Raw genomic sequence first — 112772 nt, forward strand, 5'->3', positions numbered from 1 at the left:
TTGTGTGCGGAGCGGCTGGGTGCGTCCATGCTGGTGGTGGGGTCGGGCAGGCGCGCGGTCTGGACTTTCTGACGCTGTTGTGTGCGGAGCGGCTGGGTGCGTTCACTCTGGTGGTGGGGCCGGGCAAGCGCGCCGTCTGGACTTTCTGACACTCTTGGTCCATACGGTTCAACGGGGGTGTCGGGCGGGTGTCGCTGGTCGGGCGGGAACGGGAACGGGAACGGCTGGCCGCGGTGGCGGCATCCGGCGGGGCGCTGGTGATCGTGGGCGAGCCCGGCCTCGGGAAGTCGGCGCTGTTGTCCTGTCTCGACGGCCACCTGGTGGTCGGCGTCGAGGCCGAGCAGAACCTGGCCTACGCCGGACTGCACCAGGCGTTGCACCCGTTCCTCGACCTGTCCGCCCTGCCGGACGTGCGACGGGCCGCGTTGGAGGTCGTTCTCGGACTCTCCGACGGGCCCGCGCCGCCGGTGCACCTCGTCGGGCTCGCCGCCCTGGACCTGTTGAACAAGGCTTCGGCCGTTGTGCTGGTGGACGACGCGCACTGGCTGGACCGGGCGAGCCAGGACGTCCTGGGCTTCGTGGCACGACGGCTGACCGGTGCCGCGCTCGTGGTGACAGCGCGGGAGCCGGTGTTCGCGGGCGTGCCCACGATCGAGCTGGAACCGTTGGCCGCCAACGAGTCTGACGCGTTGCTCACGGCGGTCGCGCCCGAGTTGGACACCGAACACCGGTCGCGCGTGCTCGCCCAGGCGGCCGGGAACCCGTTGGCGCTCACCGAACTGCCCTTCGGCGGCAACTCGCTGGAGGACACGTTCGCGGCACGTTTCGCGACACTGCCCGCCGAGGTCCGGACGGCGTTGCTGATGCTGGCTCTGGGCGGGGTCACCGACGTCGATCTGGGTCCGGCGGTCGACGCCAGGCTGGTGCGAGAAGGACGGTTCCGGCACCCGTTGATCAGGTCCGCCGTCGTGCGGGCGGCGAGCGCGGCTCAGGTTCAGGCGGCACACCGGGAGCTGGCGGCCGCGACGGATCAGCCGGACCGGCGGGCGTGGCATCTCGCCGGTGCCACGCAGGGCAGTGACGAGAAGGTCGCCGGTCTGCTGGAACAGACGGCGGACCGGGCGCTGCGGCGGGGCGGCGCGGCGGCCGCGGTGAATGCGCTGGAACGGGCGGCGCGGCTCGGCGACGGTCGCGAGCGGGCCCGGCGACTTCTTCGCGCGGCCGAACTGGCGGCGGAAGCGGGCCGGCGCGACGACGTCGAGCGGATCTTGCTGGACGTGCGCGGGCTGGACCTGACGGCGCGTGAACGGGCGTTGGTGACGTGGTTGCCCACGACGTTCGACGACGGTGTGGGGGAGGGCGAGGCCGGGCCGGGAGAGCTGGTCGGCCTGGCCGAGGCCGTGGTCGGCGACGGCGACATCGAGCTGGGGATGAGGATCTTCTGGAGCGTCGCGATGCGGTGCTTCTGGGTGGAGCCGGGGGCGGCGGTCCGGGAACGGATCGCGTCGGTGGCGCGGAGACTCCCGATCGACCCGCAGGACCCGCGGATGCTGGCGATGACGGCGTATGTGTGCCCGGTGGGGCAGGGCGACGCGGTGGTGGCGGGCCTGCGGGTGATCCGGGCCCCGGCGCCGCTGCCAGACGGCCGGGGTGCGGCGTTGTCGGGTGACGGTGGGGCCGGGGCGTCGCCGCGTGACGGTGGGGCTGGGGCGTCGCCATCAGACGGTCTGGCTGTGGCGCCGGAAGGCGATGGTCTGGCTGCGGCGTTGCCACGCGACGGCCGGGTCTCGGGCGATGCCGTGCCGCTCGACGACCCCGCCACCTTCCGGCTGCTCGGCAGTGCCGCACTCCAAGTCGGCGCGTTCGCGGACTCCGTCCGGTTCTCCGTTGCCGCACAAAGAGGTCTGCGTGCTCAAGGCCAGTTCGGACTCCTCACCCGCGCCCTCGCCGTCGAAGCCTGGAGCCGGACCCGCCTAGGCGACATCACCGCAGCCGAACCCGCCGCAGCCGAAGCCGCCGCGCTCGCCGAGGAGACCGGGCAGCCGTACATGCGCGGTCTGGCCGCGGCCGTGCAGGCCGAGATCGCCGCGCTGAAAGGCGACTACGAGCAGGCCGCCGGCAAAGCTGCCGAAGCCGAACGGATCGGGCTCGCGGCCGGCGCCCGGCCCGTGCTGGCCACCGTCCAGCTGGCCAGAAGCCTTGCCGCGTTGGGAGAAGGCCGGTACGCCGACGCGTTCGCCGTCGTTCGCCGCATCCACGATCCGGCTGATCCCGCTTACCAGCTGGCGTTGCGGCGGTATGTGCTGCCCGAACTCGTCGAGGCGGCCACTCGCAGCGGCAACGCGGACGAGGCCGGCAAGATCGTCGAGGAGCTCGACACCGCCACCAGTTCGCCCGCCCTCGCCGCGGGGCTGCGGTACGCGCGGGCCTTGCTGGCCGGGGACGACGAGGCCGAGGCACTGTTCACCGCCGCGCTCGACCACCAGGGCTCTCCGTGGGACCGGGCGCGGACGCAGCTGGCGTTCGGGGCGTGGTTGCGCCGGCAGCGCAAGGCGGCCCAGGCGCGGCCGCACCTCAGAGCGGCCAAAGAGGCGTTCGAGGCGTTCGGCACGAAGGACTGGGCGGAACGGGCCCACGAGGAGTTGCGGGCGTCCGGCGAGTCGCGCAACGGCACCGGTGAGCTGACCGAGCACGAGCTGACCATCGCGCGCATGGCGGCGGACGGGCTGACCAACAAGGAGATCGGCGAGCGGCTGCACCTCTCGCACCGGACGGTCAGCACGCACCTGCACCGGATCTTCCCCAAGCTCGGGGTCACGGCGCGAGCGGAGCTCAAAGAAGCCCTCGTGACGTACGAAGCCACCGTCACCTGACGGGCGCGAACGAGGAAAGCTCGGTCCTACCGTCGAAGCCATGATCAGCAGGCGACAGTTCTCCCAGGCACTGGCCGTGGCGGGCATGGCGGCACCCCTCGTCGCACGACCAGCCACCGCGAGCACTCCCGCGTGGGGGCCGATCAAGCAGGTCAGGGCCGGGTTGCTGGACGTCGGCTACGCGGAGCTGGGCCCGGCGGACGGCCCCGTCACGATCCTGCTGCACGGCTGGCCGTACGACATCCACAGCTTCGTCGACGTGGCACCGGCACTCGCCGCACAGGGTCACCGGGTGCTCATCCCGTACCTCCGCGGCTACGGCCCGACGCGGTTCCTGCACGCCAGGACCATGCGCAACGGCCAGCCCGCCGCCGTCGCGAGTGATCTGATCGCGTTCATGGACGCGCTCGGGATCCGCAAGGCCACCCTCGCCGGATTCGACTGGGGCGCGCGGACGGCGTGCGTCACCGCGGCGCTCTGGCCGGACCGGGTCAAGGCGCTGGTCTCGGTCAGCGGCTACCTGATCATCAGCCTCGCCGCGAACCGGGAACCGCTGAGCCCGCAGGCCGAACTGGGCTGGTGGTACCAGTACTACTTCGCGACCGAGCGCGGCGAGAAGGGCTACACGCAGAACACCTACGAGTTCAACAAGCTGATTTGGAAGCTCGCCTCACCGCAGTGGAGCTTCGACGAGGCCACCTACGCCCGGAGCGCCACCGCGTGGAAGAACCCGGACCACGTCGCGATCGTCATCCACAACTACCGCTGGCGCCTCGAACTCGCGGAGGGCGAGCACCGTTACGACGGTCTCGAACGCAAGCTGCAGACCAGGCCCACGATCAGCGTTCCGACGATCACGATCGCCAGCGACTTCGACGGGCCCAACAAGTCCGGCGCGGGCTACCGCGACCGCTTCACCGGACGTTACGAGCACCGGATCCTCGACGGCATCGGGCACAACGTGCCGCAGGAGGCGCCGGAGGCGTTCACCCGCGCGGTGACCGACGCGAGCCGCTGAACGCCCCCGGTTGCCCTCAGCCGACCGGAGGCGTCAGGATCCCGCCGGCCGCCGTGCGGATGCGAAGTGAGGAAGTCTTGGCATCCCGCACGATCCGGTCCACGTCGTAGGCGATCAACCGACCCCCGCGCTTCACGATCCGGCCGTCCGAGAACACGGTGTCCACGTTGGCCGGGGTCGCCGCCTGCACCAGCGTCGTCTCGAACAACCCGCCGGGCGCGAGGTTGATGTCGTTGGTGCGCACCAGGATCACGTCCGCCCGCTTGCCCGCCGTGATCGACCCGGTGACGTCGCCGAGGCCCAGCGCGCGGGCGCCGTTCAGCGTCGCCATCTCCAGCACGTCGTGGAACCCGATCTCCGGCAGACCCGTGGAAGGCGTGCCCTGCCACGGAATTCCGGTGTTCCAGACGAGCCGCATGGCCTCGAACATGTCCGACGGCGCGATGGACGTGGCGTCGGAGGACAGTGACGACGGCACGCCGGCTTTTCGGAACCGCAGCAACGCGTCGCGCGGATCACCCGCGGTGCCCAGCCGGAACTCGGAGTGCGGCGACCAGCTGTGCGGCGTACCGGTGCGCGCCATGATCTCCATGTCGCTGTCCAGCGCCGTGACGTAGTGGCACAGCAACGTCTTGGGCCCCAGCCACCCGCGTCGTTCGTAGTCGGCGGCGTCCACCGTGCGCGGCGGTGCCTGACCGGCGTGGATCGCGATCGGCAGGCCGCGTCCCAGCGCCGCCTCCATGTCCGCGAAGAACGCCGACTCGTTGCTCTGCGACAACCCGCGGACGTTGATGCCCAGGTGCACCAGGCCGTCGAACGCCGTCCCGCCACCGAAGTACTGCTGCCGCACGCGATCCACGTCCGTCAGATCCATCGGCATGTCCCGCGACATCTGGTCCACGTGGCCGTAGGAGAACCGGGCGCGCAGCAACCCGTCGCGATGCGCGCGGAGTTCGGCGTCGGCGTGCGCGGGGGAGCGGGTGTTGTTCGACCAGTTGTGCACGGTGGTCACACCCGCGTTCGCCAGCTCGGCCAGCCCGAGCAGCACGCTGCGGTAGACGTCCTGGGCGGTGTACAAGGTGGACGTCGCCCGCTTCGCCGCGAAGTACGGGAAACCGTCGGCCACGAAGTTGCGGCCCAGCGCGCTCCACATGTGGTGGTGGGTGTTGACGAAACCGGGCAGGACGATCATGTCGGTCGCGTCGACGATCTTCGCGCCGCGGGCGCCGAGATCACGTCCGACGGCCTTGATCCTGCCGTCGTCGATCAGGACGTCCGCGCGCGGTAACACCCCGAGCGCCTGGTCGACGGTGACGACAGCGCCACCGCGGATCAGGTATCGGCGGCGCGCCGAGTCGGTGCCAGCTGAGTCGGTGCCAGCTGAGTCGGTGTCAGCCGTGGCGGGCATGGTGGCAGTGGCCGAGACTGCTATCGCGGCGCCGAGGGATTTGGTGAGTGTCCTTCGGTTGATCATGCGGCCTCCAAGGTGGGAATGGGTTCACCTTGCCTGCTCCAGCGGACGCAGGTACTTCGTCGGATCCGCGGTGAGGGCGTCGATCTGCGGCCGCGCGGCCTCGAGCCGGTTCGCCTCGCTCGACTGGCGGCGGATGATCTCGTCCACGTTGGACGACTGCACCAGCAGTCCCGGCGCGACGAACCAGCCCTCGGGGAACTTCCGGCCGGACTTGGCGTGCTGGGCGAGCATGTACCCGGCCACCGCGCCCTTGAGGAAGTGCTCGGCCGACACCGTCGCGAACAGGTGCCCGTCCTTGACGCCCTGCAGCGCCTTGGGATCCACGCTGAACGCCCCGGCGAGCCACTTCGCGTTCTTCTCGGCGTGCACGGCGGCGAGGTTGATGGCGTCGACGTCGCCGGCGCCCAGCAGCGCGACGGCGTCCGGGTTCGCGTCGGCCAGCCGTTGCCACGTCGCGAGGTTCGCCGGCTGGTCGCGCCCGGTGTCCAGCGGCCCGATCACCTGCAGCTTCGGCATCCGTTCGAGCAGCCGGGCCCGCATGCCCAGCGACCGCTGGTCCAGCGCGGGCATCGCGGGGGAGTTGCTGCCGATGATGACCTCGCCGCCGCTGTCCGGCGCCAGCCTGTCCGCCGCCGCGTCCGCGAGCAGCCTGCCCATCGCGAAGCTGTCGTTCTCGATCATGAACTTGACCCCGCTGCCCGGCGCGACCTGGCCGCCCGCGATCGCGATCACGGGGATGCCCTGCCCGATCACCTGGGCCATCGGCTCGGCGACCAGTTCCGGCGCGACGGCCGACAGCCCGATCCCGCCCTTCGCCCGCGTGGCCAGGTCCTTGAGCAGTTCGATCTGCTTCAGGCCGTCGTGCGTGTCCGGCCCGGTGACCTCCGCCGTGACCCCGCCCGCGATGGTCGCGCCCGCCCGGAACCCGTCGCTCATCTCCCTGGAGAAGTCGCGGCTGTTGTTCTGCGCGACGAACCCGATGGTGGGCGGTTCATCGGACGTCTTCCCCGCGCCGCATCCGCTCACCCCCGCCACCGCTAGCAAAAGCGCAGGTAGGGCGAGATGGGCGACGCGAATCATGGGGCAGCCCTATCAGTTGTTCGTTTGGAAGCGTCAGAGGCTAGTGCATGGCGACCGAGGTGTCGGCTTGCGTGCGATCCTTTGGCTGCGTACCAATAGCACCTTCGCCGGAAAGCGATATCCCACGTGAGGCGTCCTGGATGCTGTCCAACTGGGTCGAGGCCCGCACCACCGCGCAGACGACCGTCGTCAGCCTGACGATCGGCCTCGCCGCGCTGGCGGGTCTTGCGCTGTGGACCAGCCTGAGCATGCAGCGGGCGGCCACGCACCTGCACGAGCTCAACCAGATCAGCGACCGCTGGGGTCTGGTGGTGCAGAACATCGACGTCGCCGACCACGCCCTCCACGACTACCTGCGCTCCGGCGCACCGGTGATGCGCCGGCCCGTCACGAACGCCACCGGTGCCGCCGACGAGAGCCTGCACTGGCTGCGCGACAACGGCGGACCCGCCGACGTCCGCGCCGCCACGATCGTCGGCGATCTCTACGGCGACTACTCGACCCTGCTCCGCGAAACCGTCGTGGCGAGCGACCGCGGCGACGCCACCGTGGCGTTCCAGAAGGCCGACCAGGCCGAGCTCACGCTGGTCTCGTTGCGCAAACAGCTCTCCACGGTCGTGCAGCTGAAACGCCTGGAAACCACCGAGTACCTGCGGGAAGCGGAAACGCAGAACGGCCGCCTCCGCTTCGCCGCCCTCGTCGCGTTCGTCATCGACCTCGGCCTGGTCGGGCTCTGCGGTGTGGTCCTGCTCGGGCACCGCCGCAAGATTCTGCGCCAGGCCGCCAAGAGCGAGCACGAGGCGTCGCACGACGCGTTGACCGGTCTGGCGAACCGGACCCTGCTCACCCAGCGCACGCAGCAGGCCATCCGGCTCTCCGACCAGATGGGCGACCCGCTCGGCCTGTTCCTGATCGACCTCAACCGCTTCAAGCCGATCAACGACACCCTCGGCCACGCGTTCGGCGACCGCCTGCTGCAACACGTCGCGAACCGCCTGACCGGCGCCGTCCGCGACGTCGACACGGTGGCCCGGCTCGGCGGCGACGAGTTCGCAGTCCTGCTGCCGTCGGTGAACACGGCCGCGAACGCGCTGATCGTCGCCGAGCGCGTGCACCGGGCGCTGGAGGAAGCCGTCGACCTGGACGGATTATCGGTCGACGTCGGCTGCAGCATCGGCGTGGCGTTGTACCCCAACGACTCCTCGGACGCGCACGAGCTGCTCAAGCACGCCGACATCGCCATGTACGCGGCCAAGCGCGCCCGCCTCGGCACGTCCGTCTACGACCCCTGCCGCGACGACCAGAGTGCCGCCCAGCTCACCGTCATCAGCGACCTGCGGCACGCCATCGACCACGGCGAACTGGTGCTGCACTACCAGCCCAAGGCCGACGTGCGCACCGGCGCCGTCTGCGGTGCCGAGGTCCTGTGCCGCTGGCAGCACCCGCGCCTCGGCCTGCTGGGACCCCACCGGTTCATCCCGGCCGCCGAGGAGACCGGCCTGATCGAGCCGCTGACCCAGTACGTGCTCGACCACGCCCTGGCCCAGTGCCACGCCTGGCACCTGACCGGCTGGGACGTCCCGATCTCGGTCAACGTCGGCGCCCAGTGCCTGCACGACCTGACGTTCCCCGACCAGGTCGCGACCGCGCTGAAGCAGCACGGCCGCCCACCAGAGGTGCTGACCCTGGAGATCACCGAAAGCGCGATCATCGCCGACCCGCACCGCGCCAGCGAGGTCCTGCTGCGCCTGCGCGAACTCGGCGTGCGCCTGTCCATCGACGACTTCGGCACCGGCTACTCGTCCATCGCCTACCTGCGCACGATGCCGGTGCACGAGATGAAGATCGACCGCTCCTTCACCACGAACATGCGCACCGACGCGTCCAGCGGCGCGATCACCCGCTCGTTGCTGGGCCTCGCGCACAACCTGGAGCTGGAGGTCGTCGCCGAGGGCGTCGAGGACGAGGAGACCTGGGCCGCGCTCGCCGCGCTCGGGTGCGACATCGTGCAGGGGTACTGCCTGAGCAAGCCGTTGCCGGCGGACGAGTTCGCCGAGTGGTTGCGGCACCGCATGCTCGGCGAACTCACCGCTCCTGGTGTCTAACGCTCGGTGGCCAGCCGGTAGGCGGCCGCGCCGATCAGTTCCAGCGACACCTGCAGCCGTTCCAGACTGATGTTGTCCCGGATCGTGTCCTCCGGCGTGTGGTAGATCGGCTCCAGCTGGGCCGGCCCGCCCTCGCCGCGCCAGCTGAAGTTCGCCGACGCCATGCCCTTCTCGTGGAACGGCACGTGGTCGCTCGACCCGCGCGCCACCGGGCCGTGCACCCGCGGGTCGTAGCCGAGCCGCCCGGCCGCCGCCCGCACGCCGGCGGTCGTCGCGTTGTCGGCGCCGTCGACGGACAGCAGCCAGTACGCGGTGGCGGGGTCGTGGCTCGTGGCGACCATGTCGTTCTGGAACACGCCCTTGATCCGCGCGATCTCCTCTGGCGGGAGTTGCGAGACGTAGTGCCGCGAGCCGAGCAGGCCCTGTTCCTCCGAGCCCCACAACGCGAACCGCACTGCTTTGTGCGTCGGCAGGTAACGCAACACGCGGGCCAGTTCCAGGCACAGCACGGTTCCGCTGCCGTCGTCGTTGGCGCCCGGCGAACCCGGCACGCTGTCGTAGTGCGCGGTCACCATCACGACCCCGTTGTCGCGCCACGGGAAGGTCGACGGGCGGTCCGCGATCACGTTGTAGGACGTGAGGTTCGGGTGGTGTGTGGTGCTGATCGTCAGCTCACCGGAACCCTGTGCGCGGAGTTTCTCCGTGTGCACCTGGGCGAGGCCGATGACGGGCACGGCGACGTTGCGGTCCAGGGTCGGCGAGAACGCGCTGGACTTGCTCGCGGTGGCCGAGATCCGGCCGAGAACCACCGCCACCGCACCGCGTTCGATCGCCGCGTGCACGTGCGCCGAGCCGGTGGGGGCGTTGACGTAGAACGCGATCTTGCCGGTGAGGTCCGGCAGTTGCCCGTCGACCACCTCCACGAACGGCGCCGTGACCGTCACGCCGAGCGAACCGAACCGGGACGCGCCGGCCTGCCCGAGTCCCTTCAGGTCGGCGAGGTACTTGTCCGGCACGGTGAACGGCTGCGTCGTCACCTGGTACCGCAACGCCTTGAGCTCACGGACGAGGTAGTCGCGGGCCCGGTGCTCGGACGCGGTGCCACCGATCCGCGGGCCGATCTGCTCGCTCAGCACTTTCAGGTGCCTCAGCGCGTTGCGGGCCCGAACCCTTGCCACGACGGGGAAATCGCCGAGGTTGAGGTCTGGCGGTCCGGTGGCGCCTGGTCTTTGTTCCGTCGCCGCGAGCGCACTCGCGGGATTGGCCACCACGGCGGCGACCCCGGCCGCCGCTGCGAGGAAGTCACGTCTGCGCACGTCGTCCCCCATCTCCCGATGTTCCAGCCCGAACCTAGGCAGCCCGGGAGGTGGGGGACAACCGACTAGTGGCTGACTTCGAGGCCGGACGCGTGATCCAGCACGAGGTCCTGGACCTGCCTGCGTGCGTCCGTCCGGGCCTTGTCCACGCACGCCATCAGGTGTGCGGCGAGCTCGTCCGGGCCGAGCTCACGGACGGCCGGGGTGAGCGAGACACCCGTCGTGACGCCGTTCGAGTCGACGGTCACGGTGACGCCGCCGCGGGTGGCCTCGCCGCTCACGGCCGCGAGCAGCCTGACCAGTTCGAGGTAGCGGCGGCGTTCGCGCTCCTCGGCGGCCGTGTTCAGCTCCTCCCACCACGCCAGCCGCCGGCGCAACAACGCGTGGGCGGTCGTCGGATCGGAGACCGGGACCCGCCACGAACCGGACGTGGTGTGCAGCACGAGCGCGTTCGACTCGGTGGTGACGCGCTGGATGCGGGCGAACGCCACGCCGACGTCGAGCCGGCCGCCGGACCGCGTGGTCCAGTCGACGCGGTCGGTGCCGATCACGACACGTGCACCGAGGCCGTCCAGCACGAGCGGGAACGCGGTCGACCCGAGTTCGAGCACCGGAGCCGCCAGCAACGAGCGCCGGGCCAGCCGGGCGAGCCACGACGCCGAGCCCGCGCCGAGCACTCCCGCCGCGCACAACGCCTTCACCGCGACGGCCGCGCCGGGACTGAGCCGCAACGCGATGCCCGAGCCCGGCAGCACGCCGAGCACGAGCTGCGCGCCGGTCATCAGGGTGGTGGCGGGCAGCCACGAGTGCGGGTCGCTCAACCCGTTGCGGCGCAACCAGCTCAGCAACGCCCACGCGCAGGCGGCCGCGGCGACGGCCGGAATCGCGGACCACCACGGCATGATCCGCTGCCCGGCCGAGGTCATCCCGGCGAGCACGATGCACACGATGCCGATCGCGACGGGCAGCACGCCGGCGGAGAGGATCAGCAACGTCCTGGTGCGCCGCCAGCGAGCAGCCAGCGCGTGCACGACTTGGGGATCATGGATCAGCGGAATGGCGTGGGGAAGTAACGTCATCTGCGCGTCCCTCGTCAGCTCACCGCCGTCACCAGTTGTGACGTGCGGGCCGACCAGGCTTCCCGGCACACCTAGGCGTAAATATGCCGTAAATGTCCAGGTCAAGCAAGCCCTGTCCACTGTGGACGGTGTGGCGCGAGCCCGCGCGCCACACCGATCCGATGGGTCAGGCGGCCTTCGCGCGCCTGCCGAGCACGGCGTCGACCACCAGGAAGACCACGAGACTGATCCCGAGCAGCGGCACGAACCACCCGACGAGCAGCGTGCCGGCGCCCAGTCCGACCAGCGCGGCGGGCGGGGCCTTGCGCCACTGGCCACGCGGCGTGGGACGGCCGAAGCCGCGGGTCGGCCTGCGCTTCCACCACATCCGGTAGCCGAGCACCACCAGCCAGACGAGCGCGCCGCCGAGAAGCAGCAGGACCAGCTGGTTGACCCAGCCGAACAACACGCCCATGTGCGCGTCGATGCCCCACCTGGTCAGCTTCGCGGCGAGCGGGTAGTCGGCGAAGTTCACCGAGCTGACCACGGCGCCGTCCTGGATCGCCACCGAGTCGACCTGCGTGGGCCAGCCGCGGCCGACCTCGGCGACCTTCCACGCGCCACCGGGTTCGGCCGGCAGGCCGATCTCGACGGGCTTGGCGTCGATGCCCGAGGTGCGGGCCGCCCAGAGCACCGTGTCCACATCGCTGAAGCTGGTGTCGCTGGAGGTGTGCGAGCTGTGTTCGGAGTGGTCGCCACCGCCGGTGGGGATCTTCAGCGACGGCGTGGTCCAGTTGAGGGCCTGGCGCAGCGTGGCGACGTTCTCACCGGCGTACGCGGACCACGTGAGGCCTGTGGCGGACAGGAACAGCGCGCCGGCCAGCGCCCACACGCCGATCAGGCCGTGCGTGCGGATGCGCTTGCTCTTGCGAGCCCGGCTGATCCACAGCACGAGCCCGCCCAAAGTGACCACCCACAGCCAGGAAGCCGCGAGCTCGCTGTAGAGGCGGCCGGGTTCGCCGAGCATCAGGTTGCGGTGCAACTGGCTCAGCGTCATCCGCAACGGCAGCGAGCCACTCGTGCCGTAGACGACGAGATCGCCGGTGACGCGGCCGGTGCCGGGATCGACGAAGACGGCGCGGCGTTCGGACTCGCCGAGGCCCTTCTCGGCGAACAGCACACGGGTGGTGTCGCCGGGTTCGGGAGCCGGGCGCACCGCGACCAGCGAGCCCTGGGGAGAGGTCGCGACCGCGGCGTCGATCTGCTGCGAGAGCGGGAGTTGTCGCGCGGAAACAGGAACACGGAGCTGGTCGGAGTAGACCCAGGACTCCAGCTGAGGGGTGAGGGCGTAGAGCACGCCGGTCAGCGCGGCGACGAGGACGAACGGGCCGACGAGGACGCCGGCGTAGAAGTGCAGGCGCAGGAAGAGCCCCCGCCACGCGAACGACGTGCGTGGCGGAGCTGCTGTGGTGGGTGTATCGGCTGTGGTGGTCATCGGGGCACTCCAGATGGGCGTGAACAGGTGCAGGACCGCTCAAGAAGCGGCCCTGTGAAGGGGATTCAGACCTGTTCAGCCGGAGGACCGCGCCACGACAGCACGTCCAGCAAGACGATCGTGGTCGGCACACGGCGAGACGTCGCGACGACCAGGGGTGCCGTGGCGGGCAGGGGAGTGAGCCTGCGGGGGAGCACTGACGCGATCGCGCGGGCCACCGTGAGGACGGTGCGTTCGGCGACGGCGAGCACCGCCACGGTCAGAAGGGTTGCCACGACGTGTGCGGCGAGCATGCGTGACGGGTCCGGCGCGTGCGCGTGCCGGGACATGGCGAGCGACACCATCAAGTGCATCGCCAGTTGGCCACCGCCGACCAGCACCAGCAGCCGTCCGGGGGTGAGCTCGTGCCGGGCGAACCCGGCGCACGCCCACGTCAGCAACGCGACGAGCGAGAAGAGCAGTCCGGCGTCCGGCAGATGACCGTCCGCGCTCGAGTGCGCGAGGACCGCGAGTGCTCCTGTGACCACGCCCACAGCCGCACAGCGCGCACGGCGCAGCGGCAGAGGTGGCAGGGTCACGAACAGAGCTTAACTGGCAGAACGAAAGAAACCAGCGCTACGAATCTTCCGGTCCCACGGTTCAAATCCCTTCGAGGTCCAGCGTCTGCTGGTGCGGGCCGCCGGTGAACGAGCTGGTGAGCAGTCCGGCCGACCGGCACCGCCCGCACGTCACCGGTGAGGTCGTCGCCTTGAAGCGGGTGAAGTCCCAGCTGCCCGTGCCGACGTGACAGCCGGGGCCGGGCACCTCCAGGCCGAGCCAGCCCTGCAGCCGTACGGCGTGCACGACGTCGGACCCGTCGAGGTAGCCGTTGAGCCGCCCCGCGAACCGGTTGCGCGCCTCTTCCGCGGGTGCGCTGAGAGCCTCCTGCAACACCGAAATGCCGTTCATGGACCCGATTCAACCTCACCCCGGCGTGTCGAGCCGCGCACCACGCCGCTCCAGCACCGTGAGGCTGCGCGCACACCACCGCACGTTGTCCCGCTCGAACGACAAGCCGCGCAACAAGGTCAGGTACGGCCCGACGCGTTCGGCCGTCTCCAGGAACACCTCTTCGGTGCGCCCGTCGAGCAGCTTGGCCCGGAGGCGTTCGTACCGCGTGATCTTCGCCTCGGCCCACTGCCTGCGTTCCCGCAGTGACGCTTTCACCGCCTCGACGTCACCGGCTTCCGCGGCCATCACCGCGACCAGCAGCTCGTCGCGGATCGCGGTGGGCTTGTGCGGCTCGGCGGTGAACTCGCTCAACGCCTCCAGACCCTGGCGGGTGAGGGAGAACAGCCGCTTGGTCGGCCGGCGTTCCTGCTCGACCGTCCTGGCCTCGATCAGCCCGTCGGCCTCCATCCGGTCCAGCTCGCGGTAGAGCTGCTGCGGCGTGCACATCCAGAAGTTCGCCACGGACGCGTCGAACGCCTTGGCCAGGTCGTAGCCGGACGCCGCTCCGTCGAGCAAGGCGGCCATCACGGCGTTGCGCAGCGACATCATCCCAGGTTACGGTGCATCGACCTAGTCAACAAGTTGAGTATGCGAGGGCCGGTAGTGGACGCATTCCGCAAGGCAGTCGAAGCGCGCGACACCGACGCCATGGCGGCCTGCCTGGCCGACGACGTGGTGTTCACCAGCCCCGTCGCCTTCGCGCCGTACCCCGGGAAGCCGATCACCGCCGCGATCCTGCGCGGCGTGATGAGGGTGTTCGAGAACTTCCGCTACGAGCGCGTGATCGTCGACGGCCCGAACCACGCGCTGGTGTTCCGGACCGAGGTGGGCGGCAAGGAGATCCAGGGCTGCGACTTCCTGCACCTGAACGCCGACGGGCTGATCGACGAGTTCACCGTGATGGTGCGGCCGCTGTCCGGTGCCCAGGCCCTTTCCGCGGCGATGGCCGCGCAGTTCGAGCAGATCAAGGCCGAAGCCCTAGAAGCGTTCAACTCCTAGCGCCGTCAGCGCGAGGTCGAGGTTGCCCAACCCCTGCAGGTTGCGGTTGGTCTGGGCGGCCAGCTCCACGATCGCCACGTTGCGCTGGTCGTCCGCGGACATCTTCCGCAACGACGTGTCGTCGCGGATCCCGGTCTCCCGCAGGAACACCATGACCGCGCCCACCCCGGCGAGGTCGGCGTCGCTGTAGGACTGGTAGTTGGTCTGGTTGCTCAGCGAGGTCATCACCACGATCAACGTGTTGCGCATGTCGTCGCGGGACATGGTGTTGAGCTGGTGCTGGCTGCGGAACCGCCCGGCCAGCAGCACGCCCCGGACGTAGAACGGCGTCGAACCCGGCCGTCGGCCGCGGGTGGCGAGGTCGCTGCCCAGCGCGATCTGGGCCAGCTGCAGGTTCGTGAAGCCCTGCAACGCCTGTCCGGCACCGGTTTGCGCGTCGAGTTCGACGATCGCCACGTTGCGCTGGTCGTCGGCCGTCATGCTCTTGAGCGCCGCGTCGTCGCGGAGTCCGTTGCGGCGCAGGAAAACCATGACCGCGCCCATGCCCGCGAGTGTGTCGTTGTCGAAGCGCTGGTAGTCGTTCTGCTTGCTGAGCGAGGCCATGCACACGATCAGCGTGTTGCGCATGTCGTCGTGGGACATGGTGTTGAGCTCGTGCTGCGTGCGGAACCCGCCGGTCAGCAGCACACCGCGGATCGGGAACGAGATCACCGAGCCCGCCCGCACCTCCACGTCGACGTAGTCGTCGGTCACCCCGTGGAGCCGCAACGAGAAATCACCCGCCGCGCAGGGCCAGTCGGTGAGCTCCAGGCCTGCCGCGCCGTCGTAACGGACAAGGCCGTCGGGGTTGAGCGAGTGCACGACCAGACCTTCGTTCGTGATCCCCTGGTCGTAGGCGTCCTGCTTCGCGCGGCGCACCTCCACGCAGAACACCCGTCCGTCGCGGCGCTGGGACGGCACGGCGATCATCACCGGTCTGCCGGAGCCCGGCGAGATGTAGTCGGGCTTGTACAGCCGGACTTTCGCGGGCAGGTCGCGGACGTTCACCACCGACGAGCTGTCGCGGAACCGCGGATCGCGGTACAGGTGCGCGCCCGGCACCAGCGGTCCGACGATGAGGTTCGCCGGTATGTTCGCGAACGGCGGTTCCTTGTTCAGGCCGCCATCGGGCAGCTCCGCCACCGACTTGCGGATCCAGCTCGCCTTCTTCGAACCGTATCTGCGGGAGCTCATCGCCGAGTACGGCGACCTGTACTTCGCGCCGGCGGCGTCGAGCTCGTGGTCGAGGCCGAAGCCGTGGCCGAGCTCCTGGCACGCCGCGTCGAACGGCGTGATCGAGTCGACCACGGTCGCCCTGATCAGCTTCTGCCCGCCGTCCGGCCCAGGCACCCACACCTCGCCGCCGCCCCACCAGCCGGTCGGCCGCGCGCACCAGATCAGCAGGACGTCCGTGTGCGCCCAGTCGACCTGCGTGGCCGCCTTCACCACCGCGTCCTGGAAGGGACCCCGGCCGTCGTTGGTCACCGTGCCGGGGTCGGGGATCACGACCGGGTCGTACACCTGGCTGCTCACGTCGAACAGGCCGCGCGAGCTGCGCCACCAGAAGTCGCCCAGGCTGTGGTTGATGCCAGGGCGCATCCAGTTCTCGAACTGTTCGCGCGACCAGACGCTGTCCGTGTCCGCGTACTTCACCGGAACGACCGCGATCATCGTCGCCTCCTCCGTGCCGCCAGAGTGGACACAGAGGAACTCGGGTCGTCGTGGAATAACGTTACGCGGCGATTTCGTACACGCTCACGTGCCGCCTGCTGTCCGCCGTGAACGGCTCGTCGTTCCAGCCGCCCCACCGGTCGCGCAGCCGCAGCCCCGCGATGCGTGCCATGAGGTCGAACTCCGCCGGGTACGTCAGCCGCTGCCGGATCGGGCCGAACCGGATGCCGTCCGCGCTGATCTCCACGTGGTTCTCGTCGAGCATCTGGGTGACCGGGTCGTACCGGTTGACGTCGAACCCGACGCGGTCGATCTCCAGCGTCTCCACGTCGATGAACTGGTGGCGTGGCCGCGCCGCCCAGGCCGGCAGCCCGCTCTCGATCACGAACACGCCGCCGGGTTCGAGGTGGCGTGCCGCGTTCTCGAAGCAACGGACCTGGTCGTCCTGGGTGAGCAGGTTGCAGATCGTGTTGTAGACCAGGTACACCAACGAGTACGTGCGTCCGGTGCCGACCTTCGACATGTCGCCCATCGTCACGTCGATGTCCGCGCCGCCGGGCTTCTCGCGCATTCTCGCGACCATGTCCGGGGAGAGCTCGACGCCGTCCACCGCGACACCGGACTCGGCCAGCGGCAACGCGATGCGGCCGGTGCCGATCGCGAACTCCAGTGCCGTCGTGCCGAATCTCCCGAGGAACCGCACGGTGTCGGCTTCGTCGCCGCGGAGCGAGTTGTCGTAGGTCTTCGCCGTTTCGGAACCGAAACTCGGGTTGAATCCCTTCACCCGAACCACGCTAACCCCGGCCGCCACCGAGTTTTTCGGACTCGGGTCGAGGGATGGACGCGGCAGACGTCGTAGCAGCTCCAGGTCGTGCAGGTCGCGTTCGCGCGGTTCGTAGCCCTGGTGGAAGTGGAGCTGCTGTTCGGCGGACAGGCACGGCACGGTCGTGCCGAGGATCGTGCCCCTGACGAAGCACCTCGCCGACCAGCGCGGCGACGCCCCAGCCGCCGCCGATCCACACGTCGGCGCCGTCGAGTGCCGCCAGGATGCCGAGTACGTCCTCCGCCTTCACCCGGCCAGGAAATCAGCGCGACGGAAAGCGGTCCACCGCATTTGACCGGCTGCCTAGTACCGCGTCCCGGCTTAGTTCTGGCGCTTGCCCCGTGGATGAAGGGACCCTTCATCGACCTGAGGTGGATGAAGGGTCCCTTCATCCACAACCGGGAGCACAACTAGGCCGCGACAACCTACTAGTGCCACGGTGCTAGGTTGAAGTGCGTGCCGGACTTCAAGCTGCCGCTCTACGGCGCTGACACCGAACGCGGCGACCTCGCTCCCTGAGTCGCCACCGTTCCCGTCCCGTCACCCATCACGCTTTCGCAGGGAGCTTTGCCATGCGTTCGTTCATCCACGCGCTGCCGAAGGTCGAGCTGCACGTCCACCTCGTCGGCTCGGCCGGCATCGACACCGTCCTGGAACTCGCCCGCCGCCACCCGTCGGCCGGTGTGCCGACCGACCGGGACGAGCTGGCGCGGTTCTACACGTTCCGGGACTTCGACCACTTCCTGAAGGTGTACTGGGCGGTCCAGTCGATGCTGAAGGGTCGCCGCGACATCCACACCCTCGTCGTCGGCCTGGCCCGTGAGCTCGCCGCGCAGAACGTCCGGTACGCCGAGGTCACCGTGACGCCGTACAACCACCTGCTGGACGGCATGTCCGGCGACGAGCTCCTCGCCGGGCTCGCCTCCGGACGGTCCCGCGCCGCCGCGATGGGGGTGGACCTGGCCTGGTGCTTCGACATCCCGGGCGAGAAGGGCCTTGCCGGGGCGAGGGAAACGCTGGCGTTCGCGTTGACCGAACGTCCCGAGGGGCTGGTCTCGTTCGGGCTCGGCGGGCCCGAGGCCGGCGTCGGCCGCACCCAGTTCGCGCCGTTCTTCGCCACCGCAAGGGAAGCGGGCCTGCACTCCGTGCCGCACGCGGGGGAGACCACCGGCCCGGAGACTGTCTGGGCGGCGGTGCGGGACCTGCGCGCCGAGCGGATCGGGCACGGCACGAGCTGCTTCGAGGACCCGGCGCTGCTGGAGCACCTGGCGCTGAAAGGGATTCCGCTGGAAGTGTGCCCGACCTCGAACGTGCGCACTCAGCAGGTGGCGTCGATCTCGGCGCATCCCGTGCGGCAGATGCTCGCCGCGGGCGTGGTCGTCACGCTGAACACCGACGACCCGCCGTTCTTCGGTGCCACGCTGGAAGGCGAGTACCTGGCGGTGGCGTCGGCGCTCGATCTCGGACCGGCGGACGTGGCTCGGCTGGCGGAGAACGCCGTGCTGGCGTCGTTCCTGCCGAACTCGCGTAAAACCGTGCTGCTGGAGGAGATCGCTTCGGTGCTGGCCTCGGCCTGACGGGTGGTGGCCCGCCGGCGAACACCGGCGGGCCACCGTCGTCACGAGGTCGGCACCGAGTAGGTGCGCTTGACGTCGCCGGACACCGTGCCGTCCGGCGTCCTGCTCGACACCGTCAGTTCGAACGACCCGGCGGGCGTGTAGGTGAAGCGCGCCTTGCCGTCCTCACCGACCGGGACGACCGTCGGAGTGCCGAAGGAGATCGCCCACAGCACCTCGGTCGACCCCGGCAGCGCCGGCGTCACCACGAACTCGACCGGCTGACCCGGCCGGGCCGTCACCGGTCCGCCGTCCGGGAACTGCGGGCTGGTCACGGTGGGAGGCAACGGCTTCACCTGGAACATGTACGACTGCTCGTCGGTCTCGACGCCGCTCGAGGTCACGCCGCGCACGTTCAGGTAGTGGTAGCCGGGCTTCTTCGGCACCCACTGGATCTGCGTGGCCGTGGTGTCCTGCCACGGTTCGTTGTCGAACCTGTACTTGTACGACACGACCGGGATCCGCGGCGACGAGAACGTGAACGTGCCGGGCGTGCCAGGAGCACCGGCCGGCTCGTACTTGTAGTCGTTGCTGGTGACGACGGGCGGAGGTGTCTCGGCGACGATCGCGCTGTCGCCCCAGCCGGACCGGACGCCGGCCGCGTTGATGCTCGCCACCAGCACCTCGAAGTCGCCCTTCGCCGTCGGCGTGTGCTCGAACGTCAACGATCCGTCCGCGGCCGCGGGCAGCTGCCGCTCGAGGTCGTCGCCGATCTTGTACACGTAGGACACGACACCGTCCCTGTTGGGCTCCACGGTGATCGTGCGCTTCTGCCCGACGATGCCGTCCCACGGGTCAACGTCCACGTACGGCCGCAGCTGGTCGACGTAGAAGCTCGTGTTGAGCACGCCGGACTTCGTCCCGGCGTCGTTGACCGTCCAGGCCTTGAGGGCGTGGTACTCCCGGCCCGGCTCGGCGAACAGGAACGTGTGACGTCCCTTGCGGTCCTCGCCGACGGGCACCGTCTGCTCCTGGCCGCCGTCGAGCTGGAAGACGAACCGGGTGGCGCCGTCCTGGCTGGCGTTGAACACGACCTCGCCGGGCGTGCCGACCTCGAACAGCGGGAGCTGCGCCCACGGCCTGGACGTGCGCACCCAGTACCGGTAGGTCGAGGTCTGCGACCGGAGGCCGGCGCGGTCGAGGCTGCGGACCTGGATCGAGACGGGACCGTCGGTGGTCGGCGCGACGGTGATCGTGGCCCTGCCACCCGGAGCGTCGGCGTTGACGCGGCCGGACGGGATGCCGAGGCCCTCGTACTCGAACGCGACGACGTCCTGCACGCCGTTCGCGCTGAAGGTGAAGTCACCCGGCATGCCCTCGCCGCCGTCGCCGGGCGGGCCGCCGTTCTCCCGGTAGGTGGTCGAGGAGATCGCCGGCGGGGTGGCCGGGGCGGTGACGTCAGCGGTGAACTGGCACGGCGCGGACCACTCGGAGTTCGTGAAGCCGTCCTCGGTGCGCACGGCGAAGGCATAGGTGCCGCCGTCCTGGACCAGGCCGGTGGGGAACAACGTGTCGATCGAGGTGGGGGCGTACGGCGCCTCGACCTCGACCCGCTGCTCCGGTGCGTTCACCGGCCAGAACGCCATCCGCCCGCGGACACCGCCGGTCGGGTCCGGGTCGGCGTCGTGCAGCGTCGCCTTGACGCGGGGCGTGAGGCTGGGGATGACGGGCGTGCCGCCGGTGCAGTTGTGGATGTCGATCTTCAGGTCGGTCGGCGTGCCGGGCGGCGTGTTGAACGTCGCGTTGAGCCTGCCGGTCGGGTCGTAGGTGCGGCCGTACTCGACGTCGCCCTGGAACTGCTCGGCGATCCGGAGGGCGAACGTGATCGTCGTCCGGCCCTGCTCCAGGGCCTGCCTGACGGGCTCGACGACGTTCCAGGTGACCGCCTGCGAGACGCAGTTCTGGTCAGGGACCGCGTTCGGCGCGACGTTCGTGATCTCGTCCGGCTGATCAGCCCAGGTGATCCTGTCCTGCGGCGCCACCACCCACAGTTGCGTGGAGCGAGGCTTGGAGCAGTCGTTCGCGAACTTCTCCGGCGTGCGCAGGTTCGCGGTGAACAGCTGCGTGCCCTTGAACCGCGAGATGTCGAAGATGAGGTAGGACTTGCCGAGGTGGAGCTTGTCGTCCCGCCAGGCCCCGACCCGCGTCCCGCCGGTCGTGATCTCCTCGTGCGGCTGCCTGGAGTCGGTGGTGACCCACCTGACCGGGAGGGGCATGACCCCGTTGGGTTGCTGAGCGGCGTGCGCGGTGCCGGGTACGACCACCACGAGTCCTGCGACGAGCGCAGCGACCAGTGCCCCGGCGCCACGCCGGGATCTGCCAGACGATCTCACTGTTCCCCCTGATGACGAACTTCGAGCGGATCGTGCCATCCGCACCGGGGTTTGTCACATGGGCTGTCCCGTTCGGCGGCGGACCGCGGCGTGTCTGGGGCAGGATGGGAACATCGACCTTGGGGGTTTTGTGAAACGAACAATCGTTGTCCTCACTGCTGTTCTGGCCGCACTTGGGATCGCTCCCACGGCCAACGCGGCGCACTCCACGTCACTCGTGCTGCTCGGCGACTCCTACGCGTCCGGCACGGGCGCCGGCGCCTATCAGGACGGAACCGCCGGCAACTGCTGGCGCAGCAACAACTCCTACGGCGAACTGGTGGCCGCCCGCCTGCGCGCCGCGGGCAGGCTCGGCTCGGTCACGAACGTGAGCTGCAGCGGCGCCGCCACCGCCGACCTCTCCCGTCCGTTCAAGGACCGCCCTGCCCAGCTCGACGCTCTGAAGCGCGACACCGATCTCGTGCTGCTCACCGTGGGCACCAACGACATCGACTACGCGGCCTACGGTGGTACCTGCATCCAGGCGGACTGCACCGGCGCGCCCACCGACGCGATCCTGGCCAGGCTGCCGCAGATGGGCAGCAACGTCACCGGGTTGCTCACCGAGATCCACAAGCGCAGCCCGTACGCCCGCATCGTCGTGGTGGGCTACGGCCGTCAGGTGTCCACTTCGGACAACCCTCCCGGCGCCACGCTGGACCCGATCTGCGGCGACGGCGTCCTCACCACCGCGGAACGCCTTGAGGGCAACAAGGTGGCTGACGGCCTCGACGCCACGCTGCGCTCCGCGGTGACCGCGGCCGCGCGCAAGTACGTGCCCGTCACGTTCGCCAGCCCGTTCTCGCGTCCCGGCACCTTCGACGGGCACGCGCTGTGCGAGGCGGGCACGCCGTTCCTGCGCGGGTTCGACGCGCTGGCGCCGGGGCAGGAGGGGCCGGAAGCCGTGTTCCACCCGAACCAGCAGGGACAGGCGGCACTGGCCACGCTGGTGCGCGCCTGGGTTGTTCGGATCTGATTCGCTGACCGGCGGAACGCTCTGCGATGTCAGGGCGTTCCGCCGTTCTGGTGATGGACGCCGCACGAACGGGCGAGGATCGTGCAGCAGGTGGAGCAGGTCGTCGAAGTGACAGGCTTGGACGCGGCGTACGAGGTGATCAGCTCGGTGTACGCGCGGCTGCGATTCACCAGCGGTGACTGGAGTTCGGTGCTGCGGTTGGCCTCCCGGATGCTTGGTCCGGTCCGGTTCGACCGGTTCGGCGGTCACATGGGGTTCGAGGCGTCTGGTGAGCCGATCAGTGACTACGTCTTCGGGCATCTGACGTCCGGGCGGGTCTGGTACACCTCCGACCGTGAGGACCGGTTCATGGCTCCCGGTGAAGTGTTCCTCACCGTCCCTCCCGGCCGTCCTTTCACGGCGGGAGCCCAGGACCCGCAGGCGTCGATGGTCGTGTTCGGCCAGGCCGTGTTGGACGAGGTCGCCGACGGCGTCCGTTTCGAAGGCTGCCGCCCTCTCTCGCCTCGCGCAGCTGCTGCATGGCGGTCGACGTGCGTACACCTGCAAGATGAAATACTGCCGGTGTTCGAAGACAACCCGCTTGTGATGGCGAACGCGACACGGCTGTTGGTGGCCACCACACTCGCGACTTTCCCCAACAGCACGCTCGTTGGCTGGACAGCGGCGGAACGTCGCGACGCGCACCCCCGGACCGTGCGGCGAGCTGTCGCGTTCATCGAGGACAACGCCGCCAAAGACATCACCGCCGCCGACATCGCGCGCGCCGCACGCGTGTCCATCCGCGCGATGCAGCTCGCGTTCCGCCGTCACCTCGACACGACGCCGATGGCCTACCTCCGGCGTGTGCGCCTCTCGTCTGCGGACGCCGATCTGCGCGCCGCGAACGGGTCCGTCACGGCGATCGCCGCCCGGTGGGGTTACGCCCGTCCGAGTGTCTTCGCCGCTCACTACCGCGCCGTTTACGGAGTCACGCCGTCGCAGACCCTGCGGTCACGTTGACGCACTTCGTTTTCCGGGCCGTGCCTTCGTTTCCGCTGCTATCGTTCGGGCCTCGCGGTGCGGTGAAGTGAACTCCCTTTCGACGAGGTGAGATCCGATGACCGGCTGTGAGACCAGCCCGTTCGCCGTGCGGACGCAACGCGCCGGCACCCGTTTCGTGGCCACCTGCAACGGCGAGATGGACATCACGACCTGCGACCTGCTGTTCGCCGCGGTGCTCCCGGGCATCACCGACAGCACGACCGACGGCGTGTCCATCGACCTGGCCGAGGTGACCTTCCTGTCCGCGAGTGGCCTGCGCAGCCTCCTGCTCCTGCTGTGCGCCGCGCACTACAACGGCAAGTCGTTCAACCTCCACCACACCCAGCCCCAGGTGCGCCGAGTGCTCGACCTGTTCGGCTTCACCACCTTCAAAGCTGGCCTTGTGTGGGACGCGACCATGTCGCCGAGAGGCCGCCATCGCTAGCTTGACCAGCTATGTTGCTCCCGCTGGTACTAGTACTCGCGCTGACCCCGCCCGCCGCCGCGGTCACCGTGCCGGGCGCCGAACATCAGCAACTCGCCCGCCTGGCCGACCTCACCACCACCGGCACCGCGCTGTCCGGCCACACCGACCCGGCAGACTGGGCGGGCCTCACCAGCGCCGCGCTGCCCGTGCCCGCCGCCGTCCCCGGCATCCAGATCGACGGCTACTTCCCGGACACCTCGCGCACCAACACCAACCACGGCTGGCAACACGACTCCCAGTTCGTGCTGCGCCTACCGGACCGCTGGAACGGCGGCCTGGTCGTGACCGGCGCCCCCGGCGTGCGCGAGCAGTACGCCAACGACCGCGCCATCTCCGACTGGGTCCTCTCCCGCGGCTACGCCTTCGCCGCCACCGACAAGGGCAACACCGGTGCCCAGTTCTACCGCGACGGCCGCGCGATGGAGGAGTGGAACCACCGCTTCACCCAGCTCACCACCGCCGCCCGCACAGCGGTCACCCGCCGCTACGGCCACGCCCCGCGCCGCACCATCGCCACCGGCATCTCCAACGGCGGCTACCTGGTCCGCTGGCAGCTGGAGAACCGCCCTTTCCTGTACGACGGCGGCGTCGACTGGGAGGGGACACTGTGGACGGTCGACGGCCCGAACCCGCTGACCTTCCTGCCACCCGTGCTGCGCGCCTACCCCGCCTACCTCGCGGGCAGCCAGGAGGCACACGCCCAGCTGGTCGCGGCCGGCTTCCCGGCGGGCACGGAATTCCTCTGGGACTACCACTACCGCTACTACTGGGACCTCACCCAGCGGATCTACCGCGAGGAGTTCGACCCGTCGTTCGACGGCCCCTTGGAGGCCGGCGTTCCCTTCTGCGCCTCGGGAACACCATCCTGCGACGCGGATTACTCGTATGCCGCACGGCGTCGAATCGCCGGGCCTTCGGTGTCGCGCATCGACTTGACGGGCAAGGTGAAGCGGCCACTGATGACCGTGCACGGGACGTACGACGTGCTGCTGCCGATCAGCCAGGACTCGGACGTGTACGCGGCGATGACGCCCGATCGGCTGCACCGGTACTACCGCGTCGAGCAGGGCACGCACGTGGACGGCTTGGTCGACGCGTATCCGGACCGGTTGCGGCCGCTCGCGCCGTGCCACCGGGCGGCGTTCGTGGCGCTGGAGCGGTGGCTGGACGGGGTGGCGCCGCCGAAGTCCGCGACCCTGCCCCGGCCGGCCGACGTGTCGACGTGCCCGCTCTCGTGACGCGGCGAGGAGGCCCCGCCCGCACCAACCGGCGTGGCCTCCCGTCCGCCGTCGTGATCCAATCGACGACGTGGCCACCATCGAGTACGTCCTCGGCGACATCACCGAGCAGGAAGTCGACGTGATCGTGAACGCCGCCAACTCGTCCCTCCTCGGCGGCGGAGGCGTGGACGGCGCGATCCACCGCAAAGGCGGCCCGGAGATCCTGGCCGCGTGCCGCAAACTGCGCGCGGGCCACTACGGCGGCGGCCTCAAGACCGGCCAGGCAGTCGCCACCACCGCGGGCCGCCTGCCCGCCCGCTGGGTCGTGCACACCGTCGGCCCGGTCTGGTCGGCCACCGAGAACCGCGAGGAACTCCTGGCCGACTGCCACCGCAACTCGCTGCGGGTGGCGGCTGAACTCGGCGCCAGGACGGTGGCGTTCCCGGCGATCTCCACGGGCATCTACCGCTGGCCGGTCGAGGACGCCGCCAGGATCGCGCGTGCCGCCACCGCGGACGCGCCGGTCGAGCTGGTGAGGTTCGTGCTGTTCGACCAGGCCGCGTACGACGCCTACGCGCGGGAGTAGTCGGCGATCTCCATCGCCCACCGGTAGACCTCGTCGAGATCACCCAGCGCGACCGGCAGCGCGGGGTCCACGAGCGTGCCGTTCATGGCCTTCAACAAGTCGAACAACCCGAGGTGGCCCCACTCCCACAGCATGCTGTCGAAGTTGTACGACCGCATCAGCGGACCGACACGGGCACGGGTCGCGTCGATCGATTCCTGTGACAACCCCACCGCGCGCAACCGGGCATCGGTGGCCGCGACCTCCGCATCGGAGAACTCCGTGTCCAGGAACGGGTCCAGCAGGTTGCCCCACACGTCCAGGCGCCGCACCAGCGCAATGTCGTGCCGCCGGCAGAACTCCGCCAAGCCGTCCCGATCGTCCCAAGGCAGGAACAACGTCTCACCGGCGTGCGTCCGGACCTCGAGCGGCCCCACCGCGACATAGGCGTCACGGATCGAGGAAACCGGCACGACTCCGTGCGGATGCACGCTGGCCCAGGGAAACTCGTAGCCCGCGAAGGCGATGTGGTCCTGGCCGAACGTCACCCTCATCGCGTCACGGTACTTTCCCGGACCAGCAGGGAGAACGGGGTCTGCACGTCGTCCAGCACGAGGTCGGGCGAGCCGGCGCGCGCGTGCAGCAGGTCGACGGCGGCCGACGCGATGGCGGCCTTGTCGGGGGCGATCGAGGTCAGGGAAGGCGAGCTGTAGACGCTTTCCTCGTTGTTGTCGAAGCCGACCACGGCCAGATCATGGGGCACGCGCACGAAACGTTCGGCGGCGGCGCGCATCGCGCCGATGGCCAGGAGGTCGTTGAAGCAGAACACGGCGTCGGGTGGGGTTCGCATGTCCAGCAACGACTTCATCGCGGCGGCGCCGTCCGCGCGGTGGTAGTTCAGGGCGGGCACGACGAGCGCGGGGTCGAACTCCAGGTCCGCCTCGGCCAGGGCGGCTCGGTAGCCCTCCAGGCGCAGGGCCGCGGTACCGCGCTGGGGATGCGCGCCGATCGCGGCGATTCGCTTGCGGCCCAGCGAGATCAGGTGACTGACCGCGGCCTTGGCCGCGGCCACGTTGTCGATGCCGACGCGGGAGATCGGGACGTCGACGGCGTGCTCGCCCAGCAGCACGGCGGGGACGGACAGCTGGAAGTCGTCCACCTGCAGCGCCTCCGGGCTGAGGATCGCGGCGTCGACCAGGTGCGGGCCCAGTGAGGCCAGGGCGGACCGTTCGCCGGCCAGGGTGCCGAAGGTCTGCTCGATGAGCACGTTCCACTCGTGTTCCTGGGCGGCGGCGATGACGAGGCCGGCCAGTTCGGCGAAGTAGGGGATGGAGAGTTCGGGGAGCACCAGGGCGATGAAGCCCGTGCGGCCGCGGCGCAGGTTGCGGGCGCCCAGGTTGGGGCGGTAGCCGGTGGCTTGCAGGGCCGCTTCGACGCGGGCGCGGTTGTCCGGTTTGACGAACGAGTAGCCGTTGACCACGTTCGACACGGTCTTCACCGAGACGCCCGCCAGGCGGGCGACGTCCTTGAGCGTGGCCACGCAGCCTCCTCGAAAAGTACCGGGAAAAGTACCGGGAAGTCTCGGTCTTTACAACGTTGGAACAGCGATGCAAATCTAGCCCGTGAGAGCGCGTCCACGCACAGTCCGGGTGGGAGTCAACGATGTCTCGTGTCCTGCTGATCGCCGTCACCGCACTGCTCGTGACGGGGTGCACCGCCAGAGAGGGCCAGCAGACCACGAGCAGTGGTGGGCCGGCCGCTTCCGCCGCTCAACAACAAGGTGCCGGCCCGGGCTGTGCGCGGAGCAGGACCGGCTATCCGCAGGTCAGCCTCGAAGGGGCGACGGTCGGCTTCTCCCAGTCCGAGAAGGAGGGCAACCCCTTCCGCACCGCCGAGACGCAGTCGATCAGGGACGAGGCGGCCAAGCGCAAGGTGAACCTGCTCTTCACGAACGCGCAGAGCGACCTGAACAAGCAGATCAGCGACATCAAGTCGTTGCTCGACCGCGGGGCGAAGCTGCTGATCGTGGCACCGCTCAACTCCGACGGCCTGCAACCCGCGTTCGACGCGGCCAAGGCCAAGCAGGTCCCGGTGGTCACCATCGACCGCAAGGTGACCTCGCAGCCCTGCACCGACTACCTGACGTTCATCGGCAGTGACTTCGTCGAACAGGGCAAGCGCGCCGCCCAGCAGATGATCAAGGCGACCGGCGGCACCGGCAAGGTCGCCATCCTGCTCGGCGCCTCTGGCAACAACGTCACGGTCGACCGGACCAAGGGCTTCAAGGACGGCATCGCCGGTACGCCTGGTCTGACCGTGGTCGCGGAGCAGACCGGCGAGTTCGACAGGTCCAAGGGCCAGGCCGTGATGGAGCAGCTCATCCAGAGCCACCCGGACATCACCGCCGTCTACGCGGAGAACGACGAGATGGGCGTCGGCGCCGTCACCGCGCTCAAGGCCGCGGGCAAGCAGCCGGGCAAGGACGTCAAGGTCGTGTCCATCGACGGCACGCGCACCGCCGTGCAGTTGATCGCGGACGGCAGCTACACCGCGGTGGTCGAGTCGAACCCGCGGTTCGGGCCGCTCGCGTTCGACACGCTGGAGAAGTTCGGCAAGGGCGACGAGATCCCGCAGAACATCGTGATCTCCGACGACGAGTACGACGCCGCGAACGCCCAGCAGAAGCTCGCCAATGCCTACTGAGACATCGGCTGGGCCGGTGATCGAGGTCGCCGGCGTGACCAAGACCTTCGCCGGCGTGCGCGCTCTCGACGACGTGGACTTCACTCTGGGTCGCGGCGAGATCCACGCGCTGGTGGGGGAGAACGGCGCCGGCAAGTCGACGCTGATCAAGGTGCTGACCGGCATCCACACCCCCGACACCGGCAGGATCGTCCGCGACGGCCACATCTCCACGATCTACCAGGAGGTCAACCTCGTCCCGCTGATGAGCGTCGCCGCCAACCTGTTCCTCGGCCGCGAGCCGCGCACCCGGCTCGGCCTGATCGACCGCGCCCGCCGCGACGCCGAAGCCGCCGAACTGTTGCGCGGCTACGGCATCACGGCGGACGTGAGCAGTCCACTTGGGACGCTGGCGGTCGGCGAACAACAGATGGTGGCGCTCGCCAGGGCGGTCGAGGCGGACGCGGACGTCGTGATCATGGACGAACCGACCTCGTCGCTCGAACCGCGTGAGGTGGAGACACTGCTCGAAGTCGTGCACAAGCTGCACGAGGCGGGCATCGCGATCATCTACGTCAGTCACCGGATGGACGAGCTCTACCGGATCTGCGACACGGTCACGGTCCTGCGAGACGGCCGGAACGTGCACAGCGGCCCGCTCAAGGAACTTCCGCGCATCGAACTCGTCTCGCTGATGCTCGGCCGATCGGTCGGCGAGATCGAGCAGCACGGCACCACGGCGTTCGGCGAGGACCACCACGCCGACACCCAGCCGGTGCTCGAAGCACAGGGGCTGACCAGCAAACCGCGCATCAAAGGCATCGACGTCTCCATTCGGCCCGGTGAGGTCGTGGGTCTCGCCGGACTGCTCGGATCGGGGCGCACCGAGACCGCGAAAGCGATCATCGGCGCGCTCCCGCTCGACCACGGCACGGTGCTCGTCGCGGGCAAACCGGTGCCGCGCACCGTACAAGCGGCCACCAGGGCCGGCATCAGCATGCTCGCGGAAGACCGCAAAACAGAGGGGATCATCCCGAACCTGTCCGTGCGCGAGAACATCGTGCTGGCCGCGCTGCCGAGACTGAGCCGGTTCGGTGTGATCAGTCGGTCCAAACAGGACCGGATCGTCGAGACCTTTGTCAAACGTTTGCGCATCAAGGTGTCCAGCCCCGAACAGAAGGTCGCGGAACTCTCCGGCGGCAACCAGCAGAAGGTGCTGCTGGCCAGATGGCTGTGCACCGAACCGAAGATTCTGCTCCTCGACGAACCCACGCGCGGCATCGACGTCGGTGCCAAAGCCGAAGTGCAGGCGCTGATCGACGAGCTCGCGCGGGAAGGCCTGGCGGTGCTGTTGATCAGTTCCGAGCTGGACGAGCTGCTCGACGGCGCGGACCGGCTCGTCGTGCTGCGGGACGGGGAGGTCGCGGGTGAGCTGGAAGGAGCTCAGCTCACCCGCGAACACGTGCTCACGGCCATCGCGGCGGAGGTGACGGATGACGCTGACAGCCACCAGAACAGCCACTAGAACTCGCTGGCTCCAGGACAACGGTGTCTATGTCGCCGTTGTCGCGCTGCTGCTGTTCAACGCCCTGTTCACGACCAACTTCCTGACGGTGGGCAACTTCCGCACCCAGCTCGTCCAGGCCGCACCTGTCCTGATCGTGGCCCTCGGCATGGCGTTGGTGATCGGCACCGAAGGCGTCGACCTGTCCGTCGGCGCGGTGATGGCACTGGCCGCCGCGATCATCCCGCTCTACCTCGGCGCGGGACCGCTGCTCGCGATCCTGATGGCGCTCGTCGTCGGCCTGACCGCGGGAGCGTTCAACGGCTTCCTGGTGGCCAAGGTGGGCATTCAACCGATCGTCGCCACGCTGGCGTTGCTGGTGGGCGGCAGAGGACTGGCGCTCGTCATCGCGGACGGGCAGCTCGTCCAGTTGCACGACTCGACGTTCCTCGCCCTCGGCACCGACGACCTGCTCGGTGTCCCGATCAGCGTGCTGATCGCGGGTCTGCTGGCACTGGTGATCGCAGGGCTGACGAGCCGCACGACGTTCGGCCGCCAGCTGGTCGCGGTCGGCGGCAACCGCAGGGCGGCCACCCTGGCCGGTCTGCCGGTCAACCGGGTGCTGGTCGGGGTCTACGCCATCTGCGGTGTGCTCGCGGCGATCTCGGGTGTGCTGGCCACCTCCCGGCTCGGCGCCAGTGATCCGGCGGACATGGGCCTGTTGATGGAACTGTCCGCGATCACCGCGGTGGTCGTCGGCGGAACTCCGCTCACGGGCGGGAAAGTGCGCGTTCTCGGTACGGTGACGGGGGTGGTGCTGATGCAGCTCGTCCGCGCCACGCTGATCAAGCACGACCTGCCGGACTCGATCGCCCAGATGATTCAGGCCGCGATCATCGTCGCCGCCGTGTACGTGGCACGGGAGCGCCGATGACAACGTTGACAACGGCAGCGAGAACCAAGGCCCTGCAACGCCAGGGCGCCGCCGTCGCGCTCGTGCTCATGGTCGCGGTGTCGTGGCTGGTCTTCCCGCGCTTCGGCAGTCTCGACAACCTGCGCGACCTGGCCCTGCAGGGCTCGTTCCTCGCGGTGATCGCGCTCGGCATGACGTTCGTGATCATCACCGGCGGCATCGACCTGTCCGTGGGCTCGCTGTACGCGCTCGGCGGCGTGCTGGCGGCCTGGGGCTCGCAGTACGGGTTCCTGGTGGCGCTGGCACTGCCGTTGCTCGTGTGCGGCGTGATCGGGCTGGTCAACGGTCTGCTGATCGCCCGCACGAACATGGCGCCGTTCATCGTCACGCTGGCGTCCCTGCTGTTCGCGCGCGGACTCCTGCTCGCCATCACCGACGAGGGCGCCGACACCTACCAGATCGCGCCGGACAGCGCGTTCGTCGAGCTCGGCCGCGGCACGGTGTTCGGCTTCGGCTTCCCGATCTTCGTCGCGGCCGTGCTGTGCTTGCTGGGCGGCATGATCCTCAACCGCACGACCTTCGGTCAGAACGTGTTCGCGACCGGTGGTGCCGAGCAGTCGGCGATTCTCCTGGGTGTTCCCGTCGCCAGGACCAAGATCGGTGTCTACGCGATGAGCGGCACGCTGGCGGGGCTCGCCGGCGCCCTGACCGCCGCCTATCTGCAGTCCGGGGTCACGGTCATCGGCGTCGGCACCGAACTCGACGCCATCGCGGTCGTGGTCATCGGCGGCACCCTGCTGACCGGCGGCATGGGCACGGTCCTCGGCACGGTGATCGGCGTCGGCCTGATCAAGGTCATCCAGAACGTCATCAACCAGATCGGCACGCTCGACAGCAACTACCAGTCGGTGGTCAGCGGCGTTTTCCTGCTTGTCGTCGTTGTCCTGCAACGCGTACTCGCGCACCCTTCACAGCGAAGATAGGAGAGTCATGACCAGACGCTTCCTGGGCGTGTTGGTCGGAATGCTGATCACGACCTCGACCGTCGCGGCACCGGCCGCGCACGCGGTGGAGTGGGTGCCGAAAACCCCTCCGCTGACGACACCCTGGACCGACCAGGTGTCGCCGGGCAACGCCCTGCCCGAGTACCCGCGCCCGCAGCTCGTGCGCACCGAGTGGCAGAACCTCAACGGTGTCTGGGAGTTCGCGGGTGCGCCGAACCTGAACAGCCCGCCCATCGGCCGGCCGCTGGCAGAAGGCGTCCTGGTGCCGTACCCGATCGAGTCCGCGCTGTCGGGTGTCAAACGGCACGAGGACAACATGTTCTACCGCCGCACCTTCACCGTTCCGTCCTCCTGGAACGGTCGTCAGGTCAAGCTCAACTTCGGAGCGGTGACCTGGGAGACGAGGGTCTGGGTCAACGGCAGGCAGGTCGGCACGCACACGGGCGGCTTCGACTCGTTCGCCTTCGACATCACCCCGGCGTTGACCACCGGCGCGAACGAGATCATCGTCGGCGTGCACTCGCCGGTCGACGGCAGCCGGTACCCGATCGGCAAGCAACGCAAGACGCCGGGCGGGATCTTCTACACCGCCGCGTCCGGCATCTGGCAGACGGTGTGGCTGGAACCGGTGCACAGCGCGCACATCACGCGCCTCGACACCACCCCGGACGTGCCGGCGGGCGTGCTCGACCTGGTCGTCCAGGGCACCGCTGGCCAGCAGGTCACCGCTGAAGCACTGACGAACGGCCAGGTCGTCGGCTCCAGCAGCGGCACGGTCGGCGGCCACCTGCGGATCCCGGTGCCGAACGCCAGGTTGTGGTCGCCGGACGACCCGTTCCTCTACGACCTGCGCGTGACGCTGGCCAGCGGCGACGTCGTGACCGGCTACTTCGGCATGCGCTCGCTCGGCAAGGCGATGGTCGGCGGTGTCATGCGGCCGTTGCTGAACGGGAAGTTCGTCTTCCAGATCGGCACGCTGGACCAGGGCTACTGGCCGGACGGCGTCTACACCGCGCCGACCGACGCGGCGTTGCGCTGGGACCTCGAACGCCAGAAAGCGTTGGGGTTCAACATGGTCCGCAAGCACATCAAGGTCGAACCGGCACGCTGGTTCTACCACGCCGACAGGCTGGGCCTGATGGTCTGGCAGGACATGCCGGCCGTGGACGCGGTCGACGAGGTGCCGAACTCGCACGCGAACTACGAGTCCGAGCTGCGCCGGATGATCGACCAGCTCAAGGGCATCACGTCCATCGTGCAGTGGGTGCCGTTCAACGAGGGCTGGGGCGAGTACGAAGCCGGCCGGATCGTCGACCTGGTCCGGTCGATCGACAACACGCGGCTGGTCAACCACAACTCCGGCTCCAACTGCTGCGTCTCGGACCCCGATCCGGGCAACGGCGACATCATCGACGACCACGCCTACCAGATCACGACGACCACCCGGCAGCCCGACGCGAACCGGGTCGCGATGCTGGGCGAGTTCGGCGGCCTGGGCCGCCGGGTCGTCGGCCACGAGTACCAGCCGGGCGCGGGATTCGCTTACGGCGCCCTGTATCCGGACGAGCAGTCGCTGACCAAGCGGTACGAGGAGGTCACGAAGCAGGTCGCGCGGATGGTGCACACGCGCGGGCTGTCCGCGTCGGTCTACACCGAGCCGTACGACGTGGAGAACGAGGTCAACGGCTTCTACACCTACGACCGCCGCGTGCTGAAGATGACCGAGGCACGGGTGCGGGACATCAACCTGAAGGTACTGGCCATCGCCCGCGGCACGGCGGTGGGGCCGGACGACGTGGTTTCGTTGCGCGTCACCACTTCCGGCTTCACCAACCGTTACCTGCGCCACCAGGACGGACTGGCCCGCACCGACGTGATCAGCACGGACCTGGGCCGGTTGGACGCCACGTTCCACGTGCGTGCCGGACTCGCCGACGCGGCCTGCCTTTCGTTCGAGTCGCGGAACTTCCCGGGGCAGTTCCTCCGGCACAGCAACGGACGCATCCGCAAGGACGTGAACGACGGCACGATCGCGGCCGACGCCACGTTCTGCGCCTGGGAAGGTACCGGCGGCACCGCGCTGGAGTCCTACAACCAGCGCGGATCGTTCGTGCGGCACTACTTCGAGGGCGTCTATCTCGCGCGTTCCGGTGGCCCGAACCCCTGGGACACACCGAACTCGTTCGCCGCGGACATCACCTGGGCGATCGGCGTGGCGTTGTGGCGCAGCGGTGCGGACCTGCCGCTGGACCAGGCCCGGTCGTTCCGGGTGACCACGCCCGGCTTCACGGACCGCTATCTGCGCCACCGCGACGGACTGGCCCGCACCGACGTCGTGACCAGCGGAAGCGACGGCCTGCTCAAGTCCGACGCGACGTTCGTGATCAGGCGCGGGCTCGCCGAACCGACCTGCTACTCGTTCGAGTCCCGCAACTACCCCGGCAACTTCCTGCGACACGCGGACTTCCGCGTTCGCCTGAACGCCAACGACAACACCGACCTGTTCCGCCGCGACGCCACGTTCTGCGCCCAGCAGGGCAGCGGAGGCGTGCGGCTGGAGTCGGTCAACGAGCTCGGCACCAACATTCGCCACTACGCGGAGGAGGTCTGGGTCGCCTCGAACGGCGGCGCACACACGTACGACAACCCTGCCTCGTACAACCAGGACGTGAGCTGGGCCGTGGGCTCACCTTGGGCACCGTAGGAGAACACATGCTGCTACGCATAGTTTCCGTGTCCGCGATCGTGCTGAGCACGATCACCATCCCTGCTGCGGCGGCGTCCGCCGAGGTCGTCGACGCCATGAGTCGCGACTTCGGCATCACCGCCGCGCAGGCGCAGACCAGGATCCGCGCCGAGAAGGTGGCGCTGAAGATCGCGCCGGCCGCCCAGGAAGCCGCCGCCGAGTCGTTCGGCGGCAGCTGGTTCGCCGACGGCAAGCTGCGGGTCGCGGTGACCGACCCGGCGAAGGCCGACGCCGTTCGGGCGACCGGCGCCGAGCCGGTGATGCGCACGAAGTCGTTCGCTTCTTTGAACGCGGTGAAGAACGGCATCGACAGGCTGTCGAAGGCCGGTGCGGTGTCCAAGGACGTCGCCGGGTGGCGGGTCGACGTCCAGCGCGGTGCCGTCGTGGTCGACACCGTGCCGGGAGCCGATGTTTCGGGGCTGCCCAAGGATGTCGTCGTCAACACCGAGGGCGTGCAGCGGCCGCAGCCGTTCGCGGCCGGCACCGTGGGCGGTGACCCGTTCTACACGGGCAACTACCGCTGCTCGATCGGCTTCTCGGTGCACGGCGGGTACGTCACCGCCGGGCACTGCAACGCCGGCGCCTGGAACGTCTACGGCTGGGACCGGTCGTGGCAGGGCGAGTTCGTCGGCTCTTCCTTCCCCACCAACGACTACGGCTGGGTCCGCACCGGTGGCGGCTGGTGGAACGTGCCGGTCGTGCTCGGCTGGGGCCAGGTGAGCGACGCGCTGGTGCGCGGTTCGTGGGAGGCCCCGCCCGGCACCTCGGTGTGCCGCTCGGGTTCGACCACGCACTGGCACTGCGGAGTCGTCCAGGGCCGCAACGAGACCGTGAACTACGAGCAGGGCGCGGTCTACGAGATGGTCGGCACCTCGGTCTGCGCCGAGCCCGGCGACTCGGGTGGTTCGTTCATCACCGGTGACCAGGCGCAGGGCGTGACGTCCGGCGGGTACGGCAACTGCTCGAGCGGTGGCCGCACGTGGTTCCAGCCCGTCAACGAGATCCTGCGCGTCTACGGTCTGACCCTCCTGACCGCGTGATTTGAGTTGCCATGAACGGCGCTTTCGTGGACCTGGGGTCCACGAAAGCGCCGTTCATGGCCAGCTCGGGGCGCTGAGGCTAGGTGAACAGGATTCGTTTGGCGGCGGCTTTTCCGAGGGGTGTGCGTAGCGCGGTGAACGCTAGCTCGGCGAGGCTGGGGCCGCGGACCAGCGACAGGCCGCGCCGCAACGTCGACCGGACGCGGTAGCGCCGCCGCATCGCCGCGCCGTCGTAGTGCTCCAGCACGTACTTGTTGCCGCTGCGCAGGTAGTCGAACGTGACCGAGGCGGCGAGCTCGGACATCCGCAGGCACGGGTCGAGCCCACCGGCGGTGAGCGGGGAGACCGCGCCCGCCGCGTCGCCGACCAGCAACCCCTGCGGTGACACGATGTTCCTGAGCAACCCGCCGACCGGGATCGGCCCGCCCCTGCGCTTGACCGGTCCGACGGGTTCGGGTGTCGGGAAGCTGTCGCGGAAGCGTTGCAGCAGCTGGGGGAGCGGAGCGGTGAACCGGTCGGCGCGGCCGGCGAGCCCGACGTGCGCGTGCTCGCCGTCGTCGATGACCCAGGCGATGTAGCCGGGCGCGAGCCGCGGGTCGACCACGCAGTGGAACGTCGGAGTCGAGCCGGTGCTGATCGGGTAGACCTCCTCGATCCCGGTGATCAGCTGCCGGTTGACGTCGAGACCGAGCTTCTTCGCGACGGTCGAGCGAGCGCCGTCCGCGCCGATCGTGAACCGCGCTTTGGTCGCGTTGAGCGGGTAGCCGGCGTTGAGGTGGACCTGTGCGCCGGCGCGTTCGGCGTCCTCGACCGCCTGCCGGTAGATGCCCGCCATGTCGCCGACCCGGAACTCGTCCCGGTCGCTGACCAGCTCCACCGGTTCGCGCAGCGACGGCGGGTAGAGCAGCACGCGCCGCACGGCCGGGCCGAGGTGTGGCAGGTCGTAGTCGGTGAGCGTGCGCCGAACGAAGATGCCGGTGGTCCGAATGCCGGTGTCGAGGCTCGCCCGGCGTTCGCACACCGCCACGTCGAGGCCGACCTCGGCGAGCAGGCGAGCGGTGTTGAGGCCGGCCAGACCGGCGCCGACGACGAGCACGTCCACGGTGTCCACGTGCTCGACCATAGGTTCGCGGCGCTGGACGGTTCTCCTTTCCCGGCAACACCTTCACCGGATCTGCACGGATCCTCCACAAACCTGAGCCCTTGACACATCGGAGGTCTCTCCCAGAAAGTGGTCTGTACCGCTGCCTCGAACCGTGGTTCGAGGAGGAACCGATGGAGTTGTTCAACCGCCGCACGGCGATGCGTGGCGCACTCGCGCTCGCGGCAACGCCGTTCGCGGCCGGGGTCGCATCCGCTGACGTCGGAGCTCTGGCGTTCGTGCAGAAGTGGGCCCCGAATCCCGGATCGGTCGGGCTGAAGGCGTTCGTCGGCATCGAGGACGACCGCGCGAACTCGCACCCGTCCGCCACGCACATCTTCGCTGAGAGCGACCAGTACCGGTTCGTGATGCACAAGTCCGATCGGGACGGTTCCGACCGGCAACGCCAGGAAGTGCGCGCGATCCAGACCGGCAGCACCCGTCACGACATGAAGAAGGGCGAGACCTGGCGGTTCAACTACCAGATGTACATTCCGAGCTCGTTGAAGGGCACCACCAGCTTCACGCACATCTTCCAGGTCAAGCACACCGGCGTCGCGTCGCCCGTGGTCACGATGTCGTTGTTCCGCTCGGGTTCGACCGAGACCGTCGAGATGAGACTGTTCGGCGCGGGCCAGGCGAAACTCGGCAGCACCCCGCTGGCGCCGTTGCGCAACAAGTGGATCGACGTCGAGATCGAGATCAAGGTCGCCGACTCCGGCAGCCTGCGCTACTCGCTCAAGGACGGCGGCACGACCGTGGTCAACGCCTCCCGGACCGGTTTCGACACCTGGCTGGGCGGTGACCAGGCGCATCCGAAGTGGGGCATCTACCGGGGCCTCGGTGACTCCGCGCAACTGCAGGACACCTATCTGTTGCTGCGGAACATGAAGGCGTACCGCAACGAATGAGGTGTTCCCAGGCGGGCGCCCGAAGGTGAGAATTGTCCGCGTGGGGGATCTACACGGACGGACCGTCGAGAGCAGGGCCGGTGTCGCCGCCTTCCTGGCCGGCGTGTGGCTGATCGCCGCGCCACCGGTCCTGCACTTCAGCGCGTCCTCGCACGCTTTCCGGCCCTATTGGTGGTCGATGGGCCTGGCCGTCGTGATCATGCTGCTCGGCATGGTGCGCGCGATGGCGCCGCTGGACGTGCCGCTGGCGCAACCGATCACGATCGCCCTGGCGCTGTGGCTGGTCGTCGTGGCGTTGCGCGGTGGAGACGGCTGGACCTGGACCGTTTGGCTCAACCAACTCGTCGTTTCGGCGGTGATCGCGCTGTCGGCCGGGCTGGCGTTGCTGATCGGCCTGCGCCGGTGAGCGCGAGGCACAAGTCGTCCGACAACTGCCTGATCTGCCGCGGCGAGCAGGAAGTGGTCGTCGGCATCGAGGAACGCGGGCCGCACGAGCGCATGTACGACTACAAACGTGTGCTGTTCTGCGCCGCGTGTGACGTTGGTGAACTACGGTCGTTCAGCTACGACGACTTCGTGGAGTTCGGCGAGGAAGACGACGTCATGGTGTGGTCGGCGGTGATCGTGTCCGCGGACATCTCACGCCTGCGTTCCGACTTCGCGTGCACCTCGCCGTTGGACCACTCTTGTTCGTGCGCCCAACACGTCCGTGCCTACGACACGTGCGTGCGCGTGGACAAGACCCTGCTGCCGGAGTACGGGCCCGACCGGCACAGTCCAGCCGGGCGTACGACTGTGTCGGTCACCGTGGCCGACGGTCTTGTTTCGTTCGTTTGAGCCTCAGTCGATCACGGCGGTCGCCTCGATCTCGACCAGGTGCTCGGGCACGTCCAGCGACTGCACCCCGATCAGCGTGGCGGGCGGCCTGGCGGTCATCCCGAGCTTCGCCCGCGCGTTCTCGATGCCCTTGAGCAGCTCCGGCATCTTCTCCTGCGACCAGTCGACGACGTAGATCCGGACCCGGACCAGGTCCTCGAGCGTCGCGCCGGCCGCCTTGAGCGCGTTGTGGACGTTCCCGTAGGCCTGCTCGACCTGGAGTGCGAGGTCCGGCACGGCGTCCCAGGCGACCTGCCCGGCGAGGTAGACGGTCTTCGACCCGGCCGCGACCGCCACGTGGTGGTAGACGTCGAGCTTTGGCAGCTCGTCGGAGTTGATCAGCGTGATCATGACTTCCCTTCGCTCTCTTGCGGTTACTCGGTCACCGTAGGAGAGTGTGGGTCGACCTGGAAGAACGCACTTTTTCGTGAGTGGGGAACCAAAAGGTGAGCAAGCAGCTCAGCGGGGATCTGGCCCGCGCGGATTCGCTGGCCCGCGAGATCTTCTCGGACATCGCCAACAAGTGGGCGCTGCTGATCATCGAGACGATCGGCGACTCGACCCTGCGGTTCAGCGAGCTGAAGGTCGAAGTGGACGGGATCAGCCACAAGATGCTGACCCAGAACCTGCGGCTGTTGGAGCGCAACGGGCTGGTGACGCGGGTTGTGCATCCGACTGTGCCGCCGCGGGTCGAGTACACGCTGACCGAGCCCGGGCAGGCGTTGCGGGCGACGGTGGACGCGATGTGCGCTTGGACCACGCGGTACTTGAGCGAGATCGAGGAGGCCCGGAGCCGCTTTGACGCTTAGTCGTCCTCCACGGCCTCCTCGACGTCGGCTGCGGCTTTGACCAGCTGGCGCAGGAAGGACACCGCTTTCAGTTCGTCGGCCGTGCCTTCGGCCGTGCGGCCTTCCAGATAGGTGGAGGCGAAGTAGGCGAGTTCTGGTTGATCAACCCGCGGTTGGAACCGCTCGACCAGCTTGACGATGATGTGAGGACTGACCAGATCGGCCGCACTGTCGACCACTGTGGTGAGCGTGGCGAGGACCTCGGCGATCGTCGGTTCGACGGTTCGCGCTTCGGAGAAGTACACGAAGGCCTCGACCGGGAGATACGTGTCGGAGATCGTTTCGGCGTGTGGAGCCACCGCCTCCTCCAACAGCTTCGCGAACCTCCGGAAGGCGTCGTCCACCCTGCTGTCGCCTGACTGCAAGGTGGCCCACACCAGCACCAACGCCGACATCGCGGCGTAGTCGTACGTAGCGAAGATGTGTGGCAGAAGATCGAGTGGGAAGGTGCCGCGGCTGATCAGATCGGGATGTGCGCACACCATGGAGAACAGCTCGAACGGTGGTACTGGACTGGTTTGGCATTCCTCTGGTGTGCGGGGGGCCAGAAGTTCGAAGCCGCACTCCACAATGCTGCGGGGTAGTCGCCACGCGTCCCTCGCCAGCGCGGCCGCCAGGGCCGCTTTGGCGTGCTGATTCATCGGAACGGCGTCACGCAGATCGCTCAGGAGACTGCCGAGAACCTCGATGTCATAAGGGATCGCGTATGGGGAGCGTCCGGATCCGGACGTGTTGGCGAGCCACAGGGCGACGTTCTCGAGAAGCAGTTGCTCTCTGGGATTCGATGTGACGTCCGAGCTGACGAAAGGCGCGCCGGCGCGCAGGAGTCCTTCTGTCAGAGGGTCGCCGAGCAGTCTCGCCTCCTGGATGGCCGCCGTCGAGCTGATGTACTGAGCGGTGACGCTCAGCCCGTCGGTCGTGAGCGTTATGGCTTCGACAAGCTCACTCCAGCCTTCCGGGTCCAATCCGGACTTCCACAGGTGTACGGTGGCACGCCAAGCCTTCAGCGGGTCGGCATCGTGCTGGGTCAGCGGACCTTCGAGCGGTGTCTCCAGGTCGGTTTGCAGGAGCACGCGCAGGGAGACGAGGTTCGCCGAGTAGTTGGCGATGCGCGAGACGACGGTGGCGCGTGTGGGTTTGTAGGCCGGGGTTGGGTCGTTCAACGCCCTGTCGTGGAAGGTTTGAATGAGGCTGTCAAGCGTGTCCAACACGCGTTCCTGCTCGTCCGGGTCAAGCGCTGCGAACAAGCCATGTGCGAACTCGATGATCGGCATCCGTTTCACGAACGCCTGGTGCGAAATGAGTGCGAACAGCCGCGAGTCGTCCGGTGTCGCGACTTCGTCGAACGGGTTGGCGGCCAGTACAGCTCGGGTGGCTGCCAGCTGGACGAGCAGCTTCATCGTGATCTCGGCGATCAGATACTCGCCGAAGGTGGCGTGCAGGAACTCGTAGGTGCGCCGGTCGGGTGCGGCGCCGTCGTTGAGGGTCGGCGAGTGGATGAAGAAGAAGTTCTCCACCGTGCGGTCGGCGTCGTCGATCGGTGTGTCGAAGCTGGTGTGCTGCCTGGTGGTCCGGTCCGGCGCGAAGATGGCGAGGTCCCGGTTGAGCTCGGTAGCGGTCACGTACTGGTGGCCGCGGTTGAACATCGCGAACGCGGCGATTCCCAGCCGCCACGAGTTCTTGGCTGTCAGGGCTTTGACGATGTCCGGGGCCAGCGGTTCTGGGCTCTTCTGACTCACCTGCCGCACCACGAACAGGTTGATCAGGCGGCGGTACAGCTCGGCGTTCGACAGGCTCGGATCGTCGAGCGGCGCCTGACTCGGATCAGCCGCGTAGATGGCGAGCATGAGGAGAAGGAGGGGTTGCCGCGCCAGCTCCAGGTGCTGGTCGAGGGCTTCCAGGCTGATCGGGCGGAAGCCGGGAGTGACCAGGTTCGTGGAGTTCCACGTGTCCAGCCATCGCTCGACGCGGTCGTCGTCGAACTCCTCGAGCTTCACGATCGGCACTTCGAGCGGGATGCGGGCCCGATCGGCGACGAGCATCCGCGACGTGACCAGCACAGCCACCGGCTGATCGAGAACGGCCTGCTGTCGCTGGAACTCCTGCACCTGCTGGAGGTAGTTCGACTGCTGCACCCCGCTCGCCTGGATCAACTCGTCGAACCCGTCCAGCAGCACCACTGGCTGGCTGTCCTCGCACGAGTCGGCGAGTTCCTCCCAGTCGACGCTCTTCCCGAGGATGGGCCGCAACGCCGTTTCGATCTGGTCTCGCAGGTCGTCCTCGGCGCGGACCTTGCGGAGCTGGACGCTCACCACGGTGTACCGATCGGCCGGCAGCCGGGCTGCCAGGACGTCCATCAGCAGCGACTTGCCCGCGCCGGGGTTGCCGAGCACCAGGAGTGGGCGTGAGGTGCTCTCCGGCCCGGACAGATGGGCCGCCAGGAACGTGTCCAGGTCGTCTCGGACGCCGGTGTTCTGCGCCCACCAGTCTCCCGACGACGCGACGGTGTCGTCGTCGTAGACCGCGAGCCGGTAACCGGGGGCGACGAACCCGTCCTCGACCGTCGGGAACGCCGCGTCGACCGAGGACGCATCGATGTTGGACCCGATGATCGGCCTCTTGAGCGTCGCCTCGGCGACGATTCTGAGCTTCCTGCGGTACTTCTGGCCCGGCACGGCCTGTCCGGAGGAGATCTGGGCCATCAGCCGGGCGAACAGTTCGAGCGACTCCGTGCGGACCGCCGTCAGGTACTGGGTGATCCTGGCGTCGCTCTGCTCGATCAGCGCTCGCGTCGCGGCATGTTCACCCAGAAGCGCCCAGATCTGGAATTCCGGGATGGCGGAGGAGATCCCGATGTAGTGGTGAAGGTAGATCTTGACGGTGTTGGACAACACCGCGGCGGAGAACCCGACGGTGTCGATACGAGCCGGGCAGTCTGCCAGCTTGCTGAGGAACTTGCGGATGTCCAAGCAGGCCTTGCCGATGAACTGGTTCAGCGGTCCTTCGAGGTTTTCGTAGAAACCACGGGTGGAGTTCGGTGCCGGCACGTCCATCGACGTGAGGAACGGGAGAGCCGTGACTTCCTTCCCGCCTTCCGGCGGTGCCGCGGACAGGATGCGGAACTTCTCGCGATCAGTGATCTTGATCTGGTCGAAGTCCTCGCCGAGCTCCTTGCGGAACGCGTCGAAGACCGCGGTGACGGCGATGATCGTGTGCGCTGCCGCGATCAGTTCGTGCCGGTGTGTGCCGGACAGACCGGTGAGCTTGTCGGTGATGCCGTCGAGGATCTTGCGGAGTGACGCCGTGGCCTCGTTCTTCGGGTCCACCAGGCTCAGGATGCCGGGCTCGATCGCCCCGCCCACCAGGATGCTCACGCCGAGGAACGTGTCGGCCTTGTCCAGCCACGGCCGGTCGTACCTGCCCAGGACCCGAAGCGCGCCTTCGTACGAGAACAGGGCTGGGCGCGACATCCGTTACCTCCGCTGGGCGACTGGAAGCCCTATCGCTGAGCGTGTGGCACGGGTTACACCCAAACGAATCGGTCACTGAACTTGATAGTCACTAGTTAGTGACTATATGGTGGAGGCATGACCGAGAAGAAGATCATTGCTGTGGTGGGGTCGACCGGCGAGCAGGGCGGCGCTGTCGCACGGGCACTGCTGGCTGACGGGGAGTTCGCGGTGCGTGCGCTCACCCGCGACACGGAGTCGGGCGCTGCCAAGAAGCTTGCCGAGTCGGGCGCTGAGGTCGTTGCCGCGGACCTGTACGACGTCGACAGTTTGCGGCGGGCGTTCGACGGTGCGTACGGGGCGTATCTGGTGACGCCGTTCTTCACGCATCTGTCTGCTGCCAAGGAGTTGGAGGAGGTCACGAACCTCGTCGAGGCGGCCAAGGGGGTGCGGCACGTCGTGTGGTCGACGCTGGAGGACACACGCGAGGTGATCTCGTTGGACGACGACCGGATGCCGACGCTCGACGAGAAGTACAAGGTGCCGCACTTCGACGTGAAGGGTGGCGAGGCGGACGCGTTGTTCGAGCAGGCAGGGTTGCCGACGACGTACGTCCGGATGTCGTTCTACTGGAACAACTTGCTGCGCGACCTGGCGCCGCGTCGCAACCAGGACGGGACGTTGTCGCTGTCGTTGCCGATGGGGGAGAGCAAGATCTCCGGCATCGCGGGTGAGGACATCGGCAAGGCCGTCGTGAGCGTGCTGAAGCGGCCGGAGACCATCGGCCGGACGATCGGGCTCGGGACCGAACACCTGACCGGGCAGCAGGTGGCGGCGGCGTTCAGCGAGGTGCTGGGGGAGGTCGTGAAGTACGAGCCCATGTCCCACAACGACTTCCGCGCGCTCGGGTTCCCGGCGGCGGCTGAGCTGGGAAACATGTTCCAGTACTACACCGAGTTCGACACGCACATCCTGCCGCGCCGGGACGTGGACCAGACGCGGGAGATCGTGCCGTCCTGGTTGACGCTCAAGGACTTCCTCGCGCTGCACCGCGCGGAGATCACGATTGGCTAGTGATCTCCGCGAACACGGCCTTGAACGCCGCGAACCGGTCGGCGCCGACCTGGTCGGCCAGCCGGGCCTCGATGTCGGTGATGATCCGCGCCGCCTGGGCCATCTGGTCGCGGCCCAGATCGGTGGGCACGACCAGCTTCGCCCGCCGGTCCGCGGGATCGGGCCGGCGGGTGACGTAGCCGAGGCGTTCGAGTTCGTCGATCAGGGTGCCGACGACCTGCTTGTGCTGGCCGGAGCGTTCGGACAGCTCGCTCGCGCGGGTGCCGTCGGGCGCGAGGTAGGCCATGATCGCGCCGTGGCGTGGGCGCAGGTGCTCGTGGCCGGCCTCGGCGAGGCGGGTGAAGAGCTCCTTGTGGAAGCTCGCGAGCAGGTGCGCGGAGAGCACGCCGATGTCCGACATGCCGAGCATGTTAGCCCGGCAGCTGCTCAGTCCGAAGAGGACTGAGCAGCGTGGCCTGGAAGTCCGAGTTCCGTTGCACCACCTGCACGGGTGAGCCGGCCGTGACGTAGGCGGTCCACCACCGCGTGGTCGTCCTGGCCGGCCCACCCGGAGACTCAGCCCCGCGGCTCGTAGAGGCTGAACGGCGTGCCCTGGTCGTCCGAGCAGTGCGCGATGCGGCCGACGTCCGGCACGGTTCGCACGTCCTCGCTCTTGCCGCCGAGCTCGGCGACCTTGCGCACGGACGCGTCGATGTCCGTGGTGTGGAAGTAGATGCGCGGCTGGGTGTGCTCGGCGTCCTTGGCCGCGATCGCGCCCGCCGCCCCGTTGGTGATCACGTGGTAGTCCTCGCCCATCGGGCTGGTTTCCCAGCCGAACACGCCGGCGTAGAACGCCCGCGCCCGCGCCGTGTCCTCGGCGGGCAGCTCGAACCAGTTGACCTGTCCGGACATTGTCATCGCTCCTCAGGTTGTGCTTGTGAGCGAAGGACGAGCGAACGGGCCGGAACTCGACATCAGCCGCCGAGAATTTTCAGGCGCCCGGCGAGGAAGCGCCGATCCGCCGGGCTGACCGCCAGCTCGTGAGCAAGCCGGTACGCGGCAACGGCTTCGTCGCGCCGGTCGAGGCGGCGCAGCAGGTCGGCACGGGCGGAGTGCAGCAGGTGGTACTCGGACAGCCCGGTGATGCCGTCGATCAACGCGAGCCCGGCGAGAGGTCCGTCGACCATCGCGACCGCCACCGCGTGGTTCAGCTCGATCACCGGAGTCGGTGCCACCGAAAGAAGTTCGGCGTAGAGAGCGACCACGCGGGGCCAGTCGACCGGATCTTGCACGTGCAGCGCGGCGATCACGGCGTGCAGCACGTACGGGCCGGGCGCGCCGAACCGCAGTGCGCGGTCGAGCAACGTCATGCCCTCGGCGATTTCGTCGAGGTTCCAGAGCGTGCGGTCCTGGTCGGTCAACAGCACCACGTCGCCGTCCGGCGACAGCCGGGCCGCGCTGCGTGAGTTGTGCAGCAACATCAACGCGACCAGGCCGTGCGCCTCCGGTTCGTCGGGCATCAGCGTCGCGATGAGCTTGCCGAGCCGCAGGGCTTCCAGCCGCAAGGAAGCGTCCGAGGCGGTGTAACCACGCGTGAAGATCAGGTAGACCACCGCGAGCACGCCCTGCAGCCGTTCGGGCAGCAGGTGGTCGGCGGGCACCTCGAAGGTGATGCCGGCGTCGCGGATCTTGCGCTTCGCCCGGACCAGCCGCTGGGCCAGCGCGGGTTCGGCGACGAGGAACGTCCGCGCGATCTGCGCGGCCGTGAAGCCCGCGACGGCCTGGAGCGTCAGCGCCACCCGTGCTTCCTCGTTCAGCGCCGGGTGGCAGCAGGTGAAGATCAGGCTCAGCCGTTCGTCGCCCAGCGAGACGAGTTGCTTCTCGGTCATCGAGACCGCCTCCGGTGGCGGTGCCGGCAGCTTCGTGCGCGCCATCTGGGCGTGCCGCAGGCGGTCCAGGGCGTGGTTGCGGGCGACGGTGAGCAGCCAGGCGAACGGATCGTCCGGCACCTGCGCACGCGGCCACTTCCGCAACGCCTGCGAGCACGCCTCCTGCAACGCGTCCTCGGCCAGTTCGAAGTCGCCGAGCGCCCGCACGAGTGCCGCGAGCATCCGGGTCCGGTGCTCGCGGTACACCTGCTCGACGGCGGCCGACGCGAGATCGCTCATGCCACCCCGTGGTTCAGGCCGGGGATGTGGTCGACCGGGCGCACCTCGATCGTGGCGCCGAAGTGCGCCTGCGGGATCATCTCGGCCAGTTCCAGCGCTTCGTCGAGGTCGCGGCAGTCGAGCAGGTAGTAGCCGCCGAGGTGTTCGTGGGTCTCGGCGAACGGCCCGTCGGTGAGCATCGCCTTGCCGTCGCGCACCCGCACGGTGGTCGCGGTGCTGACGGGTTTCAGCGGGTCACCGCCCACGAACGCGCCCCGGCGCCGGCACTCGTCGGCGAACGCGTTGACCCGCGTGAGGATCTCCTCGAACCGCGGATCACCGGGCTTGGGGCGGTCCTCGCAGTTGTAGATCAGGAACATGTAGTGCATGCGTACCCTCCAGTCGTCGTCCGGAGGACGATCGAACCCTCTGGATCTCGACATTCGAGCACGCGCCGTTTCTCACGGCGCGGCGAGCCGGCCGCGGATCGACGCGATCAGCTCGTAGCTGCGCCGACGGTCCGCGTGGTGGAAGACGGGCGTGGTGATCATCAGCTCCTCGGTGCCGGTCTCGTCGAGCACCGCCTGGAGCTTGCGGGCGATCGTCTCCGGCCCGCCGACCAGCACGCGGCCGTCGTCGGGCTGCGCGGCGACGTCGTGCGGGCTGGGCAACAGGATCCGGTCGCCTTCCTTGCGACTGCGCACCTTCGCCCGGATCGGCCCGGCCAGCCACTCGGCCCGGTCGTCGGTCTCCGCGCAGATCACCGCCACGCTGACCAGGTCGGCCCGGCAACTCTGGTCAGGGCTGAGGTGCCGGGCGAAGGCGAAGGGAACACCCAGTTCGGCGGCCAGCTCGGCGGTGCCGGGGGAGGAACCGAGCAGCCACAACTCCGGCACGTTGCCGCCCTGCACCGGTACGGCCGTGGTCATGCCCGGATCCAGCAACGCCCGCAGTTCTTCCAGCTGGTCGCGGTAGGGCCGGTCGGTGCGGCGAAGGGTCGAGACCACGTGCGGCGCTCCGCCCGGTGCCCGTCCGATGCCGAGGTCGATGCGGCCGGGATGCAGCGCGGCGAGCGTGCCGAACTGCTCGGCCACCACGAGCGGCGGGTGGTTCGGCAGCAGCACACCGCCGGAGCCGACGCGCAGACGTTCGGTCACGCTCGCCAGGTGCCCGGCGAGCACGGCGGGAGAGGAACTGGCGACCCCGCGCATGCCGTGGTGCTCCGGCACCCAGTACCGGTGAAACCCCAGCTCCTCCGCGAGTTCCGCGAGGTCGGTGGTGTTGAGCAGCGCCTGCCGCGGGGTAGAGCCCTGCACGATCGGAGACGTGTCCAGCACCGACAGGCGAATCCCCATGTCACCAGACTAAGCAGGCTGCCAGAAGTTGTGTCCGTAACCCGATCGAGCACACCCCCGCCTTGCGTTGATGGCGTCTGCAAGTACCACCAACTCAACATCAACAGGCACTTACCTACAACCAACAGGGCAATCACGCCAGGCACGCCGGTCCGGCGCACGGCGACCAGGTTGAGCGTCGTATCGCGGTCATGGTCGACTCGGCGGCAAGCAGATGTGCATCTTCATGTGGCGCGGGCGGGGATCGGACATACCGGGCGGTGCCCATCTGTCGGACATGCTGGACAATCCCGGCTCCAGCTCCGGGTCGAGCGCGATCAGCCAACGGAGGCCACGCGGTTTCGGACAGGACTTCTGGCCAGTTGCTCAGACGTCAGCAGCGCTGGTCGGTCTGTCCCCAGTAGACGTTGCCGTCGCCCCACACCTCGCCGTAAGCCCTGGTGCACTTGGTGATTGTGTTCGTGCCCTTGGACCAGACTTCCTGCTTGTTGCGGCCGATGGTGGTGCTGCCGAGGTCGCGGGTGCCGTTGATGACCATCTCGGCACTGGAGTTGTAGCTGCCCGGCTTGGCGGCGTACGAGTCCCACACGTAGATGTAGCCCCAGTTCTTGCCGCAGCCCGCGAACTGCTTCACCGAGGCGATGGGCGTGGACCCCTTCATCACGTACCCGGTGGAGCCGATCTGCACGGCTTCGGCACAGCCCGGCACCCGCTCGGCCTGGGCCGTGCCGACCGAGGCCAGGACCGACAGCGCCACCGCGGGCAGGATCAGCATGACTTTGCGCATGCCCCACGGTGGCGCTGGCCGGTTAGTCAGCGGTAAATCTCCGCTTGCGTCCGCTCCCGCACGGTCTCCTCGGACACACCCGGCGCCAGTTCCACCAGCCGCAGACCGTCCGGTGTCACGTCGAACACGCCGAGATCGGTGATCACGAGATCGACGCACGCCTTGCCGGTCAACGGAAGCGTGCACTCGTCCAGGAGCTTCGGGCTGCCGTCCTTGGCGGAGTGGGTCATCACGACGATCACCCGGCGCGCGCCGTGCACGAGGTCCATCGCGCCGCCGATGCCGGTGACGAGCTTGCCGGGCACCGCCCAGTTCGCGAGATCGCCCTGGGCCGACACCTGCATCGCGCCCAGCACCGCCACGTCGACGTGGCCGCCGCGGATCATGCCGAACGACAGTGCCGAGTCGAAGAACGACGCGCCGGGCAGCGTGGTCACGGTCTCCTTGCCCGCGTTGATCAGGTCGGGGTCGACGTCGGCCTCCGCGGGGTAGGGGCCGACGCCGAGGATGCCGTTCTCGGACTCCAGCACCACTTCCACGCCCGGCGGCAGGTGGTTCGGGATCAGCGTCGGCACGCCGATGCCGAGGTTGACGTACTCGCCGTCACGCAGTTCGCGGGCCGCGCGGGCGGCCATCTCGTCACGACTCCAGGGCATCGCGCACCGTCCTGAACTCCACGCTCTTGTCGGTCGCCTGCTCCGGCGACAGCTCCACCACCCGCTGCACGAAGATGCCCGGCAGGTGCACCTCGTCGGGATCGATGACGTCGACGAGCTCCTCGGCCTCGGCGATCGTGACGCGGCCCGCCATCGCGGCGAGCGGGTTGAAGTTGCGGGCCGACTTCTCGAACACCAGGTTGCCGAACCGGTCCGCGCGAGCGGCCCGGACCAGCGCGAAGTCGGTGCGGATGCTCTGTTCCAGCACGTACTCGCGGCCGTCGAACTCGCGCACCTCCTTGGCCGGAGAGGCGATCGCGACGGTGCCGTCCGGGTGGTACCGCCACGGCAGGCCGCCGTCCGCGACCAGCGTGCCGACGCCCGCGGGCGTGTAGAAGGCGGGGATGCCGGTGCCGCCCGCGCGCAGTCGTTCCGCGAGGGTGCCCTGCGGGATCAGCTCGACCTCGATCTCGCCCGCGAGGTACTGGCGGGCGAACTCCTTGTTCTGGCCGATGTACGAACCGGTGACGCGGGCGATGCGGCCGGCCGACAACAGCACCGAGAGGCCCTGGTCCATCGCGCCGCAGTTGTTCGACACGATGCCGAGCGAGCCGGCACCCTTGTCGTACAAGGCGTTGATGAGCACCTTGGGCACGCCGCACAACCCGAACCCGCCGACCGCGAGAGTGGCGCCATCGTCCACATCGGACACAGCTTCGGCAGCGGAGGCCACGATCTTGTTCATGAGACCCTCTCGAAGACCGCGGCGAGCCCCTGCCCGCCACCGATGCACATGGTTTCCAGCGCGTACCTGCCGTCCCGCCGTTCCAGCTCGCGCAGCATCGTGGCGAGAATCCGCGCCCCGGTCGCCCCGACGGGATGGCCCAGCGCGATGCCGGAACCGTTGACGTTGAGGCGGCCGTGGTCGGTCAGGCCCCACTCGCGCAGCACGGCGAGCACCTGCGCGGCGAACGCCTCGTTCAGCTCGATCAGGTCCATGTCGTCGAGCTTCAGGCCCGCGTTGTGCAGTGCCCGCGCGGACGAGGGCACGGGCCCGATGCCCATGCGTGCCGGTTCGACCCCGGCGGACGCCCACGAAACCAGGCGCGCCAGCGGACGCAGCCCCAGTTCGGCGGCCCGGTCGGGGTGGGTGACCACGCACAGCGCGGCACCGTCGTTCTGCCCGCTCGCGTTGCCGGCCGTGACCGTGGCGCCGTCGATGTCCATGATCGTCTTCAGCGACCCGAGCTTGTCCAGCGTCGAACCCGGCCGCGGGTGTTCGTCGGCCACGAAGTCGCCGACCGGAACCAGCTCGTCCGCGAACCGACCGCGGGCGGCGACGGCCCGCTCGTGGCTGCGCAGCGCCAGCTCGTCCTGCTCGGCACGCGAAATCCCGTACTCGCGGCGCAGGTTCTCGGCGGTTTCCAGCATGCCGCCGGGCACCGGGAAGTTGACGCCACCGGCGGAAACCCGGCCGCGCGCCAGGGCGTCGGCACCGGCGTTCGACATGCTCTCCACGCCGCCCGCCAGCACGAGGTCCTGCGCACCGGTCCGCACGGACATCGCCGCGTTGATCACGGCCTGCAGCCCGGAACCACAACGGCGGTCCAGCTGCACGCCCGGCACGCCGATCCCGAGACCCGCGTCCAGCGCCACGACCCGGCCGATCGCCGGCGCGTCCATCGTGGGGTAGCAGTGGCCCAGGATCAGGTCGTCCACCGCGGCCGGATCGAGGCCGGTCCGGTTCATCAGCTCCCGTACGACGATCGCGCCCAGTTCCTGGGCGGTGTGATCCTTCAGAGCACCGTTGTAGCGGCCTACCGGGGTGCGGACGGGCTCGCAGATGACGGCGTCACGCATGAACTCTCCTTGTCGCGGACGTCACGGCTGGGCCGCCAGGTCGGAGGGGTGTTGCGCCAGCGGCGTCACGTCGACCTCCATGAACTCCCACAGCGGCAGTGAGGACAGGAACGCGTGCAGTTCGTCGTTGGACGGCACGTCGAAGACGCCGATGTCGCTGTACTGCCCGACGACCCGCCACAGGTGCGGCCAGACCCCGAGCTTCTGCAGCTCCACCTCCCGGTCGTGCTCCGCGGCGAGGAGTTCGGCGCGGCGGTTCGGGTCGAGGTCGTGGGGGAGTGAAACGTCCATCCGCACGTGGAAGAGCACGGTCACCTCCTGGTGAAGGCCGCACGGGCTGTCCGGCGGCCGCGGGTTGTTGCGGTGACACGGAATACCCGCCGCTGAGGTGATTGAGTCCCACTCTCCCGCTCTTCCTGTACGCTGTGCGTACAATATGTACGCGCTGCGGTTACATCAGAGTGCACCGGGCCTTGTGGTGCTGTCAACGGGAGGATGGGCCGATGACGAGCGGTCCGGACGAGCGCGACTTCATCCAGAGCATCGAGCGCGGGTTCGCGGTGCTGCTCGCGTTCGACGAGGACCGGATCAGTCCGAACCTCGCGGAACTGGCCGCCGCCACCGGGTTGTCCCGTCCGGCCGTGCGCCGGATCCTGCTCACGTTGCAACGGCTCGGGTACGTGCGGGCGGCCGGCAGCAGGTGGTCGCTGACGCCACGGGTGCTGAGCATCGGGCAGCACTACTCGGCGTCGAACGCGATGATCGAGGTCGCGCACCCGCACCTGCTGGACCTGTCCGCGAAAACCGGTGAGTCCGCTTCGCTCGGAGCGCTGGACGGACGCGACGCGGTCTACGTCGCCCGCGTGCCGGTGCGGCGGATCATGACCATCAACGTGTCGATCGGCACCCGGATCCCGGCGTTCGCGACGTCGATGGGCCGGGTGCTGCTCGCGTGGGCGCCGGACGTGGTGGTCGAGGAGAACATCGCCGGCGAGCTGCCCGCGCTGACCCGGCACACGGTCACCGACCCCGAGGCGTTGCGCGATCTGCTGCGGCAGGTTCGCGCGGACGGGTGGTCGATCGTCGAGGAGGAACTGGAGATCGGGCTGCTCTCGGTGTCCGCTCCGGTGCGCGACAGGTCCGGCGACGTGGTGGCGGCGCTCGCGTCCTCGACCTCCGTCGGGCGGTCGTCCGTTGAGGAGATCCGGAGTGATGTCGTGCCGTTGCTGCTCGACATCGCGGCACGGATGAGCGCCGACCTCGGCTACCGGAGCCCGGCGCGGCCGGAGTCGGTCAGGCGCCCGTGACGCCGTCGATTCCCTCGCGCAGGAAGTCCGCGTGGCCGTTGTGGCGCGCGTACTCGTGGCAGAGATGGTGCATGACCAGCCGCAACGACACCTGCTCGCCCCACCTCGGCTGATAACCCGTCACGTCGAGCGACTCGGCCTCGCGCTCGATCTTGCGCGCGTGCTCGACCTCCTGCTGCCAGGCGTCGAACGCCTCGGCGCGGCTCGAATTCGAGGCGTCGTAGGCCACCTGGTAGTCGTTGTCGTCCGACCACACCAACGGGATGTCCTCGCCGTTGATCACCTTGCGGAACCAGGTGCGCTCGACCTCGGCCATGTGCCGCACCAGGCTTAGCAGCGTCAGCGTGGACGGGGGCATCGAGCGGCGGCGCAGGTCGTCGTCGGACAGGCCTTCGCACTTCATCGCGAGGGTGGCGCGGTGGAAGTCGAGGAACGTGCGCAGGGTCTCGCGCTCGTCGCCCTGCATCGGCGGGTGGGGGCGTTCTGTGGTCACGCGACCAGATCTTTCACCAGGATGATCTCGCGGACCTGGGAACGGCGGGTACGTGGTCACGGCTGCGACAGCGCTAACGTGGCGATGGGAAGAGGGGAGCGGTCCGATGACCCAGCAGCTCGACGAAGCGGAGTCGGCGTTCGCGGCGGCCCGGCCGAGACTGTTCGGCATCGCTTACCGCATGACCGGCAGCGTGGCCGACGCCGAGGACCTGGTGCAGGAGGTCTGGTTGCGCTGGCAGCTCGCGGACCGCGACGCCGTGCTCAACCCCGAGGCCTACCTGGCGACGGCCATCACCCGGCTCGCGATCAACGAGTCGCAGACCGCGCGGGCCCGCCGCGAGACCTACGTCGGACCGTGGCTGCCGGAGCCGGTGGACACGAGCGCCGATCCGCAGGTCGGGGCCGAACAGGGCGCGGTGCTGGAGCTCGCGGTGCTGATGCTGCTCGAGAAGCTGACGCCGACCGAACGGGCCGCGTACGTGCTGCGCGAGGCGTTCGACTACCCCTACCGGGAGATCGCCGAGATCGTGCAGACCAGCGAGGTCGCGACCCGGCAGCTGGTCAGCCGGGCGCGCAAACACCTCGCGGCCGAGCGGAAGGCTCCCGTCGATCGGGCTGACCAGCGCAGGTTGCTGGAGGCGTTCGTCGCCGCCGCGCAGGCGGGAGACCTGGCCGGGCTGGAGAAGCTGTTCGCGCAGGACGTCGTGAGCTACTCCGACAGCAACGGCGCCATCAGGGCGGCGGGTCGTCCGCTGTACGGGGCGCAGAGCCTGGCGAAGATCATCTCGGGCTGGGCGCCGTCGTTCTGGGCGGGCGCGGAGGTGTCGTTCGTCGAGGCGAACGGGCTCACCGCGGTCCGGTTGCGCAAGGACGACAGCACCTACGCGGTGATCACCGTGACGGCTTCCGCGGACGGTGTCGAACAGGTGTTGTGGCTGGTCAACCCCGAGAAACTCAAGGCCTTCCAGTAGGCCTGTCACAACCGCGGCGGCTGTCCTGTCTTAGCTCGTGAACACCCGCATTCCGGCGGGAACCACGAGAGGGACGGACCCATGAGGATCGTTGTCATCGGCGGCACCGGGTTGATCGGCAGCCAGGTCGTGAAGCGGCTCGGCGAGCACGGCCACGACGCCGTGCCCGCGTCCCCGAACAGCGGCGTCGACACGGTGACCGGTGAGGGCGTCAAGGAGGTCCTGCAGGGCGCCGACGTGCTGGTCGACGTGTCGAACTCGCCGTCGTTCGCCGACGACGACGTCATGAACTTCTTCACCGCCGCGACCACCAACCTGACGAAGGCCGCCAAGGAGGCCGGCGTCGGCCACTACGTGGCGCTGTCGATCGTCGGCACGGACGAGCTGCCCGAATCCGGTTACCTGCGCGCGAAGGTGGCGCAGGAGAAGCTCATCGCGGAGTCGGGCCTCACGTACTCGATCATCCGCGCCACCCAGTTCTTCGAGTTCGCGGGTGCCATCGCGAACTCCGCCGAGGTGGACGGCGCCGTGCACCTCCCGCACGGCGGCGTGCAGCCGATCGCGGCCGCGGACGTCGCCGCGGTCGTCGCCAGGACGGCGGCGACCGAGCCGGTCGGCGGCGTGCTGGAGATCGGCGGACCGGAGGAGCTCACCATGGACGGGTGGATCCGCACGGTGCTCACGCAACGCAAGGACGAGCGCGAGGTCGTGAGCGACCCGCAGGCCAAGTACTTCGGCACGTTGCTGACCGGCAAGCAGCTCGTGCCGAACGCGGGCGCTCAGCTGCAGCCGACCAGCCTTCACGACTGGCTGGCCGCCGGGAACTGAAAGTCCACAGTGCCGCCCCCCCGCGCCTTCATGCTGGATGTATGGGGGCGCGGGGGCGGTGCCGCGAGGCGCCCTGCTGAGCGTGGATTACCTCGCCTACGTTCCGGGCCACGCCGCCAGTACCGCGTCGCGGCTTGGTTCTGGCGCTTGCCCCGTGGATGAAGGGACCCTTCATCGACCTGAGGTGGATGAAGGGTCCCTTCATCCACAACCGGGAGCACAACTAGGCCGCGACAACCTACTAGAACCTCGCGTCGCGCAGCTGGCGGCGCGAGGTCACGCCGACCTTGCCGAACACCTTGCGCAGGTGCCACTCCACCGTCCGCGGGCTGATGAACAGCCGGGTGCCGATCTCCGGGTTCGAGTAGCCCTCCCGCGCCAGGCGGGCGATCTGGTACTCCTGCGCGGTCAGCTCGTCGGTGGGCTCGGCGGTGCGTTTGCGGGCCGTCTCGCCGGTGGCCTGCAGTTCCCGCCACGCCCGCTCGGCGAACGCCGACATGCCGCAGGCGGTGAGCATCTCGTGGGCCGTGCGGAGGTGATCACGGGCCTCGACGCGCTGGCCCTCACGGCGCAGCCATTCGCCGTACAGCAGGTGCGCGCGGGCCAGTTCGGGCTTCAACGACGTGCGGGCGAAGTGGTCGATCGACTCGCGGAAGCCTTCCGGCACACCGGTCAGGGCGCGCAGACGGGCCTTGGCGCCCAGCGACCAGGCGGTGTCGACCCAGTCCGCCGAACGGTCCAGCGCCTCGGCGACCAGCTCGGTCTCGCCGGTGCGGGAGGCGGCCTCGGCCAGTTCGGTGGCGACCAGGCTGCTGTAGCCCAGGGCGTCGGAGCGGAACACGCGCAGCGCGGCGTCGCGGGCCAGGTCGTGGCGGCCCAGTCCGTTGTGGAGGATCGCGAGCGTCCAGTCCGCGATGGTGGCCAGCCGGCCCTGGCTGTCCGAACGTGCTTGTGCACCAACGGAGGTGGCCTTGTCCTCGCCGCGGAAGGCGGCCCGCAGCAGCAGCGCGTAGCCCACCGGCGGGGTGCCGCTGACCTCGGAGATGCGCACGTCCTCGTCGAGCAACGCCTGCGCGGCGGCCGGTTCGCCGGCCATGAGTTCGTTGTCCGCCAGGAAGTTCAGCGCGAACTGCAGCTGCACGAGGGCGCCGGCGGCACGGGAGAGGCGGACCTGCTGCTGGGCGAACGCGCGGCGCGTGTCGAAGTCCCACATCTCGCTCGCGATGATTCCGCTCGCACGGTTGCCGAACAGCCACGGCACGCGGCTGATGTCGTCGGCGCCCACCTTCAGCCCGCGCACCTCGTCGAGCGCGCGGGCCATCAGCGGCACAGCGGCCGGGTAGCCGGAGGTGACGCGGGTCGACAGGGCTTCGAGCACCAGGTCCAGCGCGCACGGCGGGGTGCGCGGCGGGGGAGCGGTGCGGGCGGCGTCGGCGAGTGGCGAACCGGCCCAGATCGCGGCCGACAGCGCCTCCAGGTGGGTCTCGCGGGCCAGGTCGGCGTCGAACGGGGCGAGCCGGCGGGCGGCGCTGAACAGCAGCGGCGCGGCGTCGGCGACCCGGCGCTGGTCGAACGCGATGTGCCCGCGCAGGTGCTCGATCTCAGCGCTGCGCCGCTCGTCCGGCGGACCGGCCTGCACCGCGGACAGCAGTCGCAGCGCCGCGTCCAACGCACCCGCGTCGCGCTTGGACCGGGCCGCCGCCAGCTCACGGGAGGCGCGCCGGCCGGGTTCGGGGGTGAGCACCGCTGCCTGTTCGAGGAACGCGGCCGCGGCGAGCAGACCGCCACGAGCCTGGGCGCGCGACGCCGAGATCTCCAGGTCGGCGGCCACCTCCTCGTCCGGTGAGGTGGTGCCGTGCGCGCGGTGCCACGCGCGGCGGTCCGGGTCGATCGCCGGGTCGGTCACGTCGGCCAGCGCCCGGTGCACGCGCTGCCGGTCCACCGCGGACGCCGACCGGTACACGGCGGAGCGCACCAGCGGATGCCGGAACCGCACTCGCGCGCCGAACTCGATCAGGCCCGTGCCCAGCGCGGCGGCCGCGGGATCCGCACCGAGTCCGAGCAGGCCGGCGGCCTGCCACAGCAGGGTGGCGTCACCGAGCGGTTCGGCGGCGGCGGTCAGCATCAGCAGCCGGGTGTCGGCGGGCAGCGGTTCGATCTGCCGGACGAAGCCCTGCTCGATCCGGCTGGTCAACGGCTCGGAGTCGAGCCCGTCCGCCAGCTCGGCGGTCGTCCACGCGCGCGGCAGCTCCAGCAACGCGAGCGGGTTGCCGCGAGCCTCGGCGACGATCCGGTCGCGCACCCGGCCGTCCACCGGCCCCTTGATCACCGACTCCAGCAACGCGCGGGCGTCCGCGTCGTCCAGGCCGCGCACGAACAGCTCGGGCAGCCCGTCGAGGTGGTCGTTGCCCTCGCGCAGCACGAAGACCAGCGCGATCCGTTCCGCGAGGAGCCGGCGCGCGACGAACCCGAGCACCGCCGACGACATCGAGTCGAGCCACTGCGCGTCGTCGACCAGGCACACCAGCGGCTGTTCGTCTGCGACCTCGGCGAGCAGCGTCAGCACCGCGAGCCCCACCATGAACCGCGTCGGCCGGGGTCCGGTGGCCATCCCGAACGCGGTGCCGAGCGCCTCCCGCTGCGGCGCGGGAAGCCGGTCCAGCCGGTCGAGGAACGGCACGCACAGCTGGTGCAGCCCGGCGTAGGGGAACGCGCTCTCGGCCTCCACCCCGGCGGCCCGCGCCACCCGGAACCCCGCGGCCCGTTCCGACACGTGGTCGAGCAGCGCGGTCTTGCCGATCCCGGCCTCACCCCGCAGGACCAGCACCTGACCACTGCCCGACTTCGCGTCGGTCAGCAGCCGGTCCAGCTTCTCGCCCTCGGTGCGCCTGCCCAGGAGATCGTCCGACACGGGCCTGAGCCTACGGGCCAGGGAGTGACCAGGGGGTTCCACGGGTTCGAGCGACCCCCTGGCGGGAGCAATCTCGACTCATCGAAGAAAACGAAGGAGTTGAACCCCGATGGACTACAAGTTCGAGCTGGCGGTCATCCCGGTGAGCGACATCGACCGGGCGATCCACTTCTACAAGACGCTCGGCTGGCGCCACGACGCCGAGTTCGCCGACGACGAGGGCTACCGCCTCACCCAGTTCACCCCGCCCGGCTCGCCCGCGTCGATCATCTTCGGCAGCGGCGTGACCACCGCGGCGCCCGGCAGCACCGAGGGCCTGCACCTGATCGTCGACGACGTCGTCGCCGCCAGGGAGGACCTGATCGGCCGCGGTGTCGAGGTCAGCGAGATCTTCCACGACAAGACCGGCGTCTTCCACCACGCGGGTACCGAGGGCAGGGTCGACGGTCCCGCTCCCGGCCGCACCAGCTACGGGTCGTACCTCTCGTTCAGCGACCCCGACGGCAACGGCTGGGTGCTGCAGGAGGTCACGACGCGCCTTCCGGGACGTGTGTGACCCAGCCCGACGTCATCCAGCACCTCTTCGGAGGCGTTCCTCAACGCACTCCGCGACCTCGCAAAGGAAGTAGTGAAGTGAAGAACCTCGCACAGATCGACATGAAGCTCGAAGTCACCGTCATCGGAGTCACCGATGTCGAGCGCGCCAAGGAGTTCTACGGCCGGCTCGGCTGGCGCCTGGACGTCACCCCGCCGTGGGTCGTGCAGTTCACCCCGTACGGTTCGAACGCGTCCATCCACTTCGGTGAGGGCGTCACGACCGCGGCACCCGGTTCGGGACGGCACTTCCTGATCGTCTCGGACATCGTCGAGACGCACGAAGCCCTGCTGGCCGCCGGAATCAAGGTCGGCCCGCTCTACCACGGCGGCCCCGACGGTCCCGTCGAAGGCGCGGACCCCGAGCGGCGCAGCTACTTCACCCGCGCCGAGTTCGCCGACCCGGACGGCAACCTGTGGATCCTGCAGGAGGTCACGACCCGGCTGCCCGGCCGCGTCGACGCCGACGACACGTCCTACGGCTCGATCACCGACCTGGCCTCGGCGTTGCGCCGCGCCGCGTCGGCGCACGGCGAGCACGAGAAGCGCAACGGCGGCGAGTTCGACGAGAACTGGCCCGACTGGTACGCCGAGTACATGGTCAAGGAGCAGACGGGACAACAGCTTCCGCTGTAGGTTGCGAAAATGATCCCCGAAGTCGAAAGAGCGCTGCGCGGAACGCCGACCAGGTTGGCGTTCCGCGCGCTCTGTGCTGCCGTGACGAGAGCCGGCGCGGAACCGGGACTCCTTGCGTGGTGCGAAGAACAACTCTCCTCGTGGCCGGACGAGACGCGTCGGGCGCCGTGGTCCTGGACGGCCGCACTGGAGTCCGGTTTCACCAAACCGGTGTGGGGGCTGGTTCGTTCGCTCGATCTCCGCCGCGACCACAACGGGCTGCGCAAGCTGTCCATGCCGGATCCGCGCGCCCGTGCGGAGGTTCGTGCCGTGAGTCATTTGGTGCTCGCCTGGTACGACAACGAGCAAATGGCGGCCCTCGCGGAGTTCGCCGACCACTGGGAACAGCTGCGCTCCGTGGAGTTCAGCGGGCTGTCCGAGCTCAACGCCGCCGCGCTCGCCCGGTTCGCGTCCGGTGAGGCGGTCACGCGACTGGAGTCGCTCGTGGCCGTGCGGGTGTGGGACAGCCTGTGGTACTTCGAGATTCCGCCGATCCTGATCGACCGGCCGACCCGGCTGCGGCACGCCGGCCTGCGCGCACCCGACCTGATTCACCTGCTGCGCAACGATCTGGCGCCGGACCTGACCTCCGCCGAGGTGCTCGTGGCGAGCCTCGAGGAGGCTCGTGAGCTGGCCGGCTGCCCGCAGCTGGCCGCACTGGACCGGCTCGCGATCGGCTTCCGCTGCGGCCGCGACGGCAAGTCGCCGCTGTGGAAGTCGTTCTTCGGCAACGTCATCGAGGCAGACGACGTCGCGTGCGAGGAGTTCTTCTCCAGCGCGAAACTCACGAACCTGCGCAGCCTGACGGTCCACGGCACCTCCCTGGGGATGGGCCGGGAAGGACTCGGCGCGCGAGGTGCCGAGGCGATCGCGGGCAGCGGTGTCGTGGAGCAGCTTGTCGAGCTGACCCTCAAAACCCTTCCTGTCGGCGACGCGGCGATCGCCCGTGTGCTCGGCGCCGTCGATCCCGCCGTCGTCGAGAAGATCGTGCTGGCCGACCTCGTCGCCACCGACCGCGCCGCTTCGGCGTTCAACACGGAGTTTCCCCGGCTGCGCCACCTCGACCTCAGCGAGAACAAGCTCGGTGCGGAAGGTGTGCGGACACTGCTCGCCGCGCGCATGCCCGCACTCGAACACCTCGACCTCAGCGGTGGTAGCGGTGGTTCGCCGCACTACAGCCGTGGGGACGTGCAACCGGTCGGGGACGCGGGGGCGGAAGCCGTCGCACGGTCGGGTCTTGCCCTGAAGACGCTGAACCTGTCCGCGACCGGGCTCACCAGGACGGGACTGAGCGCGGTGCTGGAGCTGCCGCTGGAAACCCTGCTCGTGTCCGGCAATCCACTGGGCGGCCTGCCTTCCGTGCCGGACGCGGTGGCGTGGCGGAGCCTGCGCACGTGGCGTGTGGACGACTGCGCGCTCGGCGACGCCGACATCGCCCTGCTGCCGGTGGTGGCCCCGATGCTCGACAGCCTTTCGTTGTCCTACAACAACATCGGTTCGAACGGGGCCCGCGCGCTCGCCGAGTGGCCGGTGTTGCCGCAGCTGTGGGAGCTCGGCCTGCACGACCACGTCATCGGTGACGACGGTCTGGTGGATCTCGCCCGATCCCGTGCGGCACAGCGGTTGCTGGAACTCGACCTGGAACAGGACGTCTGGACCGCGAACCACCGCCGCAACAGCGCGTCGCTGCCGGCCGAGGTGGTGGCCGAGGAGTCGTTCCCGAACCTCGACGCGATGTTCCTCGGTGTCATCGACGGCTATCACGGCTCTCGCTCGTCCTGCGGATTTCCCGCCGAGCGGCACGAGGAGCTGATCAGGACCGGGCGGCCGGAGCTGGTCGCGTTCCTCGATCACGTCGAGCCCCACGAGCTGGATCCGGACGAGAATCCGGATCCGGACCCGCCCTCGAAGGACTTCCGCGCCGATCGCGCCGAGAAGTACGAGAAGGACTTCACCGACGCCGTGGAGTTCGCTCGCCGGATGCTGTCGGACGACATCGGGTGGCCACCTTAGGGGTCGTCCCTGATGTGTCGGGGCGTTCGCGCCGCTTACCTTCCTTCGCAAGCGAGGGAGGCCGCGATGAAGGCGATCGTCCAGGACAGATACGGCTCGGCGGACGTGTTGGAGCTGCGCGAGGTCGAACGGCCCGTACCGGCGGCCGGTGAGGTGCTGGTACGGGTGCGGGCGTCGTCGGTGAACGCCGCCGACTGGCACATCATGCGCGGCGACCCGTACTTCGCCCGGCTGTTCCTCGGGCTGCGCGGGCCGAGGGCGCGGATTCGCGGCCGGGACTTCGCGGGCGTGATCGAGGCCGTCGGGTCAGGGGTGAGCGGGATGCTGCAGGTGGGGGACGAGGTGTTCGGCGAGGTCGAGGGGTCCTTCGCCGAGTACGTCCGGGTGCCCGCGGCGTTGGTGGAGCGCAAGCCGGTGAACCTGACGTTCGAGCAGGCGGCGACGCTGCCGCTGGCGGGCAACACCGCGTGGATGGGCCTGCGCGACCTGCAGGCCGGGCAGCAGGTGCTGATCAACGGCGCGTCCGGCGGCGTCGGGCTGCTGGCGGTGCAGATCGCCAAGGCGCGCAAGGCGATCGTGACCGCGGTGTGCAGCACGCGCAACGTCGAGCAGGTCCGTTCGGTGGGCGCGGACGTGGTGATCGACTACAAGACCGCGGACTTCGCCAGCGGTGGTGAGCGGTACGACGTGATCTTCGACCTGGTCGGCAACCGGTCGATGAGCGAGTTGCGCGGCCTGCTCACCCCGGACGGCACGCTGGTGCTCTCCGGCGGCGGCAGCTTCACCGGCGGCGCGCTGTTCGGCCCGTACCGGTTGATCATCCAGGGCAAGGTGCTCGCGCCGTTCGCGCGGCAGCGGCTCGTGGTGCTGGAGACCAAGCCCAGCAAGGAGAACCTGGCCGCGTTGCGCGATCTGGCCGAGTCGGGACGGCTGGTGCCGGTGATCGAGCGGACCTACCCGCTGACCGACGCACCCGACGCGATCAGGCACGTCGAGTCGGCGCACGCGCGGGCCAAGATCGTGGTCACGGCCTGAACGCGGAAATTCCCTGGCGCCGCAGGGCCCACGTGGACGACCATCCGCCCCCATGGTCGAAGTACGAGTGGGCGGCGGAACGGTTCGAGGCGCTGAGGAAGCGGGCGTGGCGGTCTTTCGGGGCATCCCGTTCGCCGCGCCCCCGGTCGGCGCTCTGCGGTTCGCCGCACCCCGGCCGGCGCCGGCGTGGGAAGGCGTGCGGGACGCGCTGACGTTCGGCCCACCCCCGCCGCAGGCCGCCGTGTTCGGCATGGACGGGATGGGGCGGTCCGGCGACGACTGGCTGACCGTGAACGTCTGGTCGCCGGACGTGTCCGCCGCTCTGCCGGTCCTGGTGTGGATCCAGGGCGGTGCCTACACGATCGGGATGTCCGGTCTGCCCGAGTACGACGGCACACGGCTCGCGTTGGACGGCGTCGTGGTGGTGACGTTCAACTACCGCGTGGGCATGGAGGGCTTCGCGGCCATCGAGGGCGCTCCGGCGAACCGCGGCCTGCTGGACCAGGTCGCGGCGCTGGAATGGGTGCGCGACAACATCCGCGGGTTCGGCGGTGACCCGGCCCGCGTGACGGTCTTCGGTCAGTCGGCGGGCGGTGGTTCGGTCGCCGCCCTGCTGGCCATGCCGCGGGCCGCCGGCCTGTTCCACCGGGCGGTGGCGAGCAGCGTGCCGGGCGTGTTCTTCACCCCGGAACTTGCCGCCGACATCGCTTCCGTGTGCGCAGCCGAACTGGGCCTGCGCGCCACGGTCGAGGAACTGTCCACTGTGGACCCGGAGCTGCTGCCGATCGTGGGCGACGAGGTCATGGCCAAGATCGGGCAGTTCGCCGATCGCTGGGGTCAGGCCGCGCACAAGGTGATCCCGTTCGCGCCGGTGGTGGACGGCGAGGTGCTGCCGGTGGTGCCGTGGGAGGGGCTGACCGGGGACGTCGACCTGATCGTCGGCCACACGCGCCACGAGCAGCGGCTGCTCACCATGCTGGAAGGACTGCTCGGCCAGGTCACGCCCGCGCAGGCCGCGGCGGTGCGGGAGGTGTTCGCGCCGGGCCTCGAGTACCCGGAGATGGGCTCGGACGAGCTGTACGAGGTGATCGGCTCCGACTGGGTGTTCCGGATGCCGTCCCTGCACCTGGCCGAGGCGCAGGTCGCCGCGGGCGGCCGGGCGCACCTCTACGAGGTCACCTGGGAGCCGCCGGGCCGGTTCGGGGCGTGCCACGGGCTGGACGTGCCGCTGCTGTTCGGCAACCTGACGCAAGGGCAGACCGCGGGGGTGCTGGGCGAGGTCACCGCGGACACCGAGGCGCTGTCCGCCGCGCTGCGGGCGGCGTTGGTCGGGTTCGCCGCCGACGGTGACCCGGGATGGCCTTCGTACGACCCGGAAGCGCGGCTCACCCGGCTCTTCGACGTGCCGGCGACCGTGGCCGCGTACCCGGAGGAGGAGTCCCGGCAGCTGTGGGCCTCGCACCGCTTCGCCGCGCTGCCCCTGCTGGAATAACTCCTTGCGGAGGGCGTTGTACGCGTCCGGAAGGAGCTTCGATGACAGACCGTTGGGTCACCGCCACGCACGTGTTCGACCCCAGGTACCGGGACACACCGGCCGGCAAGTGGGACCGGGCGCGGTTGCTGTTCGAGGCCAAGGACTACGCCAAGGCCGCGCAGCTGCTCGCCGAGGTCGCCGGGGAAGTGCCGTTCCAGGCGGACCTCTCCCTGCTGCTGGCCCGCGCCTACTACCACTCGGCGCAGCTGGGCAAGGCCGAGGCGCAGCTCCGCGTGATCGTGGACCGCGACCCGGTCGAGCACTACGCCCACCTGTTGCTCGGGCGCACGCTGGAACGGCAGGGCCGGCCGGAGGAGGCCGCGCCCTGGCTCCGGCTGGCCGCCGCGTTCGCCGGGGAACTAGCCGACGTTTAGTGCCGTAACCGGCAGCCTTTGCCCCGTATTTCGGTGTCCAGACGGGTGGATCGCGGTGCCGGCCCCGCGTCCTCATCCTGGTTGGCTGCGGGTGCGGGGCCGGTGCCGCGAGGCGCCCTGCTGGGCGCCGGAAGACGCGGCGAAGGTTGCCGGTTACGGCACTAGTTTCGCGAAGGTGCGCAACAGGCCCGGCGCGACCCGGCTCGCCAGCCGGGCCGCCTTCGCCTCCACCGTCACCGGCACCACCGGCCGGTTGCGGCGGACGGCGCGCACGATCTCCGCGGCCACGCCCTCGGGGCCGAAGCCGCGCCGGGCGTAGATGCGGGACGCGCGGTCCTGCTTGCGGCGTTCCTCGTCGGCGCTGACGCCGGAGAACGTCGTGGTCGCGGTGATGTTCGTGTTCACCAGGCCAGGGCAGATCGCGCTGACGCCGATGGCGTGCGGCGCGAGCTCGGCGCGCAGGCAGTCCGACAGCATGAACACCGCCGCCTTGCTGGTGGCGTACGCGGAGAGGATCTTCGACGGCAGATAGGCCGCCGCCGAGGACAGGTTCACGATGTGGCCGCCCTCTCCGCGTTCGACCATCAGCTCACCGAACGCCCGGCAGCCGTGCACGACGCCCCACAGGTTGACGTCCAGCACCCGTTGCCACTGCTCGGTCGACGTCGACAGGAACGACCCCGAGTGGCCGATACCGGCGTTGTTGACGACGACATCGGGCACGCCGTGGTCGTCCGCGACCTGCCGCGCCCACGCGCGCACGGCTTCTTCCGACCGCACGTCGACCCCGTACGCGTGACCGTCGACCATCTCCGCGGTCTCCTTGGCCGCGGCGAAGTCCACATCGGACACCACCACTCGGGCGCCTGCTTCAGCGAACGCCACCGCGGTCGCCCGCCCGATGCCGCTGCCACCACCCGTGATCACGACCAGTTCGCGCGGGGGAGTGGCGTCCGCGACGAACTCGCTGATCATCCGGGCGAGCGGCACGGGGTGGCTGAGCGGCGCCCAGTGCCCGGCGGCGATCCTGCGCCGGCGCAGCGACGGCACCCAGCGCTCCAGGTCCAGTGGCTCGGTGCGGATGTAGCGGTCGCGGGTCGGCTGGATCACCTGCACCGGCATGGGCGCGAGGCGATGCCGCGGCGAGCGCATGACCGGGCGGATGTTGGCCCGGTACAACGAGATCCCGCGCACAGCGTCCCGCGCGATCGTGGGAGCGGGCTTGGCGCGCACGCCCTCCAGCCGCCGCAGCACGCCTCCCCAGCGCGGCCCGAGGTAGAGGCGCCAGAACAGCGGCGCGAGCACCGGCAGGTGGAACGCGGCGATGTACCAGGACCGGGCGAGCTGGCGGATGCGCGCGATCGACAGGCCGTCGCGCGACCAGTGACCCATGTGGTCGAGGCATGGTCCGGAGATCGAGGTGAACGTGGCGATCCGGGCGCCAGGCGTGGTCACGGCCTCCCACGACTGGATCGAGCCCCAGTCGTGGCCGACGACGTGCACCGGCTCGTCCGGGCTGACCTCGTCGATCACCGCGAACAGGTCCCGCGCCAGGTGTTCGAGCCGGTAACCGTCCTCAGTGGACGGCGGGGTCGAGTCACCCATGCCGCGCACGTCGTAGGTGACGACGCGGAAGTCCTTCTCCAGCAGGGCGGCCACCCGGTCCCAGACGGTGTGCGTGTCCGGATATCCGTGCACCAGCAGGACAACAGGTCCGGACGTGCCGCGCACCTGCACGGCGAGTTCGACTTCCCCGGAACGCACCTTCACAGTTCCTCCAGCAGTAGCCTGTCGCCGGTCGGCCGGTCCACGCAGATCCGCACGCCGCCGACGTCGCACGTGCCGCAGAAGCCCTGCCGGCACGAGTAGGCGACCGACGGCCGGAAGTCCCTGATCACGTCCAGCGCCGACCGGTCGGCGGGTACGTCGAGGGATACCCCGCTGCGGCGCAGTTCGACCGTGAACGGGCGGCCGTCCACGATCGGCGGCGGGCCGAACCGTTCGAAGTGCAGCCACCGCGACGAGAACTCGGCCCGCACCTGGTCGAGCATCGACGAAGGACCGCAGCAGTAGACGGCATCACCGGGAGTCGCGTCGTGCAGCAACGGTCCGCCACGGCCGATCCGCACGTCGACCCGGCCGACGGGCAGTTCGTCCAGGAACGGCATCGCCGCCATCGACCGCCCGCAGTAGACGAGCCGCCAGTCCAGGCCACGCCGCGCGGCCGCGTGCACCATCGGCAGGATCGGCGTGATCCCGATGCCGCCCGCCACGAACACCACGGGCCCGATGCCGGCGAACGGGAACGCGTTGCGCGGCCCCCGCACCTGGATCCGGTCGCCGACCCGCGACGCCTGCACCTCACGTGACCCGGCGCCGACCGCGCGCACCGCGATCCGGTAGGTGCTCTCGGACGGATCGCCGCACAGCGAGTACTGGCGGCGCAGGCCACTGGGCAGGTGCAGGTCGACGTGACAGCCGGGCTGCCACGCGGGCAGCGCCGTGCCGCCGCCGAACCGCAGGCTCACCACGCCGTCCGCGACCTCGGTGCGTTCGACGACGTTGAGCCACAAGGCATCCCGCGCCACGCCAGGCCGCGCCCGGCCGCCGAACCGGGTGACGGCGGCGTCGTAGAGGTTGCCGAACCGGGTGAGCGCTCCGAGCATCAGTGCGCCTCGCGCGCGGCGGGGGAGGAGGCCAGGTAGGCGACGGCCTGACTCGTGGACCCCTCCTGCTTCGGGTGGTACGCGGGGTGGAAGTACCGCAGGAACGCCCGGAAGATCTCCGACAGCTTCGGCAGCAACCCCCGCCGCCCCGCTCGCACAGCCTCGCGCCAGGTCAGCCGCACCCTCGTGGTCCTGTCGGCGCGCACCATGAACTGCGCGCCCCGCACCCACAGCCAGAACAACACCGGCGCCACCAGGAGCATCGTCCGGGCGCGCCGCACGTACCGGCGATCGAGGTGGCACATCAGGTCGTACGCGACGCTGCGGTGCTCGACCTCCTCGGCCGCGTGCCAGCGCAACAGGTCCAGCATCACGGGGTGGATGCCCGCCCGGTCGAGCGCGTCGGCGTTCAGCATCCAGTCGCCCAGATAGGCCGTGAAGTGTTCGACGGCGGCGACGATCGCGACCCGTTCGATCAACTGCTCGCGCGCCTGTTGTTCGCTCAACCCGGCCTTGGGCCCGAGGATCCGCCGGAACACGTGCTCCATCTGCCGCGTGAACGGCCGCGGGTCCAGGCCATTGGCGAGCAGGTGGTCGAGCACCTCGCTGTGCGCCTCGGCGTGCATCGCCTCCTGCCCGATGAACCCGAGCACGTCCTCGCGCAACGTGTCGTCCTCGATCAGCGGCACCGCCTGCTGGAACGTCCGCACGAACCACCGCTCGCCCTCCGGCAACAGCAGGTGCAGGACGTTCATGACGTGCGTGGTCACCGGTTCGTCCGGAACCCAGTGCATCGGCAGGGTGGACCAGTCGAACCGCACGTCACGCGGTTGCAGAACGAGGTTGTCCGGCTCCATCGCAGACCTCCCGACAATTACTACGCCCGCGTAGCTTTGTGAAAGCTACGCCACCGTAGCAATATGGGACCGTGAGCACAACGCGCCGGAAGTACGCCCGCCGCCTGCCGCCGGAGCAGCGCCGCGAGCAGCTGCTGGACGCCGCCCTGAGCCTGATCCCGGCCGGCTTCGACACGGTGACCATGGAATCCGTCGCCAAACAGGCCGAGGTGACCAAGCCCGTGCTCTACGACCTGTTCGCCAACCGCGCCGAGCTCATCAGCGCGCTCCTCGAACGCGAGGCCTCGCGCGCCACCGAACAGGTCATCGCCGCCCTGCCCACCGACTTCGCCACCCGTTCCCCTGACGACGCCTTCGCCGACGCCGTCCGCGTCTTCGTGCACGCCGTCGTCGAGGCCCCCGACCGCTGGCGCCTGGTGCTCCTCCCGCCCGAGGGCACGCCGCACGAGTTCCGCGCCCAGGTCGAACTCGTGCGCGCCGGCGTCCTGGCCCAGATCGAGGACCTCGCCGCGCTGGGCCTAAAGGAACTGGGCGGCCTGGACGACCTGGATTCCGCCTTGCTCGGTCATGCGATGCTCGCGCTGGCGGAGATGTCCGGTCGTCTCGTGCTGACCGATCCGGAGAAGTTCACGCCTGACCGGTTGGTGGCTTTCGTGGCCCGGATCGCGCACGGCCTGCGCTGAGCACCTCAGCCACGCCTGGTGCGGACGTGCGTGAGCAGCGCCAGCCCGGTCGGCTCGCGACCGACTGACACGTCACACCCCGGCAGCAACGCCCGGACGGCCGCCTCGTCGCGCTCGATCAGCTGCCACTCCATCAGGTACTCCAACGGCCACCGGAACGGGTTGCCCACCGCGGTGTTGGAGAAGTAGAAGGTGCCGCCCGGCCGCAGCAGCCGGGTCAGCACGGCCTCGGTCAGCCGCACGGCCGCGCGGTCGTTGAGGTAGTCGTACAGGCCGTTGACGAGCACGAGGTCGAACGGTCCGAGCTCGGCCAGGGGGTTCAGGGCGCGGAAGATGTTGCCGGGCACCACGGACGTGAAGTCGTTGAGCAGCCCGAGCCGCTTCTGGGCCAGCGCGAGGGCGTCCGGGTCGACGTCGGTGAGCACGAACCGGTCGCCCGGCCGCACGATGCCCGGCGGGATGGACCGCAGGTCGGGCGCGGCACCGGAGGCGATCATCAGCACCGAACGCGGGCCGTTGCGCGGCGCGGTCAGCACGTCGCCGATCAGCCGGGCCTGGTGCATGACCCGGTTGCGCTGCTGCTGGCTGATCGGCGAGCCCTGCAGATTGGCCTCGACGTGCCAGCCGAGGGTGCCCGGCGTGACGTTGTTGGTCTGGGCCATCACGTGCTCGACGAGCCGGAAGTCGCTCGGGTAGCCGCGGGTCCACTCTTCTTCGCTGCGCATGAACGGCGTACGCGCGCACGCGGACCGTGCGGGCTGGACGATCGCGGCGATGTCCTCGTCCGCCACGCCCGCGAGCACGCTGGCGCCGATCTGTGCGCCGAGCGTGCGGAAACGGCCTCCCACCAGCATGTGCGTGGCGGGGTCGGTGAGGTTGAACTCCTTCTCACTGCGCAGGAAGCCGTCGACGGCATCGCTGAGCCGGTACAGGGCGTCAGTGCTGTGCGGTAGCACGGTCATCGAACACTCTTCCTCGCTGCGGCAACGGTTCCAGAGCCTGTCAGCCGGGGCGGCCGACCGACAGAGGCTTTCGGGTAATACGGGGCTACCCCTACTGGCAGTTCACGGGATGCCCTCGTAGTTCCGGCGAGTGAGAACGCGAACCCTGGAAGCCACTCGAAGGGAGAACCGAGATGGAGTGGCTCAACGAGCTCGCGTCGTGGGCGTGGGCGAGGCACCACAACGAGCTCAGCTGGTACATCCGGCCGCTGTTCCTGCTGCCGTTCGCGTACTTCAGCTACAAACGCAGCTGGTGGGGCCTCGCGCTCACGCTCGTCGCGCTGGCGACGAGCATGGCCTGGTTCCCGGCGCCGGAGCACCCGACCGCGGGCGCGATCGAGATGCTCGCCGCCGAACGCGAGTACCTGCTGGGGGAGTGGACGCCCGCGAAGCTCGCGGTCGGTCTGCTCGTTCCGCTGACGCTCGCGGGTCTGGCCGCGGCGTTGTGGCGGCGGTCGCTGATGTGGGCGTTGGTCGCGATCAACGGCGGTGGCCTGTTCAAGATCGTGTGGACGTTCGTGGTGAGCGACACCGCGGGCGCGATGCAGCATCTCTACCCCGCCGTGGCCGGGCTCGTCGTGGTGAACGCCGTGTTGCTGGTCGTGTGGAGGCGCAGGCGCGTGGTTCCATCGGCGCATGCGGGTGGCACTGGCTGATGACGCGGCGCTGTTCCGCGAGGGCGTGGCGCGACTGCTCACCGACTCGGGGTTCGAGGTGGTGGCGAAGGCGGGCGACGCGACCGAGCTGCTGGCTCTGGTGCGCGCCGACCCGCCGGACGTCGTGGTCGTGGACATCCGGATGCCACCGGGCTTCACCACCGAAGGCCTCGACGCCGCGCGGGAGATCCGCGAGTCCTGTCCGGACATCGGCGTGCTCGTGCTGTCCGCGCACGTCGAACCGCACTACGCGCTCAAACTGCTCGACGACGACGCGCGCGGCGCCGGTTACCTGCTCAAGGACCGGGTGGCGGACGCCGCCGAGCTGGCGGACGCGGTCCGGCGGGTCGCGGCGGGCGGGCTGGTGATCGACCCCGGCGTGGTGGCGACGCTGGTGGGCAGGCGGCGGGTCGACGACCCGCTGGAGTCGTTGTCGCAGAGGGAACGCGAGGTGCTCGCCGTGATGGCCGAGGGACGTTCCAACCAGGCGATCTGCGAGCGGTTGTTCCTGAGTCCCAAGACGGTCGAAGCGTACGTGCGGTCGGTGTTCACGAAGCTCGGGTTGCAGCAGGGCCCCGACGACAACCGGCGGGTGCTGGCCGTGCTCGCCTACCTGCGCCGATGAGAATCCTCTGGCTGGGCACCGGATTCCTCGCGCTGGCCGCGCTGGTGTGGGGCGGCTACGAGGTCTCGGTGCCGGCCGTGGTGCTGAACCTCGCGGTGGGGCTCGCGTTCATCGGGGCCGGCATCGAGGCCGCGGACCGGCGCCCGGACAGCTCCGCCGGGCAGCTGATGATCGCGGTCGGGCTGGCGTGGTTCGTCCGGCTGACCGGGGCGATCGAGAACGACCTGGCGTTCGCCGTCGGGGTCGCCACGAAGACGCTCTACCTCGCGGTGCTCGGGCATCTGCTGGTCACCTACCCGACTGGGCGCATCACCAGCCGTTGGCAACGTGTGGTGGTGGGTGTCGCCTACCTGCTGACGGTGCCGGTCAACGTGGCTTGGTTGCTGCTGGCGAAGGTCGAGGGACCGCAGAACATCGTGGTGATCCGCGAAGTGTCCTCGCCGAGCGTCCCCACCGTCGCGGTCGTCGTGATGATCAGCGGGATCGTGCTGCTCAGCGCCCTGCTGGCGCGGATGATCACGCGCTGGCTGCGTTCGGGGAGGGTGGCCAGGCGCGATCTCGGGCCGGTCGTGTGGGGTGGCGCGGCGATCGTGCTGACCGTGGTCGTCACGTACGTGGCGGCGTTGCTCGGGCTGCCGCAGGCCGTGCAGGTGCCGCTGCAGTGGTCGACCGAGGTGGTGCTGGTCGGGTGGCCGCTGGCGTTGCTCTACGGACTGGTGCGGGCGCGGCTCGACCGGTCGGCGGTGGGGGAGCTGGCGGTCTCGCTGGGAGCCGGGCTGCCGGACGACCTGCGGTCCGTGCTGGCGCGCACGTTGCACGACCCGTCGCTGGAGATCGTCTACGGCGAGGTCGCGCCGACGTCTCGGGGCGTGACCTACCTGGAGGCGGGCGGGACGCGGCTGGCGGCGCTCGTGCACGACCCCGCGCTGGATCCCGCGTTCGTGCGGGCGGTCGCGGCGAGTGCGGCTCTGGCCGTGCAGAACGAGCTGCGGGCGCGGCGGATCGTGGAGGCCGCCGACGAGGCACGCCGTCAGGTCGAACGCGACCTCCACGACGGCGCGCAGCAGCGGCTGGTCGCGGTGCTGCTGACGTTGCGGCTGGCGGAGAACTCGCCCGAGCTGCTGACGGCCGCGCGGGAGGAGCTGGCCAGGGCACTGGACGAACTGCGCGAGCTGGCCCGCGGCATCTACCCCGTGCTGCTGACCGACGCCGGTCTCGGTCCGGCGCTGTTGTCGCTGGTAGAGCGGTCTGTGGTGCCCGCCGTGCTCGTTGGTGTGCCGGATGAGCGGCTCTCGCTCGTCGCGGAACGCACCTGCTACTTCGTGGTCGCGGAAGCGCTCACCAACGCGGCCAAGCACGCCCAGGCCCGTGAGGTGCGGATCGAGGTCACCCGCGTGGACGGGCTGGTCACGGTGGAGGTGAGCGACGACGGCATCGGCGGCGCGTCCGGTCTGCGCGCGCTGGACGACCGGGTGGCGGCCGCGGGTGGGCGGCTCAGCCTCAGTTCGACGGTGGGACAGGGGACTGCGTTGCGGGCGGAGTTCCGCGACCCGCCGCGATGATGGCGTTCGCGATCGCCTGGTGACCGGCCGGTGTGGGGTGCACGTCCGTGTCGTCGCAGTAGTAGGTGAGCGTGCACACCTCGGCGACCGCGGCCGGGATCTCGCCGTACTTCGGGTCCTGGGTCAGGTCGGTCAGTGCCCCGTACCCGCCGGTCATGTTGGTGATGTCGACGAACTTCGCGCCGAACTTCGCGTACTCCGCGGCAATCTCGCCGTTGAAGCCCTCGTACATCGTGACCGACGTGCGAGCGAGGTCCTCACCGTTCGGGAACTCGCGGTTCACCCACGCGCCGAGGAACACGTCCGGGTAGCTCAGCCCGACGATCTGCACGTCCGGCGCCACCTCGCGGAACCTGGTCAGCGCGGTGGCGATGTTGGTCTTGGTGCCGGTGACCGCCTCGGTCGCGCACTCCATCGGGTTGTCGGCCACCGCGCACGGTTCCAGCAGGTCGTTGCTGCCGATCACCATCGTGACCAGGTCGACCCTGCCCGTGCGCAACGCGTCGACGGTCGCGTCGACCTGGGTCCGGCCGTCGGCGTCCGGTTCGCACGCCTGCTCGTTGAGGAGGTCGGCGGACGTGGCGCCGTTGCAGGCGAGGTTCATCAGCCCGAGGCCGGACTCCTTGGCGACGATCTGGGCGAAGCTCTCGCCGGTGCCGTTCGGGCTGAGCCCGGTGGCGTAGGAGTCGCCGATCGACACGTACAGCCGTTGGTCGGACGTAGTGGTGCCGCTGGCCTCAGGTGCGCTCGCGGAACACGCGGTCAGCGCCATCAGCAGGGTCGCCGCAGGGGTCAGGACCAGCGCAAACCTCCGCACGCCTGCTCCTCGCCGCTCGGGGATACTCCAAGTAGAGGATACGAGAACGTCCGTGAGGCCGCCGTGATCAACGGCCCGCGGCGGTGACGGCCTCCGCGATCGCCTGGTGGCCGGCAGGCGTGGGATGCACGTCGGTGCGGTCGCAGAAGTACGTGAGCGTGCACACCTTGGCGACCGAGGACGGGATCTGGCCGTACTTCGGGTCCTGGGTCAGCTCGGACAACGCCCCGTACCCGCCGGTCGCCTCGGTGATGTTGGCGAACTTCGCGCCGAACCGGCCGTACTGGGCGGCGATCCTGGTGTTGAAGTCCTGGAACATCGTGACCGACAGCTGGGCGAGGTTCTTGCCGTTCGGGAACGACGGGTTCACCCACGCGCCGAGGAACACGTCCGGGTAGGTCAGCCCGACGATCTTCACGTCCGGCGCGGCCTCCCGCAGCTCGGTGAGGGTGCCCGCGACGTTGGTCTGGATGTCGGCGACGGTCCTGGTAGCGCAGTCGAGCGGTTGCTGCGACAGCGCGCACGGCGCCAGGTCGTTGCCGCCGATCACCACCGTGACCAGGCCGGTTTTCTTGCCTTTCAACGCCTCGACGGCGGCGTCGAGCTGGGTCTTGCCGCCCGCGTCCGGCCCGCACGCGGGCTTGGTGGCGAGGTCGGCGGAGGTGGCGCCGTTGCAGGCCAGGTTGATCAGCTTGAGCCCGGACTGCCTGGCGACGATCTGGGCGAAGCTCTCACCGGTGCCGCCCGGAGCGAAGCCCGTGGCGTAGGAGTCGCCGATCGACACGTAGACCTGCTGCTGCTTCTGTTCGGCGGGCTGCGTGCTGCCGGAGGTGGGCGTGGGGGCCGGCGGCGGACTGGACGTGCACGCGGCGAGCGCCACGAGCAACGCCACCACCAGGGCAAACCTCGGCACACCTGCTCCTTCTCATCGGATGCTGATGTGCCGAGGCTACGAAACGCGCCGTGAGGGTCGCGTCAGTGGAAGGTGCGCAACCGCAGGCTGTTGCTCACCACGAACACCGAGGAGAACGCCATCGCGGCGCCCGCGATCATCGGGTTGAGCAGGCCGAGCGCCGCGAGCGGCAGAGCGGCGACGTTGTAGGCGAACGCCCAGAACAGGTTGCCCTTGATCGTGCTGAGCGTGCGCCGGGACAGCCTGATCGCGTCCACGGCGGCGTTCAGGTCGCCCCGCACCAGCGTGAGATCGCTGGCCTCGATCGCGACGTCCGTGCCGGTGCCCATCGCGAGGCCCAGGTCGGCCTGGGCGAGCGCGGCGGCGTCGTTCACGCCGTCACCGACCATCGCCACGACGCGTCCCTCGTCCTGGAGGCGCTTCACGACGTCGACCTTGTCCGCGGGCAGCACCTCCGCGACGACCTCGTCAATGCCGACCTCGGCCGCGACCGCCTCCGCCGCTGCCCTGTTGTCGCCGGTCAGCAGCACCGGGCGCAGTCCGAGCTGCCTGAGCCTCTCGATGGCGTCCTTCGACGTCGGCTTCACCGTGTCGGCGACGACCAGCACGCCGCGAGCCTTGCCGTCCCACGCGACCAGCACGGCCGTGCGCCCCTGCTGTTCCGCCGCCGCTTTGGCTTCGGCGAGTGATGCGTCGAGCTGGATGCTCCAGTCGTTGAGCAGCTGCTCCCGGCCGACGAGGACCGCGTGGCCGTTGACGACGCCATGGACGCCGAGTCCCTCGACGTTCTGGAAGCCCTCGACCTGCGGAACCTCGCCCGCCGCCGTGACGATGGCCTTGGCGATCGGGTGTTCTGATGCGTGCTCCAACGCACCCGCCAGCTTGAGGAGTTCGTCCTCGTCTTCCGCGGTGTGCACGCTGACCAGGCTCATCCGGCCGGTCGTCACGGTGCCGGTCTTGTCGAGCACCACGGTGTCGACGCGGCGGGTGGACTCCAGCACCTCCGGCCCCTTGATCAGGATGCCGAGCTGAGCGCCCCGCCCGGTGCCGACGAGCAACGCGGTCGGCGTCGCCAGGCCCAGCGCGCACGGGCAGGCGATGATCAGCACCGCGACGGCGGCCGTGAACGCCGCCCCCGCGCCGTTGCCCGTGCCCAACCAGAAGCCCAGCGTGCCGACGGCGAGCGCGATCACGATCGGCACGAACACCGCCGAGATCCGGTCCGCGAGGCGCTGCACCTCGGCCTTGCCGTTCTGCGCGTCCTCGACCAGCTTGGCCATCTGCGCGAGCTGCGTGTCGGCCCCGATCCGGGTGGCCCGCACGACAAGACGACCACCCACGTTGACCGTGGCGCCGACGACCGAATCGCCTTTTCGCACCTCAACGGGCACGGACTCGCCGGTGAGCATGCTCGCGTCGACCGCGGAGCTGCCCTCCTCGACGACGCCGTCGGTGGCGATCTTCTCGCCCGGCCGGACGACGAAGTGGTCGCCCGTCGTGAGCTCGCCGGTCGGGACGCGCACCTCGCGGCCGTCCCTGATGACGGCGACGTCCTTCGCGCCGAGTTCGAGGAGCGCCTGCAGGGCCGCTCCCGCCCGTCGCTTCGACCGCGCCTCGAAGTAGCGCCCGGCCAGGATGAACGTCGTGACGCCCGCCGCGACCTCGAGGTAGATGTTGCCGGTTCCGGCCATCCGCTCGATGGTGAACGTGAACCCGTGCGTCATGCCGGGCGTGCCGGCGGTGCCCAGGAACAGCGCGTAGAGCGACCACAGGAACGCCGCGGCGACGCCGATGGAGATCAACGTGTCCATCGTGGCGGCGCCGTGCTTGAGGTTCGTCCACGCGGCCTTGTGGAACGGCCATGCGGCGTAGGTGACGACCGGTCCCGCGAGGGCGAGCGACAGCCACTGCCAGTAGGTGAACTGCAGCGCCGGGATCATCGCCAGCGCGATCACCGGCACCGCCAGCACCGCGGACGTGATCAGCCTCTGCTTCAGCGGGTCCGTCTGCTTGGCGGTTTCGGTTGGTGTGGTGGGGAGTTCGGCGGTGTAGCCGGTGTCCTCGACGACCTTCACCAGGTCGGCGGGCGTGAGGTCGCCCGGGTAGCTGATGCGCGCCTTCTCGGTCGCGTAGTTCACCGACGCCTCGACGCCGTCCAGCTTGTTGAGCTTGCGCTCGATCCGCGCGGCGCACGAGGCGCAGGTCATTCCGCCGATCGAGAGCTCGACGGTGCCAGAGTTGATGCCAGAGTTGGTGCCAGAGGTGGTCTCAGTGGCCATGACCGCCCTCCTCGTGGGTCGTGAGGGTGAACTCCGCGGTGCGGACCTTGTCGTCGTGCTGGAAGTCCAGGAACAGCCGGTAGGTCCCGGCCGTCGGCACCTCGACCGCGAACTTCACGTCCTCACCCTCTTCGGGATGCACGTGCAGGTACGCCAGGTCGGCTGACCTCAACGCGACCAGGTGTCCCTTGGCGCCCAGGTAGTTCTGCAGGTCCTGGACTCGTTGGCCGTTCTTGGTGATGTCGATCGTGACGGTCGACGCGGTGTTCGCGGTGAGGTCACCGTTGAGGGTTACCTCATAGCCGTCGACGGTGAACTTGTTGCTGTTCGGGTGCTGTCGTGGCTGGTAGTCACCGGCGACCTGGACATCGGCGCCGAGCGTGGTCTTGGGCCCGTCCTCCGGCCTGAAGTCGGCGAACACCCGGTAGGTGCCGGCCTGCTCGAGGCTGAGCGGCACTCGCCACGTGCCGTCCGGTGACATCTCCGGGTGCACGTGCCGGAAGTTCGACCCGTCCCGGCGGACGACGATCAGGTGCAGGCGCTTCTCGTGCTCCACGGCGAACTTCGTGACGGGCTGCCCGTCCGGTCCGTTGATGTGGAAGCCGAGGGATTCCTTGTCGTGCAGGACGAGGGTGTAGCCGTTGTCCTGAACGGACAGTCCCGGTGGAACCCTTGCCGCTTCCGGCTCGTGCTCGTTGTGGCTTGCCGGCGGCGCTTCCTGGACGGTGGGCCCGGCCGCTGCTCCGGCCGCCCAGGTGCCGCCGAAGATGACGGCGAGCGTCGCGCCGTAGAGCGCGACCTTGTATCCGGTCCTCATCGCTGCACCAGCTCGTAACCGGCCTCGGTGACCGCGGCCCGCACGTCGTCCAGCGCGATCGGAGTGGTGCTGGTGATCGTCATCTGGCCGGTCGGCAGGTCGACGGCCACCGTGTCGACGCCGGCGATCGCGGCGACCTCCTCGGTCACCGAGTTGACGCAGTGGCCGCAGGTCATGCCGTTGACGGTGTAGACGGACTCGCTCATGGGTCTTCTCCTCGCGGGTTAGGAGCGGACCAGGCGGGCGATGGCGTCACTGGCTTCCGCGATCTTCGCGTCGGCCGTGTCGCCGCCCTCGCTGATGGCCTGGCTCACGCAGTGCTTGAGGTGCTCGTCGAGCAGCCCCAGTGAGACCGCCTGCAACGCCCTGGTGGCGGCGGAGATCTGAGTGAGCACGTCGATGCAGTACTCGTCGGTCTCGATCATCCGCTGCAAGCCGCGGACCTGGCCCTCGATGCGACGGAGGCGGCGCAGGTGGGCGGCTTTGTTCTCGGCGTAGCCGTGCATGTCTCGCTCCTTCTCCGGCCACCGCGCGGCCGGCTGGTGATGCCGGGGGAGCGGTGGGCTCGGGTCATTTATACCCTAGGGGGGTATGGGTATGTCAAAGGGGCCCGCGAAGAGCACCCGGTGGCGCTCTGCGGCACCTTCGGATTGCCCCGAGAGCGAACAGTGATCATGGGAGCGCGCATTGCTGTTTAGGTAGGGACATGAGCCCATACCTGGACCTCGAACCGACCACCGAGAGCCCCAAGGTGGTGCTGGTCGCCGGCATTCCCGGCACCGGCAAGAGCACGCTCGCCGAGTCACTGGCCCGGCAGCTGAAGGCGCCGATCTTCTCGATGGACTGGGTGCTGGGATCGCTCGTGCTGGCTCGCGCGATCACCGACGAGAACGCGTACGACGTGGCGGACCTGCAGCTCACCGCCTTGGTGGCCCGGCACGTCCAGCTCGGGATCGACGTGATCGTCGACGCGACCGGCCACACCCGCGAGGAGCGTGGACGTCTGCGTGAGCTCGCGGAACGGCTCGGCGGCGAGTTCGTCGGGGTGGAGTGCGTCTGCTCGGACGAACGCCTGCACCGCGAGCGGACCGAGGGCCGGTCACGCGGCATTCCTGGTTGGCACGCAACGGTTCCGTGGCAGCACATCGAGCGCATGCGCGGCCTGTGGGAGCCGTGGGAGGACGACCACCTGGTGCTCGACTCGGCCGTGGAAACCCCGGAGAGCTCGGTGAAACGCGTCCTCGACCGCCTCAGGTAGCCGCCACCGGCTGGTGCTCGCCGAAGATGAGATCCCAGTCCAGCTCCGGTTCCGGCACTCGGCGTGGTTCGGGGAGGTGGCCGTGCGTCGAGACGATGGTGCCGTTGAGGATCTGCCACACGTCGTCGCCCGCACGTTGGTGCGCGATGACGGCGGCCTTCCTCGGCTGCGGGATCCCGGTTGGAATCGTTGCCACAAAACGGATTCCGCGGAACCCCTCGGCATCGGTGGCCTCGAGTGTGCCGTGATGCCTGGTGGCGATGCGCCGGGCGATCGCGAGCCCGAGACCGGCGCCGCCCGCGGCCCGCGTGCGGGCCTCGTCGAGCCGGGTGAACCGGTCGAAGACGCGTTCCCGGTCCGCTTCGGGGATGCCGGGACCGTCGTCGATGACTTCGAGCGTCGCGGAAGACCCGCCGCGCAGGCGCACGACCACCGCGGTGCCCGCGTGGCGTTCGGCGTTGTCCAGCAGGTTGCCGAGCAGCCTGGACAGCTGGGCGCGCCGCCCAGGAACGAGCACCTGGTCGTCGGCGTCGAGGGTGACCATCGCCCGGCGCGAGACCTCCCGGTGCACCACGGCGGTGAGGTCGACGGTGTCCTGCCTGTCCAGCGCGTCGGCGTCGAGCCTGGCCAGCAGCAACAGGTCCGTGGTCAGTTCCTGCAGCCGTTCGGCGTCCTCCAGTGCCGCCTTCACCACGGTGGACCAGTCCGCCATGTGCGGATGCTGCAACGCGATCTCCAACTCGGCCCGCAGTGCGGCCAGCGGGCTGCGCAGCTCGTGCGAGGCGTCCGCGACGAACCTGCGGGTGTCCTCGACGGAGCGGTGCACCCGGTCGAGCGTCTCGTTCAGCGTGGCGCCCAGCCGGGCGATCTCGTTGTCGGAGGACGGAACCGGAACACGCCGGGAGAGGTTGTGCTCGTTGATCTCGGCCACCTGGGCCCGCATCGCCTCCACCGGCCGCAGCACCCGGCTGGCCGCGGCCAGTACGGTGGCCGCCACCAGTGCGGTGATCGAGCTGAGCACGCCGAACAGGGTGAGCGTCACTCTGTTCAGTTGCCGCTGCGCCTCCGAGGCAGCCGCACGTGCCTCGTCGGTGCCGAGTCGTGGCCCTGCTCCGATCAGTTGATACGAGGTGTCGTCGACCTCGGTGAACGGCCACAGCGACAGGTTCGGCAGCACTTCCATGGTCACGTACCGGACGGACGTCCCAGGCGTGACGACAGGCGCCTGCTTGTCCAGCACGACGCAGACGTTGAGGGCGGAACACACGTGGTGCGTGCGCGAGCTGTCCGCGGTCTGGGCGATGATCTGCTGGCGTTGCGACACCAGCATCAGCGTCCCGGCGACGCCGATCAGCAGGGCGGTGATCACCGTGGCCAGCACGGTCACTTTGACCTGGAGGGATTTCATCGATCCACCAACCGGTAGCCGACGCCGCGCACGGTGGTGATGCTCCGCCGGTCGAACGGCGTGTCGATCTTGCGACGTAGCGCGCTGATGTAGACCTCGACGAGGTTGGGGTCGGGGTCGTGCGCCGCGTCCCACACGCCGTCGATGATCTCCGACTTGGTGACGACCTCACCCGCGTGCCTGAGCAGGAAGTTCAGCACCGAGAACTCCTTCGCCTTCAGGTCGATCCGCGTCGTACCCCGGTGGCACTCCCGGCTGACCGGATCGAGCACCAGGTCGCCAGCCCGCAGCAACACCGGCTGGGCGGTGCGCGACCGCCGGGCGAGCGCCCTCAGCCGGGCCACCAGCACCACGTAGGAGAACGGCTTGGTCAGGTAGTCGTCCGCGCCGGTGTCCAGGCCCTCGGCCTCGTCGAACTCGCCGTCCTTCGCGGTGAGCATCAGGATCGGCGTCCACACACCCGCGTCCCGCAGCTCCTGGCAGACCCGGTAACCGTTGAGGCCGGGCAGCATGATGTCCAGGACGATCACGTCGTACGGGTGCTCCCTCGCCCGCCACAGCCCGTCCGTGCCGGTGCGCTCCACGTCGACGGCGAACCCTTCGGCGGTCAGGCCGCGGGCGAGCAGATCAGCGAGACGAGGATCGTCCTCCACCACGAGCACGCGCATGGGAGCAGCCTGCCGCATCGGCCGTGATCGAGTCCTGAAATTCGGTTCAGGATCGTTCAGCGTCCCTTCAGGTTCACCCTGGCACGCTGTGCGTCGTGGACGAGGGGGTTCCACGAACGGGGGAGAAGGTGGCGGTGCCGCAGGGGGAGCGGCGCTGCCACCTTCTGTTCGGTGGTAACGGTCTTCGGAGTCGGAACGACTTCAGAACGTACTGATCCGCGCCTGAGGGACGGTGGCAGAACGCATCAGCGGCGGGAAGAGCAACTGGGCGGTTCCTCTCCGGTAGAGCGCGGCCGGCCGGCCGATCTCCGGAACCCTGCGCTCGCCGGTGGAGACGAGGAAGTTCTCCGCTCCGGTCACCTTGCGACGGAAGTTGCTCGGGTCGAGCGGAAATCCCCACACCACCTCGTACACGCGGCGGAGATCGCTGATGGAGAACGGTTCCGTGCAGAAAGCCGCGGCAACGGTCGTGTATTCCAGCTGAGAACGCGCCAGTTCGAGCGCCTCGCGCAGGATCACGGCGTGGTCGAAGGCGAGGTCGCCGAAGTCGACCGAGTCCACCGGTACCCAGCTCGCCGCCCTGGCGTCGGTGCCGGCGACCGGGGCGGACAGGTTCGGGACGAGGGCCAGGTACGCCACCGTGATCACCCGCCCGCGCGGGTCGCGTCCGGGATCACCGTAGGTCTTCAGCTGCTCCAGGTGCAGGCCCCGCCCGTCGAGCCCGGTCTCCTCGCTCAGCTCGCGCAACGCGGTGCCGTTCAGCGTCTCCCCGTCGCGGACGTATCCGCCGGGCAGCGCCGGCCTGCCGAGAAACGGTGCCTTGCCTCGCTCCACCAGCAACACCTGGAGCCGGTCGGCCCTGATCGTGAAGATCACCAGGTCGACCGTCACAGCGACCCCGGTGGCGTGGCGTGGTGGAGGAACTTCGCTGATCACGACCTCACCATACCCCCTAATGGTCGGATTGACCTTAACTCCGGCGGCACTTATGGTCAGGGTGACCCATAGTCCGGAGGTGTCGACATGGGCGGAGCTTCCACGGTGTCCGACGGCCGGCTGAACACGGCTACCCGGCGTCTGTGCGCCGGCGTTTACCTCAACCGGCACTTTCGCGATCTGGTCATCCGCGGAGTGCACAACGACTGCCGGCACCGCGTGGCGCCGTCCTACGGGTTCGATCTCGTCCCGGTGCTGGAGCACGCCCGGCGGGCGTGGGTGCTGGGAACCGCGCACCAGATCTGCACGCTCACGGTCCTGACAGCCGGGCTGCTGACCGATGTCACGGCGACCGTGCTGGCCGGGTGCGCCATCGCGGCGATGCCGTTGGCGACGAACGCAGCACGCGCGTTCCTCAGAGCGGTGCGGCTCAAGGGCCGTTTGGTGGGGCGGAAATGTCTCGGCAGGAAGGTGTCGGAAGAGGAGGAACAGGAACTGAAGGAACAGACCCACCGGTTCCTCCTGAACCTCGGCGGATGCGCGGTGCTGGCAGGCGCGGTGGTGCACACCGCCGATCGCACACATACCTCCCTGTCGGCTTCTCTGCCGCAGAGCGCCGTCCTGGTGTCGCTGACGGCCTTTCTCGTGATCGTCGCGGGGATGACCCGGCAACTCGCCGTGAACCAGATGCACCTCGTCGCGAATCTTCGGCCTGCCCGTCTCTGCAAGCGGTCCGAAGTGGTCGACACCCAGCAAACGAGCACGTTGGTGGTCTACGACCACGACAACTCGACCTACGGCACGCCGAGTCCGTTCCTGGGCAGCGGATTCGTGTACACCTGGCCGCAGCGGTCGATTCAACTGGTGCGCGACGAGGCCAGGAAAGCCGACTTCATCACGAGCGACGAACCACGGTTCGATGCCGCGGAACTGATGCGGTTCCTCCAGAAGAAGGCCACCGAGCTGAGCAGGTCGCACGAAGGACCCGGACTGTCGGGCCTGCACGTGCGAGATCGGCTGTTCGTCTCGCAGGAGAAGGTGCTGGCGGCCACGCACCTGCTGCTCGGCGAGCCGACGCCCGACGAGATAGACGAGATCGCCAACGACCCCAACAGTCCGGTGCAGCACTACCTGGAGGTCAGCGTCAGCAAGACAGGCGAAGTGGTGACCACGCTGTTCCTGGGGCTGACGCTGCGAGCACGCACGCTGAACGTCGACATGGTGCTCGGCATGCTCACGAGCCTGCCGTACGAGTTCCTCTCCGTTGACGCCCATCGGGAGAACGGCGCGGGCGCGGTCGCCCGCTCGGCTTTCCGGGCGTTACGCGATCTTCCGCGCGAGGCCGGCGACGCGTGGCGTCTCATCACCGCGCCTTGGGTGGTCGCCTGTGCGCTGTACGGACGGCGGGACCGCGCGGTGACTCCGCGGCGGCGCAGAGGCGTCGGCTCGCGCTTCAGTCTCCGCCAGGCGGTCGAACTGGTGGACCGGCCCCGGCACGTCGCGTTCGACCGGCGGGAGATCGAGGACAGCAAGAACGTCATCCTCAACACCCTGCTCGACGCGATCAAGGAGTTCCTCGAGTTGAAGGGAATGGACGTCTCGGCGTTCAAGGGGCAGGTCACCAACATCATCACCACCGATGTCTTCAGCGCCGGCCCACTCAAGATCGAAAACTCCGCGATCGGCGCGAACGCTCAGGTGAACCAGTCGAACCAGCCCAACCCGCCGAGCAAGCCAGGAGCAGCGGAATGAACACCAACATCCACGTCAAAGGCGCGTACTTCAACGACACCGCCACGTTGAGCGGCGTTGCCATCGGACCGAACGCGTCGGTCAACGCGGTACCTGCTCCCGTCGAGCGGCCGGAGATCGCCCCCGAAGTCGGGGTGATCACCATGACCGCGGACGAGACCAGTGCCGTCCGTCAAGTGCTCGAACTGGCACCGTTCGACGACGTCTTCCACGCGGGCAAGCGGTTCACCCGTGTCGTGGCCGTGCAGACGCACGGCCAGGGCCAGGGCGCGGCGATGGACGCGGCACGGAGGCTGGTTCAGCGCTTCTCGCCGAAAGTGCTGGTGCTGGCCGGTATCGCGGGCGGCATCGATCCGGGCCAGGGCATCGGCGACGTCGTGGTCGCCACCAAGGTCGTGGGTTACGACCTGCACAAGGAGACACCGGCGGGCACGCAGCGCCGTGGCCGTCACTGGGAAGCTCCGGCGGTCGTCGGGCACGCCGTCAGCGCGTTCTTCTCCGCGCGGGGTGAGCCTGCCGAGTTCCCCGGCTTCGTGGCGCGGTCCGGTCTGATCGGCTCCGGCAACGGCGTTCTCGCCCGCGCGGACGCGGAGGTGGTCAGGTACCTGCGGGGGTTCAACGACAAGACGCTCGCCGTGGACATGGAGTCCGACGGGCTGGGCCAGTTCTGCCACGAGAACGGTTCGTGCCCGTGGGTCGTCGTGCGGGGAATCTCGGATCTCGCCGATGAGCGGAAGAACGACGACGCCCAGCCGCTCGCGGCGAGGAACGCCGCCAGTGTGGTCCGCGAGCTGATTCCTTACCTGGTCGGGTGAGACGACGTGGCCGACTTCGTCATCGGTGTCGTCAGCTCGCTCGTCGCCACCTCGCTCACCGTCGCGACCGGGTGGCTGCTCTCCAAACGGCTCCGGCGGGTGCTGACGGCGTTGTTCTCGCGACTCGCGGGTTTGCCGGTGCGGCAGGTGTACGACCGCCAGGAACTCGCCAGCCAGGACCTGGGCCGCGATCTGGCCGGTGCCCAGTGGATCCGCGTCCTGACGGGCCGCGGGAACGAGTTGACCCGCGACACGTTCAAACCCGTGTGGACAGGCGGGATGCGGCCACCTCAGTTCGTCGAGGTGCTGCTGCCCGACCTGCGGCGCGGCCCGGACTCGTGGGTCGCCAGACGCGAAGAGGACATGCGACGTGCGGACCCGACCTTCTCGACCGGTTTCCTGGCCGAACAGGTCCGCACGAACACACACTTCGTGGCTGCCGCGGCCCGCCGCCACGGCAACGTGTCGTTGCGCTTGTACAACCTCCCGCACACACACCGGGTGATCATCACCAACGAGGTGGCCTACCTGACGCTGTACGGCGGGTCGGTGCACGGACGTCATTCGCCGTGTGTCGCGGCCCGCCGTCCCAGCCTGGTCTACGACCTCGCCATGTCGCTGTTCAGCGCGGCGTGGGAACAGAGCGATCCGGAGGTTGATCAGCCGGGTTCGAGTGGCTAGGCGCTTTCCGCCGCCGAACCCGGACACCTCGCCCGCCGCGTGCAGACCTCGTGGATCGACCGCGGCGCCCGGTGAAGCTCGTCAGGAAGTGGTGATGCGGTAGAAGTCGGTGTAGTGGTTGGGCGAGAAGTAGACGTAACCGTTGGTGCGGTCCCGGACGATCCGGTACGCGTCCCTGGCGGCACCGCGGGCGCGCGGGTAGACGTCGAACTCCTGGTAGGTGTGGCCGGCCGGCAGTTGGCCCTCGCGGTTCTGGAAGGTGCCGCCCGTGTAGTTGTACTGCCCGTTCGGCCAGCTGTACCAGCCGCGGTCCGGGTAGCCCAGCGACCTCCAGGTCGAGTTGGCGTCGCGGGCTGCCGAGCAGCGGGACTGCGTGCAGGTGTTGTAGACGGCGGCGTCGGCGGCGGGGGTGACGACCGTGGTCGCGCCGAGCACTGACGCGACGATGGCGAGAGCGGCGAACAGACGACGTGTCCAGTGCGGTTGCAGGGTTTGCACTTCAGACCTCCATCGGGAGGGACGTGGAACGGTTCGGCCCCTTCACGTTCGCACAAATGGCGCAGCCTGGGGGTGAACATCGCGTGTTCACCGATCACAGCCTCCGAACGCCGGAGTTGATCAACTCCGAACAGTTGATTGCACGCGCACCCACCGGCGATAAATTTGTCCTATGGCAGCACGGAAGCACTTTTTGGTGCTGTTGACCCTGATCATCTGCGCGACCGCCTGCACGGCCGAGCAGGGCGGCACCCCGCATGCCGCACCCCGGGTCTCGTCTCCTCGGCCGGTGGAGAACCTGCCGTCCACAAAGGTGCGCTCCGTGATCGACGGCCGCACCGTCGAACTGGCGGACGGCACCCGCGCCCGCATCTCGCTGCTCGCCGAGCCGGCCTCGTGCAACGCGGCCGCGGCCCTGGACTTCACCACGAAGACGTTGCTGGACAAGGAAGTCCATGTCGGCAGCATCACGCCCGGTGAAGTGTCGCTGGTACTGCAGGACGGTACCGACTTCGCGCTGGCGGCCGTGTCCGCCGGCGCGCTGCGAACCTCCGGCGTGGACGGTGGCCCGCTGATGGAGGCGGAAACCAAGGCGGCAAAGGCAAAAATCGGACTTTGGGCGCAGGAGTGTCCCACCTCGACTCCGGCGCCGCCGCCTCCTCCCTCCACGTCGGCCACACCGCCGGCTCCACCCGCTCCACCCTGTGTGGTGGCGTACCGGATCAACAGCACGTGGCCCGGCTCGTTCCAGGCCGAGGTGACCGTGCGCAACGTGAGTGGCGCGCTGATCAACGGCTGGACGTTGCGCTGGCGGTTCGCCGACGGGCAGACGATCACGCAGATGTGGAACGCCACCTCGTCCCAGTCCGGCGGGGACGTGACCACGACCAACGCGAGTTACACCGCTTTGATCGTGCCCGACGGCTCGATCTCGCTCGGGTTCAACGGCGCGGTCAACGGCCTCAACTCCGTGCCGGAGGCGTTCACGCTGAACGGCGCTGCCTGCACTGTCGGCTAGTTCGGCTGGTTCGGCTGGTGAGGAGGGTGCTTTCCGTTCAGTGGAAGACCACGGTCGACGGCGTTCGGTGCGGCTCCCTAACGTTCGATGGTGTGACGACCAGTCAGCACGAGATCAGCGACGAGATCGCGAAGCTCCAGGCCGACTCACCGAAGGGTGCGCCGCTGCTGGACTTCCCGCCGTACCGCAGCACCCTGTTACGCCACCCGACCAAGGAACTGCAGCTCGTCGACCCCGAAGGCGCCGAGCTGCTCGCCCCCGTGTTCGGTCACTCCGACGTCGACGCCGTCGAGTCCGACCTGACCGTCCAGCGCGGTGGCGAGCCGATCGGCGAACGCATCCGGGTGCACGGGCGCGTGCTCGACGGCGACGGCCGGCCGGTGCGCCGCCAGCTCGTCGAGATCTGGCAGGCCAACGCCGCCGGCCGGTACTCGCACCAGGGCGACCAGCACCCGGCGCCGCTGGATCCGCACTTCACCGGCGTGGGCCGGTGCCTCACCGACGACGACGGCTGGTACTCGTTCACGTCGATCAAGCCGGGCCCCTACCCGTGGCGCAACCACCACAACGCCTGGCGGCCCGCGCACATCCACTTCTCGTTGTTCGGCACGGACTTCACCCAGCGCCTGATCACGCAGATGTACTTCCCCGGCGACCAGCTGCTGGCGCTGGACCCGATCGCCCAGTCGATCACCGATCCGGGCGCGTTGTCCCGGTTGATCGCGACGTACGACCACGCCCGGTCCGAGCACGAGTGGCTGCTCGGCTACCGCTGGGACATCGTGCTGACCGGCAGCCACGCGACCTACCTGGAGCCGTCCGATGACTGAGACCCCCGGGCAGACCGTCGGCCCGTTCTTCCACCACGCGCTCGCGTACGCGGGCGACTCCGAGCTGGTGCCGTTCGGCTCGGCCGGATCCGTGGTGCTGCACGGCCACGTCTACGACGGCGCGGGCGCGCCGGTGCCGGACGCGATGATCGAGATCCGGCAGGCCGACGCCTCCGGTGTGGTGCCGGCGGTGGGCGGGTCGCTGCGGCGGCGCGGAGCCGGGTTCACCGGGTGGGGGCGGTCCTGCACGGACGGCGCCGGGCACTACTGGTTCAGCACCGTCGAGCCCGGACTGCCGTTCTTCGCGGTGACGGTGTTCGCGCGCGGCTTGCTCGACCGGTTGTTCACGCGGATCTACCTGCCGGGCGCTGACGGCGCTATCGACGGCTTGGTCGCCTCGCGCGAGCCGGACGGGCGGCTGCGGTTCGACATCCACCTGCAGGGGCCGTCCGAGACGGTGTTCTTCAAGTTCCCGCGGAGTTGATCGTGCTGCCGGGCTCGTATCGCGCCGCCGGTCTGGTGGATGACGCCGCGTTCGTGCGGGCGATGGTGTCGGTCGAGGTCGCCTGGGCGCGCGTGCTCGGCAACTCGGTCTCGCTGGACTCCTGGGTACCCGCGCTCGACCCACGTGAGATCGAGGCCGCCGGAAATCCGGTGCTGCCGCTGGTTTCGGCCTTGCGCAACCGGGTCTCCGGTCCCGTCCACACTGGACTGACGAGCCAGGACGTCCTCGACTCCGCGCTGATGTTGCTGGCGCGTGAGGTGCTGGCGCGAGTCTCGGCTGACCTGGGCCGGGTCGCCGCCGCACTCGCCCGGCTGGCGGACGAGCACCGGGCGAGCGTGATGGCGGGGCGGACGTTGACGCAGTTCGCCGTGCCGATCACGTTCGGGCTCAAGGCCGCGCGGTGGCTGGTGGGCGTGCTGGACACGCTGGACGAGCTGGACGTCGTGTCGCGGAACCTGCCGGTGCAGTGCGGGGGCGCGGCGGGGACGCTGGCTCGGGTGGAGTCGGATCCGGTCGCGGCCGCTGCCGAGTTCGCGAACTACCTCGGTCTGGCGTGGCCAGGGATGCCCTGGCACACGTATCGCGCGCCGGTCACGCGTCTTGGCGACGCACTGGTGCGCACGTGCGACGCGCTCGGGGTGATGGCCGCGGATCTGCTGACGCTGGGGCGGCCCGAGATCGGCGAGGTTCGCGAGGGCGCGGTGGCGGGGCGCGGCGGGTCGTCGACCATGCCGCACAAGCGGAATCCGGTGCTGTCGGTACTGGTGAACAGCGCGGCTTTGCAGGCTCCACAGCTGGGGGCGCAGCTGCACCTGTGTTCGGCGCGGGCGGTGGACGAACGACCGGACGGAGCTTGGCACGCGGAGTGGCCGGCGCTGCGGTCGCTGCTGGAGCTGGCGGCGGTGACGGCTTCGCAGGCGGCCGAGCTGGTCGAGGGGCTCGAGGTGCACGCGGACGTGATGGCGCGGCGGGCTGCCGAGGCGGCGGGCGAGTTGCTGGCGGAGCGGGGCGGCGGGACGGATCCGGCCGCCTACCTCGGGGCGGCCGAGGTGTTCGTGGACGAGGTGCTCCTTCGGAATCGATCCCGACTGGACCCCCTCCAGGGGAGCACGAGGTCCCCATCCCAATCGTCTCAGAGAGGTCTGACAGAAAATGGCGGCTGAGCTGAGCCTGACGCGGCTGGCGGGGTCGGAGTCGTCGCAACGGCTGCTGGTGGTCGGGCCTTCGCTGGGCACCTCGGTGGCGTTGCTCTGGCGGGACAGCGCGCTGGCGCTCGGCGGGGAGTTCGAGGTGATCGGCTGGGACCTGCCCGGCCACGGCTCTGGCGCTCCCGCGAAGGAGCCGTTCACCGTCGAGGACATCGCGGACGAGCTGATCGGGCGGGTTGCGGCGTTGGGCGGCGGAAGGCGGATCGAGTACGCCGGGGTGTCGTTCGGCGGCGCGGTCGGGTTCGAGCTGGCCACGCGAGCAGAAGGGCCGTTCGAGGCGGTCGTGTGCATCGGGGCGGCGCCGCGGATCGGATTGCCTGAGGCGTGGCGGGAGCGTGCCGCGTTGGTGCGGCGGGCCGGTACGCCGGTGATGGTCGAGGGGTCGGCGCAGCGGTGGTTCGCGCCGGGGTTCGTCGAGCGGGCGCCGCAGGTGGCCGGGGGACTGCTCAGGGCGTTGGCCGACGCGGACAAGGAGTCGTACGCGTTGGCGTGCGAGGCGTTGGGCCGGTTCGAAGCCGGTGCGGCGGTGCGGCCGTGCAAGGTGTTGGTGGGGGAGCACGACGTCGTGGTGTCACCGGCGACGGCTGATCGGGTGCTCGGCGGGTGCGGGCATCTGCCTCCCGCCGAGGTTCCGGCGGCGGTGGCCGAGGTGTTGGTCCAGGTGCTTGAGGAGATGCGGTGTCGTACGACGACGGCATGAAGGTTCGGCGTGAGGTGCTGGGAGACGCGCATGTGGACCGCGCGAAGCCGGACGAGTTCACAAAGGACTTCCAGGACTTCATCACGCGGTATGCGTGGGGCGAGATCTGGACGCGGCCTGGGCTGGACCGGCGGATGCGCAGCGCGATCACGCTCACGGCGTTGATCGCGCACGGGCACTGGGACGAGTTGAAGCTGCACGTCGCGGCGGCCCGGCGGAACGGGTTGAGCGTCGAGGAGATCGGTGAAGTGATCTTGCAGAGCGCGATCTACTGCGGGGTGCCCGCGGCGAACCACGCGTTCTCTGTGGCACGTCAGGTCTTGCGGGAGGACACATGAACACGCAGAAAACCCAGGTCGGCATCGTCGGCGCCGGACCGGCCGGTCTCATGCTCTCGCACCTGTTGTCGCTCAACGGGATCGACAGCATCGTCGTCGACAACAGAACGCGCGTGGAGATCGAGAACACGGTCCGCGCCGGCATCCTGGAGGCCGACAGCGCCCGGCTGCTCGTCGACACCGGGGTGTCCGATCGGGTGCTGCGCGACGGACATCCGCACGAGGGCATCGACCTGCGGTTCGGCGGCGAGAGCCATCGCATCGACTTCCGCGCGCTCGTGGGCGAATCGGTCTGGCTCTACCCGCAGACCGACGTGTTCGTCGACCTCGCGAACGCCCGCGAACGCGACGGCGGCGACGTGCGGTTCGGCGTCAGCGACACGTCGGTCGACATCACCGAGCCCGCGATCCGCTTCACCGACAGCGACGGCGTCCGCCAGGAGGTGCGCTGCGACCTGCTGGTCGGCGCGGACGGCTCCCGCTCGATCTGCCGGGCGCAAGTGCCGGAATCCATGCGCACGCACAGCTTCCGCGAGTACCCGTTCGCCTGGTTCGGCATCATCACCGAGGCCCCGCGCAGCGCCCCCGAACTGGTCTACGCGCACTCACCGCACGGGTTCGCGCTGATCAGCCAGCGCACCGAAACCCACCAGCGCATGTACTTCCAGTGCGACCCGGAGACCGACCCCACCGCGTGGTCGGCGGACCAGATCTGGCAGGAACTGCAGGCGCGCGTCGCCGGGCCGGACGGCTTCACCCTCAACGAGGGACCGATCACCGAGAAGACGGTGCTGCGCTTCCGGTCGTTCGTCGCGGAACCCATGCGCCACGGCAAACTCCTGCTCGCCGGCGACGCCGCCCACACCGTGCCGCCGACCGGCGCGAAGGGCCTCAACCTCGCGCTGGCGGACGTGAAGGTGCTGGCCGAGCTCATCGAGCGCGCGCTGCTCAAGAACGATGCCGAAGCCCTGGACGAGTACGGCCCGCGCGCGCTGGACCGGGTGTGGAAGGCACAGCACTTCTCGTACTGGATGACGACGATGCTGCACGCCCTGCCGGGCGCGACGGACTTCGACGTGCGCCGCCAGCTCGGCGAGCTGGGCTCGGTGGTCGGCTCGGAGGCGGGCTCGCGGTTCCTCGCCGAGGGCTACACCGGCCGCTGGCCCGCATAAGTGAGCAGTTCCACCTCGCCGCCTTCGTGACCGGGTGGAACGACCGCGAGCGCGTCGGCCAGCGCCGCACCCCACAGCGAACCCGGCCGGTCGTGGCCGGCCGGGACAACCTCTCCGCCGGTCCGGACGACCGGGACCAGCCGGGTGTCTCTCGGGTGCGCGCAGGCGTCCTGAAGCCACGCGGTGACCGGTGGGCGGGCGGTGTGGCCGCCGAGGGTGTCGAGCAACGGCCGGAGCAGGGTCAGCACCGCGGCCAGGGCGGCGAACGGGTTGCCCGGCAGGCCGACGACGTAGCGGCCGTCGGGGAGAACGGCGAGCAGCATCGGATGGCCGGGGCGGCAGGCGACGCCGCTGACCAGGATCTCCGCGCCCAGGTCGGCGAGCAGGCGCCGCAGGTGATCCGCCGGGCCGACCGAGGTGGCGCCGCAGGTGACGAGGACGTCGGCTGTGTCGAAGGTCGGGGCGTTGGCGGGGAGCGGATCGGCGGCGGTCGGGGCGTTGGCTGGATTGTCGCGTGGGTGGGTGGTGGCGAGCAGGTCGGCCGCGCCGAACGTCAGGGCGTCGGCGAGGGCGGCCGGATCGTCGCGTAGGTGAGTGGTGCCGAGGAGCTCGGCTCCGGCCAGCAGGCCGGGCAGCATCGGGCCGATGGCGTCGCGGACCCGGCCAGGCCGCGGCGGACCGGAATGAAGGAGCTCATCTCCGGTCACGATCACGGCGACGCGCGGGCGGCGGTGGACCAGCAGGGTGTCGTGGCCGGCACCCGCGGCCAAGCCCAGGACGGCCGGCGTGACGACGGAGCCGGCGGGGATCAGTTCGTCGCCGGCCGACCAGTCCTCGCCTCGGCGGCGGATGTGTTTGCCGATGTGAGGCGGGGCGACTCGGCGTGTGCAGTTGTCGTGATGTTGACATGCAGCATGTTGACATTGCGCACTCGCAGCTTCTGTTAGCAGAGCTCCGTCGACCGCGCAGATCTCCACCGGCAGCACGCGGTCGGCACCGTCCGGTACCGGCGCGCCCGTGGCCACGCCGAACGCCTCCCCGCAGCGCAGGAACACCGACGGCACCGGGTCGCCGGCCGCCACGCGTCCCACGATCGTCCACGGGCCTGGCCCGGCGGTCGCGTAGCCGTCCATCGCCGAGGTGTCGCAGGTCGGCTGGCTGGCCAGGGCGCGCACACCTGAGGCGAGCGCCAGGCCCAGGCCGTCGGCTAGGGCGACCTCGACGGCGTCCAGGGGTTTGGCTGCGTTCCGTGCTGTCCGACGGGCGAGCGTCCAGGGCATGTTCATGTGGGCTCCCGTGGTATAGCCTACCTCATACTGTATGCAATCCTCGGAACGGGGTGAAGGGCATGCCAGTCGCGACTTACGTCCGTGATCACGTCGGCAGGCTCTACCGGGTGGGGGAGACCGACGTCGAGGTGTCGGGGCGCTCGCGCCGTGCGGTGCTGTGGGCGGCGTGGGCGGCGATGCTCGCGGCCGGCATCGGGCAGTACGGCTTCGGAGCGCTGATCCCGCAACTGCAGGACCGGTGGAGCGTGCCGGAGTTGTTCTGGGCCTTGGCGTTGTGGACCGTGTGCCAGGCGGGCACGGCGTTTCCGGCGGCCTGGTTGAGGCAGCAGAGGAGACTCACGGCGACCGGTGCCATGTGGATCGGCGCGATTCTGTGCGGCACCGGGCTGCTGACGCTCGGGCAGGGTCAGCTGGTCGGGTACGCCGTACTCGGCGGCATCGGCGCCGGTTTGGTCTACGCGACGTGCCTCGGCACTGTCGTCCGGTGGTATCCGGAGCGTGTCACCAGGAAGGTCGCGTTCGTCAGCGCGGCGTTCCCGTACGGGTCGGTGCCGTTCGTGATCGCCGCCGGGATCTTCTTCGGCGACGGGTTCCTGCTGCAGGCGGCCATCGCGGTCACGGTGATCGTGGCGGTGGCGGGCGTGTTCCTGAAGGACCCGCCCGAGCACTGGTGGCCGCCGCACGTCCCGCCGCGCGAGTGGGCGTTGGACCGGGCGCGGGTGCCGAACCGTGCGGCGCTCAAGGAGTTCAGGCCCGAAGAAGCCATGCGGTGCGGCACGTTCTGGTGGCTGTACGGCGGTGTGGCGTTCGCGGCGGCGGTGTCGCTCTACGACCTGGCGTACCTGCCGCTGTTCGTCGGCGACAAGGTGCTCGGAGCCGTCGCGCTGGCCACCCTCGCCGCGGCCACCGGTACCGGACGGGTGCTGGTCGGGCGGATCTCGGACCGGGTCGGGCGCAGGAAGGCGCTTGTACACACCTTGTCCACAGGCGGTGTGGCGCAGTTCGTATTGCTGTATTCGCAGAACACCGTGTGCCTGCTGGTCGGCGCGGCGCTCGCGGGCCTCGGCACCGGGTGCTGTTACTCGTTGCTGGTCGGCGTCACCAGGGAGTACTTCGGCGAGACGAACGGCGCGCAGAACTTCGGCGTGCTCTACACCGCGAAGGCCGCCGGGGCGCTCCTGGCCGCCATCGTGCTCGCCTCGCAGGGGCCCGCGTTCGCGTTCGTCGCGGCGGGCGTGCTCGGGCTGGCGGGCGCGGTGCTCACCCGGCATCTCTCGCAACCGGGAAGGCCGCGGCTGTGAGCCGCGTGCCCACCCTCGCGAAAGGCTGGCACCAGACGCCCGCGGACGGCTGTTGCCTGATGGAACTGACATCGGTGCTCGCGGGCGAGGTGTGGTCGGACCGGCCCGCCTGCGTGCATCCGGTGCTGGCGTGCGTGGCGCGGTGCGTCAACGATCAGTCCACAGCGGACGGACGGCGCAAGCTGCTGCCGTTCGCCACCAAGGTGATCGGGACGCGGAAGGCGCCGGCGCGGGCACTCGTCGCGCATTGCGTGCGCAGGGCCGGGATCGTCGTGCCGCGGTGGTGGCCGCGCGACTGGGTCGTGGTCAGGGCGGTGCGGGCGTTGACCGGGGACGAGGTGTTGCGGCGCCTGCTCGACGAGTGCGTCGCGATCTGCAGGGAGGAAGCACGTGGGACGGGTGACGAGCAGGCGGCGCGTGGTGCGGCTGGTGGACGACGCGGCCACCGTGCGACCGGACACGCTGGCGGTCGAGGAACCGCTGGAGATCCGCGTGCGGGGCAGGTCCCTCGCCGTGACCATGCGCACGCCGGGTGACGACTTCGACCTCGCCGCGGGCTTCCTGGCCAGCGAAGGCGTCGTGCGCAGCCCGTCCGACATCGCCTCCATCCGCTACTGCGCGGGCGCCACGGTGGACGGCGGCAACACCTACAACGTGCTGGACGTCGGCCTCGCGGACGGCGTCGCGCCACCCGACCCGTCGATCGAGCGCAACTTCTACACCACGTCGTCGTGCGGCCTGTGCGGCAAGGCGAGCCTGGACGCCGTGCGCACCACCGCGACCTGGCAGGTGGCGGCCGACCCGATCCGGCTCGACCCGAAGATGATCACCGAGTTCCCCACGAAACTCCGTGCCGCGCAACGGGTCTTCGACCGGACGGGCGGGCTGCACGCGGCCGGGCTGTTCGACGCCGACGGCAATCTGTTGTGCCTGCGGGAGGATGTCGGCCGGCACAACGCGGTCGACAAGGTGGTCGGCTGGGCCACCCGCAACGGCCGGCTGCCGCTGACGAGCACGGTGCTGATGGTGAGCGGCCGGGCGTCGTTCGAGCTGGTGCAGAAGGCGGTCATGGCCGGGATTCCGGTGCTCACCGCGGTGTCCGCGCCGTCGTCGCTCGCCGCCGACCTGGCCGAGGAGATGGGCGTGACGCTCGTCGGGTTCCTCCGGGGCAGCTCGATGAACGTCTACACCGGAGGCCACCGCCTCGGCGTCACCGCCGGGGCGCGTTAGGCCGGAAGGAGTCCTCCGCGCGGATGATGCCGCGCGACGGACGCGATCTTGGTACGAACCGCATAACGTTCCCGGCATGTTGAACGTGAGGGGGATCAGCCGGAGTTTCGGCGATCACAAGGTGCTCGACGAGGTGAGCTTCGACGTCCGACCCGGCCGGATGACGGGCTTCCTGGGCGCGAACGGGTCGGGCAAGACGACCACGATGCGCATCGTGCTGGGGGTGCTCGCCGCGCACGGGGGCTCGGTGAGCTGGCAGGGTCAGGTGATCACGCCGCAGAACCGCCCGCACTTCGGCTACATGCCAGAGGAAAGAGGCCTGTACCCGAAGATGAAGGTGCGCGAGCAGATCACCTGGCTCGGCCGCCTGCACGGTGTCGAGAGGACGGTCGCGCAGCGCAACACCGACCAGTTGCTCGAGGACCTGGAGCTGACCGGGCGCGCGAACGACCGGCTGGAACAGCTGTCGCTCGGCAACCAGCAGCGCGTGCAGATCGCCGCCGCGCTGGTGCACGACCCCGAGGTGCTGATCCTGGACGAGCCGTTCTCCGGCCTCGACCCGATCGCCGTCGAGACCGTGCTGGACGTGCTGCGCAAGCGGGCCGCGAGCGGGGTGCCGGTGCTGTTCTCCAGCCACCAGCTGGCGATCGTGGAACGCCTCTGCGACGACGTGGTGATCATCTCGAAGGGACGGATCGCCGCGAAGGGGTCGCGGGAGGAACTGCGGCAGGCCCATGCGAGCGAACGCTACGAGATCGTCGTCGCGGAGGACGCGGGCTGGATCCGCGATCTTCCCGGCACGACGCTGGTGGAGCTCGACGGGCCGCGTGCGGTCTTCGAGTCCGCACCTCAGCAGGTGCTCAAGGCGGCGTTGGACCGCGGCGAGGTCCGTTCGTTCACGCCCGTCGTGCCCACGCTCGACGAGATCTTCAAGGAAGTGATCTGACATGACCGCGACTACTTCCAAGAAGGCCTCCTTCAGCCAGGCGACGTGGCTCGTCGCCGAACGTGAGATGAAGACCCTGGTCACCACCAAGGGTTTCTGGATCGGCTTCCTCTTCACGGTCGTCGCGCTGTTCGCGCTCACCGTGCTGCCGACCGTGTTCGGCGGCGACGACCCGAAGGTCGCGGCCGTCGGCTCGGCCGTGCAAGTGGTGCAGGGCAAGCATCTCGACGTCCGCGAGGTCTCCAGCGTCCAGGAGGCCGCGGACCTCGTCAGGGCCGACGACGTCGAGGCGGCGATCGTGCCGGACGGCAGCGGGATCAAGGTCCTCGCGCTGAACGACCCGCCGAACGACGTGATCCGCGAGCTCGTCCAGTCGCCTCCGGTCGAACTGCTGGACGCCTCCGCGGTGAACAACGGCCAGCGGTCCGTCACGGTGGTGGTGTTCGGGTTGGTGTTCCTGATGTTCGGCATGGGCGGCGCGGCGATCGCGCAGAGCACCGTGACCGAGAAGCAGACCCGGATCGTCGAGATCCTGGTGTCCACCGTGCCGGTGCGGGCGTTGCTCGCGGGCAAGATCCTCGGGCACACGATCCTGACGCTCGGCCAGGTCGTCGTGCTCGCGCTCACCGCGCCGATCGCGCTTCGGGTCGCCGGGCTGGGGGAGTTGCTGGGGGTGGTGGCACCCGCGGTGGGCTGGTTCGTGCCGTTCGTGATGCTCGGGTTCGTGCTGATCTCGTCGATGTGGGCGGTCGCGGGCTCGCTGGTCAGCCGCCAGGAGGACCTCGGCTCCACGATGGGCGTGGTCATGCTCGCGGTGATGGGCCCGTACTTCGGCGTGCAGTTCTTCCACGAGAACCCCGCGGTGCTCGGCGTGATGTCGTTCGTGCCCTTCACCGCCGGGGTCGCGATGCCGGTCCGGTTGTTCGCGCAGCAGGCCGAACCGTGGGAGGCGCTGGTCTCGCTCGGGATCCTGGCGGCGACCGTCGCGGTGATCCTGCTGGTCGCGTCACGGCTCTACACCGGATCGCTGATGCAGACCGGTGGGCGGGTGAAACTGTCCAAGGCCTGGGCGCCTGCAGAATAGGCGCATGATCGCTGATCCGATTCGTCTCGCCGTCGTCGGCCTGGGCGCCATGGGCACCCGGATGCTGACGGCGGCGCGGGCACATCCCGGCTACACCGTGGTCGCGGGCGTCGACGTCGTACCCAGCACGCTCGACGTCCCTGTCGTCACCTCGCTCGACGACGTGCTGTCCGATGTGGACGCGGTGTACATCGCGACCCCGCCCGCGTCCCACGCCGCGCTCGTGACCAAGGCGTTCGCGGCGGGCAAGGCGGTGTTCTGCGAGAAGCCGCTCGCGGTCGACCTCGCCGAGGCCCGCGCTATGGCGGCCGCGGCCAGGGGACGGCCGAACGCGGTGAACTTCGCGTTGTCCGACATGGTGGCGACGATCGAGATCGAACGGCGGCTGCAGGAGCTGGGCGCGCTGCGGGGCGTGGAGATCAGGCTGCAGTTTCCGCGCTGGCCGCGGGCGTTCCAGGCGGACGCCGACTGGCTCGCGCGGTCCGCACAGGGCGGGTTCGTCCGCGAGGTGTTGTCGCACTTCATCTATCTGACGGACCGGCTGCTCGGGCCGCTCACCGTCGAGTCGGTGTCGTCGGACTTCCCCGAGCCCGGTGCCGCCGAGGTGGCCGCGCGTGGTGTGTTGCGGGGAAGCGGCGTGCCGGTGCACGTGTCGGCGTTCTCCGGGCTGGCCGGGCCCGAGATCTACGAGTGGACGATGTGGGGCACCGAACGTTCGCTGCGGCTGGAACAGTGGGCTGATCTGTCCACTTCGGATGGTGGCGCGTGGGAGCCGGTGCCGTTGCGGCAGACGGGTTCCGAATCCTCGCGCCTCACCCTGTTCGCACAGGCCGTGCGCGGTGAACACCCGCGCGACCTGGCTGACTTCGAGAGCGGGCTGCGGGTGGCCGAGGTGATCGAGGCGTTCCTGCGTTAGTGCGCGCCGACGTGGTCGAGGATCGCGTCCGCCAGCACGGCGTGCATCGCGGCCGGGAGGCAGTGCCCCATGCCGTCGAGCTCCAGCAACCGCGCGTCCGGCAGCAGACCGGCCAGGTGACGACCGAAACCGAGCGGGTAGAACGGATCCTCGCTGCCCTGGAGCACGAGGGTCGGCGTCTCGGCCTTGCGCAGGTCGTCCGCGCCGCGCGGCAGTGGCGTGGCGCCGAGCCGCACGTGGCCGGTGGCCGGGAGGAACGTGCCCGCGTGCGCGATGACGCGTTCCTCCAGCCGCCGGTACTCCGCCGCGTCGAACGGCAGCTTGTCGCCGTGCAGCTCCCGCCAGAGCGCCACGCGGCGTTCCACTTCGGACTCCACGTCGGCGCCCGGCTCGGCGAGCGCGATCATCCTGCTGATGCGCTCGCCGTTGTCCGGCTGCGTCTCGTCCGTCGTCCCCATGTCGAGGGCGCCGGTGAGCGCGAGCGTGAGGGAGCGAAGGCGTTCGGGGTGGTCCACGGCCAGCAGCTGGCCGATGAGACCGCCCATCGACAGCCCGACGACGTGGGCCTTGTCCACGCCGTGAACGTCCAGGACCGCGAGCGCGTCCCGCGTGAGATCAGCGAAGTCGTAGGTGGCGTCCGGCACCGTCGTCGACTTGCCGGTGTCGCGGTGGTCGTACCGGATCACCCGGTACCCGCCGCTGACCAGCAGTTCGACGAACTCGGCCGGCCACCCCATCGCGGACGCGTTGGCGCCCATGATCAGGAAGATCGGCACGGCCGCCGGATCGCCGAGGTCCTCGCTCCACAACCGGACCGGTCCCGCTTCGACGACACGCTCTGCCACCACGCCCCCTGAGCTTGATCAACTCCACCCCACGCTACCCGAGCGGGGAAATGTTTTTGACCGTGCTCGGCACGCGTCGTCTTCAGCCGAGCACTTCGCGGAGCTTCACGCCGAACTCCTCGGGCTTGCCCGCGTAGCCGAACTCGCCGCCCATGAACCCGCCGTGGTGGCTCGGGAACACGGCGGCCTCCTGGCCGAGCAGCTTCGCGGTGTGCACGGCGGTCCGCGCGGTGAACGCGTTGCCCGTCTCCTCGCCGACCGCGATCACGATCCGGGTCGGCGCGGCCGCGAGGGCGTCGACCTTCACCTGGTAGTCGGTGATCGACAGGGAGTCGCGGGACAGCAACGGGTTGTCCCGGGTGCCGTCGTCCTCGGCGGGCATGCCGAACTGCGCCGGGTCGGCCGGCGGGAGGGCGAAGTACTCGTCGGTGTACTCGCCCTGCCACGACGACATGACGATGAACTGCGCCATGCCCGCACCGTGCCCGTTGGCCAGGTACGCGTCGATGAACCCGTCGCGCGCGCGGCGGGCGGCATCTGCGTCGGGCAGCACGTCGATGATCGGCGGTTCGTGCGCGACGAGCGTGACCACGTCGTCCGGGTAGGTGGCCACGAGTTCCAAAGCGGTGACGGCGCCGCCGCTGGACGCGAACAGGTCGACCGGGCCGCCGACGGCCTCGATCACCGCGTGCACGTCCGCCGCCTGGATCTCGGGCCGGTTCTCCGTGCTGCCGTCCGAACGCGTGCTCCTGCCGAGCCCGCGCGGGTCGTAGGTGATCACTGTTCGATCGGGAAACTGTTCCTTCAGCGCCGCGAAGCCGCTGGCGTCCATCGGCTGGCCGATCATCATCAACGGACGGCCGCCCTCGCCGTGCACGTCGTAGGTGATGGCCGCTTTGTCGGTTTCGAGGACGTGAGTTGCCACGGGTTCTCCCCAGTGTCGGTTGGCCTGAGCAGCCTAGTCACACACGTGAACCCCGATGGGCTAACAGGCCGATCGACCTGCATGTATTCGGCTGTTATCAAAGATCGCATGACACGAACAGCAGTGGTGACCGGCGGCGGCACGGGCATCGGCAAGGCGGTCGCGGCCCGGCTCGTGGAGCAGGGTCTGGACGTGGTGATCACGGGCCGGCGGGAGGACGTCCTGAAGGCGGCGGCCGAGGAGGTCGGCGCACGGGCGGTCGTCTTCGACGCCTCCGACCCGGACGCGGTGGAGGCGGCCCTGCCGGACCTGCCGTCCTCGGTGGACGTGCTCGTCAACAACGCCGGCGGCAACATGACCCGGCGCCTGCCCGCGCCCGAGAACCTGACCGACGTGCGGAACCTGTGGCTCGCGAACTACGAGTCCAACGTGATCAGCGCCGTGTTGGTGACGACCGCGCTGGAGCCTCGTCTGGCCGACAACGCCAGGGTGGTGACGATCGGGTCGATCGCGGGACGGCGGGGTTCGGGTGCCTACGGCGCGGCCAAGGCGGCCGTCGAGGCGTGGACCGCCGACCTCGCGTTCGCGGTGGGAGGGCGCGGGATCACGATCAACGTGGTGTCGCCCGGCGTCACCGAGGACACCGAGTTCTTCGGCGGGACGTTGAGCGAGGAAAGGCGGAAGAAGCTCGTCGGCAACCCGGCGAACGGCCGTGCGGGCACCCCGGCGGACGTCGCCGCGGCGATCACCTTCCTGACCTCGCCGGAGGCCGGGCACATCACCGCGCAGGTCATCGGGGTGAACGGCGGAGCCGGGCTCGGACGCTGAACCCGATCACCGCGAGCAGGACGACCAGCAGCGCGATCCAGGAGAACTCGGCGAGGTAGTGCTCGGCCGCCTCTCCTACGAAGTACACCGCCGCTGTCGTGCCGCCGGCCCACGCGATGCCGCCAGCAGCGTTGGCCAGCAGGAACTTCCCGTAGTGCATGCCCATCGTGGCGGCCAGCGGACCGGAGAGGATCCGCAGCAACGCCACGAACCGGCCGAAGAAGACCGCCCAGGCGCCGTACCGTTCGAACAGCGCCTGGGCGCGGCCGACCTTGTCCTCGCTGAAGTGACTGGGGAACTTCTCGCCCGCCCACCCGAACACGCGCGGCCCGAACCGCTTGCCCAGCGCGTACCCGACGCTGTCGCCGATGATCGCGCCCGCCGAGGCGGAGACGCCGACGATCACCGGCGAGATGCCGTCGTGGTGCGAGGCCATGAGCGCGGCCGTGACGAGCACGATCTCGCCCGGCAGCGGGATCCCGACGCTCTCGATGCCGACCACCAGGCCCACCACGACGTAGACCAGCAGTGGCGGAACGGTGTGGAGCCACGCGGATAGCACGTCCGCGATCTTCCTCCAGCTGGGCATGATCTGCCACGAGACGCAGCGGTCTCGGTACCCTGCTGATCATCCGGACGAGGGGGCGGTTGTGGCGAGCCAGTTCGGCTTACTGCTGCGTCAATGGCGGCAGCGGGCGGGATTGAGCCAGGAAGCGCTCGCTCAGCGCGCTGCCGTGGGCATTCGCACGGTGCGTGGCCTGGAGACCGGCGAACGGACCGATCCGCGGATGGGGACCGTGCGGTCGCTGGCCGACGCGCTGGAGCTCACCGGGGCCGAGCGGGCCGAGTTGTTCGCCGCGGCCGGGCGGGACGAGCCTGTCGTGATCGAGCCTCCCGCGCGGTTCGACCCGCTGGCCGAGGCCGTGGAGACGCTGAAGGTCGCGGTCGAGGCGCGGTGGCGGCGCGAGGAGGAACAGGGCCAGATCCACGACCCGGTGCCGCTGCCGGTGCGGTGGGACGCGGCGCCCGAGACGTTGCGGGACAGCTGGCTCAACATCGGCGGGGAGGCCGCGCTCGACGGCCGGCTGGACCAGGTCGTCGAGGTGTACCGGAAGGTCGCGTCGCGGCGGCTCGTCGTGCTCGGCAGGGCCGGGTCCGGCAAGACGGTGCTGACCACGCGGTTCGTGCTCGACCTGCTGGGCGCCCGGGACGTGCGGGATCCGGTCCCGGTGATCTTCAGCCTCGGGTCGTGGCACCCGGAACAGGTGGGGTTGCGCGACTGGATGGCCGAGCAGCTCACCCGTGATCACCCGTTCCTCGGGGCGCCGGGACCGAGCGGCGGCACGCTGGCGGCGGCTCTGGTGGATGCCCAAAGGGTGTTGCCGGTGCTGGACGGGTTCGACGAGATCGCGGCGGGGTTGCACCGGCGGGCTTTGAACGCGTTGAACACCACCACTCTGCCGTTGCTGCTCACTAGCCGTGTGGACGAATACCGCGACGCGGTCGAGGGCACCGACGTTCTGACGTCGGCCGCAGCAGTAGTGCTGGCTGACCTGACGTGCGACGACCTCGTGGACTACCTGCCGCGCACCACGCGTAAGGACGTGTGGACGCCGGTGCTCGACGAGGTGCGCGGCGGCGGGACGCTCGCGAAGGTGCTGACGACGCCGTTGATGGTGGCGCTCGCACGGCGGATCTACAGCGACACACCGGACCACGATCCCGCCGAGCTGCTGCGGTTCCACGACGCCGAGGAGGTTGAACGGCATCTGCTCGGCAGCTTCGTGCCCGCGGTCTACGGCGCCGAGGCCGGGCGGGTGCGGCCGTGGCTCGGTCATCTCGCCCGGCACCTGAACCGGCTCGGGACGCACGACATCGCGTGGTGGCGGTTCGGCACCTCGTCGCGGGTGACCGGGGCGGCGGTCGGGACGTCGGTCGGGGTGGTGGACCTGGTGCTGGAGACCGTGCTGGTCGGCGAGCTGAGCGTGCGAGGACTGCTGTTCGCGGCGATGATCGGGCTGGCGACCGGCGTGGTCTTCGGGCTGGCGCACTGGTACGTCGTCCGGACGGCGCCGCTCGAACCCGTGCGGACCCGGTTGCGGCTGCGCGGCCGCCTCGGGAGCCGGGTGTGGCTGCGGGGCCTGCTCGGGCTGGGGTTCGGCGGTGCGGTCGGCGCGGCGTACGGGGTGGTGCGGGCGGCGGCGTTCTGGCTGGTCACGCCGTTGTACTCGATGACTACCGGGGTGCTGGTCGACGTCGGCGTGTTCGCCCTGGTGTTCGGGCTGGGCGCCGGTGTGGTGTTCGGGTTGGTCGCCGCGCTGGAGACGCCCCTGGACGTGCGCTCGGCGGGCAGCGCCGACGACCTGATCGAGGCCAACCGGCGCCACGTGGTCAGGCTGGTGGCGGCGATGGTCCCCGTGTTCGCGGTGTTCGTCGCGGGAGCCACGGGCGTCGTCGCGAGTGGGCTGACCGCGCTGCGGTTCGAGGTCGTGTGGTCGCCGACGACCGCCCTGGCGCTCGGTCTCGTCGGCGGCGTCGGCGGCGGACTGGCCTATGTGCTGAGCCTGACCGCGTGGGGCCAGTGGGTGGTGTTCGCGCGCGTCTGGTTGCCGCTGACCGGACGGCTCCCGTGGCGGTTGCCGGCCTTCCTCGACGACGCGTACCGGCGCGGCGTGCTGCGGCGGGCGGGTGCGGTCTACCAGTTCCGGCACGCGCGCCTGCAGGATCATTTCGCGCGTTTGCGCTGATGGGAGGGACCGGCCACAAGTGGCCGGTCGTCTGGCCTGTTCCTTCGTCCGGCCCGGCTGTGATCGTTTGCCTCGCCGGACTAGGGGAGGGAACGCCAGCGTGTCAGGCGAGATCAACTGGGAGGCGTACAGCCACGAGCAGCTGCACCAGATGCTGTGGCAGGACGCCGATGTGGGGGACGTCAGCACGGTCGCCGACGAGTGGACGCGCCACCGCGAGGCACTGGATACACATGCCGCGGTGCTGCGCGAACAACGGACCGCGATGCTCGACGGGTGGCACGGTGCCGCGGCGGAGGAGGCGGCGGCCCGACTCACGGCGCTGGCCGAGCGGATCGAGAAGATCAGCGAGCTGGCGGCGGCGGGACAGCGGGCCGCGCAGGACTCCGCCGACGCGTTGGCCGCCGCGCGGGCCGCGATGCCGCCGCCACCGAACGCGACGACGATGCCGGCGTTCGCCGGGCTGCCGACGGGGCCGTCGCCGGTAGGGGCACCGGCGTCGTTCGAGACGCTGACTGCACCGGCCTCGTTCGGGGCACCGACCGCGCCGGCGTCGTTCGCGCTGCCGAGCGCACCGTCACCGTTCGCGCTGACCAGCGCGCCGTTCGCGCTGCCGAGCGCACCCGCCCCGATGGCCTTGCCCAGCGCTCCGACCATGCCGGCGGGCACGTCGGGCTTCTACTTCTACTTCGGCGCCGCGTCGGCCGACCAGCAGAAGGCCCAGGCCGTCCGCACGATGCAGACCTACGAGTCCAGCCTCAACGGCAGCGGCCGCCTGATCGACGACGCCCGCGGCAACATCCCGCAGGCCGCCCCGACGCCCCGCGCCGCCGCCGTCACACCCGTGAACACGCCCAGCTCAGGTGGCGTGCCGTGGCAACGGCTCGTAGGAGGCGGTGGGGCCGCAACGACGCGAGGCCCCGTCATCGGCGCCGTGAACCCGGTGAGCCAGCAGCCCCAACTCAGCCCAGGCATGCGCTCGGGCGTGATGTTCGGTCAGGCCGTAGGCCCAACGATCACCGGCACGCCTGTAGCGGACGCACGGGCTGCGGCCCAAAACGGTGCGATGGCCTCGCCGCCGGGTGGCGCGCGCAAGGACGACGACCAGGAACACGAGAACCAGATGCCGACGCTCGACCACGGGCTGTTCGTGGTGAACGAGCGGGTGTCGCCGGCTGTGATCGGGGAGGAGCAGTGACCAGCTTCGAGGTCGCGCCGGAGGCGTTGCGGGACCGGGTCAGGACGCTGACCCGGCTGGCCGAGCTGACCGGTCGTCTGGTCGCCACCGCGAGCAGGCTGGCCGAGCGGCAGCCGTTGCTCGGGACCGCCCCGCCCGCCCAGGACCTGTCGCAGCGGCTCAAGGCCGCCGGGTCGGGGCTCGCGGGTGAGGTGAGCGCCGCCGAACGGGAGGTGCGGGAGTTCCAGGAGATGCTCGCGCAGATCAGGACCAACTACACCGAGACAGACGCCGAGCAGGCGCGCAAGGCGGGGCGATGATCGCCTTCGACCTGGTGGAGATGGACCTGCTCGCGACGCACGCCGGGGTGCGCTGGCCGTTCCCGCTGCGGGTGCCGTCGTTCGGCAGGGTCGCGGACGAACGCGCGACCCTGCTTGCCGAGGCGGGCCAAGGGCTGCAGGCGCGGGGACTGGCCGAAGCGCACGGGCCGACGGGCATGGCCGCCGCGCTCGTCACGGCGCTGTGCGAGCACACGGCCGTGGTCGACCTCGTGGTGCCGGGGACGGGTGCCGTCGCGATGGTTTACGGCGACGACGCGGTGGTGTGCACGCAGTCGGAGAGCACGGTCCGCGTGACGCACGTCGAGGCGGAGACGCTGGGCGACGAGCTCGTGGCGTTGGTTCCCGAACTGCGGCCCGCGCAGCTCATGCCGATCACCCTGCCGCCCGGCGGGAAGGTGGACCTCGAGGTCACCGGGCAGGGGCAGGCCGGCGTGATCCGCGGCGGGCAGCGGCGGGAAGTGTCCTGGTTGGACAGTGTGGACGGCCGGGTCAGGGTCGATGTGGGCGTGGACGGCTGGGTCAGCGTGAATCCCATGCGGCACAACGACCTCATCCGTGCGATTGGTGAGCTCGCCGCGGTCGCGCGAGCCTAGAAGAGGGGGAGAAGTGGATCCAGCACAGTGGCTGGCGGACTACCAGGAACGTCTGGAACGGGTGGCGTACAGCGCGCGGAGCGCCAGTGCGAGCCTGGCCGAGGTCGGGGCGAGCGCTACCTCGCCGCGCGGAGAGGTCACCGTGACGGTGAACGCGGGCGGGGTGCTCGGCGACGTCGCGCTGACGCCCGCGGCGCGCAAGCTCGACGTCGACACGCTCGCGATGCTGATCGTCAGCACCGCACGGGAGGCGCAACGGCTGGCGAGCGCCCGGATGGCCGAGGTGATGGCCAGCTACCTCGGCGAGAGCGACGCGCTGCACCAGATCACGTCGCACCTGCCGGAGGCCGTGCGATGAGCTTCACCGTCGACCACGAACAGCTGCGCGGTCACGCCGCGACGCTCGCCGGGTACGCCGACCGGCTGTCCGCCACGGGAACGGCGCTGCCCGACCAGGTCGGCCAGCAGACGCTCGGCTCGTTCGCCCAGTTCCTCACCTCCGGCCTCAGCGGCGCGATGGGGGAGACGCTCGGAGCGTTCGCCCACGTCGCGTCCACAATGGACAAAGTGAGCGAGGGCATGCGGAAGACCGCAGACACCTACCAGCGCACCGACGACGACAGCGCCGCCAACCTCACCGGGATCGCCCGATGACCACCACCACGACGGAAGCGGGCACGATCGCCGCGCTGCTCAACGAACTCCGCACCACCACCAACGCCATCGCGGGCGACGAATGGCTGTCGTCCGGCCTCGCCACCACGCCGAAGGCCGACCTCGGCGAACTCGGCTCGAACGGCAAACCGTTGCAGGCCCTGGACAGCGCGGGCGTCGGGTTCCTCACCCCGATGGTCTCGTTCCTGGAAGAGCCGCTGAACCAGCTGAAGGGCGACCCGGACGGCGTCGAGCGGGGCGCGGGCGAGTTCGAGAAGGCAGGCAAGTCCGCCACGTCACTCGCCCAGGACTACCAGAGCAAGGCCGGCGGCGAGACCAGCGGCTGGAGCGGCCAGAGCGCCACCGACTACGCCAAGACCGGCAAGGAACTCGTCGACGGCGTGCTGTCCGTCGCCGAGACCGCGCTGACCAACGCCAGCGCGCTGATCAAGGCGGGACAGGTGGTCGCGCAGGTCGTCGCCGAGGTCACCCGGCTGATCACCGAGGCGATCGGCAAGATCGTGCCGATCATGACCGAGGCCATCGCGGCGGCACCGGCGACGTTCGGGCAGAGCATCGCCGTCGCGATCCCGCAGTGCGTGCAGATCGCCGTCGACTGCGGGGTGCAGATCGCGGCGAAGCTCGGCGAACTGCTGGCCAGCGGCGAGAACCTGATCAAACTGGTCGAGGGCGCGCAGGCGGTGCTGAAGATCGTGAAGCAGGCGCTGTCGGTCATCGGCGACCAGGCCCAAAGCGGTTCGGCGAAGCTCCCGACGGCCAAGGAGGCCACCGCGTGAAACGCATCGCAGCACTCGTCTGCGGGTTCCTGCTCATCGGCGTCGCACCGGCGAAGGCCGACGACGGCGTGCAGACCGTGCTCAACCAGTACGCGGCGGTGGCCGGACCGGGCGCCGCCGTGCAGTACCGCGCGGGCACGCTCTCCGCCGGCACCGCGAAGATCCACGAACAGCGTGCGCTCACCAGCGGCGACCACTTCCGGATCGGCAGCCAGACCAAGACGTTCACCGCCGCGGTGATCCTCCAGCTCGTCGACGAACACCGCGTCGAGCTGGACGCGCCGATCTCCCGCTACCTGCCCGGCGTGGTCACCGGCAACTACAACGGCGACGTGATCACCGTCCGCCAGCTGCTGCAGCACACCAGCGGCATGGTCAACTACGTCCGCGACGCCCAGGCGAACCCGGACGGCACGTACACCCTCGCCGAACTGGTCCGCTCGGCCATGGACGAGCCGGCCCAGTCCGCTCCTGGCGCCGCGCAGAACTACTCCAACGTCGGCTTCCTGGTGCTGGGCCTGCTGATCGAACGTCTCACCGGCAAACCGGCCGGCACCGCGATCACCGAACGGATCATCAACCCGCTCGGTCTCACGCACACGGCGTTCCCCGCCCCCGGAAACCGGGCGCTGCCCACGCCGTTCCTGCCAGGTTACCTCGGCGGCCGCCTCGGCCCGATCTTCTTCTGGACCGAGGCGACCACCGCGATCGAACTGTCGTTCTGGAGCACCGCCGGCTCGATGTCGTCCACTTTGGACGATCTGCAGCGGTTCTACCGGGCACTGATCAACGGCCAGGTCGTCTCACCCGCGGCGCTCGCCGAGATGAAGCAGACCTGGGGCCAGAACGGCACGTACGGGCTCGCCCTGGTCAAGCTTCCGCTGACCTGCGGCGGGGTGGCGTGGGGCCACAACGGCGCCCTGCCCACCGGCCACCACTCGTTCACGCTGGTCACCGAGGACGGCCGGTACGCCTCGGTGGTGACGAACACGAACGGGATGAACTCGACCCCGTCCTCGTTCGACGTGGCGAACAAGGCCCTCTGTACGAGCTAGTGGACAGTGGCGCCGTTCACTCACACAAACCCCACCGGCCCCATTTTCTGCCACGCGGGGACCCTACGTTCCCTCTGACAGTACGAAAGGTCCCCGCGTGCTCGCTGGCAGGAGGGGGAGGGTTGCTGAGGGTGATGGGTGCGGCGTTGCTTCACTCGAACGAGTCGACGTCGGTACGCGGCCTGGTGGGTGCTAGCTGGTCAGGATCGCCCTGGCCAGGGCGGCGGTTTCGGACGGCGTCCTGCCCACCTTGATGCCCACCGCCTCCATGGCCTGCTTCTTGGCCTCCGCCGTGCCCGAGGACCCCGAGACGATGGCGCCCGCGTGCCCCATCGTCCGGCCCTCGGGCGCGGTGAAGCCGGCGACGTAGCCGACGACGGGCTTGGACACGTTGTCCCGCACGAACTCCGCCGCCCGTTCCTCCGCGTCGCCGCCGATCTCGCCGATCATCACGATCAGCTCGGTCTCCGGGTCGGCCTCGAACGCCGCGATGGCGTCGATGTGCGTGGTGCCGACGATCGGGTCGCCGCCGATGCCGACGCACGTGGTGAAGCCGAAGTCCTTGAGCTCGTGCATCAGCTGGTAGGTCAGCGTGCCGGACTTCGACACCAGCCCGATGGAGCCGGGCTTGGTGATGTCGGCCGGGATGATGCCCGCGTTCGCCTTGCCGGGACTGATGATGCCGGGGCAGTTCGGCCCGATGATCCGGGTCGCCGAACCGGCCGCGTGCGCCCAGAACCGGGCCGTGTCGTGGACCGGGACGCCCTCGGTGATCACCACGGCCAGGCCGATCCCGGCGTCGACCGCCTCGATCACCGCGTCGCCGGTGAAGGCAGGCGGCACGAAGAGCACCGACACGTTGGCGCCGGTCTTCTCCATCGCCTCGGCGACCGTGCCGAACACCGGCAGCGTCACGTCGTCGAAGCCCACGGACGTGCCGGCCTTGCGCGCGTTCACGCCGCCGACGACCCGCGTGCCGGCCGCGAGCATGCGCCGGGTGTGCTTGGCACCCTCGGATCCGGTCATGCCCTGCACGATCACGCGGCTGTGCTCGTCGAGGAAGATCGCCATCAGGACTCCTCACCGGCGCCGGCGAGCGCGGCGGCACGGCCCGCCGCGTCGTCCATCGTGTGCGCCACGGTGATCAGCGGGTGTCGTGCGGCGTCGAGGATGCGGTGGCCCGCCTCGGCGTTGTTGCCGTCCAGCCGCACGACCAGCGGCTTGTCGGCGCGGTCGCCCAGCAGACCGAGTGCCTGCACGATTCCGTCCGCCACCGCGTCGCACGCGGTGATGCCGCCGAAGACGTTCACGAACACGCTGCGCACCGACGGGTCGGACAGGATGACGTCGAGCCCGTCGGCCATCACCTGGGCCGAGGCGCCGCCGCCGATGTCGAGGAAGTTCGCGGGCGCGGCACCGGCCAGCGCCACGACGTCCAATGTGGACATGACGAGACCCGCGCCGTTGCCGATGACACCGACCGTGCCGTCGAGCTTGACGTAGTTCAGGCCCTTCTCGGCGGCCCGCACCTCCAGCGGGTCACCCTCCGCTCCTGAATCGGTGCGGGAGTGACGGAACGACGCGTTGTCGTCCAGCGTCACCTTGCCGTCCAGGGCGAGGACCTTGCCGGACTTGGTGAGCGCCAGCGGGTTCACCTCCACCAAAGTCGCGTCCTCGGAAACGAAGACCTTCCACAAAGCGGAAGCGATCTCGTTCACCTGCGCGGCGATTTCCGGTGAAAACACGGCCGATGCGTCGAAGGACGAAGCTGGCATTCGTGTGATCGAGTCCGCCATCTCCTCGATCTCCATGCCACCGGTCGCCGACGCCATCGCGATGAACGTCCTGTTGGCACGATCCAGCAGGAACGAGAGGTAGTACTCCTCGGCGATCTCGCTCGCCTCGGTCACCAGCACCTTGTGCACGGTGTGGCCCTTGATGTCCATGCCCAGGATGGCCGAGGCCGCGATGAAAGCTTCGTCAGGCGTCGAAGCGAGCTTGATGCCGCCCGCCTTGCCGCGCCCGCCGGTCTTCACCTGAGCCTTGACGACCACGGTGTCGCCCAGCTGTACGGCTGCCTCGCGCGCGGATTCAGGAGTGTCCGCCACGAAACCGCGCGGAACGGGCACTCCATGGCGCTCGAAGAGGTTCCGCGCCTCATGTTCGAAAAGATCCACCGTCTGCGTCCTCTCGCCGAAAACTTGCGGCCATCTCTGGACATCCGGTTGGTAGCGGAGTAACGATATGCCTACCTCATACGGTATGCAATCTACAGTCGAAGCGCCAAGGGGAGCTGATCGCCGATGACGAGTTCCGCGGAGGCAGTGCCGGAATCTGGGTCGATTTCTGGTGGCCATCTAGTAGCCAAGGCGCTCAAGGCCGAGGGCGTCGACACCATCTTCACGCTGTGCGGCGGGCACATCATCGACATCTACGACGGCTGCGTGGACGAGGGCATCGCCGTCGTCGACGTACGACACGAACAGGTCGCGGCCCACGCGGCCGACGGCTACGCCCGCATCACCGGCAAGCCCGGTTGCGCCGTCGTCACGGCGGGGCCCGGCACCACCGACGCCGTCACGGGCGTCGCCAACGCGTTCCGCGCGGAGAGCCCGATGCTGCTGATCGGCGGCCAGGGTGCGTTGAGCCAGCACAAGATGGGCTCACTGCAGGATCTTCCGCACGTCGACATGATGACGCCGATCACCAAGTTCGCCGCGAACGTCCCGCACACCGCCCGCATCGCGGACATGGTGTCGATGGCGTTCCGCGAGGCCAACGCCGGCGCGCCCGGCCCCTCGTTCCTGGAGATCCCGCGCGACGTCCTGGACGCCAGGGTGCCGCTGAGCACGGCCCGCATCCCGCAGGCCGGGCACTACCGCGCTTCCACCCGCAGCGTCGGCGACCCGGCGGACATCGAGAAGCTCGCGGACCTGTTGGTGCACGCCAAGAAGCCGGCGATCCTGCTGGGCAGCCAGGTGTGGACGACGCGCGCCACGGACTCCGCGATCGAACTCGTCCGCACCCTCAACGTCCCCGCCTACATGAACGGCGCGGGTCGCGGCACCCTGCCGCCCGGCGACCCGCACCACTTCCAGCTGTCGCGCCGGTACGCCTTCGACAACGCCGACGTGATCGTCATCGTCGGCACCCCGTTCGACTTCCGGATGGGCTACGGCCGCAGGCTTTCGCAGAACGCGACGGTGGTCCAGATCGACCTGGACTACCGCACGGTCGGCAAGAACCGCGACGTCGACCTCGGCATCGTCGGCGACGCGAACCTGGTGCTGTCCAGCGTCACGCAGGCCGCGTCCGGCCGCGAGGACAACGGCGCGATGGGCCGCAAGGTGTGGCTGGAGGAGCTGCAGGCGGTCGAGGAGAAGGCCAGGCAGAAGCGGCTGGAGCACCTGCGCTCCGAGGACATGCCGATCCACCCGTACCGGCTGGTGAGCGAGATCAACGACTTCCTCACCGAGGACTCCATCTACATCGGTGACGGCGGCGACGTCGTCACGTTCTCCGGTCAGGTCGTGCAGCCCAAGTCGCCCGGCCACTGGATGGATCCCGGTCCACTCGGGACGCTCGGTGTCGGCATCCCGTTCGTGCTCGCCGCGAAGCTCGCGCGGCCGGACAAGGAGGTCGTCGCGCTCTTCGGCGACGGCGCGTTCAGCCTCACCGGCTGGGACTTCGAGACGCTCGTCCGCTACAACCTGCCGTTCGTCGGCATCGTCGGCAACAACTCGTCGATGAACCAGATCCGCTACGGCCAGGCCGCCAAGTACGGCCTCGAACGCGAGCGCGTCGGCAACACGCTCGGGGACGTGAAGTACGACCAGTTCGCCAAGATGCTCGGCGGCTACGGCGAGGAAGTCCGCGATCCCAAGGACATCGGCCCTGCTCTGCAGCGCGCCCGCGAGTCGGGCAAGCCCTCGTTGATCAACGTGTGGATCGACCCCGACGTGTACGCGCCCGGAACCATGAACCAGACGATGTACAAGTAGGTGAGCTGAGATGGCCAAGGCCCTGGAGGGCGTCAAAGTCCTCGACATGACGCACGTGCAGTCCGGACCGTCGTCGACCCAGCTGCTCGCCTGGCTGGGTGCGGACGTCATCAAACTGGAAACGCCGGGACGCGGTGACATCACGCGTGGTCAGCTGCGTGATCTGCCCGAAGTGGACAGTCTCTACTTCACGATGCTCAACTGCAACAAGCGAAGCATCACGCTGAACATGAAGGCCCCGGAAGGCAAAGAGGTCTTCGAGAAGCTCATCGGTGACGTCGACGTCCTCGTCGAGAACTTCGGCCCCGGCGTCGTCGAACGGTTCGGCTACCCGTGGGAGAAGCTGCAGGCTCTCAACGAGAAGCTGATCTACGCGTCGATCAAGGGCTTCGGGCCCGGCCGCTACGCCGACTTCAAGGCGTACGAGGTGATCGCGCAGGCCATGGGCGGCTCGATGAGCACCACCGGGTTCGAGGAGGGACCGCCGCTCGCCACCGGCGCGCAGATCGGCGACTCCGGTACCGGAATCCACCTGGTGGCCGCGATCCTGGCCGCGCTGTACCAGCGGACCAACACCGGCCGCGGGCAGCGCGTCCAGGTCGCGATGCAGGACGCCGTGCTCAACCTGTGCCGGGTGAAGCTGCGCGACCAGCAGCGGCTCGCCCACGGGCCGCTGGGGGAGTACCCGAACGAGCAGTTCGGGGACGAGGTGCCCCGCTCCGGCAACGCATCCGGTGGTGGCCAGCCCGGCTGGGCGGTGCGCTGTGCCCCCGGCGGCCCCAACGACTACATCTACGTGATCATCCAGCCGGTCGGGTGGAAGCCGCTGACCGAGCTGATCGGCAGGCCCGAGCTCGCCGAGGACCCGGCCTGGGCCACGCCCGAGGTCCGGTTGTCCAAGCTGGACAAGGCGTTCGCGCTGATCGAGGAGTGGACGGAGAAGCACACCAAGTGGGAGGTGATGGACAAGCTCAACGCCCACAACATCCCGTGCGGACCCATTCTGTCCACAAAGGAGATCATCGAGGACGCGACGCTGGCCGAACTGGGCACCGTCGTCGAGGTCGAGCATCCCGAGCGCGGCACGTTCAAGACGGTCGGCAACCCGCTCAAGCTCTCCGACTCGGTCGTCGAGATGAGGCGCCCGCCGCTGCTCGGTGAGCACAACGACGAAGTGCTCGGGGCGTTGGGCTACAGCACCGAACGACTGGCCGAACTGCGCACCGCCGGCGTCATCTGAACCCTTAGGGAGACGAAATCTCATGCCGGACAACGACTACGACCGCGCCGCGGTCGAGAACGTACTCGCGAAGGTGCGGGCGGAGGGACGGTCGTCGCTCACCGCACCGGAGGGCAAGCGGGTCTGCGACGCCTACGGGATCGCGACCCCGGCCGAGGCGCTGGCGAAGTCGTCGGAGGGCGCCGTCGCGTTCGCCGAGGAGATCGGCTACCCGGTCGTGCTCAAGATCGTCTCACCGGACATCCTGCACAAGACCGAGGCCGGCGGCGTCCTGGTGGGCCTGCGCAACGCCAGTGAGGTGGCCGACGGCTACCGCACGATCATCCACAACGCCAAGAACTACCTGGCCGACGCCGAGATCACCGGCGTCCAGGTCCAGCAGCAGCTGCCGACCGGCAAGGACGTCCACGAGGTGATCGTGGGCGCCACCACCGACGAGACGTTCGGCAAGATCGTCGCGTTCGGTCTCGGCGGTGTGCTGGTCGAGGTGCTCAAGGACGTCACGTTCCGGCTGGCGCCCACGAGCGCCTCCGAGGCGCTGTCCATGGTCAACGGCATCGCCGCCGCGGAGATCCTGCACGGAGTGCGTGGCGCGCAAGGCGTCGACACGCACAAGCTCGCCGACCTGATCCACCGCGTCTCGGCCCTGGTCACCGACTTCCCGCAGCTCGCGGAGGTCGACCTCAACCCGGTGCTCGCCACTCCCGGTGGCGCCACCGCGGTCGACGTCCGGATCCTCGTGGACGAGAACGCCGCGATCCAGCCGCACCGGTTCACCCAGGACGAGATCCTCGCCTCGATGAACCGGATCATGAAGCCGGCCGCAGTCGCCGTGATCGGTGCCTCGAACGAAGAGGGCAAGATCGGCAACTCGGTGATGAAGAACCTCGTCAACGGCGGGTTCCGGGGCGACATCTACCCGATCAACCCCAAGGCCGACGAGATCCTGGACAGGAAAGCGTTCGCGAGCATCGCCGACGTGCCGGGAGACGTCGACGTCGCGGTGTTCGCGATCCCGGCCAAGTTCGTGCCGGCCGCGCTGGAGGAAGTCGGCAGGAAGGGCGTCGCCGGCGCGATCATGATCCCGTCCGGGTTCGGCGAGACGGGCAACGTCGAGCTGCAGAACGAGATCGTGGAGATCGCGCGCAAGCACGGCGTGCGCATCCTCGGTCCGAACATCTACGGCTACTACTACACGCCGGAGAACCTCTCGGCGACGTTCTGCACGCCGTAC

111 protein-coding genes and 1 pseudogene (1 of these 112 cut by a window edge) are annotated in these 112772 nt (G+C 69.5%); 63 read left to right on the forward strand and 49 right to left on the reverse strand.

What is annotated here, in order from left to right:
• Positions 1-188 precede the first annotated feature (188 nt).
• Both B0F77_RS50595 and B0F77_RS27835 read left to right on the forward strand, forming a co-directional pair.
• Complete coding sequence (locus tag B0F77_RS50595) at positions 189-2873, forward strand: LuxR C-terminal-related transcriptional regulator (protein ID WP_086665956.1); 2685 nt, start codon at positions 189-191, stop codon at positions 2871-2873.
• 40 nt (positions 2874-2913) lie between these two features.
• The gene (locus B0F77_RS27835; protein ID WP_086665957.1) at positions 2914-3891 is read left to right on the forward strand and encodes an alpha/beta fold hydrolase; all 978 of its coding nucleotides are present in this window, start codon (positions 2914-2916) and stop codon (positions 3889-3891) included.
• A 16-nt stretch (positions 3892-3907) separates the two neighbouring features.
• Here the strand turns inward: B0F77_RS27835 and B0F77_RS27840 are convergent, their stop codons facing one another.
• Together B0F77_RS27840 and B0F77_RS27845 are read right to left on the reverse strand one after the other, a co-directional pair.
• Complete coding sequence (locus B0F77_RS27840; protein ID WP_211294060.1) at positions 3908-5365, reverse strand: amidohydrolase family protein; 1458 nt, start codon at positions 5363-5365, stop codon at positions 3908-3910.
• A 24-nt stretch (positions 5366-5389) separates the two neighbouring features.
• Positions 5390-6391, reverse strand: coding sequence for a sugar ABC transporter substrate-binding protein (locus B0F77_RS27845; protein WP_158102843.1), 1002 nt, complete (start codon positions 6389-6391; stop codon positions 5390-5392).
• 194 nt (positions 6392-6585) lie between these two features.
• Here B0F77_RS27845 and B0F77_RS27850 point away from each other — a divergent pair, with 194 nt between their 5' ends.
• On the forward strand, positions 6586-8550 hold the full coding sequence (locus tag B0F77_RS27850; protein ID WP_143466935.1) for a putative bifunctional diguanylate cyclase/phosphodiesterase: 1965 nt from the start codon (positions 6586-6588) through the stop codon (positions 8548-8550).
• Here B0F77_RS27850 and B0F77_RS27855 read toward each other — a convergent pair.
• From B0F77_RS27855 to B0F77_RS27880, 6 genes are all read right to left on the reverse strand, one after another.
• Positions 8547-9878 (reverse strand): M28 family peptidase, encoded by a 1332-nt coding sequence (locus B0F77_RS27855; protein ID WP_086665961.1) that lies wholly within the window; start codon positions 9876-9878, stop codon positions 8547-8549. The two genes, B0F77_RS27850 and B0F77_RS27855, sit on opposite strands and share 4 nt — an antisense overlap.
• A gap of 53 nt (positions 9879-9931) precedes the next feature.
• The gene (locus B0F77_RS27860) at positions 9932-10945 is read right to left on the reverse strand and encodes a YbaB/EbfC family nucleoid-associated protein (RefSeq protein WP_143466936.1); all 1014 of its coding nucleotides are present in this window, start codon (positions 10943-10945) and stop codon (positions 9932-9934) included.
• A 166-nt stretch (positions 10946-11111) separates the two neighbouring features.
• The gene (locus B0F77_RS27865; RefSeq protein ID WP_086665963.1) at positions 11112-12419 is read right to left on the reverse strand and encodes a PepSY-associated TM helix domain-containing protein; all 1308 of its coding nucleotides are present in this window, start codon (positions 12417-12419) and stop codon (positions 11112-11114) included.
• Between the two features lie 65 nt (positions 12420-12484).
• A complete protein-coding gene (locus tag B0F77_RS27870; protein WP_245848729.1) occupies positions 12485-12997 on the reverse strand; it encodes a hypothetical protein in 513 nt (170 codons plus the stop codon).
• Between the two features lie 61 nt (positions 12998-13058).
• Positions 13059-13367 (reverse strand): hypothetical protein, encoded by a 309-nt coding sequence (locus B0F77_RS27875; protein ID WP_086665965.1) that lies wholly within the window; start codon positions 13365-13367, stop codon positions 13059-13061.
• A 15-nt stretch (positions 13368-13382) separates the two neighbouring features.
• Complete coding sequence (locus B0F77_RS27880) at positions 13383-13955, reverse strand: PadR family transcriptional regulator (RefSeq protein ID WP_086666074.1); 573 nt, start codon at positions 13953-13955, stop codon at positions 13383-13385.
• A gap of 57 nt (positions 13956-14012) precedes the next feature.
• Between B0F77_RS27880 and B0F77_RS27885 the strand changes: the two genes are divergently transcribed.
• Positions 14013-14408, forward strand: a complete 396-nt coding sequence (locus B0F77_RS27885) for a nuclear transport factor 2 family protein (RefSeq protein ID WP_086665966.1) — start codon at positions 14013-14015, stop codon at positions 14406-14408.
• Here the strand turns inward: B0F77_RS27885 and B0F77_RS27890 are convergent.
• The 3 genes and pseudogenes from B0F77_RS27890 to B0F77_RS50925 all read right to left on the reverse strand — a co-directional run.
• Positions 14388-16118, reverse strand: coding sequence for a hypothetical protein (locus tag B0F77_RS27890; RefSeq protein WP_086665967.1), 1731 nt, complete (start codon positions 16116-16118; stop codon positions 14388-14390). The genes B0F77_RS27885 and B0F77_RS27890 overlap by 21 nt on opposite strands.
• Positions 16119-16179: 61 nt before the next feature.
• On the reverse strand, positions 16180-17061 hold the full coding sequence (locus B0F77_RS27895; protein WP_245848730.1) for a class I SAM-dependent DNA methyltransferase: 882 nt from the start codon (positions 17059-17061) through the stop codon (positions 16180-16182).
• Between the two features lie 25 nt (positions 17062-17086).
• Positions 17087-17191 (reverse strand): annotated as a pseudogene (locus B0F77_RS50925) (nucleotidyltransferase domain-containing protein); the annotation flags it as partial.
• Between the two features lie 322 nt (positions 17192-17513).
• Between B0F77_RS50925 and add the strand changes: the two are divergent.
• A complete protein-coding gene (add, locus tag B0F77_RS27905; protein WP_086665968.1) occupies positions 17514-18518 on the forward strand; it encodes an adenosine deaminase in 1005 nt (334 codons plus the stop codon).
• A 41-nt stretch (positions 18519-18559) separates the two neighbouring features.
• Here the strand turns inward: add and B0F77_RS27910 are convergent, their stop codons facing one another.
• Positions 18560-20890, reverse strand: coding sequence for a hypothetical protein (locus B0F77_RS27910; RefSeq protein ID WP_143466937.1), 2331 nt, complete (start codon positions 20888-20890; stop codon positions 18560-18562).
• 130 nt (positions 20891-21020) lie between these two features.
• Here B0F77_RS27910 and B0F77_RS27915 point away from each other — a divergent pair, with 130 nt between their 5' ends.
• The 5 genes from B0F77_RS27915 to B0F77_RS27935 all read left to right on the forward strand — a co-directional run bounded on the left by B0F77_RS27915 (position 21021) and on the right by B0F77_RS27935 (position 25218).
• A complete protein-coding gene (locus tag B0F77_RS27915; RefSeq protein ID WP_158102844.1) occupies positions 21021-21905 on the forward strand; it encodes an SGNH/GDSL hydrolase family protein in 885 nt (294 codons plus the stop codon).
• A 108-nt stretch (positions 21906-22013) separates the two neighbouring features.
• Positions 22014-22904 carry a helix-turn-helix transcriptional regulator gene (locus B0F77_RS27920; RefSeq protein ID WP_143466938.1) on the forward strand — a complete coding sequence of 297 codons (891 nt, stop codon included), beginning with the start codon at positions 22014-22016 and terminating at the stop codon, positions 22902-22904.
• Positions 22905-23001: 97 nt separating this feature from the next.
• Positions 23002-23370: an STAS domain-containing protein gene (locus tag B0F77_RS27925; RefSeq protein WP_086665972.1), complete on the forward strand. Its 369-nt coding sequence runs from the start codon at positions 23002-23004 to the stop codon at positions 23368-23370.
• Positions 23371-23381: 11 nt separating this feature from the next.
• On the forward strand, positions 23382-24650 hold the full coding sequence (locus tag B0F77_RS27930; protein WP_086665973.1) for a prolyl oligopeptidase family serine peptidase: 1269 nt from the start codon (positions 23382-23384) through the stop codon (positions 24648-24650).
• Between the two features lie 70 nt (positions 24651-24720).
• Positions 24721-25218: an O-acetyl-ADP-ribose deacetylase gene (locus B0F77_RS27935; RefSeq protein WP_086665974.1), complete on the forward strand. Its 498-nt coding sequence runs from the start codon at positions 24721-24723 to the stop codon at positions 25216-25218.
• On the opposite strand, the gene B0F77_RS27940 is transcribed toward B0F77_RS27935, so the two are convergent.
• Positions 25203-25751 carry a hypothetical protein gene (locus B0F77_RS27940; RefSeq protein WP_143466939.1) on the reverse strand — a complete coding sequence of 183 codons (549 nt, stop codon included), beginning with the start codon at positions 25749-25751 and terminating at the stop codon, positions 25203-25205. The genes B0F77_RS27935 and B0F77_RS27940 overlap by 16 nt on opposite strands.
• On the reverse strand, positions 25748-26737 hold the full coding sequence (locus B0F77_RS27945) for a LacI family DNA-binding transcriptional regulator (RefSeq protein WP_086665976.1): 990 nt from the start codon (positions 26735-26737) through the stop codon (positions 25748-25750). The genes B0F77_RS27940 and B0F77_RS27945 overlap by 4 nt, the downstream gene beginning before the upstream one ends.
• A 122-nt stretch (positions 26738-26859) precedes the next feature.
• Between B0F77_RS27945 and B0F77_RS27950 the strand changes: the two genes are divergently transcribed.
• From B0F77_RS27950 to B0F77_RS27975, 6 genes are read left to right on the forward strand one after another with little or no spacing between them, the layout of a single operon-like run.
• On the forward strand, positions 26860-27900 hold the full coding sequence (locus B0F77_RS27950; RefSeq protein WP_086665977.1) for an ABC transporter substrate-binding protein: 1041 nt from the start codon (positions 26860-26862) through the stop codon (positions 27898-27900).
• On the forward strand, positions 27890-29404 hold the full coding sequence (locus tag B0F77_RS27955) for a sugar ABC transporter ATP-binding protein (protein WP_086665978.1): 1515 nt from the start codon (positions 27890-27892) through the stop codon (positions 29402-29404). Before B0F77_RS27950 ends, B0F77_RS27955 begins: the two co-directional genes overlap by 11 nt.
• Positions 29373-30317, forward strand: a complete 945-nt coding sequence (locus B0F77_RS27960; protein ID WP_086665979.1) for an ABC transporter permease — start codon at positions 29373-29375, stop codon at positions 30315-30317. Before B0F77_RS27955 ends, B0F77_RS27960 begins: the two co-directional genes overlap by 32 nt.
• Positions 30314-31279 carry an ABC transporter permease gene (locus tag B0F77_RS27965; protein WP_086665980.1) on the forward strand — a complete coding sequence of 322 codons (966 nt, stop codon included), beginning with the start codon at positions 30314-30316 and terminating at the stop codon, positions 31277-31279. The genes B0F77_RS27960 and B0F77_RS27965 overlap by 4 nt, the downstream gene beginning before the upstream one ends.
• A gap of 7 nt (positions 31280-31286) precedes the next feature.
• On the forward strand, positions 31287-34004 hold the full coding sequence (locus B0F77_RS27970; protein ID WP_086665981.1) for an AbfB domain-containing protein: 2718 nt from the start codon (positions 31287-31289) through the stop codon (positions 34002-34004).
• A gap of 8 nt (positions 34005-34012) precedes the next feature.
• The gene (locus B0F77_RS27975) at positions 34013-35086 is read left to right on the forward strand and encodes a S1 family peptidase (protein ID WP_086665982.1); all 1074 of its coding nucleotides are present in this window, start codon (positions 34013-34015) and stop codon (positions 35084-35086) included.
• A gap of 79 nt (positions 35087-35165) precedes the next feature.
• Here the strand turns inward: B0F77_RS27975 and B0F77_RS27980 are convergent, their stop codons facing one another.
• Positions 35166-36209: an FAD-dependent oxidoreductase gene (locus B0F77_RS27980; protein WP_086665983.1), complete on the reverse strand. Its 1044-nt coding sequence runs from the start codon at positions 36207-36209 to the stop codon at positions 35166-35168.
• Between the two features lie 152 nt (positions 36210-36361).
• On the opposite strand from B0F77_RS27980, the gene B0F77_RS27985 reads away from it, so the two are divergent.
• The 3 genes from B0F77_RS27985 to B0F77_RS27995 are packed head-to-tail and all read left to right on the forward strand — an operon-like array spanning position 36362 to position 37975.
• The gene (locus tag B0F77_RS27985; RefSeq protein ID WP_211294061.1) at positions 36362-37138 is read left to right on the forward strand and encodes a heparin lyase I family protein; all 777 of its coding nucleotides are present in this window, start codon (positions 36362-36364) and stop codon (positions 37136-37138) included.
• Between the two features lie 40 nt (positions 37139-37178).
• The gene (locus B0F77_RS27990) at positions 37179-37544 is read left to right on the forward strand and encodes a hypothetical protein (protein ID WP_086665984.1); all 366 of its coding nucleotides are present in this window, start codon (positions 37179-37181) and stop codon (positions 37542-37544) included.
• Positions 37541-37975 (forward strand): hypothetical protein, encoded by a 435-nt coding sequence (locus tag B0F77_RS27995; protein ID WP_086665985.1) that lies wholly within the window; start codon positions 37541-37543, stop codon positions 37973-37975. Before B0F77_RS27990 ends, B0F77_RS27995 begins: the two co-directional genes overlap by 4 nt.
• A gap of 3 nt (positions 37976-37978) precedes the next feature.
• Here the strand turns inward: B0F77_RS27995 and B0F77_RS28000 are convergent, their stop codons facing one another.
• Positions 37979-38365: a RidA family protein gene (locus B0F77_RS28000; protein ID WP_086665986.1), complete on the reverse strand. Its 387-nt coding sequence runs from the start codon at positions 38363-38365 to the stop codon at positions 37979-37981.
• 95 nt (positions 38366-38460) lie between these two features.
• Between B0F77_RS28000 and B0F77_RS28005 the strand changes: the two genes are divergently transcribed.
• Positions 38461-38823, forward strand: a complete 363-nt coding sequence (locus B0F77_RS28005) for a winged helix-turn-helix transcriptional regulator (RefSeq protein WP_086665987.1) — start codon at positions 38461-38463, stop codon at positions 38821-38823.
• Here the strand turns inward: B0F77_RS28005 and B0F77_RS28010 are convergent.
• Positions 38820-42332, reverse strand: a complete 3513-nt coding sequence (locus B0F77_RS28010; protein ID WP_086665988.1) for an NACHT domain-containing protein — start codon at positions 42330-42332, stop codon at positions 38820-38822. The two genes, B0F77_RS28005 and B0F77_RS28010, sit on opposite strands and share 4 nt — an antisense overlap.
• A 117-nt stretch (positions 42333-42449) precedes the next feature.
• Between B0F77_RS28010 and B0F77_RS28015 the strand changes: the two genes are divergently transcribed.
• Positions 42450-43385: an NmrA/HSCARG family protein gene (locus tag B0F77_RS28015; RefSeq protein ID WP_086665989.1), complete on the forward strand. Its 936-nt coding sequence runs from the start codon at positions 42450-42452 to the stop codon at positions 43383-43385.
• On the opposite strand, the gene B0F77_RS28020 is transcribed toward B0F77_RS28015, so the two are convergent.
• The 10 genes from B0F77_RS28020 to B0F77_RS28065 form a co-directional block, all read right to left on the reverse strand.
• A complete protein-coding gene (locus B0F77_RS28020; RefSeq protein ID WP_245848733.1) occupies positions 43372-43785 on the reverse strand; it encodes a MarR family winged helix-turn-helix transcriptional regulator in 414 nt (137 codons plus the stop codon). The two genes, B0F77_RS28015 and B0F77_RS28020, sit on opposite strands and share 14 nt — an antisense overlap.
• A gap of 155 nt (positions 43786-43940) precedes the next feature.
• On the reverse strand, positions 43941-44276 hold the full coding sequence (locus tag B0F77_RS28025) for a VOC family protein (protein ID WP_086665991.1): 336 nt from the start codon (positions 44274-44276) through the stop codon (positions 43941-43943).
• 62 nt (positions 44277-44338) lie between these two features.
• Positions 44339-45532, reverse strand: coding sequence for an RNA polymerase sigma factor (locus tag B0F77_RS28030; RefSeq protein WP_086665992.1), 1194 nt, complete (start codon positions 45530-45532; stop codon positions 44339-44341).
• Positions 45529-45900 (reverse strand): YciI family protein, encoded by a 372-nt coding sequence (locus B0F77_RS28035; protein WP_086665993.1) that lies wholly within the window; start codon positions 45898-45900, stop codon positions 45529-45531. The genes B0F77_RS28030 and B0F77_RS28035 overlap by 4 nt, the downstream gene beginning before the upstream one ends.
• Before the next feature lie 72 nt (positions 45901-45972).
• On the reverse strand, positions 45973-46866 hold the full coding sequence (locus B0F77_RS28040; RefSeq protein WP_086665994.1) for an LLM class flavin-dependent oxidoreductase: 894 nt from the start codon (positions 46864-46866) through the stop codon (positions 45973-45975).
• Between the two features lie 373 nt (positions 46867-47239).
• The gene (locus B0F77_RS28045) at positions 47240-47653 is read right to left on the reverse strand and encodes a hypothetical protein (protein WP_086665995.1); all 414 of its coding nucleotides are present in this window, start codon (positions 47651-47653) and stop codon (positions 47240-47242) included.
• Between the two features lie 26 nt (positions 47654-47679).
• Positions 47680-48309, reverse strand: coding sequence for a CoA transferase subunit B (locus tag B0F77_RS28050; protein WP_086665996.1), 630 nt, complete (start codon positions 48307-48309; stop codon positions 47680-47682).
• On the reverse strand, positions 48293-49054 hold the full coding sequence (locus B0F77_RS28055) for a CoA transferase subunit A (RefSeq protein WP_086665997.1): 762 nt from the start codon (positions 49052-49054) through the stop codon (positions 48293-48295). Before B0F77_RS28055 ends, B0F77_RS28050 begins: the two co-directional genes overlap by 17 nt.
• On the reverse strand, positions 49051-50169 hold the full coding sequence (locus B0F77_RS28060; RefSeq protein ID WP_086665998.1) for an acetyl-CoA C-acetyltransferase: 1119 nt from the start codon (positions 50167-50169) through the stop codon (positions 49051-49053). The genes B0F77_RS28055 and B0F77_RS28060 overlap by 4 nt, the downstream gene beginning before the upstream one ends.
• 21 nt (positions 50170-50190) lie before the next feature.
• On the reverse strand, positions 50191-50478 hold the full coding sequence (locus tag B0F77_RS28065) for a muconolactone Delta-isomerase (protein WP_086666077.1): 288 nt from the start codon (positions 50476-50478) through the stop codon (positions 50191-50193).
• 194 nt (positions 50479-50672) lie between these two features.
• Here B0F77_RS28065 and B0F77_RS28070 point away from each other — a divergent pair, with 194 nt between their 5' ends.
• On the forward strand, positions 50673-51476 hold the full coding sequence (locus B0F77_RS28070) for an IclR family transcriptional regulator domain-containing protein (RefSeq protein WP_086665999.1): 804 nt from the start codon (positions 50673-50675) through the stop codon (positions 51474-51476).
• Here B0F77_RS28070 and B0F77_RS28075 read toward each other — a convergent pair.
• Positions 51463-51969, reverse strand: a complete 507-nt coding sequence (locus B0F77_RS28075) for a DinB family protein (protein ID WP_086666000.1) — start codon at positions 51967-51969, stop codon at positions 51463-51465. The two genes, B0F77_RS28070 and B0F77_RS28075, sit on opposite strands and share 14 nt — an antisense overlap.
• Before the next feature lie 106 nt (positions 51970-52075).
• Between B0F77_RS28075 and B0F77_RS28080 the strand changes: the two genes are divergently transcribed.
• Both B0F77_RS28080 and B0F77_RS28085 read left to right on the forward strand, forming a co-directional pair.
• Positions 52076-52942, forward strand: coding sequence for an RNA polymerase sigma-70 factor (locus B0F77_RS28080; RefSeq protein ID WP_086666001.1), 867 nt, complete (start codon positions 52076-52078; stop codon positions 52940-52942).
• 81 nt (positions 52943-53023) lie between these two features.
• Positions 53024-53770 carry an SDR family oxidoreductase gene (locus B0F77_RS28085; protein ID WP_086666002.1) on the forward strand — a complete coding sequence of 249 codons (747 nt, stop codon included), beginning with the start codon at positions 53024-53026 and terminating at the stop codon, positions 53768-53770.
• A 241-nt stretch (positions 53771-54011) separates the two neighbouring features.
• Here the strand turns inward: B0F77_RS28085 and B0F77_RS28090 are convergent, their stop codons facing one another.
• Positions 54012-56681: a helix-turn-helix transcriptional regulator gene (locus B0F77_RS28090; RefSeq protein ID WP_086666003.1), complete on the reverse strand. Its 2670-nt coding sequence runs from the start codon at positions 56679-56681 to the stop codon at positions 54012-54014.
• A 109-nt stretch (positions 56682-56790) separates the two neighbouring features.
• Here B0F77_RS28090 and B0F77_RS28095 point away from each other — a divergent pair, with 109 nt between their 5' ends.
• The 6 genes from B0F77_RS28095 to B0F77_RS28120 all read left to right on the forward strand — a co-directional run bounded on the left by B0F77_RS28095 (position 56791) and on the right by B0F77_RS28120 (position 62906).
• On the forward strand, positions 56791-57237 hold the full coding sequence (locus B0F77_RS28095) for a VOC family protein (RefSeq protein ID WP_086666004.1): 447 nt from the start codon (positions 56791-56793) through the stop codon (positions 57235-57237).
• 77 nt (positions 57238-57314) lie between these two features.
• Positions 57315-57911, forward strand: coding sequence for a VOC family protein (locus tag B0F77_RS28100; protein ID WP_245848735.1), 597 nt, complete (start codon positions 57315-57317; stop codon positions 57909-57911).
• 9 nt (positions 57912-57920) lie between these two features.
• On the forward strand, positions 57921-59963 hold the full coding sequence (locus B0F77_RS28105; RefSeq protein WP_086666005.1) for a leucine-rich repeat domain-containing protein: 2043 nt from the start codon (positions 57921-57923) through the stop codon (positions 59961-59963).
• A 66-nt stretch (positions 59964-60029) separates the two neighbouring features.
• The gene (locus B0F77_RS28110) at positions 60030-60998 is read left to right on the forward strand and encodes an NAD(P)-dependent alcohol dehydrogenase (RefSeq protein ID WP_086666006.1); all 969 of its coding nucleotides are present in this window, start codon (positions 60030-60032) and stop codon (positions 60996-60998) included.
• 52 nt (positions 60999-61050) lie between these two features.
• The gene (locus tag B0F77_RS28115; protein WP_086666007.1) at positions 61051-62490 is read left to right on the forward strand and encodes a carboxylesterase/lipase family protein; all 1440 of its coding nucleotides are present in this window, start codon (positions 61051-61053) and stop codon (positions 62488-62490) included.
• 41 nt (positions 62491-62531) lie between these two features.
• Positions 62532-62906 (forward strand): tetratricopeptide repeat protein, encoded by a 375-nt coding sequence (locus B0F77_RS28120; protein WP_086666008.1) that lies wholly within the window; start codon positions 62532-62534, stop codon positions 62904-62906.
• 153 nt (positions 62907-63059) lie between these two features.
• Here B0F77_RS28120 and B0F77_RS28125 read toward each other — a convergent pair whose 3' ends face one another.
• Genes B0F77_RS28125 through B0F77_RS28135 form a run of 3 tightly spaced genes read right to left on the reverse strand, consistent with a single transcriptional unit; the run spans position 63060 to position 66429 of the window.
• Complete coding sequence (locus B0F77_RS28125; RefSeq protein WP_245848740.1) at positions 63060-64670, reverse strand: SDR family oxidoreductase; 1611 nt, start codon at positions 64668-64670, stop codon at positions 63060-63062.
• Positions 64671-64672: 2 nt separating this feature from the next.
• Positions 64673-65572: a PDR/VanB family oxidoreductase gene (locus B0F77_RS28130; RefSeq protein WP_211294062.1), complete on the reverse strand. Its 900-nt coding sequence runs from the start codon at positions 65570-65572 to the stop codon at positions 64673-64675.
• Positions 65572-66429 (reverse strand): metal-dependent hydrolase, encoded by an 858-nt coding sequence (locus tag B0F77_RS28135; protein WP_086666009.1) that lies wholly within the window; start codon positions 66427-66429, stop codon positions 65572-65574. Before B0F77_RS28135 ends, B0F77_RS28130 begins: the two co-directional genes overlap by 1 nt.
• A 71-nt stretch (positions 66430-66500) precedes the next feature.
• Between B0F77_RS28135 and B0F77_RS28140 the strand changes: the two genes are divergently transcribed.
• Complete coding sequence (locus B0F77_RS28140; RefSeq protein ID WP_086666010.1) at positions 66501-67112, forward strand: TetR/AcrR family transcriptional regulator; 612 nt, start codon at positions 66501-66503, stop codon at positions 67110-67112.
• Between the two features lie 5 nt (positions 67113-67117).
• On the opposite strand, the gene B0F77_RS28145 is transcribed toward B0F77_RS28140, so the two are convergent.
• The gene (locus B0F77_RS28145) at positions 67118-68074 is read right to left on the reverse strand and encodes a class I SAM-dependent methyltransferase (protein WP_086666011.1); all 957 of its coding nucleotides are present in this window, start codon (positions 68072-68074) and stop codon (positions 67118-67120) included.
• Between the two features lie 173 nt (positions 68075-68247).
• Between B0F77_RS28145 and B0F77_RS28150 the strand changes: the two genes are divergently transcribed.
• From B0F77_RS28150 to B0F77_RS28160, 3 genes are read left to right on the forward strand one after another with little or no spacing between them, the layout of a single operon-like run.
• Positions 68248-68769 carry a hypothetical protein gene (locus tag B0F77_RS28150; RefSeq protein WP_086666012.1) on the forward strand — a complete coding sequence of 174 codons (522 nt, stop codon included), beginning with the start codon at positions 68248-68250 and terminating at the stop codon, positions 68767-68769.
• Positions 68750-69394, forward strand: a complete 645-nt coding sequence (locus B0F77_RS28155) for a response regulator transcription factor (RefSeq protein ID WP_086666013.1) — start codon at positions 68750-68752, stop codon at positions 69392-69394. Before B0F77_RS28150 ends, B0F77_RS28155 begins: the two co-directional genes overlap by 20 nt.
• Positions 69391-70956 carry a sensor histidine kinase gene (locus tag B0F77_RS28160; protein WP_086666014.1) on the forward strand — a complete coding sequence of 522 codons (1566 nt, stop codon included), beginning with the start codon at positions 69391-69393 and terminating at the stop codon, positions 70954-70956. The genes B0F77_RS28155 and B0F77_RS28160 overlap by 4 nt, the downstream gene beginning before the upstream one ends.
• Here the strand turns inward: B0F77_RS28160 and B0F77_RS28165 are convergent.
• The 6 genes from B0F77_RS28165 to B0F77_RS28190 form a co-directional block, all read right to left on the reverse strand.
• Positions 70895-71773: an SGNH/GDSL hydrolase family protein gene (locus B0F77_RS28165; RefSeq protein WP_086666015.1), complete on the reverse strand. Its 879-nt coding sequence runs from the start codon at positions 71771-71773 to the stop codon at positions 70895-70897. The genes B0F77_RS28160 and B0F77_RS28165 overlap by 62 nt on opposite strands.
• A gap of 67 nt (positions 71774-71840) precedes the next feature.
• The gene (locus B0F77_RS28170) at positions 71841-72686 is read right to left on the reverse strand and encodes an SGNH/GDSL hydrolase family protein (RefSeq protein WP_086666016.1); all 846 of its coding nucleotides are present in this window, start codon (positions 72684-72686) and stop codon (positions 71841-71843) included.
• A 62-nt stretch (positions 72687-72748) separates the two neighbouring features.
• Positions 72749-74965 (reverse strand): heavy metal translocating P-type ATPase, encoded by a 2217-nt coding sequence (locus tag B0F77_RS28175; RefSeq protein WP_086666017.1) that lies wholly within the window; start codon positions 74963-74965, stop codon positions 72749-72751.
• Entirely contained in the window at positions 74955-75782 is an 828-nt protein-coding gene (locus B0F77_RS28180) for a hypothetical protein (RefSeq protein ID WP_086666018.1), read from the reverse strand. The genes B0F77_RS28175 and B0F77_RS28180 overlap by 11 nt, the downstream gene beginning before the upstream one ends.
• Complete coding sequence (locus tag B0F77_RS28185) at positions 75779-75988, reverse strand: heavy-metal-associated domain-containing protein (RefSeq protein ID WP_086666019.1); 210 nt, start codon at positions 75986-75988, stop codon at positions 75779-75781. The genes B0F77_RS28180 and B0F77_RS28185 overlap by 4 nt, the downstream gene beginning before the upstream one ends.
• An 18-nt stretch (positions 75989-76006) precedes the next feature.
• Complete coding sequence (locus tag B0F77_RS28190) at positions 76007-76288, reverse strand: metal-sensitive transcriptional regulator (protein ID WP_086666020.1); 282 nt, start codon at positions 76286-76288, stop codon at positions 76007-76009.
• Between the two features lie 200 nt (positions 76289-76488).
• Here B0F77_RS28190 and B0F77_RS28195 point away from each other — a divergent pair, with 200 nt between their 5' ends.
• Entirely contained in the window at positions 76489-77040 is a 552-nt protein-coding gene (locus tag B0F77_RS28195; RefSeq protein ID WP_086666021.1) for a P-loop nucleotide/nucleoside kinase family protein, read from the forward strand.
• On the opposite strand, the gene B0F77_RS28200 is transcribed toward B0F77_RS28195, so the two are convergent.
• From B0F77_RS28200 to B0F77_RS49975, 3 genes are all read right to left on the reverse strand, one after another.
• Positions 77033-78448: a sensor histidine kinase gene (locus B0F77_RS28200; RefSeq protein WP_086666022.1), complete on the reverse strand. Its 1416-nt coding sequence runs from the start codon at positions 78446-78448 to the stop codon at positions 77033-77035. The two genes, B0F77_RS28195 and B0F77_RS28200, sit on opposite strands and share 8 nt — an antisense overlap.
• Positions 78445-79116, reverse strand: coding sequence for a response regulator (locus B0F77_RS28205; protein ID WP_086666023.1), 672 nt, complete (start codon positions 79114-79116; stop codon positions 78445-78447). The genes B0F77_RS28200 and B0F77_RS28205 overlap by 4 nt, the downstream gene beginning before the upstream one ends.
• Before the next feature lie 201 nt (positions 79117-79317).
• The gene (locus tag B0F77_RS49975) at positions 79318-80052 is read right to left on the reverse strand and encodes an NUDIX hydrolase (protein ID WP_245848742.1); all 735 of its coding nucleotides are present in this window, start codon (positions 80050-80052) and stop codon (positions 79318-79320) included.
• Between the two features lie 87 nt (positions 80053-80139).
• On the opposite strand from B0F77_RS49975, the gene B0F77_RS49980 reads away from it, so the two are divergent.
• Genes B0F77_RS49980 through B0F77_RS28225 form a run of 3 tightly spaced genes read left to right on the forward strand, consistent with a single transcriptional unit; the run spans position 80140 to position 83300 of the window.
• Positions 80140-81804: a hypothetical protein gene (locus B0F77_RS49980; protein WP_245848743.1), complete on the forward strand. Its 1665-nt coding sequence runs from the start codon at positions 80140-80142 to the stop codon at positions 81802-81804.
• Positions 81801-82619: a 5'-methylthioadenosine/S-adenosylhomocysteine nucleosidase family protein gene (locus B0F77_RS28220; RefSeq protein ID WP_086666026.1), complete on the forward strand. Its 819-nt coding sequence runs from the start codon at positions 81801-81803 to the stop codon at positions 82617-82619. The genes B0F77_RS49980 and B0F77_RS28220 overlap by 4 nt, the downstream gene beginning before the upstream one ends.
• 6 nt (positions 82620-82625) lie before the next feature.
• Positions 82626-83300: a hypothetical protein gene (locus tag B0F77_RS28225; RefSeq protein WP_086666027.1), complete on the forward strand. Its 675-nt coding sequence runs from the start codon at positions 82626-82628 to the stop codon at positions 83298-83300.
• Between the two features lie 81 nt (positions 83301-83381).
• On the opposite strand, the gene B0F77_RS28230 is transcribed toward B0F77_RS28225, so the two are convergent.
• Positions 83382-83798: a ribonuclease domain-containing protein gene (locus tag B0F77_RS28230; RefSeq protein ID WP_086666028.1), complete on the reverse strand. Its 417-nt coding sequence runs from the start codon at positions 83796-83798 to the stop codon at positions 83382-83384.
• 172 nt (positions 83799-83970) lie between these two features.
• Between B0F77_RS28230 and B0F77_RS28235 the strand changes: the two genes are divergently transcribed.
• The 7 genes from B0F77_RS28235 (at position 83971) to B0F77_RS28265 (ending at position 89569) form a co-directional block, all read left to right on the forward strand.
• Positions 83971-84816, forward strand: coding sequence for a cellulose binding domain-containing protein (locus B0F77_RS28235; protein ID WP_086666029.1), 846 nt, complete (start codon positions 83971-83973; stop codon positions 84814-84816).
• A 92-nt stretch (positions 84817-84908) separates the two neighbouring features.
• Positions 84909-85646: a protocatechuate 3,4-dioxygenase subunit beta gene (pcaH, locus tag B0F77_RS28240; protein ID WP_086666030.1), complete on the forward strand. Its 738-nt coding sequence runs from the start codon at positions 84909-84911 to the stop codon at positions 85644-85646.
• On the forward strand, positions 85639-86130 hold the full coding sequence (gene pcaG / locus B0F77_RS28245; RefSeq protein ID WP_086666031.1) for a protocatechuate 3,4-dioxygenase subunit alpha: 492 nt from the start codon (positions 85639-85641) through the stop codon (positions 86128-86130). The genes pcaH and pcaG overlap by 8 nt, the downstream gene beginning before the upstream one ends.
• Positions 86131-86132: 2 nt before the next feature.
• Positions 86133-87314 carry a lyase family protein gene (locus B0F77_RS28250; RefSeq protein WP_245848745.1) on the forward strand — a complete coding sequence of 394 codons (1182 nt, stop codon included), beginning with the start codon at positions 86133-86135 and terminating at the stop codon, positions 87312-87314.
• Positions 87304-88059, forward strand: a complete 756-nt coding sequence (locus tag B0F77_RS28255) for an alpha/beta fold hydrolase (RefSeq protein ID WP_086666032.1) — start codon at positions 87304-87306, stop codon at positions 88057-88059. The genes B0F77_RS28250 and B0F77_RS28255 overlap by 11 nt, the downstream gene beginning before the upstream one ends.
• The gene (locus B0F77_RS28260; protein ID WP_086666081.1) at positions 88056-88397 is read left to right on the forward strand and encodes a carboxymuconolactone decarboxylase family protein; all 342 of its coding nucleotides are present in this window, start codon (positions 88056-88058) and stop codon (positions 88395-88397) included. Before B0F77_RS28255 ends, B0F77_RS28260 begins: the two co-directional genes overlap by 4 nt.
• Positions 88394-89569, forward strand: coding sequence for a 4-hydroxybenzoate 3-monooxygenase (locus B0F77_RS28265; protein WP_086666033.1), 1176 nt, complete (start codon positions 88394-88396; stop codon positions 89567-89569). The genes B0F77_RS28260 and B0F77_RS28265 overlap by 4 nt, the downstream gene beginning before the upstream one ends.
• Here B0F77_RS28265 and B0F77_RS28270 read toward each other — a convergent pair.
• Positions 89545-90855: a molybdopterin molybdotransferase MoeA gene (locus B0F77_RS28270; protein ID WP_086666034.1), complete on the reverse strand. Its 1311-nt coding sequence runs from the start codon at positions 90853-90855 to the stop codon at positions 89545-89547. The genes B0F77_RS28265 and B0F77_RS28270 overlap by 25 nt on opposite strands.
• Before the next feature lie 62 nt (positions 90856-90917).
• Between B0F77_RS28270 and B0F77_RS28275 the strand changes: the two genes are divergently transcribed.
• The 6 genes from B0F77_RS28275 (at position 90918) to B0F77_RS28295 (ending at position 96335) form a co-directional block, all read left to right on the forward strand.
• Positions 90918-92159, forward strand: coding sequence for an MFS transporter (locus B0F77_RS28275; protein ID WP_086666035.1), 1242 nt, complete (start codon positions 90918-90920; stop codon positions 92157-92159).
• Positions 92156-92695, forward strand: coding sequence for a hypothetical protein (locus tag B0F77_RS49985; protein ID WP_245848747.1), 540 nt, complete (start codon positions 92156-92158; stop codon positions 92693-92695). Before B0F77_RS28275 ends, B0F77_RS49985 begins: the two co-directional genes overlap by 4 nt.
• Complete coding sequence (gene fdhD, locus B0F77_RS28280; RefSeq protein WP_245848749.1) at positions 92589-93389, forward strand: formate dehydrogenase accessory sulfurtransferase FdhD; 801 nt, start codon at positions 92589-92591, stop codon at positions 93387-93389. The genes B0F77_RS49985 and fdhD overlap by 107 nt, the downstream gene beginning before the upstream one ends.
• A 76-nt stretch (positions 93390-93465) precedes the next feature.
• Positions 93466-94335, forward strand: a complete 870-nt coding sequence (locus B0F77_RS28285) for an ABC transporter ATP-binding protein (protein ID WP_086666037.1) — start codon at positions 93466-93468, stop codon at positions 94333-94335.
• Position 94336: 1 nt separating this feature from the next.
• Entirely contained in the window at positions 94337-95419 is a 1083-nt protein-coding gene (locus B0F77_RS28290; protein WP_086666038.1) for an ABC transporter permease, read from the forward strand.
• Positions 95420-95423: 4 nt separating this feature from the next.
• On the forward strand, positions 95424-96335 hold the full coding sequence (locus B0F77_RS28295) for a Gfo/Idh/MocA family protein (protein ID WP_086666039.1): 912 nt from the start codon (positions 95424-95426) through the stop codon (positions 96333-96335).
• Here the strand turns inward: B0F77_RS28295 and B0F77_RS28300 are convergent.
• Both B0F77_RS28300 and B0F77_RS28305 read right to left on the reverse strand, forming a co-directional pair.
• Positions 96332-97180 carry an alpha/beta fold hydrolase gene (locus B0F77_RS28300; RefSeq protein ID WP_245848751.1) on the reverse strand — a complete coding sequence of 283 codons (849 nt, stop codon included), beginning with the start codon at positions 97178-97180 and terminating at the stop codon, positions 96332-96334. The genes B0F77_RS28295 and B0F77_RS28300 overlap by 4 nt on opposite strands.
• Before the next feature lie 82 nt (positions 97181-97262).
• On the reverse strand, positions 97263-98105 hold the full coding sequence (locus B0F77_RS28305) for an alpha/beta fold hydrolase (protein ID WP_086666040.1): 843 nt from the start codon (positions 98103-98105) through the stop codon (positions 97263-97265).
• Positions 98106-98213: 108 nt separating this feature from the next.
• On the opposite strand from B0F77_RS28305, the gene B0F77_RS28310 reads away from it, so the two are divergent.
• Positions 98214-98933 carry an SDR family NAD(P)-dependent oxidoreductase gene (locus tag B0F77_RS28310; protein WP_086666041.1) on the forward strand — a complete coding sequence of 240 codons (720 nt, stop codon included), beginning with the start codon at positions 98214-98216 and terminating at the stop codon, positions 98931-98933.
• Here the strand turns inward: B0F77_RS28310 and B0F77_RS28315 are convergent.
• The gene (locus B0F77_RS28315) at positions 98896-99522 is read right to left on the reverse strand and encodes a DedA family protein (RefSeq protein WP_086666042.1); all 627 of its coding nucleotides are present in this window, start codon (positions 99520-99522) and stop codon (positions 98896-98898) included. The genes B0F77_RS28310 and B0F77_RS28315 overlap by 38 nt on opposite strands.
• Positions 99523-99583: 61 nt before the next feature.
• On the opposite strand from B0F77_RS28315, the gene B0F77_RS28320 reads away from it, so the two are divergent.
• The 8 genes from B0F77_RS28320 to B0F77_RS28355 all read left to right on the forward strand — a co-directional run bounded on the left by B0F77_RS28320 (position 99584) and on the right by B0F77_RS28355 (position 106297).
• Positions 99584-101680 (forward strand): XRE family transcriptional regulator, encoded by a 2097-nt coding sequence (locus tag B0F77_RS28320; protein ID WP_086666043.1) that lies wholly within the window; start codon positions 99584-99586, stop codon positions 101678-101680.
• Between the two features lie 100 nt (positions 101681-101780).
• Entirely contained in the window at positions 101781-102878 is a 1098-nt protein-coding gene (locus B0F77_RS28325; protein WP_086666044.1) for a hypothetical protein, read from the forward strand.
• A complete protein-coding gene (locus tag B0F77_RS28330; protein ID WP_086666045.1) occupies positions 102875-103177 on the forward strand; it encodes a hypothetical protein in 303 nt (100 codons plus the stop codon). The genes B0F77_RS28325 and B0F77_RS28330 overlap by 4 nt, the downstream gene beginning before the upstream one ends.
• A complete protein-coding gene (locus tag B0F77_RS28335) occupies positions 103174-103791 on the forward strand; it encodes an ESX secretion-associated protein EspG (protein ID WP_086666046.1) in 618 nt (205 codons plus the stop codon). Before B0F77_RS28330 ends, B0F77_RS28335 begins: the two co-directional genes overlap by 4 nt.
• Before the next feature lie 13 nt (positions 103792-103804).
• A complete protein-coding gene (locus B0F77_RS28340) occupies positions 103805-104149 on the forward strand; it encodes a YbaB/EbfC family nucleoid-associated protein (RefSeq protein WP_086666047.1) in 345 nt (114 codons plus the stop codon).
• Positions 104146-104445: a type VII secretion target gene (locus tag B0F77_RS28345; protein WP_086666048.1), complete on the forward strand. Its 300-nt coding sequence runs from the start codon at positions 104146-104148 to the stop codon at positions 104443-104445. The genes B0F77_RS28340 and B0F77_RS28345 overlap by 4 nt, the downstream gene beginning before the upstream one ends.
• Positions 104442-105242: a hypothetical protein gene (locus B0F77_RS28350; protein WP_086666049.1), complete on the forward strand. Its 801-nt coding sequence runs from the start codon at positions 104442-104444 to the stop codon at positions 105240-105242. Before B0F77_RS28345 ends, B0F77_RS28350 begins: the two co-directional genes overlap by 4 nt.
• Complete coding sequence (locus B0F77_RS28355; protein ID WP_086666050.1) at positions 105239-106297, forward strand: serine hydrolase domain-containing protein; 1059 nt, start codon at positions 105239-105241, stop codon at positions 106295-106297. The genes B0F77_RS28350 and B0F77_RS28355 overlap by 4 nt, the downstream gene beginning before the upstream one ends.
• 192 nt (positions 106298-106489) lie before the next feature.
• On the opposite strand, the gene sucD is transcribed toward B0F77_RS28355, so the two are convergent.
• A complete protein-coding gene (gene sucD, locus B0F77_RS28360) occupies positions 106490-107368 on the reverse strand; it encodes a succinate--CoA ligase subunit alpha (protein ID WP_086666051.1) in 879 nt (292 codons plus the stop codon).
• Complete coding sequence (gene sucC / locus B0F77_RS28365) at positions 107368-108474, reverse strand: ADP-forming succinate--CoA ligase subunit beta (protein ID WP_086666052.1); 1107 nt, start codon at positions 108472-108474, stop codon at positions 107368-107370. Before sucC ends, sucD begins: the two co-directional genes overlap by 1 nt.
• Positions 108475-108600: 126 nt before the next feature.
• Here sucC and B0F77_RS28370 point away from each other — a divergent pair, with 126 nt between their 5' ends.
• The 3 genes in view from B0F77_RS28370 to B0F77_RS28380 are tightly spaced (at most 22 nt apart) and all read left to right on the forward strand, a layout consistent with a single transcriptional unit that may run on beyond the window.
• Complete coding sequence (locus B0F77_RS28370; RefSeq protein WP_086666053.1) at positions 108601-110298, forward strand: thiamine pyrophosphate-binding protein; 1698 nt, start codon at positions 108601-108603, stop codon at positions 110296-110298.
• 10 nt (positions 110299-110308) lie between these two features.
• Positions 110309-111538, forward strand: a complete 1230-nt coding sequence (gene frc, locus B0F77_RS28375; protein WP_086666054.1) for a formyl-CoA transferase — start codon at positions 110309-110311, stop codon at positions 111536-111538.
• A gap of 22 nt (positions 111539-111560) precedes the next feature.
• On the forward strand, positions 111561-112772 hold the 5' portion of the coding sequence (locus B0F77_RS28380; protein ID WP_086666055.1) for an acetate--CoA ligase family protein. The gene runs 939 nt beyond the window's last position; only the first 1212 of its 2151 coding nucleotides appear in the window; it begins with the start codon at positions 111561-111563; the stop codon falls past the right edge of the window.

The organism is Lentzea kentuckyensis (genome assembly GCF_002150765.1).
GTDB classification, from domain to species: Bacteria; Actinomycetota; Actinomycetes; order Mycobacteriales; family Pseudonocardiaceae; genus Lentzea; species Lentzea kentuckyensis.

Bases quoted from the DNA above. Each gene is read 5' to 3' on its own strand.
- B0F77_RS27835 (WP_086665957.1), top strand. From the start codon at position 2,914: ATGATCAGCAGGCGACAGTTCTCCCAGGCACTGGCCGTGGCGGGCATG.
- B0F77_RS27840 (WP_211294060.1), bottom strand. From the start codon at position 5,365: ATGATCAACCGAAGGACACTCACCAAATCCCTCGGCGCCGCGATAGCA.
- B0F77_RS27850 (WP_143466935.1), top strand. From the start codon at position 6,586: ATGCTGTCCAACTGGGTCGAGGCCCGCACCACCGCGCAGACGACCGTC.
- B0F77_RS27855 (WP_086665961.1), bottom strand. From the start codon at position 9,878: ATGGGGGACGACGTGCGCAGACGTGACTTCCTCGCAGCGGCGGCCGGG.
- B0F77_RS27860 (WP_143466936.1), bottom strand. From the start codon at position 10,945: ATGACGTTACTTCCCCACGCCATTCCGCTGATCCATGATCCCCAAGTC.
- B0F77_RS27865 (WP_086665963.1), bottom strand. From the start codon at position 12,419: ATGACCACCACAGCCGATACACCCACCACAGCAGCTCCGCCACGCACG.
- B0F77_RS27875 (WP_086665965.1), bottom strand. From the start codon at position 13,367: ATGAACGGCATTTCGGTGTTGCAGGAGGCTCTCAGCGCACCCGCGGAA.
- B0F77_RS27880 (WP_086666074.1), bottom strand. From the start codon at position 13,955: ATGTCGCTGCGCAACGCCGTGATGGCCGCCTTGCTCGACGGAGCGGCG.
- B0F77_RS27890 (WP_086665967.1), bottom strand. From the start codon at position 16,118: ATGATCGCGGTCGTTCCGGTGAAGTACGCGGACACGGACAGCGTCTGG.
- add (WP_086665968.1), top strand. From the start codon at position 17,514: ATGCGTTCGTTCATCCACGCGCTGCCGAAGGTCGAGCTGCACGTCCAC.
- B0F77_RS27925 (WP_086665972.1), top strand. From the start codon at position 23,002: ATGACCGGCTGTGAGACCAGCCCGTTCGCCGTGCGGACGCAACGCGCC.
- B0F77_RS27930 (WP_086665973.1), top strand. From the start codon at position 23,382: ATGTTGCTCCCGCTGGTACTAGTACTCGCGCTGACCCCGCCCGCCGCC.
- B0F77_RS27940 (WP_143466939.1), bottom strand. From the start codon at position 25,751: ATGAGGGTGACGTTCGGCCAGGACCACATCGCCTTCGCGGGCTACGAG.
- B0F77_RS27950 (WP_086665977.1), top strand. From the start codon at position 26,860: ATGTCTCGTGTCCTGCTGATCGCCGTCACCGCACTGCTCGTGACGGGG.
- B0F77_RS27955 (WP_086665978.1), top strand. From the start codon at position 27,890: ATGCCTACTGAGACATCGGCTGGGCCGGTGATCGAGGTCGCCGGCGTG.
- B0F77_RS27960 (WP_086665979.1), top strand. From the start codon at position 29,373: ATGACGCTGACAGCCACCAGAACAGCCACTAGAACTCGCTGGCTCCAG.
- B0F77_RS27965 (WP_086665980.1), top strand. From the start codon at position 30,314: ATGACAACGTTGACAACGGCAGCGAGAACCAAGGCCCTGCAACGCCAG.
- B0F77_RS27970 (WP_086665981.1), top strand. From the start codon at position 31,287: ATGACCAGACGCTTCCTGGGCGTGTTGGTCGGAATGCTGATCACGACC.
- B0F77_RS27975 (WP_086665982.1), top strand. From the start codon at position 34,013: ATGCTGCTACGCATAGTTTCCGTGTCCGCGATCGTGCTGAGCACGATC.
- B0F77_RS27980 (WP_086665983.1), bottom strand. From the start codon at position 36,209: ATGGTCGAGCACGTGGACACCGTGGACGTGCTCGTCGTCGGCGCCGGT.
- B0F77_RS27985 (WP_211294061.1), top strand. From the start codon at position 36,362: ATGGAGTTGTTCAACCGCCGCACGGCGATGCGTGGCGCACTCGCGCTC.
- B0F77_RS28000 (WP_086665986.1), bottom strand. From the start codon at position 38,365: ATGATCACGCTGATCAACTCCGACGAGCTGCCAAAGCTCGACGTCTAC.
- B0F77_RS28010 (WP_086665988.1), bottom strand. From the start codon at position 42,332: ATGTCGCGCCCAGCCCTGTTCTCGTACGAAGGCGCGCTTCGGGTCCTG.
- B0F77_RS28015 (WP_086665989.1), top strand. From the start codon at position 42,450: ATGACCGAGAAGAAGATCATTGCTGTGGTGGGGTCGACCGGCGAGCAG.
- B0F77_RS28020 (WP_245848733.1), bottom strand. From the start codon at position 43,785: ATGTCGGACATCGGCGTGCTCTCCGCGCACCTGCTCGCGAGCTTCCAC.
- B0F77_RS28025 (WP_086665991.1), bottom strand. From the start codon at position 44,276: ATGTCCGGACAGGTCAACTGGTTCGAGCTGCCCGCCGAGGACACGGCG.
- B0F77_RS28030 (WP_086665992.1), bottom strand. From the start codon at position 45,532: ATGAGCGATCTCGCGTCGGCCGCCGTCGAGCAGGTGTACCGCGAGCAC.
- B0F77_RS28035 (WP_086665993.1), bottom strand. From the start codon at position 45,900: ATGCACTACATGTTCCTGATCTACAACTGCGAGGACCGCCCCAAGCCC.
- B0F77_RS28040 (WP_086665994.1), bottom strand. From the start codon at position 46,866: ATGGGGATTCGCCTGTCGGTGCTGGACACGTCTCCGATCGTGCAGGGC.
- B0F77_RS28045 (WP_086665995.1), bottom strand. From the start codon at position 47,653: ATGCGCAAAGTCATGCTGATCCTGCCCGCGGTGGCGCTGTCGGTCCTG.
- B0F77_RS28050 (WP_086665996.1), bottom strand. From the start codon at position 48,309: ATGCCCTGGAGTCGTGACGAGATGGCCGCCCGCGCGGCCCGCGAACTG.
- B0F77_RS28055 (WP_086665997.1), bottom strand. From the start codon at position 49,054: ATGAACAAGATCGTGGCCTCCGCTGCCGAAGCTGTGTCCGATGTGGAC.
- B0F77_RS28060 (WP_086665998.1), bottom strand. From the start codon at position 50,169: ATGCGTGACGCCGTCATCTGCGAGCCCGTCCGCACCCCGGTAGGCCGC.
- B0F77_RS28070 (WP_086665999.1), top strand. From the start codon at position 50,673: ATGACGAGCGGTCCGGACGAGCGCGACTTCATCCAGAGCATCGAGCGC.
- B0F77_RS28080 (WP_086666001.1), top strand. From the start codon at position 52,076: ATGACCCAGCAGCTCGACGAAGCGGAGTCGGCGTTCGCGGCGGCCCGG.
- B0F77_RS28085 (WP_086666002.1), top strand. From the start codon at position 53,024: ATGAGGATCGTTGTCATCGGCGGCACCGGGTTGATCGGCAGCCAGGTC.
- B0F77_RS28095 (WP_086666004.1), top strand. From the start codon at position 56,791: ATGGACTACAAGTTCGAGCTGGCGGTCATCCCGGTGAGCGACATCGAC.
- B0F77_RS28105 (WP_086666005.1), top strand. From the start codon at position 57,921: ATGATCCCCGAAGTCGAAAGAGCGCTGCGCGGAACGCCGACCAGGTTG.
- B0F77_RS28110 (WP_086666006.1), top strand. From the start codon at position 60,030: ATGAAGGCGATCGTCCAGGACAGATACGGCTCGGCGGACGTGTTGGAG.
- B0F77_RS28115 (WP_086666007.1), top strand. From the start codon at position 61,051: ATGGTCGAAGTACGAGTGGGCGGCGGAACGGTTCGAGGCGCTGAGGAA.
- B0F77_RS28120 (WP_086666008.1), top strand. From the start codon at position 62,532: ATGACAGACCGTTGGGTCACCGCCACGCACGTGTTCGACCCCAGGTAC.
- B0F77_RS28130 (WP_211294062.1), bottom strand. From the start codon at position 65,572: ATGCTCGGAGCGCTCACCCGGTTCGGCAACCTCTACGACGCCGCCGTC.
- B0F77_RS28135 (WP_086666009.1), bottom strand. From the start codon at position 66,429: ATGGAGCCGGACAACCTCGTTCTGCAACCGCGTGACGTGCGGTTCGAC.
- B0F77_RS28145 (WP_086666011.1), bottom strand. From the start codon at position 68,074: ATGACCGTGCTACCGCACAGCACTGACGCCCTGTACCGGCTCAGCGAT.
- B0F77_RS28150 (WP_086666012.1), top strand. From the start codon at position 68,248: ATGGAGTGGCTCAACGAGCTCGCGTCGTGGGCGTGGGCGAGGCACCAC.
- B0F77_RS28155 (WP_086666013.1), top strand. From the start codon at position 68,750: ATGCGGGTGGCACTGGCTGATGACGCGGCGCTGTTCCGCGAGGGCGTG.
- B0F77_RS28160 (WP_086666014.1), top strand. From the start codon at position 69,391: ATGAGAATCCTCTGGCTGGGCACCGGATTCCTCGCGCTGGCCGCGCTG.
- B0F77_RS28175 (WP_086666017.1), bottom strand. From the start codon at position 74,965: ATGGCCACTGAGACCACCTCTGGCACCAACTCTGGCATCAACTCTGGC.
- B0F77_RS28180 (WP_086666018.1), bottom strand. From the start codon at position 75,782: ATGAGGACCGGATACAAGGTCGCGCTCTACGGCGCGACGCTCGCCGTC.
- B0F77_RS28185 (WP_086666019.1), bottom strand. From the start codon at position 75,988: ATGAGCGAGTCCGTCTACACCGTCAACGGCATGACCTGCGGCCACTGC.
- B0F77_RS28190 (WP_086666020.1), bottom strand. From the start codon at position 76,288: ATGCACGGCTACGCCGAGAACAAAGCCGCCCACCTGCGCCGCCTCCGT.
- B0F77_RS28195 (WP_086666021.1), top strand. From the start codon at position 76,489: ATGAGCCCATACCTGGACCTCGAACCGACCACCGAGAGCCCCAAGGTG.
- B0F77_RS28200 (WP_086666022.1), bottom strand. From the start codon at position 78,448: ATGAAATCCCTCCAGGTCAAAGTGACCGTGCTGGCCACGGTGATCACC.
- B0F77_RS28205 (WP_086666023.1), bottom strand. From the start codon at position 79,116: ATGCGCGTGCTCGTGGTGGAGGACGATCCTCGTCTCGCTGATCTGCTC.
- B0F77_RS49980 (WP_245848743.1), top strand. From the start codon at position 80,140: ATGGGCGGAGCTTCCACGGTGTCCGACGGCCGGCTGAACACGGCTACC.
- B0F77_RS28220 (WP_086666026.1), top strand. From the start codon at position 81,801: ATGAACACCAACATCCACGTCAAAGGCGCGTACTTCAACGACACCGCC.
- B0F77_RS28235 (WP_086666029.1), top strand. From the start codon at position 83,971: ATGGCAGCACGGAAGCACTTTTTGGTGCTGTTGACCCTGATCATCTGC.
- pcaG (WP_086666031.1), top strand. From the start codon at position 85,639: ATGACTGAGACCCCCGGGCAGACCGTCGGCCCGTTCTTCCACCACGCG.
- B0F77_RS28255 (WP_086666032.1), top strand. From the start codon at position 87,304: ATGGCGGCTGAGCTGAGCCTGACGCGGCTGGCGGGGTCGGAGTCGTCG.
- B0F77_RS28260 (WP_086666081.1), top strand. From the start codon at position 88,056: ATGAAGGTTCGGCGTGAGGTGCTGGGAGACGCGCATGTGGACCGCGCG.
- B0F77_RS28265 (WP_086666033.1), top strand. From the start codon at position 88,394: ATGAACACGCAGAAAACCCAGGTCGGCATCGTCGGCGCCGGACCGGCC.
- B0F77_RS28270 (WP_086666034.1), bottom strand. From the start codon at position 90,855: ATGAACATGCCCTGGACGCTCGCCCGTCGGACAGCACGGAACGCAGCC.
- B0F77_RS28275 (WP_086666035.1), top strand. From the start codon at position 90,918: ATGCCAGTCGCGACTTACGTCCGTGATCACGTCGGCAGGCTCTACCGG.
- B0F77_RS28285 (WP_086666037.1), top strand. From the start codon at position 93,466: ATGTTGAACGTGAGGGGGATCAGCCGGAGTTTCGGCGATCACAAGGTG.
- B0F77_RS28290 (WP_086666038.1), top strand. From the start codon at position 94,337: ATGACCGCGACTACTTCCAAGAAGGCCTCCTTCAGCCAGGCGACGTGG.
- B0F77_RS28295 (WP_086666039.1), top strand. From the start codon at position 95,424: ATGATCGCTGATCCGATTCGTCTCGCCGTCGTCGGCCTGGGCGCCATG.
- B0F77_RS28310 (WP_086666041.1), top strand. From the start codon at position 98,214: ATGACACGAACAGCAGTGGTGACCGGCGGCGGCACGGGCATCGGCAAG.
- B0F77_RS28315 (WP_086666042.1), bottom strand. From the start codon at position 99,522: ATGCCCAGCTGGAGGAAGATCGCGGACGTGCTATCCGCGTGGCTCCAC.
- B0F77_RS28335 (WP_086666046.1), top strand. From the start codon at position 103,174: ATGATCGCCTTCGACCTGGTGGAGATGGACCTGCTCGCGACGCACGCC.
- B0F77_RS28345 (WP_086666048.1), top strand. From the start codon at position 104,146: ATGAGCTTCACCGTCGACCACGAACAGCTGCGCGGTCACGCCGCGACG.
- B0F77_RS28350 (WP_086666049.1), top strand. From the start codon at position 104,442: ATGACCACCACCACGACGGAAGCGGGCACGATCGCCGCGCTGCTCAAC.
- sucD (WP_086666051.1), bottom strand. From the start codon at position 107,368: ATGGCGATCTTCCTCGACGAGCACAGCCGCGTGATCGTGCAGGGCATG.
- B0F77_RS28370 (WP_086666053.1), top strand. From the start codon at position 108,601: ATGACGAGTTCCGCGGAGGCAGTGCCGGAATCTGGGTCGATTTCTGGT.
- frc (WP_086666054.1), top strand. From the start codon at position 110,309: ATGGCCAAGGCCCTGGAGGGCGTCAAAGTCCTCGACATGACGCACGTG.